103 protein-coding genes, 1 tRNA gene and 2 pseudogenes (1 of these 106 cut by a window edge) are annotated in these 113,095 nt (G+C 63.3%); 51 read left to right on the top strand and 55 right to left on the bottom strand.

Annotated elements, in window-relative coordinates; genetic code table 11:
• Positions 1-242 carry the beginning of a hypothetical protein gene (locus G7020_RS12230; protein WP_069552305.1) on the bottom strand. Its footprint begins 817 nt before the window's first position, so only the first 242 of its 1,059 coding nucleotides appear in the window; the start codon lies at positions 240-242; its stop codon lies beyond the left edge, outside the window.
• Positions 243-549: 307 nt separating this feature from the next.
• Between G7020_RS12230 and thyA the strand changes: the two are divergent.
• Positions 550-828, top strand: a pseudogene (thyA, locus tag G7020_RS12225) (thymidylate synthase); the annotation flags it as partial.
• A gap of 93 nt (positions 829-921) precedes the next feature.
• Entirely contained in the window at positions 922-1,701 is a 780-nt protein-coding gene (locus G7020_RS12220; RefSeq protein ID WP_181084759.1) for a ParA family protein, read from the top strand.
• Positions 1,702-1,707: 6 nt separating this feature from the next.
• On the opposite strand, the gene G7020_RS12215 is transcribed toward G7020_RS12220, so the two are convergent.
• The gene (locus tag G7020_RS12215) at positions 1,708-2,493 is read right to left on the bottom strand and encodes a universal stress protein (RefSeq protein WP_181084757.1); all 786 of its coding nucleotides are present in this window, start codon (positions 2,491-2,493) and stop codon (positions 1,708-1,710) included.
• A gap of 175 nt (positions 2,494-2,668) precedes the next feature.
• Between G7020_RS12215 and G7020_RS12210 the strand changes: the two genes are divergently transcribed.
• Both G7020_RS12210 and G7020_RS12205 read left to right on the top strand, forming a co-directional pair.
• Positions 2,669-3,589 carry a response regulator gene (locus G7020_RS12210; RefSeq protein WP_181084755.1) on the top strand — a complete coding sequence of 307 codons (921 nt, stop codon included), beginning with the start codon at positions 2,669-2,671 and terminating at the stop codon, positions 3,587-3,589.
• A gap of 182 nt (positions 3,590-3,771) precedes the next feature.
• On the top strand, positions 3,772-4,668 hold the full coding sequence (locus tag G7020_RS12205) for a peptidoglycan DD-metalloendopeptidase family protein (protein WP_181084753.1): 897 nt from the start codon (positions 3,772-3,774) through the stop codon (positions 4,666-4,668).
• Positions 4,669-4,893: 225 nt separating this feature from the next.
• On the opposite strand, the gene G7020_RS12200 is transcribed toward G7020_RS12205, so the two are convergent.
• From G7020_RS12200 to phoB, 3 genes are all read right to left on the bottom strand, one after another.
• A complete protein-coding gene (locus G7020_RS12200; RefSeq protein ID WP_181084751.1) occupies positions 4,894-6,234 on the bottom strand; it encodes a hemolysin family protein in 1,341 nt (446 codons plus the stop codon).
• Between the two features lie 93 nt (positions 6,235-6,327).
• Positions 6,328-7,623 carry a phosphate regulon sensor histidine kinase PhoR gene (gene phoR / locus G7020_RS12195; RefSeq protein WP_181084749.1) on the bottom strand — a complete coding sequence of 432 codons (1,296 nt, stop codon included), beginning with the start codon at positions 7,621-7,623 and terminating at the stop codon, positions 6,328-6,330.
• Positions 7,624-7,738: 115 nt separating this feature from the next.
• The gene (gene phoB / locus G7020_RS12190) at positions 7,739-8,428 is read right to left on the bottom strand and encodes a phosphate regulon transcriptional regulator PhoB (protein ID WP_181084747.1); all 690 of its coding nucleotides are present in this window, start codon (positions 8,426-8,428) and stop codon (positions 7,739-7,741) included.
• A 218-nt stretch (positions 8,429-8,646) separates the two neighbouring features.
• Here phoB and G7020_RS12185 point away from each other — a divergent pair, with 218 nt between their 5' ends.
• Positions 8,647-9,354, top strand: coding sequence for a sulfite exporter TauE/SafE family protein (locus tag G7020_RS12185; protein WP_181084745.1), 708 nt, complete (start codon positions 8,647-8,649; stop codon positions 9,352-9,354).
• Between the two features lie 18 nt (positions 9,355-9,372).
• Here G7020_RS12185 and ubiA read toward each other — a convergent pair whose 3' ends face one another.
• From ubiA to glcC, 3 genes are all read right to left on the bottom strand, one after another.
• Positions 9,373-10,269, bottom strand: coding sequence for a 4-hydroxybenzoate octaprenyltransferase (ubiA, locus tag G7020_RS12180; protein ID WP_181084743.1), 897 nt, complete (start codon positions 10,267-10,269; stop codon positions 9,373-9,375).
• Between the two features lie 228 nt (positions 10,270-10,497).
• The gene (locus G7020_RS12175; RefSeq protein ID WP_336509718.1) at positions 10,498-11,037 is read right to left on the bottom strand and encodes a chorismate--pyruvate lyase family protein; all 540 of its coding nucleotides are present in this window, start codon (positions 11,035-11,037) and stop codon (positions 10,498-10,500) included.
• A gap of 168 nt (positions 11,038-11,205) precedes the next feature.
• On the bottom strand, positions 11,206-11,976 hold the full coding sequence (gene glcC, locus G7020_RS12170) for a transcriptional regulator GlcC (RefSeq protein ID WP_181084739.1): 771 nt from the start codon (positions 11,974-11,976) through the stop codon (positions 11,206-11,208).
• 231 nt (positions 11,977-12,207) lie between these two features.
• On the opposite strand from glcC, the gene glcD reads away from it, so the two are divergent.
• From glcD to G7020_RS12150, 4 genes are read left to right on the top strand one after another with little or no spacing between them, the layout of a single operon-like run.
• Complete coding sequence (gene glcD / locus G7020_RS12165; RefSeq protein WP_181084737.1) at positions 12,208-13,707, top strand: glycolate oxidase subunit GlcD; 1,500 nt, start codon at positions 12,208-12,210, stop codon at positions 13,705-13,707.
• Positions 13,707-14,765 carry a glycolate oxidase subunit GlcE gene (gene glcE / locus G7020_RS12160; protein ID WP_423835657.1) on the top strand — a complete coding sequence of 353 codons (1,059 nt, stop codon included), beginning with the start codon at positions 13,707-13,709 and terminating at the stop codon, positions 14,763-14,765. The genes glcD and glcE overlap by 1 nt, the downstream gene beginning before the upstream one ends.
• Before the next feature lie 6 nt (positions 14,766-14,771).
• A complete protein-coding gene (gene glcF, locus G7020_RS12155) occupies positions 14,772-15,989 on the top strand; it encodes a glycolate oxidase subunit GlcF (protein WP_181084735.1) in 1,218 nt (405 codons plus the stop codon).
• A 34-nt stretch (positions 15,990-16,023) separates the two neighbouring features.
• Positions 16,024-16,623 carry a cysteine dioxygenase gene (locus G7020_RS12150; protein ID WP_181084733.1) on the top strand — a complete coding sequence of 200 codons (600 nt, stop codon included), beginning with the start codon at positions 16,024-16,026 and terminating at the stop codon, positions 16,621-16,623.
• 31 nt (positions 16,624-16,654) lie between these two features.
• Here the strand turns inward: G7020_RS12150 and G7020_RS12145 are convergent, their stop codons facing one another.
• Entirely contained in the window at positions 16,655-19,000 is a 2,346-nt protein-coding gene (locus G7020_RS12145) for an FdhF/YdeP family oxidoreductase (RefSeq protein ID WP_181084731.1), read from the bottom strand.
• Positions 19,001-19,238: 238 nt separating this feature from the next.
• On the opposite strand from G7020_RS12145, the gene G7020_RS12140 reads away from it, so the two are divergent.
• The 11 genes from G7020_RS12140 (at position 19,239) to G7020_RS12090 (ending at position 29,774) form a co-directional block, all read left to right on the top strand.
• Positions 19,239-19,586 carry a metalloregulator ArsR/SmtB family transcription factor gene (locus tag G7020_RS12140; protein WP_181084729.1) on the top strand — a complete coding sequence of 116 codons (348 nt, stop codon included), beginning with the start codon at positions 19,239-19,241 and terminating at the stop codon, positions 19,584-19,586.
• A 21-nt stretch (positions 19,587-19,607) separates the two neighbouring features.
• Positions 19,608-20,891, top strand: a complete 1,284-nt coding sequence (locus G7020_RS12135) for an arsenic transporter (protein ID WP_181084727.1) — start codon at positions 19,608-19,610, stop codon at positions 20,889-20,891.
• Between the two features lie 27 nt (positions 20,892-20,918).
• Positions 20,919-21,389, top strand: a complete 471-nt coding sequence (locus G7020_RS12130) for an arsenate reductase ArsC (RefSeq protein WP_181084725.1) — start codon at positions 20,919-20,921, stop codon at positions 21,387-21,389.
• Between the two features lie 12 nt (positions 21,390-21,401).
• Complete coding sequence (gene arsH, locus G7020_RS12125; RefSeq protein ID WP_181084723.1) at positions 21,402-22,103, top strand: arsenical resistance protein ArsH; 702 nt, start codon at positions 21,402-21,404, stop codon at positions 22,101-22,103.
• Between the two features lie 709 nt (positions 22,104-22,812).
• Positions 22,813-23,217 (top strand): heme-binding protein, encoded by a 405-nt coding sequence (locus G7020_RS12120; RefSeq protein ID WP_181084721.1) that lies wholly within the window; start codon positions 22,813-22,815, stop codon positions 23,215-23,217.
• Positions 23,218-23,244: 27 nt separating this feature from the next.
• Positions 23,245-25,428: a malate synthase G gene (locus G7020_RS12115; RefSeq protein ID WP_181084719.1), complete on the top strand. Its 2,184-nt coding sequence runs from the start codon at positions 23,245-23,247 to the stop codon at positions 25,426-25,428.
• A 196-nt stretch (positions 25,429-25,624) separates the two neighbouring features.
• Positions 25,625-27,328, top strand: coding sequence for an L-lactate permease (locus tag G7020_RS12110; protein WP_181084717.1), 1,704 nt, complete (start codon positions 25,625-25,627; stop codon positions 27,326-27,328).
• A 112-nt stretch (positions 27,329-27,440) separates the two neighbouring features.
• Positions 27,441-27,608, top strand: coding sequence for a rubredoxin (locus tag G7020_RS12105; protein ID WP_181084715.1), 168 nt, complete (start codon positions 27,441-27,443; stop codon positions 27,606-27,608).
• Positions 27,609-27,641: 33 nt separating this feature from the next.
• Positions 27,642-28,826: an NAD(P)/FAD-dependent oxidoreductase gene (locus G7020_RS12100; protein WP_181084713.1), complete on the top strand. Its 1,185-nt coding sequence runs from the start codon at positions 27,642-27,644 to the stop codon at positions 28,824-28,826.
• Positions 28,827-28,973: 147 nt separating this feature from the next.
• Positions 28,974-29,246 (top strand): HU family DNA-binding protein, encoded by a 273-nt coding sequence (locus G7020_RS12095; RefSeq protein ID WP_158187095.1) that lies wholly within the window; start codon positions 28,974-28,976, stop codon positions 29,244-29,246.
• Positions 29,247-29,393: 147 nt separating this feature from the next.
• Complete coding sequence (locus G7020_RS12090) at positions 29,394-29,774, top strand: helicase (RefSeq protein ID WP_181084711.1); 381 nt, start codon at positions 29,394-29,396, stop codon at positions 29,772-29,774.
• A 228-nt stretch (positions 29,775-30,002) separates the two neighbouring features.
• On the opposite strand, the gene G7020_RS12085 is transcribed toward G7020_RS12090, so the two are convergent.
• Positions 30,003-30,959 (bottom strand): LysR family transcriptional regulator, encoded by a 957-nt coding sequence (locus tag G7020_RS12085; RefSeq protein WP_181084708.1) that lies wholly within the window; start codon positions 30,957-30,959, stop codon positions 30,003-30,005.
• A gap of 157 nt (positions 30,960-31,116) precedes the next feature.
• Between G7020_RS12085 and G7020_RS12080 the strand changes: the two genes are divergently transcribed.
• From G7020_RS12080 to G7020_RS12060, 5 genes are all read left to right on the top strand, one after another.
• Positions 31,117-32,298, top strand: a complete 1,182-nt coding sequence (locus G7020_RS12080; RefSeq protein WP_181084706.1) for an acyl-CoA dehydrogenase — start codon at positions 31,117-31,119, stop codon at positions 32,296-32,298.
• A gap of 110 nt (positions 32,299-32,408) precedes the next feature.
• Positions 32,409-33,632: a CaiB/BaiF CoA transferase family protein gene (locus G7020_RS12075; protein ID WP_181084704.1), complete on the top strand. Its 1,224-nt coding sequence runs from the start codon at positions 32,409-32,411 to the stop codon at positions 33,630-33,632.
• 84 nt (positions 33,633-33,716) lie between these two features.
• A complete protein-coding gene (locus G7020_RS12070; protein WP_181084702.1) occupies positions 33,717-34,325 on the top strand; it encodes a LemA family protein in 609 nt (202 codons plus the stop codon).
• Positions 34,322-35,077 (top strand): TPM domain-containing protein, encoded by a 756-nt coding sequence (locus G7020_RS12065; protein ID WP_181084700.1) that lies wholly within the window; start codon positions 34,322-34,324, stop codon positions 35,075-35,077. Before G7020_RS12070 ends, G7020_RS12065 begins: the two co-directional genes overlap by 4 nt.
• A gap of 18 nt (positions 35,078-35,095) precedes the next feature.
• Positions 35,096-35,713 (top strand): TPM domain-containing protein, encoded by a 618-nt coding sequence (locus G7020_RS12060; RefSeq protein ID WP_181084698.1) that lies wholly within the window; start codon positions 35,096-35,098, stop codon positions 35,711-35,713.
• A 125-nt stretch (positions 35,714-35,838) separates the two neighbouring features.
• On the opposite strand, the gene G7020_RS12055 is transcribed toward G7020_RS12060, so the two are convergent.
• Positions 35,839-37,806, bottom strand: a complete 1,968-nt coding sequence (locus tag G7020_RS12055) for an AAA family ATPase (protein ID WP_181084696.1) — start codon at positions 37,804-37,806, stop codon at positions 35,839-35,841.
• 347 nt (positions 37,807-38,153) lie between these two features.
• Between G7020_RS12055 and G7020_RS12050 the strand changes: the two genes are divergently transcribed.
• Together G7020_RS12050 and G7020_RS12045 are read left to right on the top strand one after the other, a co-directional pair.
• A complete protein-coding gene (locus G7020_RS12050; RefSeq protein ID WP_258189326.1) occupies positions 38,154-38,600 on the top strand; it encodes a FecR family protein in 447 nt (148 codons plus the stop codon).
• Positions 38,601-38,604: 4 nt separating this feature from the next.
• Positions 38,605-39,174, top strand: a complete 570-nt coding sequence (locus G7020_RS12045) for an OmpA family protein (protein WP_181084692.1) — start codon at positions 38,605-38,607, stop codon at positions 39,172-39,174.
• Between the two features lie 22 nt (positions 39,175-39,196).
• On the opposite strand, the gene G7020_RS12040 is transcribed toward G7020_RS12045, so the two are convergent.
• The 5 genes from G7020_RS12040 to G7020_RS12020 form a co-directional block, all read right to left on the bottom strand.
• Positions 39,197-39,577 (bottom strand): RidA family protein, encoded by a 381-nt coding sequence (locus G7020_RS12040; RefSeq protein ID WP_181084690.1) that lies wholly within the window; start codon positions 39,575-39,577, stop codon positions 39,197-39,199.
• Between the two features lie 150 nt (positions 39,578-39,727).
• A complete protein-coding gene (spoT, locus tag G7020_RS12035) occupies positions 39,728-41,836 on the bottom strand; it encodes a bifunctional GTP diphosphokinase/guanosine-3',5'-bis pyrophosphate 3'-pyrophosphohydrolase (RefSeq protein ID WP_181084688.1) in 2,109 nt (702 codons plus the stop codon).
• Between the two features lie 59 nt (positions 41,837-41,895).
• On the bottom strand, positions 41,896-42,159 hold the full coding sequence (gene rpoZ, locus G7020_RS12030; protein ID WP_181084686.1) for a DNA-directed RNA polymerase subunit omega: 264 nt from the start codon (positions 42,157-42,159) through the stop codon (positions 41,896-41,898).
• A gap of 99 nt (positions 42,160-42,258) precedes the next feature.
• Complete coding sequence (gmk, locus tag G7020_RS12025; protein WP_181084684.1) at positions 42,259-42,879, bottom strand: guanylate kinase; 621 nt, start codon at positions 42,877-42,879, stop codon at positions 42,259-42,261.
• 69 nt (positions 42,880-42,948) lie between these two features.
• The gene (locus G7020_RS12020) at positions 42,949-43,812 is read right to left on the bottom strand and encodes a YicC/YloC family endoribonuclease (RefSeq protein ID WP_181084682.1); all 864 of its coding nucleotides are present in this window, start codon (positions 43,810-43,812) and stop codon (positions 42,949-42,951) included.
• Positions 43,813-44,008: 196 nt separating this feature from the next.
• Here G7020_RS12020 and rph point away from each other — a divergent pair, with 196 nt between their 5' ends.
• Complete coding sequence (gene rph, locus G7020_RS12015) at positions 44,009-44,731, top strand: ribonuclease PH (protein WP_181084680.1); 723 nt, start codon at positions 44,009-44,011, stop codon at positions 44,729-44,731.
• A gap of 13 nt (positions 44,732-44,744) precedes the next feature.
• On the top strand, positions 44,745-45,113 hold the full coding sequence (locus G7020_RS12010; RefSeq protein ID WP_181084678.1) for a DUF4870 domain-containing protein: 369 nt from the start codon (positions 44,745-44,747) through the stop codon (positions 45,111-45,113).
• Between the two features lie 132 nt (positions 45,114-45,245).
• Here G7020_RS12010 and G7020_RS12005 read toward each other — a convergent pair whose 3' ends face one another.
• Positions 45,246-46,025 (bottom strand): exodeoxyribonuclease III, encoded by a 780-nt coding sequence (locus G7020_RS12005; RefSeq protein WP_181084676.1) that lies wholly within the window; start codon positions 46,023-46,025, stop codon positions 45,246-45,248.
• Between the two features lie 83 nt (positions 46,026-46,108).
• On the opposite strand from G7020_RS12005, the gene pyrE reads away from it, so the two are divergent.
• The 3 genes from pyrE to G7020_RS11990 all read left to right on the top strand — a co-directional run bounded on the left by pyrE (position 46,109) and on the right by G7020_RS11990 (position 49,047).
• Complete coding sequence (pyrE, locus tag G7020_RS12000; protein ID WP_181084674.1) at positions 46,109-46,750, top strand: orotate phosphoribosyltransferase; 642 nt, start codon at positions 46,109-46,111, stop codon at positions 46,748-46,750.
• 43 nt (positions 46,751-46,793) lie between these two features.
• Positions 46,794-47,360 carry a DUF4124 domain-containing protein gene (locus G7020_RS11995; RefSeq protein WP_181084774.1) on the top strand — a complete coding sequence of 189 codons (567 nt, stop codon included), beginning with the start codon at positions 46,794-46,796 and terminating at the stop codon, positions 47,358-47,360.
• A 211-nt stretch (positions 47,361-47,571) separates the two neighbouring features.
• On the top strand, positions 47,572-49,047 hold the full coding sequence (locus G7020_RS11990) for a DUF3360 family protein (RefSeq protein WP_181084672.1): 1,476 nt from the start codon (positions 47,572-47,574) through the stop codon (positions 49,045-49,047).
• Positions 49,048-49,193: 146 nt separating this feature from the next.
• On the opposite strand, the gene G7020_RS11985 is transcribed toward G7020_RS11990, so the two are convergent.
• The 5 genes from G7020_RS11985 to G7020_RS11965 form a co-directional block, all read right to left on the bottom strand.
• The gene (locus G7020_RS11985; protein WP_181084670.1) at positions 49,194-50,822 is read right to left on the bottom strand and encodes a diguanylate cyclase; all 1,629 of its coding nucleotides are present in this window, start codon (positions 50,820-50,822) and stop codon (positions 49,194-49,196) included.
• On the bottom strand, positions 50,815-51,201 hold the full coding sequence (locus tag G7020_RS11980) for a response regulator (RefSeq protein WP_181084668.1): 387 nt from the start codon (positions 51,199-51,201) through the stop codon (positions 50,815-50,817). The genes G7020_RS11985 and G7020_RS11980 overlap by 8 nt, the downstream gene beginning before the upstream one ends.
• A complete protein-coding gene (locus tag G7020_RS11975) occupies positions 51,198-53,594 on the bottom strand; it encodes a PAS domain S-box protein (RefSeq protein WP_181084667.1) in 2,397 nt (798 codons plus the stop codon). The genes G7020_RS11980 and G7020_RS11975 overlap by 4 nt, the downstream gene beginning before the upstream one ends.
• A gap of 34 nt (positions 53,595-53,628) precedes the next feature.
• Positions 53,629-54,015: a response regulator gene (locus G7020_RS11970; RefSeq protein WP_181084665.1), complete on the bottom strand. Its 387-nt coding sequence runs from the start codon at positions 54,013-54,015 to the stop codon at positions 53,629-53,631.
• A 97-nt stretch (positions 54,016-54,112) separates the two neighbouring features.
• Complete coding sequence (locus G7020_RS11965; RefSeq protein ID WP_181084663.1) at positions 54,113-56,656, bottom strand: PAS domain S-box protein; 2,544 nt, start codon at positions 56,654-56,656, stop codon at positions 54,113-54,115.
• Positions 56,657-56,953: 297 nt separating this feature from the next.
• On the opposite strand from G7020_RS11965, the gene G7020_RS11960 reads away from it, so the two are divergent.
• The gene (locus G7020_RS11960; RefSeq protein WP_423835658.1) at positions 56,954-57,943 is read left to right on the top strand and encodes a GGDEF domain-containing protein; all 990 of its coding nucleotides are present in this window, start codon (positions 56,954-56,956) and stop codon (positions 57,941-57,943) included.
• A 244-nt stretch (positions 57,944-58,187) separates the two neighbouring features.
• Here G7020_RS11960 and aguA read toward each other — a convergent pair whose 3' ends face one another.
• From aguA to G7020_RS11945, 3 genes are all read right to left on the bottom strand, one after another.
• Entirely contained in the window at positions 58,188-59,285 is a 1,098-nt protein-coding gene (gene aguA, locus G7020_RS11955) for an agmatine deiminase (RefSeq protein ID WP_181084658.1), read from the bottom strand.
• A 2-nt stretch (positions 59,286-59,287) separates the two neighbouring features.
• Positions 59,288-60,169 carry an N-carbamoylputrescine amidase gene (gene aguB / locus G7020_RS11950; protein WP_181084656.1) on the bottom strand — a complete coding sequence of 294 codons (882 nt, stop codon included), beginning with the start codon at positions 60,167-60,169 and terminating at the stop codon, positions 59,288-59,290.
• Positions 60,170-60,347: 178 nt separating this feature from the next.
• Entirely contained in the window at positions 60,348-61,724 is a 1,377-nt protein-coding gene (locus G7020_RS11945; RefSeq protein WP_181084654.1) for a glutamine synthetase family protein, read from the bottom strand.
• 244 nt (positions 61,725-61,968) lie between these two features.
• Between G7020_RS11945 and G7020_RS11940 the strand changes: the two genes are divergently transcribed.
• The 8 genes from G7020_RS11940 (at position 61,969) to G7020_RS11905 (ending at position 71,238) form a co-directional block, all read left to right on the top strand.
• The gene (locus G7020_RS11940; protein ID WP_181084652.1) at positions 61,969-62,715 is read left to right on the top strand and encodes a gamma-glutamyl-gamma-aminobutyrate hydrolase family protein; all 747 of its coding nucleotides are present in this window, start codon (positions 61,969-61,971) and stop codon (positions 62,713-62,715) included.
• A 37-nt stretch (positions 62,716-62,752) separates the two neighbouring features.
• Positions 62,753-64,111: a glutamine synthetase family protein gene (locus G7020_RS11935; RefSeq protein ID WP_181084650.1), complete on the top strand. Its 1,359-nt coding sequence runs from the start codon at positions 62,753-62,755 to the stop codon at positions 64,109-64,111.
• Positions 64,112-64,182: 71 nt separating this feature from the next.
• On the top strand, positions 64,183-65,541 hold the full coding sequence (locus G7020_RS11930) for an aspartate aminotransferase family protein (protein ID WP_181084646.1): 1,359 nt from the start codon (positions 64,183-64,185) through the stop codon (positions 65,539-65,541).
• Between the two features lie 219 nt (positions 65,542-65,760).
• Entirely contained in the window at positions 65,761-66,858 is a 1,098-nt protein-coding gene (locus G7020_RS11925) for a polyamine ABC transporter substrate-binding protein (protein ID WP_181084644.1), read from the top strand.
• 200 nt (positions 66,859-67,058) lie between these two features.
• Entirely contained in the window at positions 67,059-68,147 is a 1,089-nt protein-coding gene (locus G7020_RS11920) for a polyamine ABC transporter substrate-binding protein (protein ID WP_181084642.1), read from the top strand.
• A gap of 85 nt (positions 68,148-68,232) precedes the next feature.
• A complete protein-coding gene (gene potA, locus G7020_RS11915) occupies positions 68,233-69,384 on the top strand; it encodes a polyamine ABC transporter ATP-binding protein (protein WP_181084640.1) in 1,152 nt (383 codons plus the stop codon).
• A gap of 11 nt (positions 69,385-69,395) precedes the next feature.
• The gene (locus G7020_RS11910) at positions 69,396-70,277 is read left to right on the top strand and encodes an ABC transporter permease subunit (RefSeq protein WP_181084772.1); all 882 of its coding nucleotides are present in this window, start codon (positions 69,396-69,398) and stop codon (positions 70,275-70,277) included.
• Between the two features lie 76 nt (positions 70,278-70,353).
• Positions 70,354-71,238: an ABC transporter permease subunit gene (locus G7020_RS11905; protein WP_181084639.1), complete on the top strand. Its 885-nt coding sequence runs from the start codon at positions 70,354-70,356 to the stop codon at positions 71,236-71,238.
• Between the two features lie 341 nt (positions 71,239-71,579).
• Here G7020_RS11905 and G7020_RS11900 read toward each other — a convergent pair whose 3' ends face one another.
• The 6 genes from G7020_RS11900 to G7020_RS11875 all read right to left on the bottom strand — a co-directional run bounded on the left by G7020_RS11900 (position 71,580) and on the right by G7020_RS11875 (position 78,186).
• A complete protein-coding gene (locus G7020_RS11900) occupies positions 71,580-72,833 on the bottom strand; it encodes an NnrS family protein (RefSeq protein WP_181084637.1) in 1,254 nt (417 codons plus the stop codon).
• Complete coding sequence (locus G7020_RS11895; protein ID WP_181084635.1) at positions 72,827-73,648, bottom strand: ABC transporter ATP-binding protein; 822 nt, start codon at positions 73,646-73,648, stop codon at positions 72,827-72,829. The genes G7020_RS11900 and G7020_RS11895 overlap by 7 nt, the downstream gene beginning before the upstream one ends.
• Positions 73,645-74,436, bottom strand: coding sequence for an ABC transporter permease (locus G7020_RS11890; RefSeq protein WP_181084633.1), 792 nt, complete (start codon positions 74,434-74,436; stop codon positions 73,645-73,647). The genes G7020_RS11895 and G7020_RS11890 overlap by 4 nt, the downstream gene beginning before the upstream one ends.
• The gene (locus tag G7020_RS11885) at positions 74,433-75,428 is read right to left on the bottom strand and encodes an ABC transporter substrate-binding protein (protein ID WP_181084631.1); all 996 of its coding nucleotides are present in this window, start codon (positions 75,426-75,428) and stop codon (positions 74,433-74,435) included. The genes G7020_RS11890 and G7020_RS11885 overlap by 4 nt, the downstream gene beginning before the upstream one ends.
• Positions 75,429-75,431: 3 nt before the next feature.
• The gene (locus G7020_RS11880) at positions 75,432-77,468 is read right to left on the bottom strand and encodes a TonB-dependent receptor plug domain-containing protein (protein ID WP_181084629.1); all 2,037 of its coding nucleotides are present in this window, start codon (positions 77,466-77,468) and stop codon (positions 75,432-75,434) included.
• Positions 77,469-77,622: 154 nt separating this feature from the next.
• Positions 77,623-78,186 carry a DUF6436 domain-containing protein gene (locus G7020_RS11875; protein ID WP_181084627.1) on the bottom strand — a complete coding sequence of 188 codons (564 nt, stop codon included), beginning with the start codon at positions 78,184-78,186 and terminating at the stop codon, positions 77,623-77,625.
• A gap of 88 nt (positions 78,187-78,274) precedes the next feature.
• On the opposite strand from G7020_RS11875, the gene G7020_RS11870 reads away from it, so the two are divergent.
• Positions 78,275-79,213 carry an alpha/beta hydrolase gene (locus G7020_RS11870; protein ID WP_181084625.1) on the top strand — a complete coding sequence of 313 codons (939 nt, stop codon included), beginning with the start codon at positions 78,275-78,277 and terminating at the stop codon, positions 79,211-79,213.
• A gap of 110 nt (positions 79,214-79,323) precedes the next feature.
• Here the strand turns inward: G7020_RS11870 and G7020_RS11865 are convergent, their stop codons facing one another.
• Positions 79,324-80,085, bottom strand: a complete 762-nt coding sequence (locus tag G7020_RS11865; protein WP_181084624.1) for a hypothetical protein — start codon at positions 80,083-80,085, stop codon at positions 79,324-79,326.
• 97 nt (positions 80,086-80,182) lie between these two features.
• Here G7020_RS11865 and G7020_RS11860 point away from each other — a divergent pair, with 97 nt between their 5' ends.
• Positions 80,183-80,791 (top strand): 2OG-Fe(II) oxygenase, encoded by a 609-nt coding sequence (locus G7020_RS11860; protein ID WP_181084622.1) that lies wholly within the window; start codon positions 80,183-80,185, stop codon positions 80,789-80,791.
• Positions 80,792-80,852: 61 nt separating this feature from the next.
• On the opposite strand, the gene dctM is transcribed toward G7020_RS11860, so the two are convergent.
• From dctM to rfbB, 9 genes are all read right to left on the bottom strand, one after another.
• On the bottom strand, positions 80,853-82,133 hold the full coding sequence (dctM, locus tag G7020_RS11855) for a C4-dicarboxylate TRAP transporter large permease protein DctM (protein WP_181084620.1): 1,281 nt from the start codon (positions 82,131-82,133) through the stop codon (positions 80,853-80,855).
• A complete protein-coding gene (locus G7020_RS11850; RefSeq protein WP_181084618.1) occupies positions 82,133-82,762 on the bottom strand; it encodes a TRAP transporter small permease in 630 nt (209 codons plus the stop codon). The genes dctM and G7020_RS11850 overlap by 1 nt, the downstream gene beginning before the upstream one ends.
• A 252-nt stretch (positions 82,763-83,014) precedes the next feature.
• Entirely contained in the window at positions 83,015-84,007 is a 993-nt protein-coding gene (locus G7020_RS11845) for a TRAP transporter substrate-binding protein (protein ID WP_181084616.1), read from the bottom strand.
• Positions 84,008-84,374: 367 nt separating this feature from the next.
• Positions 84,375-85,760, bottom strand: a complete 1,386-nt coding sequence (locus tag G7020_RS11840; RefSeq protein ID WP_181084614.1) for a sigma-54-dependent transcriptional regulator — start codon at positions 85,758-85,760, stop codon at positions 84,375-84,377.
• A gap of 5 nt (positions 85,761-85,765) precedes the next feature.
• Positions 85,766-87,565: a sensor histidine kinase gene (locus G7020_RS11835; protein WP_181084612.1), complete on the bottom strand. Its 1,800-nt coding sequence runs from the start codon at positions 87,563-87,565 to the stop codon at positions 85,766-85,768.
• Between the two features lie 63 nt (positions 87,566-87,628).
• Positions 87,629-88,543 carry a dTDP-4-dehydrorhamnose reductase gene (gene rfbD / locus G7020_RS11830; RefSeq protein ID WP_181084611.1) on the bottom strand — a complete coding sequence of 305 codons (915 nt, stop codon included), beginning with the start codon at positions 88,541-88,543 and terminating at the stop codon, positions 87,629-87,631.
• A complete protein-coding gene (rfbC, locus tag G7020_RS11825; RefSeq protein WP_181084609.1) occupies positions 88,540-89,085 on the bottom strand; it encodes a dTDP-4-dehydrorhamnose 3,5-epimerase in 546 nt (181 codons plus the stop codon). The genes rfbD and rfbC overlap by 4 nt, the downstream gene beginning before the upstream one ends.
• A complete protein-coding gene (gene rfbA, locus G7020_RS11820; protein ID WP_181084607.1) occupies positions 89,082-89,954 on the bottom strand; it encodes a glucose-1-phosphate thymidylyltransferase RfbA in 873 nt (290 codons plus the stop codon). Before rfbA ends, rfbC begins: the two co-directional genes overlap by 4 nt.
• Positions 89,951-91,024: a dTDP-glucose 4,6-dehydratase gene (gene rfbB, locus G7020_RS11815; RefSeq protein ID WP_181084605.1), complete on the bottom strand. Its 1,074-nt coding sequence runs from the start codon at positions 91,022-91,024 to the stop codon at positions 89,951-89,953. Before rfbB ends, rfbA begins: the two co-directional genes overlap by 4 nt.
• 239 nt (positions 91,025-91,263) lie before the next feature.
• Here rfbB and G7020_RS11810 point away from each other — a divergent pair, with 239 nt between their 5' ends.
• Positions 91,264-92,226 carry a diguanylate cyclase gene (locus G7020_RS11810; RefSeq protein WP_219852664.1) on the top strand — a complete coding sequence of 321 codons (963 nt, stop codon included), beginning with the start codon at positions 91,264-91,266 and terminating at the stop codon, positions 92,224-92,226.
• Here the strand turns inward: G7020_RS11810 and G7020_RS11805 are convergent.
• The 8 genes from G7020_RS11805 to rhtA form a co-directional block, all read right to left on the bottom strand.
• On the bottom strand, positions 92,223-93,338 hold the full coding sequence (locus G7020_RS11805) for an ABC transporter permease (protein WP_181084603.1): 1,116 nt from the start codon (positions 93,336-93,338) through the stop codon (positions 92,223-92,225). The genes G7020_RS11810 and G7020_RS11805 overlap by 4 nt on opposite strands.
• A gap of 1 nt (position 93,339) precedes the next feature.
• Entirely contained in the window at positions 93,340-96,081 is a 2,742-nt protein-coding gene (rbbA, locus tag G7020_RS11800; protein WP_181084768.1) for a ribosome-associated ATPase/putative transporter RbbA, read from the bottom strand.
• Positions 96,078-97,145 (bottom strand): HlyD family secretion protein, encoded by a 1,068-nt coding sequence (locus G7020_RS11795; RefSeq protein ID WP_181084601.1) that lies wholly within the window; start codon positions 97,143-97,145, stop codon positions 96,078-96,080. The genes rbbA and G7020_RS11795 overlap by 4 nt, the downstream gene beginning before the upstream one ends.
• 143 nt (positions 97,146-97,288) lie before the next feature.
• Positions 97,289-97,921, bottom strand: a complete 633-nt coding sequence (locus tag G7020_RS11790; protein ID WP_181084599.1) for an ABC-type transport auxiliary lipoprotein family protein — start codon at positions 97,919-97,921, stop codon at positions 97,289-97,291.
• A complete protein-coding gene (locus tag G7020_RS11785) occupies positions 97,918-98,856 on the bottom strand; it encodes an MlaD family protein (protein WP_181084597.1) in 939 nt (312 codons plus the stop codon). The genes G7020_RS11790 and G7020_RS11785 overlap by 4 nt, the downstream gene beginning before the upstream one ends.
• A 1-nt stretch (position 98,857) precedes the next feature.
• Positions 98,858-99,643, bottom strand: coding sequence for an ATP-binding cassette domain-containing protein (locus G7020_RS11780; RefSeq protein ID WP_181084595.1), 786 nt, complete (start codon positions 99,641-99,643; stop codon positions 98,858-98,860).
• On the bottom strand, positions 99,640-100,791 hold the full coding sequence (locus G7020_RS11775) for an ABC transporter permease (RefSeq protein WP_181084593.1): 1,152 nt from the start codon (positions 100,789-100,791) through the stop codon (positions 99,640-99,642). Before G7020_RS11775 ends, G7020_RS11780 begins: the two co-directional genes overlap by 4 nt.
• Positions 100,792-100,916: 125 nt before the next feature.
• Entirely contained in the window at positions 100,917-101,768 is an 852-nt protein-coding gene (rhtA, locus tag G7020_RS11770) for a threonine/homoserine exporter RhtA (RefSeq protein ID WP_181084591.1), read from the bottom strand.
• 465 nt (positions 101,769-102,233) lie between these two features.
• On the opposite strand from rhtA, the gene G7020_RS11765 reads away from it, so the two are divergent.
• Positions 102,234-102,647 carry a VanZ family protein gene (locus G7020_RS11765; RefSeq protein ID WP_181084765.1) on the top strand — a complete coding sequence of 138 codons (414 nt, stop codon included), beginning with the start codon at positions 102,234-102,236 and terminating at the stop codon, positions 102,645-102,647.
• Between the two features lie 98 nt (positions 102,648-102,745).
• On the opposite strand, the gene G7020_RS11760 is transcribed toward G7020_RS11765, so the two are convergent.
• The 4 genes from G7020_RS11760 to G7020_RS11745 all read right to left on the bottom strand — a co-directional run bounded on the left by G7020_RS11760 (position 102,746) and on the right by G7020_RS11745 (position 106,793).
• Positions 102,746-103,936, bottom strand: a complete 1,191-nt coding sequence (locus tag G7020_RS11760) for a polysaccharide pyruvyl transferase family protein (protein ID WP_258189317.1) — start codon at positions 103,934-103,936, stop codon at positions 102,746-102,748.
• 5 nt (positions 103,937-103,941) lie between these two features.
• On the bottom strand, positions 103,942-105,000 hold the full coding sequence (locus tag G7020_RS11755) for a nitroreductase family protein (RefSeq protein ID WP_181084589.1): 1,059 nt from the start codon (positions 104,998-105,000) through the stop codon (positions 103,942-103,944).
• Positions 104,997-106,325 carry a flippase gene (locus G7020_RS11750; RefSeq protein WP_181084587.1) on the bottom strand — a complete coding sequence of 443 codons (1,329 nt, stop codon included), beginning with the start codon at positions 106,323-106,325 and terminating at the stop codon, positions 104,997-104,999. Before G7020_RS11750 ends, G7020_RS11755 begins: the two co-directional genes overlap by 4 nt.
• 391 nt (positions 106,326-106,716) lie before the next feature.
• Positions 106,717-106,793, bottom strand: a tRNA-Ser gene (locus G7020_RS11745).
• Positions 106,794-106,978: 185 nt separating this feature from the next.
• On the opposite strand from G7020_RS11745, the gene G7020_RS11740 reads away from it, so the two are divergent.
• A complete protein-coding gene (locus G7020_RS11740; RefSeq protein WP_003464301.1) occupies positions 106,979-108,355 on the top strand; it encodes a tyrosine-type recombinase/integrase in 1,377 nt (458 codons plus the stop codon).
• Positions 108,356-108,419: 64 nt separating this feature from the next.
• On the opposite strand, the gene G7020_RS11735 is transcribed toward G7020_RS11740, so the two are convergent.
• Complete coding sequence (locus tag G7020_RS11735) at positions 108,420-109,739, bottom strand: HipA domain-containing protein (RefSeq protein WP_003464299.1); 1,320 nt, start codon at positions 109,737-109,739, stop codon at positions 108,420-108,422.
• A complete protein-coding gene (locus G7020_RS11730) occupies positions 109,736-110,056 on the bottom strand; it encodes a helix-turn-helix domain-containing protein (RefSeq protein ID WP_003464297.1) in 321 nt (106 codons plus the stop codon). Before G7020_RS11730 ends, G7020_RS11735 begins: the two co-directional genes overlap by 4 nt.
• Before the next feature lie 350 nt (positions 110,057-110,406).
• Here G7020_RS11730 and G7020_RS11725 point away from each other — a divergent pair, with 350 nt between their 5' ends.
• The 5 genes and pseudogenes from G7020_RS11725 to tnpC all read left to right on the top strand — a co-directional run.
• Positions 110,407-110,580, top strand: a complete 174-nt coding sequence (locus G7020_RS11725) for a helix-turn-helix transcriptional regulator (protein ID WP_082065062.1) — start codon at positions 110,407-110,409, stop codon at positions 110,578-110,580.
• A 167-nt stretch (positions 110,581-110,747) separates the two neighbouring features.
• A complete protein-coding gene (locus G7020_RS11720; protein ID WP_003464286.1) occupies positions 110,748-110,891 on the top strand; it encodes a transposase in 144 nt (47 codons plus the stop codon).
• A gap of 59 nt (positions 110,892-110,950) precedes the next feature.
• The gene (gene tnpA / locus G7020_RS11715; RefSeq protein ID WP_003464284.1) at positions 110,951-111,268 is read left to right on the top strand and encodes an IS66-like element accessory protein TnpA; all 318 of its coding nucleotides are present in this window, start codon (positions 110,951-110,953) and stop codon (positions 111,266-111,268) included.
• Positions 111,265-111,600: an IS66 family insertion sequence element accessory protein TnpB gene (gene tnpB / locus G7020_RS24050; protein ID WP_003464281.1), complete on the top strand. Its 336-nt coding sequence runs from the start codon at positions 111,265-111,267 to the stop codon at positions 111,598-111,600. Before tnpA ends, tnpB begins: the two co-directional genes overlap by 4 nt.
• Before the next feature lie 61 nt (positions 111,601-111,661).
• Positions 111,662-112,968 (top strand): annotated as a pseudogene (gene tnpC, locus G7020_RS11705) (IS66 family transposase); the annotation flags it as partial.
• Positions 112,969-113,095: the final 127 nt, after the last annotated feature.

Genomic DNA, 113,095 nt, shown 5'->3' with positions numbered 1-113,095 from the left:
ACCAGTTCATTGGTGCGGCTGTTGAACTCGTCTGCCGCTTCCATGGCCTCCTCGTAGGAGGCGAAAACAGCCGCCCTCGCATGGCCACTGCCGTTATCGTAGAAGTAACGCTTCCAGGACAGCTGGGACTCGGGGAAGAGCTTTAGTGCTCGCAGCTGCCACGTCCATCCGATGCGGAATTGCCGGAACGGAAGAACTGCCAAGGTGGGCATTGAGTGGTATGGCATCTGATCTAGGCGCATCGATTCTCCCTGCTGTTTGCGTCTTAGCGTCTGCGGAAGCGCTGGAGCTGATCCTAGGGCGATTGATTTCCCCGACACCATGGATAGCACATTGCCAGGATGAGTCAATTTCTTGGCTAGAGGCCCCGTATTTCGGGGGCTTCAGGAGAAGATGAGCTTTGGAAAGGACTTTAGAAAACTGGTGGTTTATCCAGTATTAGGGGTTGCGCAGGTAATGTGCAAAAGCTATAATGCACATATACCAAGTTGCTTGGAAGGCATTACAAGTCAGCGTAATGTGCAGTAAAAGTGGGGGGTGAAGCTATTCGGCGTGCCCTTCAATATCGCCAGCTATGCCTTGTTGACGCTGATGGTGGCGCAGGTCTGCGACCTCGAGCCCGGCGAGTTCATCTGGAGCGGCGGTGACTGCCATCTGTACGCCAACCACCTGGAGCAGGCCGATCTGCAATTGACCCGCGAGCCGCTGCCATTGCCGACGATGAAGCTCAATCCGCAGGTGAAGGATCTGTTCGCCTTCCGCTTCGAGGATTTCGGGCTGGTCGATTATCAGGCGCATCCGCACATCAAGGCGCCAGTAGCGGTGTAGCTCCTGAACTTTGGTCGCAAAAGCTCGCTGGTTTAATCACGTTGTCATATTTGCCCTATAGACTCGACCGAATCGTTTTCAGGGAGCTATGGCATGCGCAGGGTCGTGTTCAATCAGAAGGGGGGTGTCGGCAAGTCCAGCATTGCCTGCAATCTGGCTGCTGTCAGCGCCTCACAGGGTTATCGCACGCTGCTGATCGATCTCGATGCCCAGGCCAACTCCAGCCATTACCTCACCGGGATGACCGGGGTTGATATCCCTACCGGCATCGCGGATTTCTTCAAGCAGGTGCTGGCAGGTGGCGCGGCGGGCAAGAAGGCGCGTCCGCCGATCATCGAAACGCGCTTCGACAACCTGCACCTGATTACCGCCACCGCCGAACTGGCGGATCTTCAGCCCAAGCTCGAAGCCAAGCACAAGATCAACAAGCTGCGAAAGTTCCTGGACGGCCTTGATGAGGACTATGAGCGCATCTATATCGATACGCCGCCAGTGCTCAACTTTTATACGGTTTCTGCGCTTATCGCGGCTGATCGGTGCCTGATTCCTTTTGATTGCGACAGCTTCTCCCGGCAGGCCCTGTACGGCCTGCTCGAGGAGATCGAGGAGCTGCAGGAAGACCACAACGAGGCTTTGCAAGTCGAAGGCATCGTGGTCAACCAGTTGCAACCACGGGCAGCGCTGCCGCAGCAGATGATCGACGAAATGCTGGCCGAGGGGCTTCCGGTCCTGCCTGTGCATCTGATGAGTTCGGTGCGGATGCGCGAATCGCACCAGGCCTGCATGCCGTTGATCCATTTCGACCCACGCCACAAGCTGACCCGGCAGTTCGTCGAGCTGCATGAATACCTTGAGGGCGCGCCTGATTCGTAGCGCGCTTCAGCGTGCGATCAGTATGTCGCAGGGCGGCTGGTCGAGGTATTGCCGGGTCAGGCTGCCGAGCAGTGCGCTGCTCATCTCGCCGCGGCTATGGCCGCCGAGGGCGAGCAGTTGCGGTTGCAGTTCGGCAATGGCCGAGTCCAGGCAGTTGCTGCGCTCACCCTGACGCAGGGTCGATTTGAGCAATGCGCCATTGTCGTCCAGCTCGTCACGCAGGTCCCCGATCAGTTGCTCGAACAGCTCCTGCTGCAGCGCCAGCTCGTCTGCGTCCGGGCTGTGCACTTCAGCCACTTCGTGGATATTCAGCGCGGTCAGCTCGGCGGCGACCGGCAATAACTGCCAGGCCGTCTGCAGGGCGCGGCTGGCGCAACGCGAGTAGTCCAGTGCGGCCAAGGCGCGGGAGTAGGGCTGTGCCGGCGCGACGGCCAGCAGCAGGGGAATCGGGCAGGCCAGCAGGATGCGCTCCAGGGTGGTGCCGGCGAAACCCTGGGGTGACTGACGATGGTGCTGGCCGAGCACCAGCAGGTCCGCTTCCAGCCCGGTCGCCTGGGTGAGGACTTCCTCCACGGGGCGTCCGCGGCGGATCCAGGGTTGCAGCTCGCCGAACCCCGTCTCCTCCAGCCTTGCATGCAGATAGCTGCGGGCCTGTCGCTCATCGCCGTGCTCATCCAGCACGTGCAGCAGGCTCAGGCGTGCATTGCCTTGGCGTGCCAGTTGTGCTGCGCGGCGCAGCGCCAGGTCGGCTTCCGGACTGAGGTCGTGGGCGACGAGTATGTGCTGAACCATGCTGGCCTCGCGGGCTGAACGAAGGTGAGCAGTATGCCGCGCAGTCCTGTAGTTGTCCTGTGTGGCGGCGTCGCAGCGCCGTTGCCAGAGGCGCAAATGCACGGCGGCGGGCCGCCGAGCTTTTTTCGACCGGCGGCTGCCGCTATGCTGGCGTTCATTCAAGCAGGAGCGAGTGATGAGCAAGGTCAGTGTGCTGGTGGTGGATGACGCGCCTTTCATCCGTGATCTGGTCAAGAAAGGGCTGCGCGGTCATTTTCCGGGTATCCGCATCGAGGAAGCGGTGAACGGGCGCAAGGCCCAGCAGATGCTCGATCGTGAGCGTTTCGACCTGATTCTTTGCGATTGGGAAATGCCCGAGATGTCCGGACTGGAGTTGCTGGACTGGTGCCGCGGACAGGAACGGCTGAAGAGTGTGCCATTCATCATGGTCACCAGCCGTGGTGACAAGGAAAACGTGGTGCAGGCGATCCAGTCCGGGGTGTCCGATTTCATCGGCAAGCCCTTCACCAACGAGCAACTGACCGGCAAGGTGCGCAAGGCGCTGGGGCGGGCCGGCAAGCTCGATGCGCTGGCTGCCAGTGCGCCCGTACGCACTCTCTCCACGGGCCTTGCCAACGATTCGCTGGCTGCGCTGACCGGAGGCAAGGCCGAGGTGCTCAGGCCGGCGGCGCCCAGCATTCCAGACGCGCTGGAAAACCCGACGCCGACTGCTGCCGCGCCGCTCATCGCGCCACGCATGGAAAAGCCCGCCGCCGCCAGCGGGCGCGGGCAAGGACAGTTGCGCCTGGCTTCAGGCACGCTCACCTGTGTGATCAAGGCACTGAGCCTCAAGGAAGGATTGCTGGTGATCCGGCGTGGGGAAAAGCTGCCGCAGGTGCTGGAGGGCGCCGTGCTCGATCTGGAACAGGGCGAAGCCGGTGAAGTGGCTAGGCTCAACGGCTATCTGCATGCGGTGGCCGCGTTCGAGCCGAAACCCGATAGCGAATGGCTGCAGCTGACCTTCCGTTTCGTCGATCGCGACCCGCAGAAACTTGACTATCTGTCACGCCTGATCGCCCGTGGCACGGCGCAGCGGCATTTCATACCCGGCGCCTGAGGCGGGGAAGGCTCCACAAGACGTGCCGTGTATTGCGCTCCGGGTCGCGACCTTCCGTCGGATCCTGTTGATTGCCGCGCATCCCGGTGATGATCCGCTTCACACCCCGGCGGTTGGCAGCTCGCGCGAAGGCAGTTGCGCTGCTAGTCTGCGGCTTCTGCACACACCATGAAGTTGCCGTTATGTCGGGACGCATTTTTGCGCTGCTCGGATTGTCCTTGCTGGCCCTGCCGGTCTCGGCGTTGACGATCTACAAATACACCGATGCCAATGGCGTGGTCACCTACAGCGACCAGGCCGTACCGGGCGCAGCCGTGTTCACCTTCAATGACCGTATGGTCGAAAAGCTCGACAACCAGGTGAAACTGGAAACGCGCAAGCATGCCGCCGGCGAAACCCTGCTGGTGCGCAACGACCTCTATGCGCCGGTGGACATCGAGCTGAAGTTCGATGGCGTGCAGAATGCACTCGGAGTGCCGGACAAACCGATTCGCTGGGTACTGCCGCCACGCAGCCAGATTCGTCTGGCGACGCTCGCGCCGCGTGATCCGTCCCGCCCGCTGAAATACACGCCCAGGCTGCGGCACGCGCTGGGTGATCCGCGTCTGCTGCCCAAACCCTACAAGTATCCGCTTCCCTGGCGCGGCGGACCCTTCCGTCTGACCCAGGGCGCCAACGGCCAGTACAGCCATTTCACGCCCAAGGGCCGCTATGCGGTGGATATCGCCATGCCCGAGGGCACGCCCATCGTGGTGGCGCGTGGCGGCATGGTGGTACGGGTGGAGAACGAGCAGAGCGGGCGCGGCAACAATCCCGCAGGCAACTTCGTGCGCATCCTGCATGACGACGGCACCATGGGCGTCTATCTGCACCTGATGAAGGGCTCGGTGGCGGTGCGCGAAGGCCAGCGCGTCAGCGCCGGCAGCAGCCTCGCCCGCTCGGGCAACACCGGCAACAGCACCGGCCCGCATCTGCACTTCGTGGTTCAGCGCAACGTCGGCCTGACGGTCGAGTCGATTCCCTTCGAGTTCTCCCGACCGGTGGGCAGCCTGCCGAATTTCGCCGTGGGTGGGGAATAAAGGCCGAGAAAAGCCGATAAAAGCGCTTGAGGCTGGAAGGCTGGACGAAAAAGCGGAGCGATTCTGTTCAGCCGTAGGTCGGGTCACGCTTCACCGACCCGACGAGCGGAGGTGAAACCAGAGGACAAGCTTGACGGGAATCCGGCACACCCCCGTAGCCTGTCCAGCCTCCAGCCTCCAGCCTCCAGCCTCCAGCCTCCAGCCTCCAGCCTCCAGCCTCCAGCCTTAAGCCTGCCTGAGCACCTTGGCCAGAATGATCTTCGGGCCGCGCATTTTCTTGATGACGATCCGCAGCCCTTCGACCTGCAGCTCTTCGTTTTCATCGGGCACACGCTTGAGGGTTTCGTAGATCAGGCCGGCCAGGGTATCGGCTTCGATATGATCGAGATCGACGTGGAGCAGGCGCTCGACCTTGAACAGCGGGGTGTCGCCGCGTACCAGCAGCTTGCCCGGCTGGTAGGTGAGGATGCCGCGTTCGGTCTTGCGGTGTTCGTCCTGAATGTCGCCGACCAGCACCTCCAGCACGTCTTCCATGGTGAGGAAGCCCACTACCTTGTGATCGCCTTCCTCGACCAGCACGAAATGCGCGCCGCCCTGGCGGAACTGCTCCAGCAGGTCGCTCAGGGGCAGGTGGCGGGAAACGCGCTCCAGCGGACGCAGCAACTCGTCGAGCTGGAAGTTTTCGGCCAGCTTGTCGTCGCTGGCCAGCGCCAGCAGCAGGTCCTTGATGTGCAGCAGGCCGGTGTATTCGCCCTGCTCGCGGTCGTAGACCGGATAGCGGCTGTACTTGTGAAAGCGGATCACGTCGAGGATATGAGCCAGCGGCGCGTCATGCTCCAGCTGCAGCAGGTCTTCGCGCGAGTTGGCCCAGTCGGCCACTTCCAGTTCGCTCATCTCGACCGCCGAAGCGAGTACCTGGATATGCGCGTTGGTCGGGTCCAGGGCGCGGTTGGAGTGCAGGATCAGCTTCAGCTCTTCGCGGCTGTAGTGGTGCTCGTAATTGCCGCCGGGCTCGCCCTGGCCGGCGATGCGCAGGATGGCATTGGCGCTGGCGTTGAGCAGGTAGATCGCCGGGTACATCAGCCAGTAGAACAGGTACAGCGGCACCGCCGTCCAGAGCGACAGCAGCTCGGGTTTGCGGATCGCCCACGACTTGGGCGCCAGCTCGCCGACCACGATATGCAGGTAGGAAATGATGAAGAAGGCGGTGAAGAAGGCGATGCCGTGGAGCAGGACCGGGGAGTCGATGCCGAGCATCGCCAGCAGCGGCTCCAGCAGGTGGGCGAAGGCCGGCTCGCCAACCCAGCCCAGACCCAGCGAAGCCAGGGTGATGCCCAGCTGGCAGGCGGACAGATAGGCGTCCAGCTGGTTGTGCACCTTGCGCAGGATATGCCCGCGCCAGCCGTGCTGGCTGGCAATGGCCTCGACCTTGGTCGCGCGCAGCTTGACCATGGCGAACTCTGCGGCAACGAAGAATCCGTTGAGCAGGACCAGGAACAGGGCAAAGAGAATCAGGCCGAAATCGGCGAAATAAGAGGGGTCGTTATACGCGGGGGAGGGGTCCATGAAGGTTTCGGGTAGCTGATGATCGCAGCACAATGGGGCTCGCAGGCCAACTTTTCAAGAGGCAGGTCGCACGAGGCGCCGGTGCTCTGCGGCTCACACCGTCCGCGCGCGTGGGAAGCTGCAGGTAAAGGTGCTGCCCTTGCCGGGCGTGCTGTCGATATCCAGGCGGCCCTGATGACGCAGCAGCACGTGCTTGACGATGGCCAGGCCGAGACCGGTGCCGCCGGTGCTGCTGGCGCGGCTGGAGTCGACCCGGTAGAAACGTTCGGTCAGGCGCGGCAGATGCTTGGGTTCGATGCCGATGCCCGAGTCCTCCACGGCCAGGTGCGCGCCGTATTCGTCCTGCCACCAGCGCAGGTGAATCCGCCCGCCCGGGGGACTGTATTTCACCGCATTGAACAGCAGGTTGGAGAAGGCGCTGCGTAATTCCGAATCGCTGCCGCGCAGTGCCAGCGTGGCGTCCGCGTCGAGGCTGATGGTGTGCTGCTGCTCGGCTGACAGGGCCAGGGCATCGTTGCGGATCGACTCCAGCAGAGCCGCCACATTGACGGGCCTGGCGCTTGCGGGAGGGTCGGTGGCTTCCAGTTTGGCCAGCAGCAGCAGGTCGTTGAGCAGGTGCTGCATGCGATCGGCCTGCTGATTCATCTGCCGCAGCGCACGTGTCCAGCGCGGGCTGTTTTCTTCGCTGTGCTCGAGCATGGTTTCCAGATAGCCGGCGATCACCGTCAGCGGGGTGCGCAGTTCGTGGGACACATTGGCGACGAAATCCTTGCGCATCTGTTCCAGCTGGTGCAAGCGGGTGATATCACGTCCTACCATCAGGTATTCGCTGTTGCCATAGCGGGTAATGGTGATCTGCAGCCAGAGGCGGTCATTGACCGGCGAGGAAAGCTCCAGTGGTTCCTCATGGCGACCGCTGTCGAAATATTCCTTGAAGCTGGGGTGGCGAACCAGGTTGGTCACCGGATGGCCGCTATCCTGCGGTTTTTTCAGGCCCAGCAGGCGCTCGGCGGCCGGATTCCACCACTCCAGATTGGCGTCGCTGTCGAGCATGATCACCGCGTCTTTCAGGGCGGTGGTAGAGCCTTGCACGCGGTCGATCACCGACTGCAGCTGTCCGCGCAGCTGCAGGTCGCGGCGTTGCAACTTGTACAGGTTGTCGAAGATATCGCCCCAGATTCCGTGGCTGTCCGGTGGCGGTTTGTCCGGCTGCTCGCGCTTGAGCCACTGTTGCAGGCGGCGCATCTGCTGCAACGTCCAGGCGAGGTAGCCACCCAGGCCCAGCACCAGCGCCCAGGCGTACTCGCCCGTGATCAGCCCGATCAGCAGGCAGCCGGCCAACAGCAGAAGCAGGCGGCGCACCAGGGCGCCTTGCCAGTCTTGGTTCACTGCTCACACTCCTTGGCCGCCCGGATATCGGACTGTTGAATGCTGTCTGCGTATTGTGGCCGCCTGATCGGGATCATCTTCAATGCTCTTGAAAACCCAGGCGGTTGCGGTGTCTTCAGCTCTTGGTCGAAAAACGATAGCCGGTGCCGCGTACGGTCTGCACCAGATTCTCGTAGGTTTCGCCCAGAGCCTTGCGTAGCCGGCGAATATGCACGTCCACGGTGCGCTCCTCGACGTACACATTGCCGCCCCAGACCTGGTCGAGCAACTGGCCGCGCGTATAGGCGCGCTCCTGATGCGTCATGAAGAACTGCAGCAGTCGGTACTCGGTCGGCCCCATTTCCGCCGGAATGCCGTCGATGGTGACGCGATGGCTGACGGGGTCGAGCAGCAGGCCACCGATCTCGATGGGTGTCTCGTTGTCGTTGGGCGCGGCACGGCGCAGCACCGCTTTCAGGCGTGCCACCAGTTCGCGTGGGGAGAAGGGCTTGGTGATGTAATCGTCGGCACCGACTTCCAGGCCCTGGATCTTGTTGTCTTCGGCGTCTTTGGCGGTGAGCATGATGATCGGTGTGTTGGCCGTCAGGTCCTCGCGCTTGAGGCGGCGCGCCAGCTCGATACCCGAAGTGCCGGGCAGCATCCAGTCGAGCAGAATCAGATCCGGCTGGCGATCAACGACCAGCGCGTGGGCATGCTGCGCATTGTCTGCCTCGAGGCATTCGTAGCCGGCCATTTCCAGGGCCACCATGATCATCTCGCGAATCGGTGCTTCGTCATCGACGATCAGTATGCATTTGCCATTCATGTCCGCTCTCGGTCCGCTTTTGTCGTTCGGCATTAGATAACGGAAATATTGCAGGGATGTTACAGGGATGGAGGCAGGGATAGTCGACAAGCGCCATGGCGAGCGAATGAACGAGAACACAGGGCGAAATGAACTTGATCTCTGCCAGGAGCGCCCTCGGGCTCATGAGCCAAATGGATTCGCTGACGCCTTATACTTCTAAAAAATACCGGAATGCCATGCCCATCGAGTCTTTCTACATCATTGCCCTCGCTGTCGCCGCAGGCGCCCTCATCCAGGGGGCAACGGGCATGGGCTTCGCCCTCATCGTGGCACCCGTAATGGGATTGCTGGAGCCGAAGCTGCTGCCCATCTGCCTGCTGGTACTGATGCTGCCGCTGAATACCGTTATCGCCTGGCGAGAGCGTGAGGCGATCGATCTTCGGGGCACCTCCTGGATCACGCTGGGGCGGATCTTCGGCACTTTCGGCGGGGTCTGGGTGTTGTTCTGGCTGCCTCTGTCCCAGCTCAACCTGCTCATCGGGGTGTCCACTATCGCCGCCTGCCTGGCCACCTGGTTGGCGCCGAGCTTCGTGCCGGGGCGCAGGGCGTTCGTCTCCACGGGCATCATCACCGGCATCACCGAAACCGCTACCGGTATCGGCGGTCCGCCTCTGGCTCTGGTCTACCAGCACTCGCCCGTGGCTACTCTGCGTGGCTCGGTAGCGCTGTGCTTTCTCATCGGCGAGGTCATTTCCCTGGTCGTGCTCGCTGCCGGAGGTCACCTGCAAGCGGAACAGCTATCGCCTCTGTTGGGGCTGTGTGTACCGCTGGCCGTGGGTCTGCTGGCCAGCCATTGGGCTCGAAGCGTTCTTGATGAGCACCGCTTGCGCCGCTTCGTCCTGCTGTTCGCCTTCGTTTCGGGAGCATTGCTGCTGGTGCAATAACCCGACTCACCGTCTCCTTCAGCCCGCCGTTACGGCGTAATCCAGCATGATCCCCAGCAAGATCGCCAATCCGGCCCAGTGATTGTGCAGAAAGGCCTTGAAGCAGATCAGCGGATCGCGTGAGCGGGTCGTCCAGAATTCCCAGGCGAAGCAGGCAGCGGCGATGAACAGGCCGAGGTGGAACCACTGGCCCAGCCCGAAGCGCACGCCGGCCAGGATCAGGCAGAACAGCGCCAGCCCCTGCAAGGTGAGGATGATGATACGGTCGGCCTCGCCGAACAGGACGGCGGTGGACTTGATGCCGATCTTCAGGTCGTCCTCACGGTCGGCCATGGCGTAATAGGTGTCGTAGCCGACGGTCCAGACCATGTTGGCGATGAACAGCAGCCAGGCTTCCGCCGGCAGGCTGCCGGTCTCGGCGGTGAAGGCCATCGGGATGCCCCAGGAAAAGGCCGCACCCAGCACCACCTGCGGGTAATAGGTGTAGCGCTTCATGAAGGGGTAGAGCGCCGCGACGCCCAGTGCGCCGAAGGATAGCCAGAGGGTCGCCGCGTTGGTCAGCAGCACCAGGCCGAAGCTCAGCGCCACCAGCACCGCGAAGAGAATCCAGGCTTCCTTGGTGGTGACCTTGCCGGTGGCCAGCGGGCGGTTCCTGGTGCGGCTGACGTGGCCGTCGAAGTTGCGGTCGGCGAAATCGTTGATCACGCAGCCGGCGGCGCGCATCAGGATCACACCGAGGGTGAAGATGACCAGGTTCTTGATGCTGGGTGAGCCTGCGCCGGCGATCCACAGGGCGCCGAGCGTCGGCCACAGCAGCAGGTAGGTGCCGATGGGGCGGTCCAGACGCATCAGCTGGATGAAGTCGAAGGCGCGCGGATGCAGGCGATTGCTGGATTGCAGAAGCTTCAGATACATCGATGGGCCTCCTGGTGAAATGGACTGCTCAGAACCTATTCAAAGTCTCGCGAGCTAGAGCAATGCAAGGCAAAAACAGGCGAGAAACGTAGCGTAGCGAAGTAACAGCCGCAGGCTGGCCCGCAGGGTGAGCGCAGCGAATCACGCGGAGTTTACAGCTGTAAATGAGTAGTCCGAGCCTGTTTTTAACGCAGCAGTGCCGACGCGCAGCAGGCTTTGAGCAGGTTCTCAGCGGTCGCGTTGCGCCGCGTGCCATAGGGCGGGCAGAAATACCTCGGCGACCAGCACGCCCAGTGTGCCCCGGCTGAAGCAGGAGCGCCTGGCCCAGAGCTGCGTCTGGCGCATGTCCTCGGGCAGCCAGGCGTCGGGATAGCGCATGGCTTCGAGCGGGCCGCGGGCAAAGGCCTGGTCGCTGAACAGCAGCTCGCCCAGCGAGCGGCTGCCCAGGCGTTGCAGGTCGAAGCCTGAATCTTCCAGTGCGCTGCGCGCCGCCACACTGCGGGCGAACACCCAGGGTTCGCCATGTCCGCGCAGATACACTTCACGCACCCAGCCCTGGCTGCCCTGCGCCACGCCAAGCGCTGCGCATTCGTCGTCACGCAGTCGCTGCCAGCCTTCGCGCAGCGGCGTCACGCTGAACGCTCCGTCGGCGAGGCGGGTGAGGCGACGGGTCAGCGAGCCCTTGTCGACATAGAGCCAGTCATACTGCAGCGGATCGAGCGGCGCGGGCAGTTGGTCGGCGCTCAGCCAATGGTGAAATTCGGACACAGGCGATAGAGGGTGTGGTTCAGGAAAGGCGGGGAGTCTAGCAAGAAAGCCGATAAGAGCGCTTGAAGCGGGAGACCGGACGAACAAGCAGCGGTCCTCGTAGGGTGGATCACGCTTCATCGATCCACCGTGAGGGCGTTACGGTGGATGTAAAAAGCGACATCCACCCTACGTCCACCCCTCCAGTCGCATCGTTGCACGCACCAACCGTTGTTCTTCCTGCTCGATTTCCCTGAGGTTGTCGCGGATGCCGTGGATATGGTCGCGGGCGGCGCGCTGGGCCTGGTCGGGCAGGCGCTCGGTGACCGCATGGAACAGCCGCGAGTGCTGGCGGTCGATCTGACGCTTCTGCACCGGGCGGTGATAGAGGTTGTTCACCGAGGCGAACACCGTGGAGAGCATCAGGTCGGTCAGCGATTGCAGCGTGTGCACCAGCACCGGGTTGTGCGAGGCTTCGCACACGGCAAGATGGAACGCATGGTCGAGGCGTGCATGTTCGCGCGGGTCGGCGCCCTCGTCGCTGTGTGCGGCGAGCATTTCCTCGTAGCGTCGACGCAGCAGGATGAAGTCCGCTTCGGTGCCGCGCAGCGCCGCCAGGCGTGCCGACTCGCCTTCCAGCAGGGCGCGGACTTCGAGCAGATCATAGAGGGTGCGTGGCTGCGAACTGAACAGGTGCATCAGCGGCGAGGCATCATGCCTGCCGGACAGCTGGGCGACGAAGGAGCCACGACCCTGCGACGTTTCGATGATGCCGCGTCCACGCAGCACGCGCAGGCCTTCACGCATGGCCGAACGGGAAATGCCGAGCTTTTCGCACAGGCGGCGCTCCGACGGCAGGGCCTGGCCGACCTTGAGCACGCCATCGATGATTAGGCGCTCGATACGTTCGGCTACCACATCCGCTACCTGGCGTTTTTCGGGAACAATATGGTTGAACATGAGCTTTCCATGGTGGTAGGACCAGTTTCGGCTCAGTGTATCCTTTCCCAGGAAAAAATACTCAAAGGCCCGGAAAGCTGATGCTGCAGAGGACAGCAGTAAGTTTATATTCTTCCAAACTGGTACGACCAGCTGTGGCAAGAGTGGACTGGGCAAGTCGTTCGGGCTAATGATGCGGCACTCCGCCGCAGCTGGCGTGCTGAGGGTGAACAACGAGAGCAACCGACTGCCATGAATATTCTCTACGACGAACGCATCGACGGCGAGCTGCCCAAGGTGGACAAGGCCGCGCTGCTGGCCGAGCTGCAGGCGCAGCTGCCCGATCTGGAGATTCTCCACCGCCTCGAGGATCTCAAGCCCTACGAGTGCGATGGCCTCTCCGCCTACCGCACCACGCCGATGCTGGTGGTGCTGCCCGAGCGTATCGAACAGGTCGAAACGCTTCTCAAGCTGTGCCACCAGCGGCGCGTTCCGGTGGTCGCTCGTGGTGCCGGCACCGGCCTGTCCGGTGGGGCGCTGCCGCTGGAGCAGGGCATCCTGCTGGTGATGGCGCGCTTCAACAGGATTCTCGAAGTCGACCCCGCCGGGCGCTTCGCCCGCGTCCAGCCCGGCGTGCGCAACCTGGCGATCTCTCAGGCTGCCGCGCCTTACGAGCTGTACTACGCGCCGGACCCGTCCTCGCAGATCGCCTGTTCCATCGGCGGCAACGTCGCCGAGAACGCCGGTGGCGTGCACTGCCTGAAGTACGGTCTGACCGTACACAACCTGCTCAAGGTGGACATCCTCACCGTCGAGGGTGAGCGCATGACGCTGGGCTCCGACGCGCTGGATTCCCCAGGCTTCGACCTGCTGGCGCTGTTCACCGGTTCCGAGGGCATGCTTGGCATCGTCACCGAGGTGACGGTCAAGCTGCTGCCCAAGCCGCAAGTGGCCAAGGTGCTGCTGGCCGCATTCGATTCGGTGGAGAAGGCCGGGCGCGCGGTGGGCGATATCATCGCCGCCGGTATCATCCCCGGCGGCCTGGAGATGATGGACAACCTGTCGATCCGCGCCGCCGAAGACTTCATCCATGCCGGTTATCCGGTGGATGCCGAGGCTATCCTGCTCTGCGAGCTGGACGGTGTCGAGGCCGACGTGCATGACGACTGTGCGCGGGTCAGTGATGTGTTGAAGCTGGCCGGCGCCACCGAAGTGCGCCTGGCCAGGGACGAAGCCGAGCGCGTGCGCTTCTGGGCCGGACGCAAGAACGCTTTCCCGGCGGTCGGGCGGATTTCGCCGGACTACTACTGCATGGACGGCACCATTCCACGGCGCGAATTGCCGGGCGTGCTCAGGGGTATTGCCGAGCTGTCCGAGCACTATGGCCTGCGCGTGGCCAACGTGTTCCATGCCGGCGACGGCAACATGCACCCGCTGATCCTCTTCGATGCCAACCAGCCGGGCGAGCTGGAGCGCGCCGAGGACCTGGGCGGCAAGATTCTCGAACTCTGCGTGAAGGTCGGCGGCAGCATCACTGGCGAGCACGGTGTGGGCCGCGAGAAGATCAACCAGATGTGCGCTCAGTTCAACGCCGACGAGCTGACCCTGTTCCACTCGGTGAAAGCAGCCTTCGACCCGACCGGCCTGCTCAACCCCGGCAAAAACATCCCGACCCTGCATCGCTGCGCCGAATTCGGCCGCATGCATATCCACAACGGCGAGCTGCCCTTCCCCGAACTGGAGCGCTTCTGATGACGGTTTCATTCGACGCCAGCGAGCAGTTGCTGGACCAGGTCAACCAGGCGCTGGCGAGCAAGTCGCCGATGTGCATCCAGGGCGGCGGCACCAAGAAATTTCTCGGTCGCGCGGTCGAGGGACAGCTGCTGGACGTGCGCGCCCATCGCGGCATCGTCAGCTACGACCCCACCGAACTGGTGATCACTGCCCGAGCCGGCACCCCGCTGGCCGAGCTGGAAGCCGCGCTCGACGCCGCCGGGCAGATGTTGCCCTGCGAGCCGCCGCATTTCGCCGAAGGCGCCACGGTCGGCGGCATGGTCGCGGCCGGGTTGTCCGGGCCACGGCGCCCGTGGAGCGGTTCGGTGCGTGATTTCGTCCTCGGCACGCGGGTCATCACCGGCCAGGGCAAGCACCTGCGCTTCGGTGGCGAGGTGATGAAGAACGTCGCCGGCTACGACCTGTCGCGCCTGATGGCCGGCAGCTTCGGTTGCCTTGGTGTGCTTACCGAGGTGTCGCTCAAAGTGCTGCCCAAGCCGCGCCTGAGCACCGGCCTGCGGCTGGAAATCGATCTGGAGCGTGCCCTGCTCAAGCTCGCCGAATGGGGCCAGCAGCCGGTGCCGATCAGCGCCGCCAGCCATGACGGACAGGCGCTGTACCTGCGTCTGGAAGGCGGCGAAGGCTCGGTCAACGCCGCGCGCGAGCGCATAGGTGGCGAGGATCTTGGCGCCATTTACTGGAGTGATCTGCGCGAGCAGCGTCTGGCCTTCTTCGCCGATGCCAGGCCGCTGTGGCGCCTGTCGCTGCCCAATAACACGCCGGCAGTCGTGCTGCCCGGCGAGCAGCTGGTGGACTGGGCCGGCGCCCAGCGCTGGCTGAAGAGTGACGCCAGCGCCGAGACGGTGCGCGCCATCGCCAGCGAAGTCGGCGGTCACGCCACCTGCTTCACTGCCGGTGCCGTGGCACAGCCGTTCCAGCCGCTGGCCGAGCCGCTGTTGCGCTACCACCGCCAACTCAAGGCGCAGCTCGATCCGCAGGGGATTTTCAACCCTGGCCGCATGTATTCCGAGGTCTGACGACGTATGCAAACCAATCTCAGCGAAGCCGCGAAGAAGCTGCCGCGTGCCGAGGAAGCCGAGAGCATCCTGCGCTCCTGCGTGCATTGCGGTTTCTGCAATGCCACCTGCCCGACTTATCAATTGATCGGCGACGAGCTGGACGGCCCGCGCGGACGCATCTATCTGATGAAGCAGATGTTCGAAGGTGGCGAAGTCACCGAGAGCACCCAGCTGCACCTGGATCGCTGCCTGACCTGCCGCAACTGCGAAACCACCTGCCCCTCGGGGGTGCAGTACCACAACCTGCTGGATATCGGTCGCGACTTCATCGAGCAGCAGGTACCACGCACCCTGGGCGAGCGCCTGGTACGTGGTGGCCTGCGCACCGTGGTGCCACGTCCGACGCTGTTCAAGGCACTGCTGACTACCGGCAATGCCCTGCGTCCGCTGATGCCCGCCAGCCTCAAGGCGCACCTGCCGCGCCAGGTGCAGCCCCCCGTCGAACGACCACAGGCCATCCATGCGCGCACCGTGCTGATACTCGAAGGCTGCGTGCAGCCGAGCCTGTCGCCCAATACCAATGCGGCCACCGCGCGGGTACTGGATCGGCTCGGGATCAGCATCACGCACATTCGTGAAGCCGGCTGTTGCGGCGCCGTGGACTATCATCTCAACGCCCAGGAAGCCGGACTGGACCGCGCACGGCGCAATATCGACGCCTGGTGGCCGAGCATCGAGGCGGGTGCTGAAGCTATCGTGCAGACCGCCAGTGGTTGCGGCGCCTTCGTCAAGGATTACGGCCACCTGCTGCGTGACGACCCGGCCTATGCCGTCAAGGCCGCGCGGGTCAGTGCCCTGGCCAGGGATCTGGTCGAAGTGCTGCGTGATGCGGAACTGGAAAAGCTCGACGTCAAGGCGGACAAGCGCATGGCCTTCCATTGCCCTTGCACGCTGCAACACGCACAAAAGCTGAGCGGCGCGGTGGAAGACGTGCTCACCCGTTTGGGCTTCCAGCTCACCGCCGTACCGGACGCGCACCTGTGCTGTGGTTCGGCGGGCAGCTATTCGATCACCCAGCCGGAGCTGTCCAAGCAGTTGCGCGACAACAAGCTGACTGCGCTGGAAAGCGGCAAGCCGGAAGTCATCGTCACCGCCAACATCGGTTGTCAGACCCATCTCGACGGTGCCGGTCGCACGCCGGTGCGGCACTGGATCGAGATCGTCGAGGAATCGATGACCTGAAACTGCCTGCAAGCAATCGACCGGAGTACCCGCTATGAGCAAAGCCTTGCGCCTGGACCGGCTGCGCCGGTTCGTCACCGAGTTTGCCGCCCTGCTGGAGGGGCGGCCTGCTGAGGCGGTACTTCTCGATCAGGGGCAGACATTGTTGCGGCAACTGGTCGAGCACGACGACTGGTTGCCCGAACAATACGCGCAACCGCACCCCGAGCATTACCTGCAGTACCTGTTGCATGCCGATTCGCTGCAACGCTTCTCGGTGGTCAGTTTCGTCTGGGGGCCCGGTCAGCGCACGCCGGTACACGACCACCGGGTCTGGGGCATGATCGGCATGCTGCGCGGCGCCGAGCTTGGCCAGCGCTTCGAGCGCCAGGCCGACGGTTCGCTGCTGCCCTGCGGCGAGCCGCTGCGGCTCGAACGCGGCGAGGTCGAATGCGTGTCGCCGACCCTCGGTGATATCCATCAGGTCAGCAATGCCTTCGATGACCGTGTCTCGGTCAGCATTCATGTCTACGGCGGCAATATCGGCGCGGTGAAGCGTGCGGTCTATCAGGCGGATGGCAGCGAGAAGCCGTTCATTTCCGGCTATAGCAATGAGCATCTGCCCAATATCTGGGATTTGAGCAAGGAAGCCTGAGCGAGCGGGCGTTAACCCGCCCGCTCGTTATTCAGTGGGTCAGACGAGACGTCAGCAGACTGGCTTCGATGCTCTTCTCCAGGCGAATGGCGATGAACTTCGAGGTGGGCGTATGGCTCCCCTCGCCATGGCTTTCCAGCGGGACCAGAGGATTGGTCTCCGGGTAATAGGCTGCCGCCTGACCGGGTGGTGTGTCGTAGGGCAGTAGGGTCATGTCGGTGATGCGGCGCTCGATGCCGTCATTCCAAAGCGAAATCACATCGACTTTCTGTCCGGGCTCGTAACCCAGTCGCTGGATGTCCTGCGGATTGACGAAGATCACCTCGCGCATGCCCTTCACGCCCCGGTAACGATCCTCCAGGCCATAGATGGTGGTGTTGTACTGATCATGTGAGCGCAGGCTCTGCAGGATCAGGTCCGGGGTGACGCCCAGGCTGCGAATCTGCTGCGGCAGCAGTTCATCGAGCAAGGCGTGGGCGCTGAAGGCCGCCTTGCCTTCAGGCGTATTCCACTGGCGGCGGGAGGCGGCGTTGCCCAGGTAGAAGCCTCCAGGTTGATGCAGTTTTTGCTCGAAGTCAGCGAAGCCGGGGATGGTTGCGGCGATCAGCTGGCGAATGCGTGGGTAATCCTCGACCAGCCAGGCCCAGTCGACCGGCTGAGGGCCGAGCGTCGCCGCGGCGATACCGGCGATGATCGCCGGTTCCGAACGCATCAGGGGCGACAGTGGTTCCAGCTGGCCATGGGAGGCATGGACCATGCTGAACGAGTCCTCGACCGTCACCGCCTGCGGCCCGCATGCTTGCCGGTCGATGTCGGTGCGGCCCAGGCAGGGCAGGATCAGCGCCTCGTGCCCGCAGGTCAGGTGGCTGCGGTTGAGCTTGGTGCTGATCTGTACGGTGAGTTCGCAGTTCTGCAGCGCCTGGTGGGTACGGACGGTATCGGGCGTGGCCTGGGCGAAATTGCCGCCCAGCGCGATGAAGACCCGGGCCTGGCCGGTGAGCATGGCGTTGATCGCGGCGACCGCGTTGTGCCCAGGCTGGCGTGGCACGACGAAGTCGAAGTGCTTTTCCAGCGCATCGAGAAACGCCTGCGTCGGCTGTTCGTTGATGCCCATGGTGCGGTCGCCCTGCACGTTGCTGTGACCGCGCACGGGGCACAGGCCGGCGCCGGGCTTGCCGAGGTTGCCGCGCAGCAGCGCGAGGTTGGTGATTTCCTGGATGGTCGCTACCGAATGCTGATGCTGGGTGATGCCCATCGCCCAGCAGATGATCACCCGTTCGGCATCGGCATACAGGCGCGCGGCCTGTTCGATCTCGCTGCGGGCAAGCCCGGACTGGGTTTCGATCTGCTCCCAGGACGTTGCCTCGACGAGGGCCAGGTAGGCGTCGAGTCCCTGCGTATGTTGGGCAATGAAGGCATGGTCGAACAGCCCCGGCTGCTGTCTGGCCTGCGCCTCGCGTTCCCATTGCCAGAGGTATTTGACCATGCCGCGCACCAGCGCCATGTCGCCACCGAGATTGGGCCGGAAGTAGGCGGTGCTGGTCGCGCGGTCCCGGTTGGAGAGCATCTCCAGCGTCCTCTGCGGATGCTGGAAACGCTCCAGGCCGCGCTCTTTCAGCGGATTGAACGCCACCACGCGGGCGCCGCGCTGGACGGCCTCGCGCAGCGGTTCGAGCATCCGTGGGTGGTTGGTACCAGGGTTCTGGCCGAGCACGAAGATCGCGTCGGCATGCTCGAAATCCTCGAAGCTGACGGTGCCTTTGCCCACGCCGATGCTCTGCCCCAGCGCCACGCCACTGGCTTCGTGACACAGGTTCGAACAATCGGGGAAGTTGTTGCTGCCAAACGCCCGGACGAACAGTTGATAGAGGTAGGCCGCCTCGTTGCTGGCGCGCCCGGAGGTGTAGAATTCGGCCTGGTTCGGGTCGTCCAGGCGCTTGAGGTGACCGGCGATCAGGGCGAAGGCTTCGTCCCAGCCGATGGGGTGGTAGCGGTCGCTGGCGCGGTCGTAACGCATTGGCTCGGTCAGGCGCCCCTGATATTCGAGCCAGTAATCACTCTGCTCGCGCAGTTGGCTGACGCTGTGACGGGCGAAAAAGGAGGCGTCGACGCGGCGCTTGGTGGCTTCCCAGTTCACCGCCTTGGCGCCGTTCTCGCAGAATTGGATCGGCCCGGTCTCGGCGGATTCGCCCCAGGCGCAGCCGGGACAATCGAAACCGCCATGTTGATTGGTCTTGAGCAGGGCGCGGATGTTCTTCAGCGCGTTATCGCTATCGAGCCAGTGTCCGGTCACGCTTCGCAGCGCACCCCAGCCGCCGGCTGCGCCGGCATAGGGTCGATAGCGGGCGGCAGGCTTGAAACGATCGTGACGGGACATGCGGTGCCTCGCGAACTGAAGGGGATTGCTCATAAGGCTGGAGCGTTATACCTCCAGTCGATGACAATAACCGATTCCTGACCGCGTAGGATGAGCGCGGTGCCTGGCCATCCTGCGTTGCATCCGAACTGTCAACGCGCCAGGTCCGTGACACCATGCGAGAGTCGGAGCAAACTCGTCTTGCTCTTCACATATGGAAATCCGTATATTCGCATTTCCGTATATCCAAGCCCTAACCATGATCACGCCTCCCGATGTCTTCAAGAGCCTGGCCGACGAGACTCGCGCTCGCGCCACCCTCCTGATCGCCAACCTGGGCGAACTCTGCGTCTGCGAGCTGATGTGCGCGCTCGGTGACAGCCAACCGAAGATCAGCCGCCACCTCGCCCAACTGCGCAACAGCGGCCTGCTGCTGGATCGCAGGCAAGGCCAATGGGTGTACTACCGCCTCAATCCGGAGCTGCCCGCTTGGGTACAGGAGCTGCTGCACGTGACACTTCAGGCCAACGTCGACTGGCTGCAGCACAACCTTTCCCGCCTGCAGAACATGGACGGCCGTCCCGTCCGCGATGCCGCCTGCTGCTGACCCCACCTGAACGAGTCATCCATGCTGATTGCCGTTGCCGTATTCGTCTTCACTCTCGTGCTGGTCATCTGGCAACCCAAGGGCCTCGGTGTGGGCTGGAGCGCCGCCATCGGCGCAGCCATCGCCCTGAGCGTCGGTGCGGTGTCGTTGCAGGACATCCCCGTGGTGTGGGCCATCGTCTGGAATGCCACCGCCACCTTCATTGCCATCATCATCATCAGCCTGCTGCTCGATGAAGCCGGCTTCTTCGAGTGGGCAGCCTTGCATGTGGCACGCTGGGCCGGGGGCAGCGGCCATCGCCTGTTCTGCTTCTGCGTGCTGCTGGGAGCGGCTGTTTCGGCGTTGTTCGCCAACGACGGCGCGGCGCTGATCCTCACTCCCATCGTCATGTCCATGCTCATCGCCCTGCGCTTCTCGCCCGCCGCGACCCTGGCGTTCGTCATGGCCGCCGGGTTCATCGCCGACACCGCCAGCCTGCCGCTGGTGGTGTCCAACCTGGTGAACATCGTTTCCGCCGACTACTTCGGGCTGGGCTTTTCCGAGTACGCCTCGGTGATGGTACCGGTGAGCCTGGCCAGCGTTGCGGCTACCTTGCTCGTGCTGTTCCTGTTCTTCCGGCGAGACCTGCCGCAACGCTATGCGCTCGATGCGCTGCAGGAGCCGAAGATGGCCATTCGCGATCGCGCCACCTTCGTCGTGGGTTGGTGGACGCTGCTGGTGTTGCTGGTCGGCCTCTTCGCTCTGGAGCCCCTGGGCATTCCGATCAGCGTGGTGGCCGCTGCCTGTGCGGCGATGCTCTTCGCCGTCGCGGCCCGTGGCCATCGGATTTCCACCCGACGCGTACTACGCGAAGCACCCTGGCAGGTGGTGGTGTTCTCCCTCGGCATGTATCTGGTGGTGTACGGCCTGAAGAATGCGGGTCTGACGGACTTTCTCACCGTGCTGCTCGACGGCCTGGCCGAGCAGGGCCTGTGGAGCGCGGCCATCGGCACGGGTGTGCTGTCGGCGCTGCTGTCCTCGGTGATGAACAACATGCCCAGCGTGCTGATCGGTGCGCTGTCGATCCAGGCCAGCGGCGCCGAGGGCATCGTCCGCGAGGCGATGATCTACGCCAACGTCATCGGCTGCGACCTCGGCCCGAAGATCACCCCCATCGGCAGCCTGGCCACGCTGCTCTGGTTGCACGTACTGGAGCGCAAGGGCATGCGCATCACCTGGGGTTACTATTTCAGGGTCGGCATCCTGCTGACCTTTCCGGTGCTGTTGATCACCCTTTCGGCCCTGGCGCTGCGCCTGAGCCTTTGACCGCCGCCCCGGCGGCAGGAGCCCACCATGCGAGTCCTGTTCATGTGCACGGCCAACAGCTGCCGCAGCATCCTTTCCGAAGCCCTGTTCAACCACCTGGCGCCAGAGGGCTTCGAAGCGATGAGTGCCGGGAGTTTTCCCAAGGGGCAGGTACTGCCACGCAGCCTCGCCACATTGCAGCAGGCCGGTATTGCCATCGCCGGTCTGAGCAGCAAGGGCAACGACGCCTTTGCGAACAACCCGCCGGATATCGTCATTACCGTCTGCGACAAGGCTGCGGGCGAAGCCTGTCCGCTGTACTTCGGCCCGGCGCTGAAGACTCACTGGGGACTGGAGGATCCATCCGAAGTAGTCGGTGACGAGGCCGCGATGGATGCTGCCTTCCGCGCCACGCTGGCCCGTATCGAGCAACGCTGCAGAGCCTTTCTCGCCCTGCCCTTCGACACCCTCGGCCGCGACGAGCTCAAGCACGAGCTGGATCGCATCGGCACTCTCTGAACCGGAGGACAAATGACAGAACAACTGCCCAACCTCGACCTTTCGCTGTTCGACGACACGCCGGCCGTGGCCGGTTCGAGTAGCCACAAGCCACGCATCCTACTGCTGTACGGATCGACCCGCGAGCGCTCCTTCAGCCGCCTGCTGGTGGAGGAAGCCGCGCGCCTGCTGGAACACTTCGGTGCCGAAACCCGGATCTTCGATCCATCCGGCTTACCGCTGCCCGACGACGCTCCCGTGGAACACCCCAAGGTGCAGGAGTTGCGCGACCTGATGCAGTGGTCGGAAGGCCAGGTGTGGTGCTCCCCCGAGCGGCACGGCGCGCTGTCGGCAGTGTTCAAGGCGCAGATCGACTGGATTCCCCTGGCCCTCGGCGCCGTCCGCCCCACCCAGGGCAAGACGCTGGCGGTGATGCAGGTCTGCGGCGGCTCGCAGTCGTTCAACGTGGTCAACCAGCTGCGCGTGCTCGGCCGCTGGATGCGCATGTTCACCATCCCCAACCAGTCTTCGGTACCCAAGGCCTACATGGAATTCGACGACGCCGGTCGAATGAAGTCCTCGGCGTACTACGATCGGGTCGTCGACGTGATGGAGGAGCTGGTGAAATTCACCATGCTGCTGCGCGACCGCCAGGCGTTTCTGGTGGATCGTTATTCCGAGCGCAAGGAGACTGCCGAGCAGTTGTCGGCTCGGGTGAATCAGCGGTCTATCTGAAGCCGGCCTGCCATCGAGCTTTTCTGGCGAGCGATACCAAAGATCTGGTGGCTCCGACTGGCTGCGAAGTTATTGCTCAGATCTGGTAGGACCAGTTTTTCGAGGCAGCGAAGAGGCGGCTCAGCAGGAGGTCGTCCGGCACTGGCGGAGCACGACTACTTCGACAGTTGCTCCGCAGAAGATTCTGCGCATGACCCGTTAGCCTGCGACAGCGTGGGGTTTCTTCTGGTGTGTGGCCTGTTTATTCCTCCGTCCTTCCCTGCAAAATGCCAAGAACGCAAAAACCAGGTCGAACTCACCGATAGCCTAAACTGGTAGGACCAGTGGCTTGGTCCATGGACTGTAGCGTTGTTTGAAACAGATAATGAATCTTATGTTCAGGCGCGGCGCGCGTCTGCGCTCCGATGGCACGTGTCCGGAAGGCTCACGTCGCAACGGATTTCGCACCGAAGACATGATTGCGCGGTCTAGTTAGGGTTCTCGCCTGGATGGAAGCGCTGCCCGTTTGCTTGTGCAAGTGGCGGGCTCGTATCCGCTCGAGGACGGAATCGGAGTGAACCGCGCAACGCCTGTCCACAGAGAGCCGTCGATGCTGTGCCAGTCATTCCACGACGGTCATATTCGAGCCCTATAACGGGCGGCATGTGCTGCGTTCACGTGTTCGCCCGAACGTTTCAAATCTCTCCATAACACTTCGAAGGAAGAGCATATGAAAACCAAAGCCGTACTGAGCCAGACCGAAGTCGCCAGCATTCTCGCCGCAGCACGTAGCGAAGCGCAGAACAACGGCTGGGCCGTGACCATCGTCGTCGCGGATGACGGCGGTCATCCGCTGGCGCTGGAGCGCCTCGATGGCTGTGCGCCCATCGCGTCTTACATCGCCACCGAGAAGGCCCGCAGCGCCGCCGTTGGCCGCCGCGAAACCAAGGGTTACGAGGACATGGTCAACGGCGGTCGCAACGCCTTCCTGTCCGCGCCGGTGGTCTGCTCGCTGGAAGGCGGCGTGCCGGTGATCGTCGATGGCAACGTGATCGGCTCGGTAGGCGTCTCCGGCGTGACTGCCGCCCAGGATGCACAGGTTGCCAAGGCCGGCGTCGCCGCCCTCGCCAACTGACCCGGATAATAAAAAGGAGAACGACTGATGACCGAGCGTGTAACCCTGGGCCGCCTGCAAGTTGCGGCCAACCTGCAGCGCTTCATCGAAGACGAAGTGCTGCCCGGCACTGCTGTTGAAGCTGCAGCCTTCTGGAGCGGCTTCGATCGGCTGGTCCACGACCTGGCGCCGAAGAATCGCGCGCTGCTCGCCGAGCGCGACCGCCTGCAGGCCGAGCTGGACACTTGGCACAAGGCCAATCCGGGCCCGATCACCGACATGCCGGCCTACCGCGCTTTCCTCGAATCCATCGGCTACCTGCTGCCGGAGCCGGGCGAAGTGAAGGTCAGCACCCGCAACGTCGACAGCGAAATCGCCAGCCAGGCCGGCCCGCAGCTGGTGGTGCCGATCGGCAACGCCCGCTACGCGCTGAACGCCGCCAACGCCCGCTGGGGTTCGCTGTATGACGCGCTCTATGGCACCGACGCCATCTCCGAAGAGGGTGGCGCGCAGAAAGGCCCGGGCTACAACGAAGTGCGCGGCGCCAGGGTCATCGCCTTCGCCCGCAACGTCCTCGACCAGGCTGCGCCGCTGGCCGAAGGCAGCCATGCCGACGCGACCCACTACCGCGTGCAGGACGGACAGCTCAAGGTCACCCTGGAGAGCGGCAGCGTCACCGGCCTCGAGCAGCCGGAAAAATTCGTCGGCTATCAGGGCGAGGCCGTCGAGCCCACCGCCGTGCTGTTGAAGAACAACGGCCTGCACATCGAGATCCAGATCGACCCGAACAGCCCCATCGGCCAGACCGATGCCGCCGGCGTCAAGGACCTGCTGATCGAAGCCGCCGTGACCACCATCATGGACTGCGAAGATTCCACCGCTGCCGTCGACGCCGACGACAAGGTGCTGGTCTACCGCAACTGGCTGGGCCTGATGAAGGGCGATCTGACCGATACCTTCCAGAAGGGCGGCCGGGCGATGACCCGCCAGCTGAATCCCGACCGTCAGTACACCGCCGTCGATGGTTCCAGCCTGACCCTGCACGGGCGCTCGCTGCTGTTCATCCGCAACGTCGGCCACCTGATGACCAACCCGGCGATCATCGATGGTGAGGGCCACGAGATTCCCGAGGGCATCCTCGATGGCGTGGTCACCAGCCTGATCGCCAGGCATGACCTCGAGCGCCGCGGCAACTCGCGCACCGGCAGCGTCTACATCGTCAAGCCGAAGATGCACGGTCCGGCCGAAGTCGCCTTCACCGATGAGCTGTTCGGTCGCGTCGAAGACCTCATCGGTCTGCCGCGCCACACCCTCAAGGTCGGCATCATGGACGAGGAGCGCCGCACCAGCGTCAACCTCAAGGCCTGCATCGGTGCCGCGCAGAACCGCGTGGCCTTCATCAACACCGGTTTCCTCGACCGCACCGGCGACGAGATGCACAGCATCATGGAAGCCGGCGCCGTGCTGCGCAAAGGCGACATGAAGGGCACTGCCTGGATCCAGGCCTACGAGCGCAACAACGTGCTGGTCGGTCTGAACTGCGGCCTGCGCGGCAAGGCGCAGATCGGCAAGGGCATGTGGGCCATGCCGGACCTGATGGCCGCCATGCTGGAGCAGAAGATCGCCCATCCCAAGGCCGGCGCCAACACCGCCTGGGTCCCGTCGCCCACCGGCGCCACCCTGCATGCGCTGCACTACCATCAGGTGGACGTGCAGGCGGTCCAGGCCGAGCTGGAGAAGATCGATCTGGCCAGCGAACGCGAGCAGCTGACCAACGACCTGCTGACCATTCCGGTGGCGCCGCAGCGCAACTGGAGCGCCGAGGACATCCAGCAGGAACTGGACAACAACTGCCAGGGCATCCTCGGCTACGTGGTGCGCTGGGTCGAGCAGGGGGTTGGTTGCTCCAAGGTGCCGGACATCCACGATGTCGGCCTGATGGAAGACCGCGCTACGCTGCGGATCTCCAGTCAGCACCTGGCAAACTGGCTTTACCACGGTGTTGTCGGCGAAGCACAGGTTCGCGAAACTCTGGAGCGCATGGCCAAGGTGGTCGATCAGCAGAACGCTGGCGATCCAATCTACCGGCCAATGGCGGCAGACTACGCGCAATCTATTGCTTTTCAGGCGGCTTGTGATCTGGTATTCAAGGGGCGTGAACAACCGAGCGGCTACACCGAACCCCTGTTGCATGCCTGGCGCCAGCGCTTCAAGCAGCAGAATGGCGGTTGAAATAGCTCAATGACTGGCTTGTCTGGTTATTGGTAAGACCAAGCCCCGAACGCCTGTAAGCCTTCGGGGCTTTTTGAGCATGGGGGGCCGGTCGGCCTACGTCGATCGGTGCCTTTGGATGACCTGCGTCATCCATGCGTGGCACCGGGTAACCGGGAATAAAAGCGGTTCAATACAAAAAACAAGGAACCCAACAATGAGTCAGACACTGCTATCCATCCTGGCCTTCGTGCCACTGGTGCTGGCGGGCGTATTGCTGATTGGCTTTCGCTGGCCAGCCAAATACGCAATGCCGCTGGTATTCGTCCTCACTGCATTGATCGGCCTGCTGGCCTGGGACATGACGCTCAATCGCGTCATTGCCTCGACCCTGCAAGGCCTGATTCTCACCGCCGCGATCCTCTGGATCATCTTCGGCGCGATCCTGTTGCTCAACACCCTCAAGCATTCCGGTGGTATCGCCGCGATTCGCCGAGGATTCTCCAATATCAGCCCGGATCGTCGCGTCCAGGCGCTGATCGTGGCCTGGCTGTTCGGCTGCTTCATCGAGGGCGCCTCGGGCTTCGGTACGCCGGCCGCAGTGGCCGCGCCACTGATGGTTGCACTGGGCTTCCCGGCGCTGGCCGCGGTCGTGATGGGCATGATGGTGCAGTCCACGCCGGTTTCCTTCGGCGCGGTGGGTACACCGATCCTGGTAGGCGTAGGCGCAGGTCTGGACAAGACCGGCATCAGCGAGCAACTGGCGGTCGTCGGTAGCAACTGGGAGGTGTTCTTCCACCTGATCTTCTCGCGCGTCGCGATCATCCATGCGATCTGCGGGATTCTGATGCCGCTGATCATGCTGTGCATCCTGACCCGCTACTTCGGGCGCAACAAGTCCTGGTCCGAAGGCCTGGCGATGGCGCCGTTCGCGGTCTTCACCGGCCTGGCGTTCGTCATCCCCTACGCTGCCGCCGGTGTCTTCCTCGGCCCTGAATTCCCCTCGATGATCGGCGCCCTGGTAGGCCTGGCCATCGTGGTGCCTGCAGCCAAGGCGGGCTTCCTGCTGCCCAAGGACACTTGGGATTTCGCGCCGGCCAGCGAATGGCCTGCCGACTGGATGGGCAAGATCGAGATGAAGATCGAGGACGTGGCCGGCAAGACGCCGATCTCCGTTCCGATGGCCTGGGCGCCTTACCTGCTGTTGGCTGCGTTCCTGGTGATCTCGCGCGTCTTCCCTGATGTCAAGGGTGCCCTGATGGCCGTCAGCTTCGGCTGGAAGGACATCCTCGGCGAGACCGGCGTGTCCGGCACCCTGGAACCGCTGTTCCTGCCGGGCGGCATTCTCTGCATGGTGGTGCTGGTCACCTTCTTCCTGCACCGGATGAAGGCCAGCGAGCTGGGCGCGGCCCTCTCCGAGTCGAGCAAGACCCTGCTCGGTGCCGGCTTCGTGCTGATCTTCACCATTCCGATGGTGCGTATCCTGATCAACTCCGGCGTCAATGGCTCGGATCTGGTCTCGATGCCGGTGGCCATGGCACAGCTGGTGGCCAACAGCGTGGGCGACATCTATCCGTTCTTCGCTCCGGCCGTCGGTGCGCTGGGTGCCTTCATCGCCGGTTCCAACACCGTTTCCAACCTGATGCTCTCGCAGTTCCAGTTCAACACCGCGGGCCTGCTGGGCCTGTCCGGCGCGTTGATGGTGGCGCTGCAGTCGGTGGGCGCGGCGGCGGGCAACATGATCGCCATCCATAACGTGGTTGCGGCGTCGGCGACTGTGGGCCTGCTGGGACGCGAAGGGATCACCCTGCGCAAGACCATGCTGCCGACCCTGTACTACCTCATCCTGGCTGGCAGCATCGGCCTGATCGGGTTCTACGTGATGGGTATCAGCGATCCGCTGGCAGGCATCGCCGGCTAAGCGACAGTGCTGACTGCAACGGGCGGCCTAGGCCGCCCGTTGTGTTTGCGTTTGGCGCAACGCCGCGTTCTGGTATAGCGTTCAGGGCAATCGGCAATGATCAGGGAAACCCATGAAGAAATGGCAATGCGTGGTGTGTGGCTTCATCTATGACGAAGCCTTGGGGCTGCCGCAGGAGGGCCTTGCGCCCGGCACCACCTGGGAAGACGTCCCCGAAGACTGGCTGTGCCCCGATTGCGGCGTGGGCAAGGTGGATTTCGAAATGATCGCGATCGACTGATCCCGCTCACTGGCAACGACAGAGGTAAGCGGCATGACAGCACCCCTGGTAATCATCGGCACTGGTCTGGCGGGCTACAATCTGGCGCGGGAATTTCGCAAGCACGACAGCGAAACACCGCTGCTGCTGATCACCGCCGACGACGGTCGCTCCTATTCCAAGCCGATGCTTTCCACCGGCTTTGCCATGAACAAGGATGCCGACTCGCTCGGCATGCTGGATGCCGGGCAGATGGCCATCCAGCTCAACGCCGAGATCCGCACCCATACCCGAATCACCCGGCTCGATCCCGCCAATCGCCGTGTATGGGTCGGTAACGAGTCGGTGTCCTATCGGGATCTGGTGCTTGCCTGGGGCGCACAGCCCATTCATGTGCCGCTGGCGGGGGATGCGGCGGACAGGGTCTTTGCAATCAACGATCTGCTCGATTATGGCCGTTTCCGCGAGGCGGCGAAGGGCAGGCGCCGCGTACTGATCCTGGGCGCCGGGCTGATCGGCTGCGAACTGGCCAATGATCTGCTGCAGGGGAGCTACGAAGTCGATCTGGTGGCGCCGGGCGAGCAGGTCATGCCCGCGCTGTTGCCAGCGAAGGTGGCGGCTGCCGTGCAGGGCGGCCTGGAGTCGCTGGGTGCGCGCTTTCATTTCGGCGCGGTGGTCGAGGGGCTCGAACACAAGGCTGATGGCCTGCAGGCGCAATTGTCCGATGGGCAGCCTCTGCCATGCGATCTGCTGATCAGCGCTGTCGGCCTGCGACCGCGCACCGAGCTGGCCGCCGCCGCCGGCCTTGAAACCGGGCGTGGCATCGTGGTGGATCGTTTTCTGCAAACCTCCGCCAGACATGTTTATGCGCTGGGTGACTGTGCCGAAGTCGGCGGACTCAACCTGCTCTATGTCATGCCGCTGATGAGCGGCGTGCGGGCGCTGGCACGGACCCTTGCCGGAACCGCCACGTCTGTCAGTTACGGGCCGATGCCGATTACCGTGAAGACGCCGGTGTGCCCGCTGGTGGTGTCGCCGCCAGCGCCGGGCAGTGAGGGGGGCTGGACCATCGAGGGCGAAGGTAGCGATATCACGGCGCTATTCAAGACGCCCGATGGACGCCTGCTGGGCTATGCGCTGACCGGCGCCGCCGTGCAGCAGCGCCTGGCCTTGAACAGGCAATTGCCTCCTGTGCTGGCGGAGCTGCCCCAGGTTCTGTCCTTAACGCCTTCCGATTGAGGCCGGCATAGCACTTAAGGGTACTGGCGCCTCTGCTAGCAGCGTGCCATTCTCCCTGGGCGTGCGGCGCTCTAGAGCTGTCGCGGCGCCTTGAACGCTGTTCACAGAACGGCACACACAACAACAAGAAAGCATCAGAGGCTACTCATGCGCAAACCGGAACTCGCGGCGGCCATCGCCGACAAGGCCGATCTCACCAAGGATCAGGCCAATCGTGTACTCAATGCCGTTCTGGATGAAATCACCAACGCGCTGAACCGCAAGGACAGCGTCACCCTGGTCGGTTTCGGAACATTCCTGCAACGCCACCGTGGCGCACGTACCGGCAAGAACCCCCAGACGGGAGAGCCGGTGACCATCAAGGCCAGCAATACCGTGGCATTCAAACCCGGAAAAATGCTGAAGGACGCGATCAACTGATCAGCGCTACCCGGAGCCGCCCGGCTCCGGGTCAATCCGACCTGCCAGTCGGGCACAGACCGCTCCGTTTCCGCCGCGCAAAGCCCTTTTCCCGTTTCGGCAAGCCGCTACAATGCGGAAATTTTTGAATAGCTGTCGGGAAATATCATGAAATTCCGCTTTCTTCTGTGGATGCTGGGCCGCCTGATGGGCAAGGCCAGCCGCACTAACCCCGAGTTCCAGCAGCAACTGGGCGACAAGGACCTGACCTTCCAGCTGCACACCCTGGATGGCAAGGTGGCGCGGCACTTCATCGTCAAGGACCAGCGCATCACCAGCAAAAGCGGACCGGCGAGCGAACCCGCATTTGCGTTGGGTTTCCGGGATGCCGCTTACGGCTTCGAGACCATGACGGCGAAGAACAAGCAGCTGGCCTTTATGCAGGGCATTCAGGACAAGAATATCCAGATCCAGGGCAATCCGGCGCTGGTGATGTGGTTCCAAGGGCTGACCAGGTATCTGAAGCCGAAGAAGGCAAAGAAGGCCTGAGCGGCTCAAATTCCCGTAGGTCGGGTCACGCTTCACCGACCCGACGAGCGAGCGTTCAGGCACGAAGAAGACCGACGCCTCGCTCGTCGGGTTACGCCTTCGGAAACCCGGATTACGCCTTCGGCTATCCAGGCTACGGTCTATGTCCCCGTGATGCATTGCGAGTGTCCTGGCGGGCCTAATGGCTGGTCGCGGATGCGTAGGATGGAATCGCCGCAGGCGCTTCCGTCATGGGTTTTGCACGATAATTTGGCGGTGTGACGACGGATTATGCAGGCCCGTACGTTGCCCTTCCCGCCATACCTGCGCTTCTTCCTTCAACCAATCCCGAAACACCACCAATCCCGCCGCTTCCACCTTGCGCTCGGGAATCATCAGGTAATACCCGCGCGTCTCGCTGCGATAGGCCTGCGGATGCGCCAGCACCAACCGCCCTTCAACCAGTTCCCTCTGGATCAGGAACGGCGGAATCAACGCCACGCCCATACCATGCTCCGCCGCCTGCGCCAGCATGGAAAACAGCTCCAGGCGCGGCCCGGTCATGTCGCGCGCGACCTTCATCCCCAGCGCATCGAACCACTGCCGCCAGGCGTAGGGGCGGGTACTCTGCTGCAACAGCGGCATCCCCGCCAGGCGCTCGGCAGCCAGCGGCTCGCCATTGGGCAGCAATGCGGGGCTGCAGACCGGCTGCAGATCTTCGGGCATCAGAAAGTGCGCCTCGGTGCCCGACCATTCCCCATCGCCGAAATAAATGGCGGCATCGAAATCGGTATCGGCGAACAGGAATGGCCGCGTGCGGTTGGTCAGGTTGAGGCTGATCTGCGGATGCAGCGCCTGGAAATGCTTCAGCCGAGGAACCAGCCACTGTGTGCCGAACGTGGGTACCACCGCCAGTTCCAGGCTCATCGCGCCCTGCTGGCCCATCACCGAGAGGGTGTCGCGCTCCACCGCATCCAGTTGCGCGGCGATGCGCCGGGCGTAGGACTGGCCGGCTTCGGTCAGTTGCACGCCACGCCGCGAGCGGCGAAACAGCGCCAGACCGAGAAACTCCTCCAGCCCGCCGATCTGCCGGCAAACGGCGCTCTGGGTCAGGGCCAGCTCCTCGGCGGCGCGGGTGAAGCTCTGGTGCCGTGCCGCCGCCTCGAAGGCGATCAGGGCCGCAGTGCTGGGAATCTTGCGGCGCATGCGAAAACCTCATGATTAAGGGCTGTTTTATGGCCTCAAGCTTAATGGGTAGTGCGTAATGCGCATAGATGAATGCGAAATCATCGTTTGTCGAGTGGGACTGTCGGGCCTAGCATCACTGCATTCATTCTGCATCGCACATTCAGAGGATTCGCCCATGGCTGGCAAGGCAAGCTTCAACTGGATCGACCCGCTGCTGCTCGACCAGCAACTGACCGAGGAAGAGCGCATGGTGCGTGACAGCGCTGCGCAGTTCGCCGCCGACAAGCTGGCGCCGCGGGTGCTGGAGGCCTTCCGCCACGAGCGCACCGATCCGGCGATCTTCCGCGAGATGGGCGAGACCGGCCTGCTCGGCGCGACCATTCCCGAAACCTATGGCGGCAGCGGTCTGAACTACGTGTGCTACGGACTGATCGCCCGCGAAGTGGAGCGCATCGATTCGGGTTATCGCTCGATGATGAGCGTGCAGTCCTCGCTGGTGATGGTGCCGATCAACGAGTTCGGCAACGAGGCGACCAAGCAGAAGTACCTGCCCGGACTGGCCAGCGGCGAGTTCATCGGCTGCTTCGGCCTGACCGAGCCCAATCATGGCTCCGACCCGGGCTCGATTGTCACCCGTGCGAAGAAGGTAGACGGTGGCTATCGGCTTTCCGGCAGCAAGATGTGGATCACCAACAGCCCCATCGCCGACGTCTTCGTGGTCTGGGCCAAGGATGACGAGGGCGCCATTCGTGGCTTCGTACTGGAGAAGGGCTGGGAAGGCCTGAGTGCACCGGCGATACACGGCAAGGTCGGCCTGCGTGCTTCCATCACCGGTGAGATCGTGATGGACAACGTGTTCTGTCCCGAGGAAAACGCCTTCCCGGATGTGCGCGGTCTGAAAGGGCCCTTCACCTGCCTGAACAGTGCCCGTTACGGCATCAGCTGGGGCGCGCTGGGCGCCGCCGAATTCTGCTGGCACACCGCCCGCCAGTACGTGCTGGACCGTCAGCAATTCGGGCGCCCGCTGGCCGCCAACCAGCTGATCCAGAAGAAGCTGGCCGACATGCAGACCGAAATCACCCTGGCCCTGCAGGGCTGCCTGCGCTTGGGCAGGATGAAGGACGAGGGCACGGCGGCGGTGGAGATCACCTCGATCATGAAGCGCAACAGCTGCGGCAAGGCGCTGGACGTGGCGCGCATGGCCCGCGACATGCTCGGCGGCAATGGCATCAGCGACGAGTTCGGCATCGCGCGGCACCTGGTCAACCTGGAAGTGGTGAATACCTATGAAGGCACCCACGATGTTCACGCGTTGATTCTCGGACGGGCGCAGACGGGGATTCAGGCGTTCTTCTAAGGGCAGCGGCAAGCCGCAAGCTACAAGCGGCAAGACAAAGCATGCCCACCCGTACACTGCTTCAGGCTGTATTTCTTGCGGCTTGAAGCTTGCAGCTTGAGGCTTCTTCCATGTCCGGTGCCCTTTCCCATCTGCGCGTCCTCGACCTGTCCCGCGTGCTCGCCGGCCCTTGGTGCGGGCAGATTCTTGGCGACTTGGGCGCCGAGGTGTTCAAGGTCGAGCGCCCCGGTAGCGGCGACGATACCCGCCACTGGGGCCCGCCGTTCCTCAAGGACGCGCAGGGCGAAAACACCGCCGAGGCGGCCTACTACCTCAGCGCCAACCGCAACAAGCAATCGCTGACCCTGGATTTCACCCGCCCCGAAGGCCAGCGCATCGTTCGCGAGCTGGTGGCGCAGAGCGACGTGCTGCTGGAGAACTTCAAGGTCGGCGGGCTGGCGGCCCATGGGCTGGATTACGCAAGCCTGAAGGCGATCAACCCGCGGCTGATCTACTGCTCCATCACCGGCTTCGGCCAGGACGGACCCTATGCCTCACGCGCCGGCTACGATTTCATGATCCAGGGCCTGGGCGGGTTGATGAGCCTGACCGGGCGCGCCGAAGGTGAAGCAGGCGCAGGGCCGCTGAAGGTCGGCGTGGCGCTCACCGACATCCTCACCGGGCTCTACGCCACGGTCGGCGTGCTGGCGGCACTGGCCCACCGCGAGCGCACGGGGGAGGGCCAGCATATCGATACGGCGCTGCTGGACGTGCAGGTCGCCTGTCTCGGCAACCAGGCGTTGAACTACCTCACCACCGGCGTCGCGCCGCGGCGTATGGGCAATGCCCATCCGAACATCGTGCCCTACCAGGACTTCCCCACTGCCGATGGCGACATCATTCTCACGGTCGGCAACGACGGGCAGTTCCGCAAGTTCTGCGAAGTCGCCGGTCATCCCGAATGGGCCGCCGACCCGCGTTTCGCCAGCAACAAGGCGCGTGTCGCTCATCGTGCCGAGCTGATTCCGCTGATTCGCCAGGCCACGGTGTTTCGCACCACCGCCGAATGGGTGTCCGCGCTGGAGCGCGCCGGCGTGCCCTGCGGGCCGATCAACGATGTGGCGCAGGTGTTCGACGACCCGCAGGTCCGTCATCGTGGCCTGAAGGTCGAGATGCCGCATCCTCAGGCTGGCAGCGTGCCCCAGGTGGCCAGCCCGCTGCGCCTGTCGGCCTCGCCGGTCAGCTACCGCAATGCGCCGCCGCTGCTGGGTGAGCACAGCGAGGCGCTGTTGCAGCGGTTGCTGGGGTTGAGTGCGCAGCGGATAGCCGCCCTGCGGCAGGCCGGGGTGATCTGAGCGGAGGCTTCCCGGCAAGCGCGCTGAACTCTCGGGCCGCCCCGGGATTCTTATGGAGGTAATTCTTTAGCGGACGAACGCATCATGCAAAGGCAGCATTCCCGATTCACCTGGCAGCTGGCGATTGTCATTCTCATGTCCTGGCTGCTGGCCGGTTGCGGCATCAACAACATTCCGCAGTACGACGAACAGGTCAAATCCGCCTGGTCCCAGGTGGAAAACCAGTACCAGCGCCGCGCCGATCTGATCCCCAACCTGGTCGAGACGGTCAAGGGCTTCGCCCGCCAGGAGCAGGAAACACTCACTGCCGTGATCGAGGCGCGGTCCAGGGCGACCTCCATCCAGGTCGATGCCAATACGCTGGACAATCCCGAACAGCTGCAGCAGTTCCAGCAGGCGCAGAACCAGCTGACCGGTGCCCTGAGCCGACTGATGATGGTCTCCGAGCGCTATCCCGAGCTGAAATCCAACCAGAACTTCCTTGCCCTGCAATCGCAACTCGAAGGCACGGAAAACCGCATCGCCGTGGCGCGACGCGACTTCATCGCGGCGGTAGAGCGCTACAACACCGAGATCCGCACCTTCCCCGGGCGCATCTGGCACACCCTGATGTACAGCGACATGCCGCTTCGCGAGAACTTCGAGGCCACCGCCGAGAACGCCGAACAGGCGCCACAAGTGCAGTTTCAATGATCGTCAGGCTGCTGCTGTTTCCGCTGTTGCTGGCCTGCGCCAGCGCTGCCTTCGCCCAGGAGGCGGAGCTGCCGGCGCTGACCGGTCGGGTGGTGGATCAGGCCGAGCTGCTGGATACCCAGACCGAAGCACGGCTGAGCAGCATGCTTGCTGCTCACGAGCAGGCCACTAACGAGCAAGTGGTGGTGGTCACGGTACCTGACCTGCAAGGCCACAGTATCGAGGAATTCGGCGTGCAGCTTGGTCGCGAATGGGGTATCGGCCAGCGCGGCGAGGACAACGGTGCGCTGCTGATCGTCGCCCGTGACGAGCGCAGGATTCGCATCGAAGTCGGCTATGGCCTGGAAGGTCGCCTGACCGATGCGCAGTCTTCGATGATCATCAACGGCATCATTGCCCCGGCCTTCCAGCAGGGCGATTTCGCCCGGGGCATCAGCGAAGGCGCGGCGGCCATGGTGCAGGTGCTCGGCGGTGATCCGCTGCAGAGCGCGGCGATGCGTCCGGCGATGCCGCTGGGCGCCGAGCAGCCGGGTGGGCTGGGCATTCTGGGTTTCTTCCTGATGCTGGTGGCCATTTTCCTGATCGGCGGCGGTCGTGGTGGCCGTGGCGGTGGTCGTCGGACATTGCTGCTCGGCGCCCTGCTGGGCGGCATGGGCCGCGGCGGCGGTTTTGGCGGAGGTGGCTTCGGCGGTGGCGGTTTCGGTGGCGGAGGCGGCGGCTTCGGCGGCGGCGGCGCCTCGGGTGGCTGGTGAATTATCCATGGATTTTCAATGACTCTACTTACCCTAAGCGAGCAGCAGCAGGTGGCCGAGGCCATCGAACGGATCGAACGCGACACCGATGCCGAACTGGTGACGGTGCTGGCCGAACAGGCTGACGACTATCACTACATTCCGCTGCTATGGGCCGGGCTGATCGCGCTGGTGGTGCCGGGCGGTCTGCTGTTCTTCACGGCTGCGATGAGCGCCTGGCAGCTGCTGCTGGTGCAGTGGGCGACCTTTATCGTGCTGGCGCTGGTGTTTCGCCTTCCCGGCCTGACCACGCGCCTGATCCCGCGTCAGGTCCGCCACTGGCGCGCGTGCAATCTTGCCCGGCGGCAGTTCGTCGAGTGCAACCTGCACCACACCGAGGGCGACACCGGCATCCTGATCTTCGTCTCGGTCGCCGAGCGCTATGTCGAGATTCTGGTGGATCGCGGCATCGCCAGCCGCATCGACAACAGCGCCTGGGAATCCATCATCGAAACCTTTACCGGGCAGGTGCGCCAGGGCCAGGTGCTGGAAGGCTTCCTGATCTGCATCGAGGCCTGTGGTGCGCTGCTCAAGGAGCATGTGCCGTCGACCCATGAGCGCAACGAGTTGCCGAACCGCTTGGTGGTGATTGACTAGAAGAAGCCAGCTGCCCGGGATGTAGGGCCGAACTCATTCGGCCATTGGTCAGGATCGAGGCCGAACAGGTTCGGCCCTGCGCACGGTGCGGCAAAGCCAGCGCGAGGACGCTGGCCTTGGCCCCGTCAAACCATCCCCGGACCGTCGTCCCCGGGTTGTTCCACGGGTGCCAGTTCAAGGTACTGGGTGTCTCCCAGGGCGCTGGCGGCGACACGGTCGATGCTGCTCATGGCGTGGCCGATGATGGAACTGACGCTGGCCTCGTGATGATGCTCGGGCAGGCGCTCGATGGCGGCCAGCACCTCTTCGCCGGGCACGGTTTCCTCGGCCAGCAGGCGTTCGGTGATCGCGTCCAGTGCCGGTTTCATGCGCTGCAGCAGCGCCTGGCATTCGCGGTCCAGCTGTTTCAACAGCTCGTCGGCGGCACGAATGGACTCGCCCGAGTCGAACTCGATGTGGGCGTCGCGCACCGCCTGCAGGCTCAGCAGCGAGCCGTTCGGCCCCATGCCCAGCGCACCGACCATCGACAGCGCGATCTTCGAGGCTTCCTGCAGGTCCTGCCCGGCGCCGGACGAGGCTTCGCGGAAATACAGCAGCTCGGCGCCGCGCCCGGCCAGCAGCATCTGGATCCGGTTGCGCAGTTCGGAGGTCATGTGCAGGCGCTTGTCCTCCACCGGCGTGACCAGGGTGACGCCCAGCGCCTGGCCGCGCGGCAGGATGGTGACCTTCTCCACCCGGCCCACCTTGAGCGCGGCGGCGACCAGCGCGTGGCCGGCCTCGTGCACGGCGATGCGCTTGCGGTCAGTGGGCGACAGCGGGGTGACACCGCTAGGCTGCTCGCCGATGCGGCAGGTTTCGATGGCCTCGACGAAGCGGAGCATGTCGACCTGGCTGTCGCCGGCGCGTGCCGCCAGCAACGCGGCGTGATTGACGATATGGGCGATAGCGGCGGGCGTCAGCCCCACGGTATTGCGCGCCAGCTGCGCATAATCCAGTTCGTCGCCAGTGCGAACCTTGCCGGCATAGAGGCGGAACAGCGCCTCGCGGTCGTCCAGGCCCGGCAGGCCGACGGCGATGGAGCGGTCGAAGCGGCCTTCGCGCACCAGTGCCGGGTCGAGGGAATTGGGAAAGTTGGTCGCGCCCAGCACCAGCACGCCGGCGGCGGCGTCGAAGCCGTCCATTTCAGCGAGAAACTGGTTGATGATCCGGTTGCTTTCGGCGTCGCTGGAGCGCTGCTGCTCGGCGCGCTTGCCGATGCCGTCGATCTCGTCGATGAAAATGATGCACGGCGCCTGCTTGCGCGCGGTGCGGAACAGCGCCTTGACCTTCTGGATGCCGACGCCGAAGTACATCGAGGAAAAATCGCTGCCGGTGACCTGAATGAAGCTGGCGTTGGATTCGCTGGCCAGCGCTTTGGCCAGCTGGGTCTTGCCGGTGCCGGGCTCGCCGGTCAGCAGCACGCCCTTGGGTGGTCGCGCACCCAGCGCGGCATAGGCGGCGGGATCGCGCAGATAGGCAGTGACGTCACTGAGCGCCTGCTTGGCCTCGCGCGCGCCGATGACGTCGGCAAAGCCGATGCCGCTGCCCTTGCGCTGTACAGTGAACGACTGACTTTTCATGACCAGATACAGCAGTACCCCGATCAGGGCCAGGATAAAGGGTGTGTAGGGCAACACCGCCTTGTACCAGGGTGCTTCGCCGTCGGTCTCGAACAGCATCAGCGGGAAGGGCTCGGCAGCCGCTGCGTACTGCTCCAGCAGCAGCCGCGCCACATGGCCGGACTGGTCGGGCACCCAGTAGCGCAGACCATCCTGGCGGTTGATGTAGACGGCATCCTTGCTCAGCGCGGCGCTGGCGATGGCCTGGCCGCGCAGGTCGCCCAGCAGGGTCGAGAGATCGCGACGGTTGTCCAGCCAGGGCTCCTTGGAGGCGTCCAGCTCCTGCAGCATGCTGGCGCTGGCATCGGCAGGCGTGGAAGCGGCAGGCCCCTCGGCTTTGAATTGCCAGTAGCCCAGCGTGGCGGCGAGCAGAAGCGCCAACGCGATGGAGAGCAACAGGCTGCGGCGGCCTTGCAACAAGCGGGGTTTCTTCATTTCAGATCCAGGCGGGGCGAGCCCGAGGCGTCATAAAACAACCGCCCTTGCGGACGGACCACAGTTTTCGGGCGAGTAGCCCGCAAGGCACCAAGGCAGGCGCTACGGCGCGGCTTATGCAATGTGAATTCTGATGCCGACCGCTGGTCGGATAGGAGGAACCGACCGCGAACGAGGATACGGCAAGCGACTGCGAGTGAGTCGGCAAGCGACGAATGGCGAGTCTTTTTAGACGAACGTCACCTCCGCGAAGCGAACTTGTCATGATTCTGGTCCTTTAGCGGAACCCAGTGAAGCGGGATGCAGGTTCCCACTGTTTTCTATGTCGGAGTTAATGGATGTTCCGTATGCGTTTCCCGCTTCATCTGGTGGCAGGGATCTGCCTGTGGGCGAGCGCCACTGTGGCACAGGCGCTACCTGCTTCGGCTGGATACGTTGCCAGCGTTGCCGGTGAGGCCTTCCTCTCCCACCGGGGCAAGTTCATCGAGGTGGTTCTCGGACAGGCAATCATCGAGGGTATGACGCTGCATACCGGCGAAAAGGGCGGCCTGGCGGTGATTCTCGATGACGGAACGGTCATGTCGTTCGGGCCGAACAGCGAACTTGAGCTTGAACGCTACCGCTTCGTGCCGGCCAGTGAAGCCTTTCGCCTGGCGGTACGCTTCAAGCGGGGCACGCTGAGCCTGGTGACCGGCGCGATTTCCCGGCTCGACCCCGAGGCGCTCAGCCTGGAAACTCCGCAGGGGCGTGTGCGGGTGCATGCAGGGCATGTGCTGGTGAAAGTGGTGGAGTGAGCATATGACAAGGACCGTCGCGCTGTTGCTGCTGGCTGTGCTGTTGTCGGGCTGTGCCGCACAATCGTATGTGGCGTTACAGGAGCATCCCGCCGGGAGCGCCGTGACCGTGGTCAAGGGAACCCAGAGCCTAACGCTGGAGCAGGCCCGGCTGGGAGTGCCTCTTGCCGCTGGCGCGCGGCCCTTCGCGCTCGGTGCTTTACGACTGCAGCGGGACTTCGCTGGCGCGCTGGCTGTGCAGCCGGCGCCGCCTGAGCGGTTTGTAGTCTACCTGCAAGCCGATGGCCTGCCGGGCATGCTGTCCGAGCAGGTGCTGGACCATGTGCTGCATGCGGCGCGCCAGCGCGAGCATCCGTTGGTGGTCGTGACCGGTCATACCGACAGCCTGGGCCGCAAGGACGTCAATCTGCAGCTTGGCCTGCAGCGCGCGCAAGCCCTGGCCGAACGGCTCAGGGCGCGAGGGTTGCAGGCGAGAATGCAGATCGAATCCCTGGGCGAGCTCGATCTGCTGGTCAGGACGGCGGACGCCACGCCCGAGGAGCGTAATCGCCGGGTGGTGATAGAGGTTCGCTGATGGCGGCGGGGCCAACTGGCGGTCAGTCGAGCACCATGATCGCGTCCATTTCCACCTGCGCGCCCTTGGGCAATGCGCTGATGCCGATAGCGGCACGGGCCGGGTAGGGCTGCTGGAAGTAGCGGCTCATCACTTCGTTGACGGTGGCGAAGTTGGCCAGATCGGTAAGGAAGATGTTCAGCTTGACGATGTCCTTGAACGAGCCGCCAGCCGCTTCGGCCACCGCCTTGAGGTTCTCGAAGACCTGCACGGTCTGCGCCTCGAAGCCCTCGACCAGCTCCATGCTCCTGGGGTCCAGCGGAATCTGCCCGGACATGTAGACGGTGTTGCCGGCCTTGATGGCCTGGGAGTAGGTACCGATGGCGGCGGGGGCGTTGTCGGTGGAAATGACGGTCTTGCTCATTCTGCATTCCTCGGGATTGACTGGGGGCACGAAGGATAAAACAGCCCGTGGGGGAAAAGACGATAAAAGCGCTGGAGGCTGAACGAAAGAGTGCTCAGCAGCCGCATGCCCGTCCAGCGTTCAGCCTCCAGCGCTCTTCTCGGTTGTCAGTCAGGCCTTGACCCGGGTAATCCGTATCACACCCTGGATGGTACGCAGTTTCTTGATGACGCGGGCCAGGTGCACGCGGTCATGCACACTGACCACCAGTTGGACCACACTGATGCGACCGTCGCGCTCGTCCATGCCGATCTTCTCGATATTGCCGTCAGCGGCATTGACGCTGCCGGCCAGCAGAGCGATCAGGCCGCGCTGGTGTTCCAGTTCGACGCGCAACTCGACGTTGAATTCGCCCGTGACATCCTTTGACCAGGACAGCTGGATGCACTTGTCCGGGTTGTGTCGCACTTCGCTGATATTGCGGCAGGTATCCATGTGCACGACCATGCCCTTGCCGGCGGACAGATGACCGACGATGGGATCGCCCGGTATCGGCGTGCAGCACTTGGCGTAGTTGAGCACCAGGCCCTCGGTGCCACGGATCGCCAGCGGCCCTTCGTCGCTCGGCAGCTCTTCGTTGTCGCTGGCCAGCAGGCGGCGGGCGATGACATAGGCCATGCGGTTGCCCAGGCCGATGTCTTCGAGCAGGTCCTCGATGACTTCCATCTGGTATTCGCCCAGCACCACCCTGATGCGCTCGGGCGAGATCGCCTCCAGGCTGGATTCGAAGCCGGTGAGCGCCTTGTTCAGCAGGCGCTCGCCCAGATTGATCGACTCCGAGCGGCGCTGCAGCTTGAGCGCATGGCGGATATGCGTGCGCGCCTTGCCGGTGACGACGAAGTTCAGCCAGGCAGGATTGGGACGCGCGCCGGGGGCGGTGACGATTTCCACCGTCGAGCCGCTTTCCAGCGCCTGCGACAGCGGCGCCAGGCGCCGGTTGACCCGGCAGGCGATGCAGGTATTGCCGACGTCGGTATGCACCGCGTAGGCGAAGTCCACCGCCGTGGAACCCTTGGGCAGCTCCATGATGCGGCCCTTGGGCGTGAAGACGTAGACCTCGTCGGGGAACAGGTCGATCTTGACGCTTTCGATGAATTCCAGCGAGTTGCCGGCGCGTTGCTGCATTTCCAGCACGCCCTTGACCCACTGCCGGGCGCGGGCGTGGGTGCCCTTGGGCGAGTCGTCGTCACTGGACTTGTACAGCCAGTGGGCGGCGATGCCGTTGTTGGCCATCTCTTCCATCTCGCGGGTGCGGATCTGGATCTCGATGGGCACGCCGTGCATGCCGAACAGCGTGGTGTGCAGCGACTGGTAGCCGTTGGCCTTGGGAATCGCGATGTAGTCCTTGAAGCGACCGGGCAGCGGCTTGTACAGGCTGTGCACGGCGCCCAGCACGCGGTAGCAGGTATCGACCTTGTCCACCACGATGCGGAAGGCATAGACGTCCATGATCTCGTTGAACGCCTTGCGCTTGCCGCGCATCTTCTTGTAGATGCTGAACAGATGCTTCTCGCGGCCCATCACCTCGCCTTCGAGGCCTTCGCGTTCGAGGCAGTGGATCAGCGATTGCTCGATCTTTTCGACGATCTCGTTGCGATTGCCGCGCGCCCGGCGCACGGCGGCGCGGATGCGTTCGGAGCGCATCGGGTGCATGGCCTTGAAACCCAGGTCCTCGAACTCCACGCGCATGGACTGCATGCCCAGGCGATTGGCGATGGGCGCGTAGATTTCCAGGGTTTCCTTGGCGATACGGCGGCGCTTTTCGCCCGCCAGCACTTCCAGGGTACGCATGTTGTGCAGGCGGTCGGCGAGCTTGACCAGGATCACGCGGATATCGCGCGCCATGGCCATGGCCATCTTCTGGAAGTTCTCGGCCTGGGCTTCGGCCTTGGTCTCGAAGTTCATCTGGGTCAGCTTGCTGACCCCATCGACCAGCTCGGCGACGGTTTCGCCGAACTGCGCGATCAGCGCTTCCTTGGGAATGCCGGTGTCCTCGATGACGTCGTGCAGCATGGCGGCCATCAGGCTCTGATGATCCATGTGCATGTCGGCGAGGATGTTGGCTACCGCCAGGGGATGGGTGACGTAGGCTTCACCGCTACGCCGGCGCTGGCCATCGTGGGCCTGCTCGGCATAGAAATAGGCACGGCGGACCAGGTTGACCTGGTCGGGGCCGAGGTAGGACGACAGGCGGTCGGCAAGCGTATCTATGGCTGGCAAGTCTCTGCTCCTTGCCGGCAGGCTGCTGTGTCTGCGGTTCGACTTCGGCCAGGCATCGATCAGATGGCCTCGTTGGGCTCTTCCTCGTACTGGGCGAAGAGCGGCTCGTCGTCGACGATTTCGTCCTGGGCGATGACGTCATAGTCCACCAGGCCGGAGGCGATTTCGCGCAGGGCGACCACGGTGGGCTTGTCGTTTTCCCAGGCTACCTTGGGCTCCTTGCCGCCGGTGGCCAGCTGGCGCGAACGCTTGGTGGCGAGCATGACCAGCTCGAAGCGGTTATCTACGTTGTCCAGGCAGTCTTCAACGGTAACGCGGGCCATGGTGTTCCTCATCAGATTCGGTAAAGCGTGCCCAAATGGGCGAGCGGACGGGATAGTTTAAAAAATCACCAGCGGTTAGGGAAGCTATAAAAGCAGCCTTCAGATCAGCAACTGCTCCAGCAACCCCTCGAAGCGCTGCTGCTGGGTCGGTTGGAGCAGCCGATTGGCGCGGAAGATGGCTTGCAGGTCGCCCAGGGCATGGGTGAAGTCGTCGTTGATCACCAGGTAGTCGTATTCGACGTAATGGGTCATTTCACTGACCGCTTCGCGCATGCGTGTGTCGATCACCTCTTCGCTGTCCTGGCCGCGATGGGTCAGGCGCTGGCGCAGGGCCTGCGCACTTGGCGGCAGGATGAAGATGGACCTGGCCTGGGGCATCAGCCGGCGCACCTGCTGGGCGCCTTGCCAGTCGATTTCGAGGATCAGGTCGTAACCTTCTTCGAGGGTCTGTTCGAGCCAGCGCTGGGAGGTGCCGTAGAGGTTGCCGAAGACTTCGGCGTGCTCCAGGAACTCGTTGTGTTCCAGGCGCTGGAGAAATTCCTCGCGACTGACGAAGTGGTAGTTGACGCCGTCCACCTCGCCGGGGCGGATGCCGCGGGTGGTGTGGGAAACGGAAACCCGAACCTGCGGCTGCGCATCGAGCAGGGCCTTGACCAGGCTGGTCTTGCCGGCCCCGGAAGGCGCGGAAACGATATAGAGCGTACCGGTGGAGGCGGACATGGCGTTCTCTGCAAGCGGTGGCTGATGGGGCGCCTGAGCGAATCAGGCGGTTCAGGGCAAGGCCCGGTGTTATTCGATGTTCTGCACCTGTTCGCGCATCTGTTCGATCAGGACCTTGAGATTGACCGCCGCCTGGGTGCTGCGCGGATCGAAGGCCTTGGAGCCGAGGGTATTGGCTTCGCGATTGAGTTCCTGCATGAGGAAGTCCAGCCGCCGGCCCGCGGCGCCACCGGACTTGAGCACCCGACGCACTTCGCCGACATGGGTGGCCAGCCGGTCGAGTTCCTCGGCGACGTCGCTTTTCTGCGCCAGCAGGACCATTTCCTGTTCGAGGCGTTGCGGGTCCAGTTCGGCGCGCATCTCGGCGCAGCGGTCGAGCAGTTTCTGCCGTTGCAGGGCGAGCATCTGCGGCACCTGCTCGCGCAGCGTGGCGGTCTCCTGGGTGATCGCGTCGAGGCGCTCGTCGATCAGCCGGGCCAGCTCTTCGCCTTCGCGCTGACGGCCTTTCCTGAGCTCGGCAAGGGCTTCGTGGAACAGCGCCAGGGCCGCACTGTTGAGCGCCTGCGGATCGCTGGCATCGCCCACCAGCACACCCGGCCAGCCCAGCACTTCCAGCGGATTGAGCGGGGCGGGCTGCCTGATCAGTGCCGCCACGCTCTCGGCGGCGGCGATCAACTGGCTGGCGCGCTGGCTGTCGACCTGCATCGAGCGACCGCTGCTGTCTTCGCTGAAACGCAGGGTGCATTCGACCTTGCCGCGTGACAGGCCCTTGCGCAGCGCTTCGCGTACCGCACCTTCGAGGTCGCGGAAGGCTTCCGGCAGGCGCAGGTGCGGTTCCAGATAGCGATGGTTGACCGAGCGGATTTCCCAGCTGAGGGTGCCGTGGTCGCCGGCCTGCTCGGCACGGGCAAAGGCCGTCATGCTGTGAACCATGGATACCTCGTGGAAGTCTGCTCGAAGGGTGGGCGATTGTAGCGGAAAAACCGATAACGGCGCTGGAGGCTGAAGGCTGGACGAAAAGCGGCTTGGCTTTGGTCATTTCTCGTCCAGCTTTCCGGCCTTCGGCGCTTTTGATCGAGTCCTGCCTCTATAATGCCGTCACTCGAATCCATAGAAACAGGAAATGTCCATGAAGCGTCCCAGTGGCCGCGCCGCCGACCAGCTGCGTTCGATCCGTATCACCCGCAACTACACCATGCATGCCGAAGGCTCGGTGCTGGTGGAGTTCGGTGAGACCAGGGTGATCTGCACCGCCAGTATCGAAACCGGTGTACCGCGCTTCCTCAAGGGCCAGGGCCAGGGTTGGCTGACCGCCGAATACGGCATGCTGCCGCGCGCCACCGGTTCGCGGAACCAGCGTGAGGCCAGTCGGGGCAAGCAGGGGGGGCGGACCCTGGAGATCCAGCGTCTGATCGGTCGTTCGCTGCGCGCCGCGCTGGACATGAGCAAGCTGGGCGAGAACACCATCTACATCGACTGCGACGTGATCCAGGCCGATGGCGGCACCCGTACCGCCTCCATCACTGGCGCCATGGTGGCGCTGGTGGACGCGCTGGCTGCATTGAAGAAGCGTGGCGCACTGAAGGGCGGCAATCCGCTCAAGCAGATGGTCGCAGCCGTTTCCGTGGGCATGTATCAGGGCGAAGCCGTGCTGGATCTGGACTATCTGGAAGATTCCGCCGCCGAAACCGACCTGAACGTGGTGATGACCGACGCCGGCGGCTTCATCGAAGTGCAGGGCACCGCCGAAGGCGCGCCGTTCCAACCTGAAGAGCTAAATGCCATGCTGGCGCTGGCGCAAGCCGGTATGCAGGAGCTGTTCGCCCTGCAGCAGGCCGCGCTGGCCGACTGAAACGGAGACGACCATGACTGATCAGCTGCCGATTCCACAGCCTTCGCCGCAGGCTCGACGCTGGGCGATGCTTTGCCATTACTCGGCGTTCTGCTGGTTCCTGGTGCCGATGATCGGCAACGTGCTGGGGCCGCTGATTATCTGGCAGTTGAAGAAGGACATGGACCCCTTCGTCGATGCGCAGGGCAAGGAGGCGCTCAACTTCCAGCTCACCTTCAGCATCCTGCTGATGATCTGTGGCGTACTCGCCTGGATTCTCATCGGCTTTCCGCTGATGGTGCTGATAAGCGTGGTGGCGCTGGTGCTGGTGGTAATCGCCGGCATCCGCGCCAACGAGGGCAAGCCCTACCGTTATCCGTTCTGCTGGCGGATCGTCAAATAGCGGTGTGTCTTGGCCGGGGTCTGTTGGCGCCTTTCGCGTGTCCGGCTGAATGGCGAAGGTCGAGGGACGTAGGGTCGAACTCGTTCGACCTTGCACACCTGCAGCCGAATGAATTCGGCCCTGCGGAACAGGCTAGAGGCTCAGCGTCCAGTCGTAATCGACGATCAGCGAGGCGTGCTGGGAGAAGCGTGGCTGGCGCGGCAGACGGGCGTTGCGCACGAAGCGACGCAGGCCCGAGGTGAGGATCTGGTAGTCGAAGCGCCAGCCGAGGTTGAGCATCTGCGCCTGTTCGGTGTCGGGCCACCAGCTGTACAGGTCGCCTTCGCGACTGACTTCCCGCAGGGCATCGATATAGCCCATGTTGCCGAAAATCTCGTCGAGCCAGGCACGCTCCGGCGCCAGAAAGCCTACGTCCTGCTGGCAGTCGCGCCAGTTCTTCACGTCCAGCTTCTGGTGCGCCACATGCAGGGAGCCGCAATACAGGTATTCGCGGCGCTTGCGGCGCTGCTTGTCGAGGTAGTGGGCGAAGTCGTCCATGAACTTGAATTTCTGGTTCAGGTCCTCGTCGCCGCCACGGCCTGTGGGCAGCAGCAGGCTGGCGATGCTGACCTTGTCGAAATCGGCTTGCAGATAACGGCCATAGCGGTCAGCCGTTTCGAAGCCCAGGCCCATGATGATGGCCTTGGGCTGCAGTCGGGAATACAGCGCGACACCACCCTGCTCGGGGATTTCGGCATCGCAGGCATAGAGAAAGTAGCCGTCGAGCTGATAGGCCGGATCGTCAAGTTCTACTACGGAGGCGCGGGTATCCTGCAGGCAGATGACATCGGCATTCTGTGCTTGCAGCCAGCTGAGCAGACCCCGCTGTGCCGCCGCCTGAATGCCATTCACGTTGACGCTGATAATCCGCATAAATGGCCCCTGAAAACTCGTGTGTGTATGATAACCCAAGCTCTTCGCAATTAGCGAAATCAGTGTCTTCCGGGAATTTCTTCATGCAGGCATATCAGCGCGAGTTCATCCGCTTCGCCATCGAGCGCGGGGTTCTGCGCTTTGGTGAGTTCACTCTGAAGTCCGGGCGTACCAGCCCCTATTTCTTCAATGCCGGTCTGTTCAACAGTGGCTCGGCCCTGGCTCAGCTGGGCCGTTTCTATGCGGCGGCCATCGTCGATAGCGGTATCGATTTCGATGTGGTTTTCGGTCCGGCCTACAAAGGTATTCCGCTGGCAGCGGCCACGGCGATCTCCCTGGCCGAGCATCATCAGCGCGACCTGCCCTGGTGCTTCAACCGCAAGGAGGCCAAGGATCATGGCGAAGGCGGCACCCTGGTGGGCTCGCCACTGACCGGGCGCGTTCTGATCGTCGATGACGTGATCACTGCCGGCACCGCCATTCGCGAAGTGATGCAGATCATCCAGGGCCAGCATGCCCAGGCCGCCGGCGTGCTGATCGCCCTCGACCGACAGGAGCGTGGGCAGGGCGAGCTGTCGGCGATCCAGGAAGTGGAACGTGATTATCGAATGCCGGTGATCAGTATTGTGTCCCTGGCGCAAGTGCTGGAATATCTGTCCGACGACGCTCAACTGAAGCAGCATCTGCCTGCGGTACAGGCCTATCGCGAGCGATACGGGATCTGACCCTGGAGTTTCCGGCATGCGCAAACCGCCAGTCATTCGCTTGATGTTGATGCTGGGCCTGCTGGCCCCGGCACTGGCTGCGTCTGCCGAACTCTATCGCTATGTGGATGATCGCGGTGTGGTGGTGCTCGATCGTCATGGTGTTCCGCCGCAGCATATCGGTCGCGGTTATCAGGTGCTCAACGAGCAGGGGCGCGTCATCCGGGAAATCCCGCCGGCGCCCACTGCTGAAGAGTTCGAGCGGCTGCAGACGGACAAGGCGCGTGCCGCTGCGGATGCGCGATTGCTGCGCCTGTACGCCAGTGTCGAGGATGTGCAGCGGGCCGAGGCGCGACGGCTGGCCGAGCTGGACAGTGTGATCGGCCTGACCCAGGGCAATCTGCAGGCGTTGCGCAACCAGCAGGGCAATCTGCAGCAACAGGCAGCCAATCACGAGCGAGCGGGGCGCGATGTCCCGGAAAACCTGCTGGCGCAGATTGCCAATCTGGTCAAGGAGCAGGCCAGCCTGCAGCGTGACCTGAAGCGATACGAGACGGTGCGGGCCGAGGCGCAGGCCAGTTTCGCCGGTGATCGTCAGCGCATTGCCGAATTGCTCGGCCAAGCGCAGTAAGCGCCCATTTCCTGTTCCTTTCGCGGCGTGATCTGATGCCGCATCTTCCTCGTCACATTCATGCGGCGAGGCTTTCAAAACCATGATCGCTTAAATGCATAGCTTGCTTGCTATCATATCAGCCGCTCTAGCTCAATACTTTCAAGGTCGTGGTGAGTTGCCGCAGGTCTGTCTGTAGTGTTGCGACAATTTTTTGGTAGAGCTGATTGGCATGAATGATAGGGACCTAAGCAGTTACCAGGAGCTCCACAAACCAAAGGAAAATTTCGCCACGCGCTCGGAATATCTCGAGCATGAACTGGAGATCATGGCGCCGAAACGCTGGGGGATTAACCTGCCGTTTCGTGATTACCGTTTCGAATACGAGGATTGGGTCCCGGCGATGGCGGCGACCATCGGCAAGATCGTCATGGTGGCGGCCATCGTCGCAGCCTTTGCCGGGCCGCTGGGACTGTCCAATGATTTCATCATTGAAAATGTCCGCTTCGAGATGCTGATCGCTGCGATTCTGTTCGTGGTGGTGTTCTCCGGCTTCCTCAATCCGACGAGCAATCTGGCTGGTACCCACGGCCCGTTGATTCCGATGATTCCACTGATCGTTGCCTCGGGCGGCCATCCGATGGCGCTGGGGATCATGGTCGGCGTGCTGGGTTTCACGCTTGGCGCCTTCAAGGGCGGCAGCCTGCTGGCGCGCCTGACCAGCGATGGGGTTTGCGGCGGTCTGCTGCTGTATCTGGGCTTTATCGGCATGACGTCGCAGATCAAGGTGCTGTTCAACTGGGCCAATGGCTTCGATATGGGCTACATCGCCTTCGTCGTGGTATTCGCGACCATCGTGATGTATGCCTATCTGGAGCACATTCGTCTGCGCTGGCTGGCGATTCCCCTCGGTTGTGCACTGGCTGCGGTAATTGCTTTGGCGCTGGGCGCGCCTTTCGAGTTCCAGACCGAGCCGGGTATTCCCAATCTCAACCCTGCCTACTGGTGGGGTGAAAACACCGGCTGGCAACTGGGTCTGCCGGAGCTGCATCACTTCGTCGCGGTCTTCCCCTTCGCTGTGCTTGCTGTGGCGATGTGGTCGCCGGACTTCCTCGGTCATCGTATCTTCCAGCAGCTCAACTACCCGCCGAAGGCGCAGAAAGTGCTGATGAACATCGATGACACCATGTGCGTGGCGGCGGCGCGGCAGGTGGTCGGCACTGCGTTGGGCGGCGGTAACCTGGCATCTTCCTGGGGCACCTTCCTGGTGCCGGCAGCCATCGCCAAACGACCCATTCCGGCGGGTGCGCTGCTGACCGGCCTGCTCTGCGTGATCGCCGCGCTCTGGGGTTATCCGATGGACCTGGCGATCTGGCCACCGGTGCTCAGTGTGGCGTTGCTGGTAGGGGTGTTTCTGCCGCTGCTGGAGGCGGGCATGCAGATGACCCGCGAGGGCAAGACGTCGCAGTCGGCCGCCATCGTGGTGTTCTCCTCGGCGCTGGTGAACCCGGTGTTCGGCTGGTCACTGACCGTGCTGCTGGACAACATGGGGCTGATCGGTGACAAGGAGCACAGCCAGTCGCTGAGCCGCCTGCACCGCTGGATCATTCCGCTGGTGGTGTTCATCGTACTCTGCGGCGTGATGCTGGGTATCGGTATGTTTCCGGGTATTCCGGCACTGTTCGAGTCGTTCCGCCACGATCTGTGACGGCTGATTCGGCAATAACGCTGCGCTGATCCTGGGACAGGTGTGAAATTTCAGGATCAGCAGGGGTGCCTCAACCCTGTGAAGCAAAGCGACTTCAACAAGACCTTGCAGGCTCGCCAACCCGCAAGGTTTCAGCCTTCAGCTGCTTACTGCGCTATCTGAACCTGATTACGACCATTGTGCTTGGCGGTATAGAGTGCCTGATCAGCGCGTTCGAGCAGGGTTCCGGATTGGGACTCGTCGCTGGTTTCGCTGATGCCGGCGCTGAGCGAGACATTGAAGGTGCGTGGGCCGGCATGAAAAGTCAGCGCCGCAAAGCGCTGGCGAATTTCGTCGAAAACGACCTTGGCCTGCTCGGCGCTGCATTCGGGCAGCACGGCAACGAACTCTTCCCCACCGTAGCGGCCCAGGCTGTCGATACGCCGCAGACGCTGGCGCAACAAGTTGGCCAGAGAACGGATGACGTTGTCGCCCGCCGCGTGGCCGTATCGGTCATTGACCTGCTTGAAGTGGTCGAGGTCGAGCATGACCACGCTGGTCGGTTTGCCGCTGCGTTGCGCTCGCTGCGCTTCGAGTGTCACCTGTTCCTTGATGTCGGCATGTTTGAGCAGACCGGTGAGGCTATCGCGCGCGAGTGCGGTGCTCAGCGAGCGGGCGCGCTGGGCGTGGGAGAACACTGCGGCGATCAGGGCGTTGTCGCTGATGGGCTTGGTGATGAAGTCGTCGCCAGCCTTGAGCAGCGCGGCCATCTGCCGGTTGATGTCGGTTTCGGCGGACAGGTAGATGATGGTCAGGCGCAGCCATTCGTCGTTGAGGCGAATCATCTGCGCCAGCTCGGGGCCGGAACACAGCGGCATGTTGACATCCAGCAGCAGTACTTCCGGGTTGAATGCATACAGGGTGTCGAACAGCTGGCTGGGATCGCTCAGGGTCTGTACCAGCATCTGCGAATTGCGCAGCACCAGGCTGTAGCGCGCGGCAAGGTCGGCATCGTCATCGACGATGAGGATGCGATAGGGCTCGCTCTGCTGCAGGTTGAGGCACTGTTCAAGACTGTTTTCCAGCTGGGTGGTGTCCACGGGCCGGGTGAAATAGCCCTGCGCCCCGGCTCGCACGGCGGCCAGCTGGCTGTCGAAGTCGCTGCGCTGGCTGATCACCAGCAGCGGCAGCGGGGTGTCGAGGCGCTGTTGCAGGGCGCTGACCGCGGCCAGCTCGCCATCGTGCTGGCTGACGATCAGGGCATCGGGTAATTGTCCTTCGATGGCGGCCTGCAATTGTTCCGGCTGGGTAAAGCGCAACACGTCGTAGCCGAAGTTGCCCAGCGTCTGGCACATTTCATGGCCGGCATCGGGATCGCTTTCGAGCAGGAAGATGCGACAGCCGGCCTGCAGCTGTTCGTGGCTTTCCAGGGGGGCATCGGGCAGGTTTTCGGGTGCGCGGGTCTGGGTCTCGGCGGTCCACAGGCGGACTGCGCGGACGAAGGCGGTGAGGGCCTGGCCGCTGGGCTTGGTGGCTTCCAGCCAGCGGTCGGCGCGCTGTTCCAGCAGGCGTGCCTGCTGACCGAGGGTGGTAAAGCCGAAAGTGCCGGCCGTGCCCGCGAGGCGGTGCAGGCGCTCGTGGATGACGAGCATCAGCTGTCGACGCTGCTCGCCCTCGCGGGCCTGTTGCAGGGCTTCGGCGAGCTGATCGAGCTCCGGCAGTTCCTGCTGCAGGCGTTCGGCGAACCTGTCGGTCAAGGCCTGCAGCTGGCTGTGCAGCGCTTCGGCGTTACTCATGTTCGGCTTCCCATATTGCGTTGAGCTGTGTCGCCAGTTGCAGTGGATCGAAGGGTTTGAGCAACAGCTGGCGGACCCCCAGGTGGCGCAGTTCGGCCAGGTCGCCTGGTTCATTGTGGCCGGTCAGGAGCACCACCGGCGTGCGTTGCAGGTCGACCAGCCGCGAGAGCTGATGCAACAGTGCGATGCCGTCCATCTGTGGCAGTTCGAGGTCCAGCAGAATCATGTCCGGAGCGAATTGGCGGACCTGCGCCAGCGCTTCGGCGCCACTGGCACAGCTGAGGATCTGGAAGCCGCCGAGTTTCTCCAGGGCGATACGTGTCACCACCTGGATCGAAGGCACGTCATCGACATGCAGGATACGTTGCAGCGGCCTCATGAGGGCTGGTCATCGGTGGGATAGCAGGGCAGTTCGAGCCAGAAACAGGCGCCCGCGCCAGGAGATGAGTCGAAACCTATCTGGCCGTCCATGTGTTCTATAAGCTCCTTGCTGATGGCCAGGCCAAGGCCGGTTCCACCCTGCTGGCGCGTATCGGATGAGTCCGCCTGGGCGAACTTGCTGAAGATCCGTTCGCGAAAACTGTCGGCGATTCCCGGCCCTCGGTCACGGACGCTGATGCGCACACGGTCCTCGGCAACGCTTTCGGCGAACAGGTCGATGCTTTCCCCCGCCGGGGAAAATTTGGCCGCGTTGGACAGCAGATTACTCAATACCTGTACCAGCCGCATCGTATCGACCCTGACCTGTGCCGGCGGGCATTCGCCAAGCCTGATGGTCACAGTGTAGCTACTGGCGTAGCCCTGGTTGTTGCGCATGGCCTGCTCAAGCAGGGGCTGCAGCGGCTGCAGTTCGAGCCTGAAGCGCATCTTGCCGGCGTACAGCTTGTCGATATCCAGCAGGTCGTCGATCAGGGCGCTCAGGTGCTTGCTGTTCTGGTTGGCGATGTCCAGCAGTTCCTGCAGATGCTCGGGCACCTCGCCCATCACCTGGCCGCAGATCAGCCCCAGCGAAGCAGTGATGGAGGTCAGCGGGGTACGCAGTTCGTGACTGACCGTAGAGACGAATTCGCGCTGCAGTTTCTCGACGTGCTTGCGTTCGGTGATGTCGTGCAGGACCACCACCGCACCGTTCTGCTGGCCATCGGAGGCGAACATCGGGTCGGCATTGGCCAGCACGTGGCGGACGTTGCCGTGCAGGACGATGGTCATCTCGACGTTGCGGATATGCTCGCCACGCAGGGCGCGCATGAGGGGAACTTCGTCCAGAGGCAGCGGCGTCACGCCATCGGCCCGATAGAGGTGGTAGTACTCGGGCCATTTATGCGGCGGCAGTTGCTGCGCATCGAGGCCGTGCCAGAGACGGGCGGTGTTGTTGAACAGGGTCAGATTGGCCTCGGCATCGCAGGCGACCACGGCTTCGGACAGCGCTTCGAGCAGGCGCCGGTTCATTTCCTGCTGCTTGTCCAGTTCCAGCTGTTCGGCCTTGCGCTCGGTGATGTCGGTCACCAGGCCGTGCCAGAGCACCGAGCCGTCGGCCTGGCGCATCGGCGTGGCGCGCGCCTCGACCCAGATCAGGCCCTTGCGCGGATGCTCGATGCGGTGCTCGAAATGCCAGCGTGTGAGGGTGCTGGCGGCATGGCGGATACTCGTCAGCACCCGTGTGCGGTCATCGGGATGGATTCTGCTGTAGATCGGGCTGATGCTCGACTCCATCTCGGCAGCGCTCAGCCCATAGATGGCCTCGATGCCTTGGCTGACGTAGGGAAACGAACTCCTGCCATCGGGATGCCAGCAGAACTGGAACAGCAAGCCCGGCACCTGCGCCGCAATCTGTTGCAGGCGCAACTGCAGATGTTCCTGATGGGCCAGGTCGTAGGCGCTGACGATATAGCCGCGCAGCAGTTCGTGCTCGTCATGGATCGCCGAGACGCTCACCTGCACCGGTACCTCCGTGCCGTTGCGGTGGCGCAGACGCCATTCGCGCATTTCACGCCGGCCTTCGAACAGCGGCGCGGTGAGGACGGCGAAATCCGCCGTGATGGTTTCGCCCAGGGCGTCGCTGAGAATGGCGGCGCGGCGTTCCAGGGCTTCCTTGGGGAACAGCGCGGAAGTCAGTGGATGATCGATCAGCATCGCTTCGCTGTAGCCGAACAGGCGCTCGGCAGTGGGGTTGACGGCTGAAATATGGCCATCGGCGGTGGTCACCAGCATGGCGCTTGCGGCGCTATTGAGCAGTGCCTGCTGCATGGCCGCCTGCTCGGCGTAGCGCTGGGCCTGCAGGCGCTCCTCGAACAGCCGCATGACCTGCCGAGCGAGGCGGATCAGTGCTTCGCGCTGGGCGGCATCGAGTTGTCGTGGCTGGCGATCGATCACGCACAGGGTGCCGAGGTTGTAGCCGTCCGGGGAGGTCAGTGGGGTGCCGGCGTAGAAGCGTATGTGTGGGCTATCGGTCACCAGCGGATTCTGCTGAAAACGCGGGTCCTGCAGAGCGTCGCTGATCTCGAATATGCCCTGGCCTTCGATGGTATGGGTGCAGAAGGAAATCTCGCGCGGGGTCTGGCTGACATCCAGGCCGAGACGGCTCTTGAACCACTGGCGATGATCATCGACCAGTGAAATCAATGCGATGGGAGCATCGCAGATCTGCGCCGCCAGATAGGTGAAATCGTCGAAAGCGTCTTCGTTCGGGGTGTCGAGGATTTCATAGCGCAGCAGCGCGGCGAGACGGGACAGTTCGCGCGAAGGGGTCGGATTGGCTTTCGGTGACTCCATGTGCTGTTCCGTCTTGCTGGGCTGAAAGGTGGGCTTATGGATGGCGGGCTTCCCAGATGGCCTGGATCTGGCTGGCCAGTCGCATCGGATCGAACGGCTTGATGATTACCTCCTGCGCACCCAGTTTGCGTAGATGCTCGATCTCCCCCGGCTGAACCTTGGCGGTCATGAACGCGACCGCAATCGTGCTCAGGTCCACACGCTGGCCCAGTCTGGCGAGCGTCTCCGGACCACCCATGCCGGGCATCATCACATCGAGCAGGATGAACTGCGGCGCGAATTGCTCGACGGCTTCCACCGCCTGCTGCCCGGACGCGCAGCTGAGCACCTCGAAGCCGCCGATCACTTCCAGCGCCACCTTGGCCACGGCCTGGATGGACGGGTCATCCTCGACGTGCAAAATCCGTTTCAGCTCGGTCATGCGGTTACCTCCATAGGGCCTGGCACCTTGTGTAAGCGAACAGTGCGCAATTTGCCAGTAGCAGTCTGTTGAAAAACGACCTGGTAGAAAATATCCATCATGAAGCGTCGTGAACGGGCAGTTCGAACCAGAAACAGGCGCCCTGGCTGCGTTCGGCGTCGAAACCGATGCGTCCGTGCATATGCTCGATCAGCTCCTTGCTGATCGCCAGGCCCAGGCCTGTGCCGCCTTTCTGGCGTGTGTCGGAGGAGTCGGCCTGGGAAAACTTCTGGAAGATGCGCTCCCTGAACATCTGCGGAATCCCCGGCCCCCGGTCCGTGACACTGACACGAATGTGATCACCCAGGCGCTTGCTGCTCAAGGTTACGACTTCACCTGTCGGCGAGAATTTCGCGGCATTGGAGAGGAAGTTCGCCAGTACCTGCTGCAGGCGGTGTTCGTCTACCGATACCTGCGCCGTTTCCAGCTCGCCCAGTTCGCAACGCACACTGTACTGCTCGAAATAGCCCTGATTGGTGCACAGCGCCTCTTGCAGCAGGGGCGTCAACGGCTGGATGCGCAGCCGCAGCTGCATTTTTCCGGCGATCAGCTTGTCCATGTCCAGCAAGTCGTCGATCAGCATTCCGAGCCTGAAACTGTTCTGTTGCGCGATGTCGAGCATCTGCCGGATGGGCACCGGCACTTCGCCCAGGGCGCCGCTGGTTATCAGCCCCAGAGCGCCGGAAATCGAGGTCAACGGTGTGCGCAACTCGTGACTGACGATAGAGACGAAGTCGCTTTTCATGCGTTCGATGCGCTTGCGCTCGGTGATGTCGCGTACCAGGCCGATGAACTTGCGTTCGCCGCGATGGCTGATTTCCGAGACGCGCAGTTCGATGGTGAAGGTTTCGCCATTGCGCCGCACCGCCACCAGTTCGCGATTCTGCTCGAGGACGCGGCCCTCGCCGCGTTTTTCGTAGTCGCGCAGATAGCCGTCATGGGCGGCGCGGTGCGGCTCGGGCATCAGCATCGACAGGTTGTGGCCCAGCACTTCCTGTTCGCCGTAGCCGAAGATGTCTTCGGCGGCGTGGTTGAACGTCTCGATGATGCCGCGTGCGTCGATGATGATGATGGCATCGACCACATTGGCGATCAGCAGGCGCAAATAGCGTTCGCGCTCGTTGGTTTCTTGCTCGGCTGTGACCCGTGCGGTGATGTCCTGAACGATGGACCAGACCAGCAGACGACCATCGGCTCCGCTGATCAGCGTGCCGTTGAGCAGTACCGGCACCCGTTTTCCGTCCTGTCTGCGCAGCTCTGTCTCGTGCGGGCCGTAGCAGCCCTTTTGCAGCAACTGTTTGACAGCGGTCACGCCGTTGCGTGGGCCAGGCAGCAGGCTGCGCACGTTGCACCCTGTCAATTGCGTGTCGGAGTAGCCGCTGACGCGCTGCAGTTCGGGATTCCACTCCAGCAGCGCACCATCCTCCAGGCGGCTGAGCATGATGCCCACCGGCGCCAGGCGGTACAGCGAGGCCAGGTGCTCCTGGCTGGCGCGCAAGGCGCTGTCGTGCTGGCGCTGGACGATGGCGCGTCGATGCAGCAGCCAGCCGAGAACCAACAGCAGCGCTTCGGTGATCAGCCAGGCCAGCCCCCATTTCACCAGCAGTCGCCGCTCGGTTTGCTGATGCTCTTCAAGCGTCATGGTGATGTCCCGCCAGACCAGCGCCACGGCCATCGCCGGGCGTGACGGATCACCCTGCGCTCGGGCGTCGTGCAGTGGAATCTGGTTGAGCAGAAAACGCCGGCCTTCGGATTCCAGCAGTTGCAGCGTGTGGCTCGACTCTGGCGCGAGCAGAGCGCGCTGGGCTGCCCAGTGAAGAATCTGCGGCGTCGAGTGGGCCTGCAGCAGCCAGCCATTCAGGCCGTCGAGGTGCACGCCCACGGGGCGTGTCCAGAATACTTCTTCCAGTTCGGCCTGATTGACCAGAATGCCCAGTCCCGCATCGAGCTGGTCGCCCAGCACGGAAAGCTCCGGAAGGATGCCGAAGCCGACTTCCAGTGCACCGATGACCGGGCTCTCCGGACTGTCGTCGGCGCGCAGCGGAGCGATGGCACGATTGCCGATGCTGTGCCGGCCAATATCCAGGCCGAATGTCATCTGCCCCTTGTGCAGGGCGGCATAGAGCAATTGCCGGTGATCGGCGACTGCATCGCCGAAGGTCTCGGGCTCCTGCATGCGTAGCAGTGCTACGCCGGCCTCGCTCCAGTATATCTGCAGCTGCAGCGCTTGATGGCTTTGCAGCGCCTGCCAGGCTGGAGCCAGCTCCTGGGCCAGACGCTCGCGGATAAGCTGCAGCTCCGTCCCGTCAATCGAAGCTCCCTGGCGCAGCTTCTGGTCGGCCTGACGTACCAGGCGCAGCACTTGAGGGGCTGTCGCGAGCGTTGTGGCAAAGAGTTTGCCTTGCTGCAGCAGGTGTTGTTGCGCACTCTGTACAGCCAGCGCCTGCAGCTTGCCCTGATTCTCGTTTTGCAGTTTCAGGACCGCGTCACGGGCGCGATAGTCGTTCAGCGCGAGGCCGCCGAACAGCAAGGCCAGCAGCAGGCTGCCAACGCCAAGCAGCCAGCGTGGATCGGCGGAACGGGAAGTACGGGTGATGGGCATGGCATCGGCGGTCGGGGTATTAAGAAGATAAACACTTGCGCGCTAATGGCTAAATGCTATCTGAGTGGATTCTCGCATGCCGTGCGCTGGCGCGTCAGCTTTGCGGCCTGGTAGCGTCAAGCGTGACAGAATTGTAGCGCTCCAGGCACGCGATAGAAGTCCTGCGCAAGGCTCCTGTCGGGAAGCTGGCGGCCACCGGAACTTTGAATCTTCGACACTCTCTGAACTGCATTGCGTGACAGCCCGATGAATGTTCATCGGTGCCTGGCGCCTGTTTGGATGGCAGGTATGAGCCCGTTGAAGCAGCAAAGCGAGATGGCGACCGAAGCCGAACCGGCGACCGAGACGCAGACCCTTCTGGGCCTGATGCATGCCCGTGCCGAGGTCGCGCGGCTGAGCGAGCGTGAGCAGCTGTTCAGTACGCTGGTGGGTGCCGTCAATGCGGTGCTCTGGGCCTTCGACTGGCAATCCCGACAGATGGTATATGTCAGTCCGGCTTACGAACGGATATTCGGTCGTTCGGCTGCCTTGCTGCTGGCGGATTTCGATGAGTGGCGCAACAGCGTCTATCCCGATGACTTGGAGTACGCGCAGAAAACCCTGAACGATGTGCTCGGCAAGGGGGCTATCGAAGAACGCGAGTATCGCATCATTCGTGGTGATGGTCAGTTGCGCTGGATCAGCGACAAATGCTTTGTCGCACGCGGCGCCGACAGCGCTCATGGGCCGATCATCGTGGGTATCGCCGAAGACATTACGGATAAAAAGCAGCTCGAAGGTGAGTTGCAGCGCCTGGCAACCACTGACGTGCTGACCCAGAGCAGCAACCGCCGGCATTTCTTCGAGTGCGCCCAGCGCGAATTCGAGCTGGCCAGGCAATACGCTACGCCGCTGGCGTTCCAGCTGCTGGATATCGATGACTTCAAGCGGATCAACGATACCTACGGCCATCAGATGGGCGATCAGGTGCTGCAGCGCGTTGCCCAGTGCGGTGCGTCGGTGTTGCGTCGTGGCGATCTGTTCGGGCGTATCGGCGGTGAAGAATTCGCGCTGCTGTTGCCGGGTTGCCAGCCTGGCCTCGCCGAACAGATTGCCGCGCGTCTGCAGCGGGAAATCCAGCGTCTGCTGTTCTCCGCTCGCGGCGGCAAGCGTTTCGGCGTGACCATCAGCCTTGGCGTGACCTACCTCAAGGCTGACGACCCGGACCTCAGCGCGCTGTTCGCCCGCGCCGATGCGGCGATGTATACCGCCAAGCGGCTGGGCAAGAATCAGGTGATCGTCGGCTAGCGACGCAACGGCGAACGAGGGGGGCTTTTGATAGGGCTATGCCCCGGTTGGCTGTTGCGAGTGCCTGAGGTGGCTGAATCCTTCCGTAGGAGCGGGCCATGCCCGCGAATCAATACCCGAACCATCGGCGCGGCTCCGTTCGCGGCCAAGGCCCCTCCTACAAAAGCCATGTGCAGACCGTAGCCTGGATTAGCCGAAGGCGTAATCCGGGTTTGAAGGCACAATCCCTCGCTATCGCCAGGCCCTACGGCAGCGGCTGCTGCTGGGTGATGCAATGAATATTACCGCCGCCCAGCAGGATTTCCCGGCCCGGCACCATCACCACCTCATGCTTGGGAAACAGCCGGCGCAGGATGGCTTCGGCTTCGGCATCGAATGGATCGTCGAAGCTTGGTGCGATGATGCCGCCGTTGACGATGAGGAAGTTCACATAGCTGCCGGCCAGGCGGATCGACGGATCGCGCGGCTGGCTGCCTTCCAGCATGAGCACGCCGGCGCACTCTTCATCGCTCGCATGCAGCGGTCCGGGAATCGGTATGCGGTGTACGGTGAGCGCTCGCCCACGCGCGTCGCGCGCCTGCTCCAGCGCGCGCAGTGCCGCCTGGCAGCGCCCGAAGTTGGGATCGGTCGGGTCGTCGGTCCAGGCCAGCAGCACCTCGCCGGGGCGCACGAAGCAGCAGAAGTTGTCGACGTGGCCGTCGGTCTCGTCGTTGTACAGGCCGTGGGGCAGCCAGATCACCTTGTCGATGGCCAGATGCTCAGCGAGCACGTTCTCGATCTGCTCGCGGGACAACTGCGGGTTGCGGTTGCGATTGAGCAGGCATTCCTCGGTGGTGATCAGGGTGCCTTCGCCATCGACGTGGATCGCGCCGCCTTCGAGCACGAAGCCTTCGGTGCGGTAGCGCGCGCAGCGCTCGATCTGCAGGATTTTCTGCGCCACCTCGTCGTCGCATTGCCAGTCGGCGTAAAGCCCGCCATCCAGGCCGCCCCAGGCATTGAAGGTCCAGTCGACGCCGCGCAGACCGCCCCGGCCATCGATGACGAAGGTCGGCCCGGTGTCGCGGACCCAGGCGTCGTCAGTGCTCATTTCCACCACCCGGATACGCGGGTCGTCGAGTTGCTGACAGGCGTTGAGGTACTGCCCGGCGCTGGCGCAGACCGTGACCGGCTCGAAGCGGGCGATGGCCCTGGCTACCGCGGCAAACGCCGCTTGTGCCGGGGCGCCCTGTTCGCGCCAGTTGTCGGGGCGCTGCGGCCAGACCATCCAGGTCTGGCTGTGCGGCGCCCATTCGGCGGGCATGAAGTAACCGTCGGTGCGCGGGGTGCGGCTCAAGGTAGTCATGGCTATTCCGAAGGCTGCGAGCCGTCCAGGGTCCTGATCGGGCCGTAGAGATTGGGGCGGCGATCACGGAACACGCCCCAGGCGCTGCGGATGTGTTCCAGCTGATCGAGATCGAACTCATGCACCAGCACGCCTTCGCTGGTCCGGTCCATTTCCTCGACCTTCTCGCCGAACTGGTCGGCGATGAACGAGGAGCCGTAGAAGGTGATGTCGTAGCCGTCCTGCTCCTCGGTGCCTACGCGGTTGCTGGCGATCAGCGGCATCAGGTTGGCGCCGGCGTGGCCCTGCTGGACGCGCTGCCAATGGTCGCGCGAGGTGATGTTGGGGTCATGCGGCTCGCTGCCGATGGCGGTCGGGTAGAACAGCAGTTCGGCGCCCATCAGCGCCATGCTGCGCGCGGTCTCGGGGAACCACTGGTCCCAGCAGATGGCCACGCCGATCCTGGCGTAGCGGGTGTTCCAGACCTTGAAGCCGGTGTCGCCGGGATTGAAGTAGTACTTCTCGTGGTAGCCCGGGCCGTCCGGAATATGGCTCTTGCGGTAGACGCCCAGCAGCGTGCCGTCGGCATCGATGATGGCGATGGAGTTGAAGCGCGCGCGCCCGGCCAGTTCGAAGAAGCTGATCGGCAGCACCACCGCCAGCTCCTTGGCGATCTTCTGGAAATGCTGGATCGCGGGGTTGTCCTCCACGCCGGTGGCCAGCTGCAGATACTCGGGGTTGGGCTTCTGGCAGAAGTAAGGGGTTTCGAACAGCTCCTGGATCAGGATCACCTGGGCGCCCTTGGCGGCCGCTTCGCGAACCAGCTTCTCGGCCTTGGCGATGTTCGCTTGGCGGTCCCAGGAGCACGCCATCTGGGTGGCGGCGACAGTAACGGTACGGGTCATGACGGCCTCGTTGAATTGGGGCGTTTGGAAATGGAGTGGATTTTAGGCGGGAAGTTTGGAAAAGACGATAAAGGCGATTGAAGCCGATAAAAGCGCTGGAGGCTGGAGGGCTGGACGAAAAGCAGAGCCGTTGCGTGCCTTTCGTTCAGCCTTCAGCGTTGTTTGTCGGCTTTCGGCTTTAAACCGTATGCAGATACCAGTTGTATTCGAGATCGGAGATCGAGTGCTCGAACTCGGCCAGTTCGCTTTCCTTGCAGGCAACGAAGATGTCGATGTAATCCGGGCTGATGTAGCGCGCCATGATCTCGTTGTCGTCCAGCTCGCGCAGGGCATCGCGCAGGTTGGACGGCAGGCTCGGTTCGACCTGCTCGTAGGAGTTGCCCTCGATGGGTGCGTCCGGATCGATTCTATTCGTCAGACCGTGGTGAATTCCGGCGAGGACACTGGCCAGCAGCAGATAGGGGTTGGCGTCGGCGCCGGCGACACGGTGCTCGATGCGCACCCCGTCCGGACTGTCGGTCGGCACGCGCAGCGCCACGGTGCGGTTGTCCAGCCCCCAGCACGGCGCATTGGGTACGTAGAACTGGGCACCGAAGCGGCGATAGGAGTTGACGTTGGGGCAGAGGAAGGCCATCGATGCGGCCATGGTCTGCTGGATACCGCCGATAGCGTGACGCAAGGTTTCACTTTCCAGCGGGTTGTCAGTGGCGAAGATATTGTTGCCCTGCTTGTCGAGCAGCGAGATGTGCACGTGCAGCCCGTTGCCGGCCTGGCCCGGATAGGGCTTGGCCATGAAGGTGGTGTCCATCTCATGGTCGTAGGCGATGTTCTTGATCAGCCGCTTGAGCAGTACGGCATAGTCGCAGGCCTTGATCGGGTCGGCGACGTGGTGAAGGTTGACCTCGAACTGCGCTGGCGCACTTTCCTTGACGATGGCATCGGCGGGTATGCCCTGCTCCTTGGCACCTTCGAGGATGTCCTGGAGGCAGTCGACATACTCGTCGAGGTCATCGATCAGGTAGACCTGGGTCGAGTGCGGTCGCTTGCCTGAAATCGGCGAGCGCGGCGGCTGTGGGCGGCCATTGATGTTCTCCTGGTCGATCAGATAGAACTCCAGCTCGAAGGCCGCGCAGATGGTCAGACCCAGCTCGTCGAAGCGGCTCACCACCTGGCGCAGCACTTCGCGCGGATCGGCGAAGAAAGGCACGCCGTCGCGTTCGTGCATGGTCATCAGCAACTGCGCGGTGGGGCGTTTCTGCCAGGGTTCGTTGCTCAGGGTGTTGGGGATGGGGAAGCAGATGCGGTCCGAATCACCGATATCCATGCCCAGCCCGCTGCTTTCCACAGTGATGCCATTGATGTCGAGGGCGAACAGCGAGGCCGGCAGGTTGATGCCTTTCTCGTATACCTTGTGCAGGCTGGCGCGTTCGATGCGCTTGCCGCGCACCACACCATTCATGTCTGCGATCAGCAGGTCGACGTACTGGACCTCCGGGTGTTCCTTGAGAAATGCGTTAGCTTCATTGAGCTGAACGGCACGCGGCGGCGGTTGCATGATGAGATACCTTAAATATTGTTAAAAATTTCAATCATCAAATCGGCTTGATTGGAGTCAATCGAAAAGCCTTGCGGCTGTCAATAGCAGCGCGAGAGTGCCTCATTCTGGGCTGCAGCGGGCATTTATGGGGCGCGGGAATCTTCGCTTGCAGACCCTGACGAAGGTCGTCTTGCAATCTATTGTCTATAAAAATGAACAAGACTACTCTTCGATGGGCCCCAACTGACAAGACGAGTATTCCATGTCTCGCATGCCACTGATCGGCGTTTGCGCCTGTACCCGGCAGATCGGCCACCACGGATTTCATATCGCCGGCGACAAATACCTGCGTGCTGCGGCGATTGCCGGCATGCCGCTGGTGATACCGGCGCTGGGCGACTTGATCGACCGGCAGACCCTGCTGAAAAGTCTCGACGGCCTGCTGTTCACCGGCTCGCCGTCCAACGTCGAGCCCCATCATTATCAGGGGCCGGCCAGCGAGCCGGATACGCCGCACGACCCTTCGCGTGATCAGCTGACGCTGCCGTTGATTCGCGAGGCGGTGGATGCCGGCATTCCGGTGTTCGGCATCTGTCGCGGATTCCAGGAGATGAACGTGGCCTTTGGCGGCAGCCTGCACCAGAAAGTGCATGAAGCGGGGCCTTATCAGGATCACCGCGAGCGTCCCGAGGACCCCGTCGAGGTGCAATATGGCCTGAGTCACACACTGCATGTGCAGCCGGATGGCATGTTGGCGCGCCTTGGCCTGCCCGCCGAGATCCGGGTCAATTCGGTGCACGGGCAGGGTGTCGAACGGCTGGGCGAAGGGCTGCGTATCGAGGCGCTGGCGCCTGACGGGCTGATCGAGGCCTTCTCCGTCGAGGCGGCGCCGAGCTTCGCCCTCGGTGTGCAATGGCACCCGGAATGGAAAGTACATGAACACCCGGCTTACCTGGCGCTGTTCCAGGGCTTCGCCGAAGCCTGCCGGGCGCATGCTGCACAGCGTTGAACGGACCCACCGCGCATAATCGCAATCAGAGGTCATCATGACTAGCAAGCTCGACCAGCTCACCGGCTGGCTGAAAGAACACAAGATCACCGAAGTGGAGTGCCTGATCAGCGACCTGACCGGTATTGCCAGGGGCAAGATCTCGCCGACCAGCAAATTTCTCGGCGAAAAGGGCATGCGCCTGCCCGAAAGTGTGCTGTTGCAGACGGTCACCGGCGACTATGTCGAGGACGACATCTACTACGAGCTGCTCGACCCGGCGGACATCGACATGTTCTGCCGGCCCGACCCCGATGCGATGTTCCTCGTGCCCTGGGCCATCGAGCCGACCGCGCAGGTGATTCACGACACCTACGACAAGATGGGCAACCCCATCGAGATATCGCCGCGCAATATCTTGAAGCGCGTACTGAAGATGTATGCCGACCGTGGCTGGCAGCCCATCGTCGCGCCGGAAATGGAGTTCTACCTGACCCAGCGCTGCGAGGACCCGGACCTGCCGTTCCAGCCGCCGATCGGGCGTTCGGGCCGGCAGGAGACGGGCCGGCAGTCGTTCTCGATCGATGCCGCGAACGAGTTCGATCCGCTGTTCGAGGACATGTACGACTGGTGCGAGGCCCAGGGCCTGGATCTGGATACGCTGATCCACGAGGAGGGCACCGCACAGATGGAAATCAACTTCCGTCACGGCGAAGCGCTGCACCTGGCCGACCAGATCCTGGTGTTCAAGCGCACCATGCGCGAGGCCGCGCTCAAGCACAACGTCGCCGCCACCTTCATGGCCAAGCCGATGACCGGCGAGCCGGGCAGCGCCATGCACCTGCACCAGAGCGTGGTGGATATCGAGACCGGGCGGAATATCTTCTCCAACCCCGATGGTTCCATGAGCCAGCTGTTCCTGCACCACGTCGGCGGCCTGCAGAAGTACATTCCCGAGCTGCTGCCGATGTTCGCCCCCAACGTCAATTCGTTCCGCCGTTTCCTGCCCGATACCTCGGCGCCGGTGAATGTCGAGTGGGGCGAGGAAAACCGCACCGTGGGGCTGCGCGTGCCGGATTCCGACCCGCAGAACCGCCGACTGGAGAACCGCCTGCCGGGCGCCGACGCCAACCCGTATCTGGCCATCGCCGCGAGCCTGCTGTGCGGCTACATCGGCATGATCGAGGAGCTGAACCCCAGCCCGCCGGTCAAGGGCCGTGGCTACGAACGGCGCAACCTGCGCCTGCCGCTGACCCTGGAGGCCGCGCTGGAGCGCATGGAAAGCTGCCGCGAGCTGCGCAAGTACCTGAGCCCGAAATTCATCACCGGCTACGTCGCGGTCAAACGCACCGAACAGGAGAATTACCATCGGGTGATCAGCTCCTGGGAGCGGGAATTCCTGATGCTCTCGGTGTAAAGCAGTCGTAGGGTGGATGACGCTTTTTTCATCCACCGATAACACACGCAAATCCAACCAAGAGGTGACTGATGAGCGATTCGCAAACCCTGCACTGGCAAGCCTTGAGCCGCGACCATCATCTGCCGCCGTTCACCGATTTCAAGGCGCTCAATGCCAAGGGTACGCGGGTGATCACGCGCGCCGAGGGCGTCTATCTGCAGGACAGCGAGGGCCACAGGATTCTCGATGCCATGGCCGGGCTCTGGTGCGTCAACCTCGGTTACGGGCGCGAGGAGCTGGTCGAGGCCGCGACCCGGCAGATGCGTGAACTGCCCTACTACAACCTGTTCTTCCAGACCGCCCACCCGCCGGCCATCGCCCTGGCCAAGGCGATTGCCGATATCGCCCCCGAGGGGATGAACCATGTGTTCTTCACCGGCTCGGGGTCGGAGGCCAACGACACCGTGTTGCGCATGGTGCGCCATTATTGGGCGATCAAGGGCAAACCCGGGAAGAAGGTGGTCATCGGTCGCTGGAACGGCTATCACGGGTCGACCATCGCTGGCGCCAGCCTCGGCGGCATGAAGGCCATGCACGATCAGAGCGACGGGCCGATTCCCGGTATCGAGCATATCGACCAGCCCTACTGGTACGGCGAGGGCGGCGAGCTGGAGCCGGAGGAATTCGGCGTGCGCGTCGCCGAACAGCTGGAACGCAAGATTCTCGAGGTGGGCGAGGACAGGATTGCCGCTTTTATCGCCGAGCCGATCCAGGGCGCCGGTGGCGTGATCATCCCGCCGGACAGTTACTGGCCGAAGCTCAAGGAAATCCTCGCACGCTACGAGATTCTGCTGGTTGCCGACGAGGTCATCTGCGGCTTCGGCCGTACCGGCGAATGGTTCGGCAGCGATTACTACGGCCTCGCACCGGATCTGATGCCCATCGCCAAGGGTCTGACCTCGGGCTACATCCCCATGGGCGGCGTGGTGGTGCGCGACGAAGTGGTGCAGACCCTCAACGACGGCGGCGAGTTCTACCACGGCTTCACCTACTCGGGGCATCCGGTGGCTGCCGCGGTGGCGCTGGAGAACATCCGTATTCTGCGCGAAGAGAAGATCGTCGAGCAGGTCAAGGCGAAAACGGCACCCTACTTGCAGTCCCGCTGGCGGGAGCTGGCCGAGCATCCGCTGGTGGGCGAGGCGCGGGGCGTCGGCATGCTCGGCGCGCTGGAGCTGGTGAAGAACAAGAAAACCCGCGAGCGTTTCGCTGCGCCGGGCGTGGGCATGCTCTGTCGCGAGCACTGTTTCAGCAATGGCCTGGTAATGCGTGCGGTAGGCGACACCATGATCATTTCGCCGCCGCTGGTGATAAACGAGGCGCAGATCGACGAGCTGATCGACAAGGCCCGGCTGTGTCTGGATGCAACCGCCAGGGAAGCGCTTGGCTGAGGAGCTACTATCGTTACGAATGCATGAGAACTGCGCTCGGGTTATTGAAAAACCGTCATCGACCTTGCCAGACTGCGCGCGTGCTTTTGCCAGGCTTCCCGAGGCTGTGTCGAATCGGCACAGCCTGTTCGCTGCTCGGTTAAGCCGAGGGAAGCGATGCGATTCGCCTTCTGCTGACTTGTAAGCCAAAAACAAACGATTACAACAGGAGCCACACGGATGAAACCCTTTGCCAAGACCCTCTTAGCGATGACGCTGGCCGGCGCGGTAGCCGGTGCTGCCCAGGCCCAGGAGAAGGTGCTGCACGTATTCAACTGGTCTGATTACATTGCCGAAGACACCCTGAGCAACTTCACCCAGGAAACCGGCATCAAGGTGGTCTACGACGTTTTCGACAGCAACGAAGTGCTGGAAGCCAAGCTGCTGGCCGGCAGCTCCGGCTATGACGTGGTGGTGCCGTCCAACCCCTTCCTGGCCAAGCAGATCAAGGCTGGCGTGTTCCAGAAACTGGACCGCAGCAAACTGTCGAACTGGGACAACCTCGACAAGGATCTGCTCAAGGCGCTGCAGACCAGCGATCCGGACAACCAGTATTCGGTTCCCTACATGTGGGGCACCATCGGTATCGGCTACAACGCCGAGAAGGTCAAGGCCGCTCTGGGCGAAGACGCGCCGGTGGATTCCTGGGATCTGGTGTTCAAGCCGGAAAATATCGAGAAACTGAAATCCTGCGGCGTCGCCTTTCTCGACTCGCCCACCGAAATGCTGCCGGCGGCCCTGCATTACCTGGGGCTCGCACCGGACAGCAGCAAGGCCGACGAGCTGAAGAAGGCCGAGGAACTGTTCCTGCAGATCCGTCCGCATGTGGCCTACTTCCATTCTTCGAAATACATTTCCGACCTGGCCAACGGCAACATCTGCGTGGCCATCGGCTATTCGGGTGACATCTACCAGGCCAAGTCGCGTGCCGAGGACGCCCAGAACGGCGTCAACGTCAGTTACAACATTCCCAAGGAAGGCGCGGGCAGCTTCTTCGACATGCTGGCGATTCCGACCGATGCCAGGAACGTCGAGAACGCCCATGTGTTTCTCGACTACCTGATGAAGCCGGAAGTCATGGCGCCCATCGTCGACTACGTGCAGTTCCCCAGCGCCAATGCGGCCTCTACCCCGTTGGTGGCCGAGGCGATCCGTACCGATCCGGGTATCTATCCGAGTCAGGACGTACTGCAGAAGCTCTATACCTTCACTGACCTCGACGCCAAGACCCAGCGCACCATGACCCGCAGCTGGACGCGAATCAAATCCGGTCGTTGATACCCGACCAGGCTCGCCGGGTCTGCGACCTGTGCGAGCCGGCAGGCTGCTTCCTCACCGCTGGCAAAGGGGGCGGCAGCCTGTACGGGCACGAAGTATGGCTTTTTGTATCAGACCAGTTGATTTCCCGAGGTTTTTCCAATAAATAGCCCGCCTTTCGTCCGCTGTGCACGCGCGGCCTGTAACAAGAGGACAATTCCATGCGTTTCACGCTGAAGTCGCTTCTTATCGCCGTTGCCGCCATCAGCGGCACCGTTTCTGCCCAGGCCGCTAGTGTGCATATCTACAACTGGTCGGATTACATTGGCGAAACAACGCTTGAGGTGTTCGAAAAAGAGACCGGTATCAAGCCCGTCTACGATGTCTTCGATGCCAACGAAACCCTTGAGGCCAAGCTGCTCGCCGGTCGCAGCGGCTATGACGTGGTGGTGCCTTCCAATCACTTCCTCGGCAAGCAGATCCGCGCCGGCGCCTTCCAGAAGCTGGACCGCAGCAAGCTGTCGAACTGGGACAATCTAGATCCGGCGCTGCTCAAGCAACTGCAGAAAAACGATCCCGGCAACGCCTATGCGGTGCCTTACCTGTGGGGCACAAACGGCATTGGCTACAACGTCGAGATGGTGTCTACCGCGCTGGGTATCGAGAAGGTCGATTCCTGGGCTGTGATCTTCGAGCCGGAGAATGCCAAGAAGCTTGCCGGTTGTGGCATCGCCTTTCTCGATTCGGCCGATGAAATGATCCCGGCAGTGCTCAACTACCTGGGGCTGGACCCCAACAGCGAAGATCCGGACGACTACGCCAAGGCTGCAGCCAAATTGCAGGAAGTTCGGCCATACGTGCGTTATTTCCATTCGTCCAAATATGTTTCCGACCTGGCCAACGGCAATATCTGCATTGCCGCCGGGTTCTCCGGGGACGCCTTCCAGGCTGCGGCTCGCGCCGATGAAGCCGGCAAGGGCATCGATATTGCCTATGCCATTCCCAAGGAAGGCGGCAACCTCTGGTTCGACATGCTGGCCATCCCTGCCGATGCGCGGAATGCCGAGCAGGCTCATGCCTTTATCGATTTCCTGCTCAGGCCCGAGGTGATCGCCTCGGTCAGTGACTACGTCGGTTATGCCAATCCCAACTCGAAGGCCGGCGAGCTGATGGACCCCGAGGTTCGCCAGGACCAGTCCATCTATCCGCCGCAGAACGTGCTGGATCGCCTGTTCGTCAACAACGAGCTGCCGCCGAAAATCCAGCGGCTGATGACACGTACCTGGACCAAGCTCAAGTCTGGCCAGTGACGACGTGGCCGGGCGCTGCCCGGCCTTTTCAAGACGATAGATCCGGCGGCGTCCGGGCTCATTTCTTTCAATCGGGAGTTCGCGCATGGCCGTTGCCTCCAGCGCCTACAAAAAGGCCCTCACCGGTGAGAGCCAGAACAAGCAGGTGCTGCTGAAGATCGACCGCGTCACGAAGAAATTCGACGAAACGGTAGCGGTCGATGATGTCTCACTGAACATCCATCAGGGTGAGATCTTCGCCTTGCTCGGTGGCTCCGGTTCGGGCAAGTCGACACTTTTGCGCATGTTGGCCGGTTTCGAGCGACCGACCGAAGGCCGCATTTTCCTCGATGGCCAGGACATCACCGACATGCCGCCCTACGAGCGGCCCATCAACATGATGTTCCAGTCCTATGCGCTGTTCCCGCACATGAGCGTGGAGCAGAACATCGCCTTCGGTCTCAAGCAGGATCGTCTGTCGAAGGCGGAGATCGACGAACGCGTCAAAGAGATGCTGGGTCTGGTACAGATGACCCAGTACGCCAAGCGCAAACCGCACCAGCTGTCCGGCGGCCAGCGTCAGCGCGTGGCCCTGGCTCGCTCGCTGGCGAAAAGGCCCAAGCTGTTGCTGCTCGATGAGCCCATGGGCGCGCTGGACAAGAAGCTGCGCTCGCGAATGCAACTGGAGCTGGTGCAGATCATCGAGCGCGTCGGCGTGACCTGCGTGATGGTCACCCATGACCAGGAAGAGGCCATGACCATGGCCGAACGCATCGCCATCATGCATATCGGCTGGATCGCCCAGGTCGGCAGCCCGATGGATATCTACGAAACCCCCGCCAGCCGGCTGGTCTGCGAGTTCATCGGCAACGTCAACCTGTTCGACGGTGAGCTGATCGAGGATGCCGAAGACCACGCGGTGATCGCCTGTCCGCAGCTGGAACGACCGATCTATGTCGGCCATGGCATCAGCACCCGCGCCCAGGACAAGCGCGTGACCTTCGCCCTGCGTCCCGAGAAACTGCTGATGAGCATCGAGAAGCCGGAGCTGGAGCTGCCCGACTACAACTGGGTGCAGGGTATCGTGCATGACATCGCCTATCTGGGCGGGCATTCGGTGTACTACATCAAGCTGGAATCCGGGCTGCTGCTGCAGGCCTTCGTTGCCAACGCCGAGCGCCACGTAAAATGGCCGACCTGGGATGAGCAGGTGTATCTGCACTGGCTCAGCGACAGCGGCGTGGTGCTGCAGGCATGAGTCGGGTGCGGCTGAACACCGGGCGCCGACTGGTCATCGGCGTCCCCTTCCTGTGGCTGATGCTGTTCTTCCTGCTGCCGTTCGCCATCGTGCTGAAGATCAGCTTCGCCGAAGCGGACGTGGCGATCCCGCCGTACACGGATATCTTCGCCTACGCCGATCAACAGCTGCAGATGCTGATCAACCTCGGCAATTACATCTTCCTCAGCGAGGATGATCTCTATCTGGCCGCCTATGCCGGCTCGCTGAAAATCGCCTTCTTCAGCACCCTGCTGTGCCTGCTGGTCGGCTATCCCATGGCCTATGCCATCGCCCGCGCCCGCAAGGACCTGCAGACGGTGCTGCTGCTGCTGATCATGATGCCAACCTGGACCGCGATCCTGATCCGCGTCTACGCCTGGATGGGCATCCTCAGCAGCAACGGCCTGCTCAACAGCCTGCTGCTGGGCATGGGCCTGATCGATATGCCGTTGCAGATCCTCAACACCGATCTTGCGGTGTATATCGGCGTGGTCTACTCCTACCTGCCGTTCATGATCCTGCCGCTCTACGCCAATCTGGTGAAGCACGATCTGAGCCTGCTGGAAGCCGCGTCCGATCTGGGCGCCCGGCGGCTGACCAGCTTCTGGAAAATCACCGTGCCGCTGTCGAAGAACGGCATCGTCGCCGGCTGCATGCTGGTGTTCATTCCCGTGGTGGGCGAGTTCGTCATCCCCGAACTGCTCGGTGGCCCCGAGACGCTGATGATCGGCAAGGTGCTCTGGCAGGAGTTCTTCAACAACCGCGACTGGCCGGTGGCTTCGGCACTGGCGGTGGTGATGCTGGCGATCCTGATCGTGCCGATCATTCTGTTCAACAGGAACCAGGCGAAGGAACTGGAGGGCAAGCTATGACCTACCCGAGCGGTGGCCCGTCCTGTTCAACAGTCTTTTCATCCAGAAGCATGGCCAAACAGCTGGAGGGCACGCTATGAAGCGCTGGAGCTTCTCCAATCTGATCCTGGTGCTGGGGCTGCTGTTCATCTACCTGCCGATGGTGATTCTGGTCATCTACTCGTTCAACGCTTCGCGGCTGGTGACGGTGTGGGGCGGCTGGTCGCTGAAGTGGTATATCGGCCTGCTGGACAACACGCAGCTGATGGGCGCGGTGATGCGCTCGCTGGAAGTGGCCTTCTACACCGCCATCGCCGCGGTGGCGCTGGGCACCATGGCTGCCTTCGTGCTGACGCGCATCCCGGTATTCCGTGGCCGCACCCTGTTCGGCGGGCTGGTCACGGCGCCGCTGGTGATGCCCGAGGTAATTACCGGCCTGTCTCTGCTGCTGCTCTTCGTGGCCATGGCGCAGCTGGTGGGCTGGCCGGCGCAGCGCGGGCTGGTGACCATCTGGATCGCCCACACCACCTTTTGCTCGGCCTACGTGGCGGTGGTGGTGATGGCGCGCCTGCGCGAGCTGGACCTGTCCATCGAGGAAGCCGCGATGGATCTCGGTGCGCGCCCGTGGAAGGTGTTCTTCCTGATCACCATGCCGATGATCGCGCCCTCGCTGGCCGCTGGTGGCATGCTGTCCTTCGCCCTGTCGCTGGACGACCTGGTGCTGGCCAGCTTCGTCTCCGGACCGGGCTCGACCACGTTGCCGATGGAAATCTTCTCCGCCGTGCGCCTGGGCGTGAAGCCGGAGATCAACGCCGTCGCCAGCCTGATCCTGCTCACCGTGTCGCTGTTCACCTTTATCGCCTGGTATCTCACCCGGCGCGCGGAGAAGCGCCGCGTGCGAGCGATGCAGCAGGCGCTGGAGCTGGATGTCGACCAGGGTGCCGAACGCAAAGTGATGATGCCACCACCGGCGCATAGCTGAGCGGAAAGCATCTGAGGTGAAGGCTGTTGTAGGTCGGATTAGCCGAAGGGGTAATCCGATGATCCGACGGTGTGATGCGATCCTCCATGCCTGACCGCTCAGCCTTCAACGCGCCTGGCCGCTCGCCTGTCGGGTCGGTGAAGCGTGACCCGACCTACACCAGCGCAGAGCCGGCCTTTGTAGGTCGGATTAGCCGAAGGCGTAATCCGACGATGTGATGCGGCCATCCATGCCTGACCGCTCAGCCTTCAACGCGCCTGGCCGCTCGCCCGTCGGGTCGGTGAAGCGTGATCCGACCTACAACAGCCCTTCGCGGGCATGGACTCGGCGTCCCGCCCTTCCTACACCCTGCAGCCGCCTGTGCCTTCGCTTTCCAGCGGTTCCTCGCACCCTTGCCCGCCATCCGGGCGTGGGCTTAGCCAGATCGGCCCGAGATAGCGGCAGGCGAGGGCGAAGGCGATCAGCCAGCCGAGGCCGGCCAGCAGGTTCAGCGCCGTGCTTGGCATGCCGGGCATACCGGCAGCGGCACGCAGCAATGCCGCCAGCACCAGCACCAGGGTCGCCAACGGCACCCAGCGCCGCTGATCCAGCGCATAGCCGCTGTGGGTACGACCGGCGATGCACAGCACCGCGAGAATCGAGATGCCCATCGCGCCCAGCGTCAGCAGGTGGCGCCCGGCGCTGGCGCCGAAATCCCCGGACAGCTGCGCGATGCCGAGCAGCGCATAACCCAGCGCCATCAGCCCGTAGACGCTGTAGAGCATCAGCGACCAGCGCTCCAGCAGGGCGCGCCCGACATGCCAGTCATTGAGCAGGTTGAACACCGCTGCCGCGGCGGCCAAGGCCAGCCAGCCATTGAGCGCACCGGGCAGGGCCAGCCATTCGCCGAGGCTGAACAGGGTGATGCAGAAGATCGCCAGGTTGCGCCGGGGCGGGCGGGCACGATAATCCTCATCCACTTCGTGGCCGGCATCGCGGCGGGCCTGGATGGCATCGTTGACGATGCGCATGGAGATACGGCTCATGGCCACCACGATCAGCACCATCATCACGCCGACCGCCGCATGCAGCCAGCGCATCGGGTAGAGGCCGCGCAGCACGTCGAGCTGGAAGCCGATCACCACCAGCGCCAGCGCGCTCAGGCCGCCGAAAAAGCCCCACTGGCGTCGCAGCGGATCGCCCAGCAGGCGTGGCGTCAGCAATACCGGCAGGGCCAGGGCGAAGGCGACGTTGCACAGCGCCGCTGGCCAGGGGCCGAGCAGGCCGGACAGCCAGAAGCTCAGGCGCGCCAATAGCCACAGCAGCACGAAGGCCAGCCCGACGCGCCGGCCAAAGGCGGCGGTGGCGGTGAATTCCGGGACGGCGGTCAGTACGAAACCGGCCACCGCCGCCAGACCGAAGCCGAACAGCAGTTCGTGGGCGTGCCACACCAGCGGCCCACCCGGCACCGCCGGCAGCGCCAGGCCGAAACCGAGAAAACCCAGCCACAAGGCGATGCTCAGCACCGCCAGCAGCGCGGTCACCAGAAACAGCGGGCGGAAGCTGCACAGCAGCAGCGGCCAGGCCGCGAGGCGATTGGCGGAAGGAGTCAGCATCGTGAGCGCACTCTGGCGGAGGTGGAGGCGGGGGCCATTTCGTGAATGGTCGCTGTTGCCGGCGCCTCCGGCGCTTGCGCTCGCGTGATCAGGCCGAAGCTCTGGCGCACGGCGGGCAGCTGCAGCAGCTCGGCGGTGTGCTGGTAGATCCAGGCATCGCTGCGCTGCAACGCGGGCAGTTGCAGCGCCAGATGACTGACGATGCGCCCCGGTTCGGCGGCCATGACCAGAATGCGGTCGGCCAGGCGCACGGCTTCCATCAGATCGTGGGTGATCATCAGCACACCCATGCCTCTGGCGGCCTGCTCGGCCAGCAGCAGCGCGTAGAGTTCTTCCTTCAAGCCGATATCCAGCGCGGCGAAGGGCTCGTCGAGCAGCAGCAGGTCCGGTTGCAGCACCAGCGCGCGGGCCAGCGACACCCGGCTCTGCATGCCGCCGGACAACTGGTGCGGAAACTTGCCCAGATCGCCACGGGCCAGGCCCAGGCGCAAGGCCAGCGCTTCGGCCTGGCGCAGGCGTTCGCCACCCGGCATGCCATGAGCCTTGAGGCCCAGGGCGATATTGTCGATGGTGGTTTTCCACGGCAGCAGGCGCGGTTGCTGGAACATGCAGGCGGGGTTCTGGAAGCTGTTGTCGATGCGACCTTCCTGCACATCGAGCAGGCCGGCGCACAGGTGCAGCAGCGTGGTCTTGCCGCAGCCGGAAGGGCCGACCAGGGCGACGACTTCGCCCGCCGCCAGGTCGAGACCGATGCCCTGCAGAATTTCGTCGCGGCCAAATGCATGGGCCAGACCGCTGATGGTCAGTTGCGTCATACCGACACCTCGCGCCAGCGTTCCACTTCACGCTTGATCGGCTCCAGCAGCAGGTATTCCACCGCCAGCAGCAGGCCCACCACGGCGATGATCCAGGCCATGGTGGCGCTGGTGTCCAGGTGAGAACGGGATACCGCCAGGGCGGCGCCGACGCCGTCCTGGGTGGCCAGCAGCTCGGCCATCACCACCACCTTCCAGGACATGCCCAGCGCGGTGATCCACGCCGGGAACAGGTAGGACACCACATGCGGCAGGTAGACATCGAAGAACAGCATGCGCCGTGGCAGGCGAAAGGCGCGGGCCATGTCCTTGAGCTGGTTGTCCAGGGTGCGGGTGCCCTGCAGCGCGCCGACGAAGATCAGCGGAAAGCTGGCGATGAACACGGTGAACACCGGCGTGCCGTCGCTGGCGCCGAACCAGAGCATCGCCAGCACCAGCCAGGCGATCGGCGGCATGCCCATCAGCACCGTGACCAGGGGGCGCGACATCATCGAGGCGGTCATCGACACGCCGGCAGCCAGGCCCAGCGCGCTGCCGACGATCACCGACAGCACGAAGCCGAGCAGGGCGCGGCGTCCGGTGGCCAGCAGTTCCGGCCAGGCACTGCCTTCGGCGATCAGCTGTTGCAGACGGGCGAAGGTTTCCAGCGGCGAGGGCAGCACCAGTGATCCGTAGTAGAGCGCCCCGGCGTCCCACAGGGCGAGCAGCAGGAACAGGCTGGACAGTGCGCCCCAGCCGCTCCAGAGATAGCCCGGCAGCCCTCGCAGCCAGCTGCGCAGCAGGTTCATGGCGTCGCCGCGGGGGTATAGAAGTCCTCTGGCGGCAGCTTGCCGCCGATCAGGGCCGGGTTCTTCTGCAGCAACTGCTCGAAGAAGAACTCGACCTCTGCCTGCGCCTGCACGGCAGGTACGGCCTGCATCTGCGCCACGCCCAGCGAGTCGGTGATGGCTTCGGCGCTGAGCATGGTCAGGTGTCTGGCCACCATTTCTCCGCAGGCCTGGGCCTGTTCGCCGCACCATTGCAGGGATTCGGCATAGGCGCTGGCGATGCGGGTGGCGATGGCCGGGTTGTCCTTGACGCTGGCCATCAGGGCGATGCCGGCCTGGGGAATGCGCGCCTCGCGTTGCAGCAGCCGGCCCCATTCCTGTTGCAGGTCGATGCTGCGGTGCAGCTGTGGCGCGACCAGGCTCAGCGGTCCCGAATCGGCCTTGCGCAGCGCCATGGAGATGGCCGGCTCGGCCAGCAGCGCATGGTCGGTGCGGCGCATCAGCAAGAGCTGCATGGCGTCGATGGGGGTGGCGACGTAGCGCAGGCGCAGGTCCTTGCGCACGTCCAGGCCTTCACGCTCGGCCAGCAGGCCGAAGAGGATGTCCGGCATGTCGCCGCGAAACGGCATGGTGATTTCCTTGCCGCGCAGATCGGCCATGCGCGTCAGGCCGAGATCGCGGGACACCAGCCAGAGCAGGCCCCAGGTCGAGACGTTGAGCAGGCGCAGTTTGGCGCCGCGGTTGTAGAGGTTGGCGGCGACGTTGACCGGCATGGCCAGCACGTCGGCCTGGCCATTGAGCGCCATCAGCCGCAACTGGTCCGGGTCGCGCCAGCTGACGAATTCGACCTTGTCGGCGAGATCGTCCAGCGCGCCGGATTCGACCATGTGGATCAGCGGGTTGGACACCGAGGACGAGGGGCCGGCCAGCACCAGGCGCGGCAGTTTCTCCGCCATGACCGGCCCGCTGACGAGCAGCAGGAAGGTCAGCAACAGGCGGATGGCGATATGCATGATTTAGAAACTCCCACTCAATGCCAGGGTGATGCCACGGCCCGGCGCTTCCAGTTCGTTGCCGCTGACGCCGTCGGCGAGGTGCTCATGGTACGCCTTGTCGAAGAGGTTGCTCAGCCTGGCGTCAAGATTGACCGTCTGCAATACGCCGACCTTGCCAAAACCCCAGCCGAGGCTGGCATCGGCGGTGACGAAGCCGGAGGTTTCATCCTCGGTGCCGTTGGAGAAGCGCGTGGCGACACGGTCCTGCTCGGCCACGGCGCGCAACTGGGCATGCCAGTAGAAACCACGCTCGGCGGGCTGGCCGATGCCCAGCGTCAGCTCGTGGGCGGGCATCTGGTACAGCGGTTCGTTGTCCTGCTTGTTCTTGCCGCGCAGCCAGGTGAAGCTGCCGTCCACCACGAAGGCGCCGACGGCCTTGCTGGCGCCGCCTTCGAGGCCGTAGATCACCACTTCGTCGAGGTTGCCGGTGCGCTTGACCGGCAGGCCGCTTTGCGGAGGCTCGTTGGTCACCCGACCCGCGATGTAGTCATCGATGCGGGTATGGAAGGCCGCCAGGCGATAGTCGAAGTCGCTGCCGTGGCCCTTGAGGCCGATCTCGAAACTGGTGGAGCGTTCGGGATCCAGCTTGGGATTGCCGATGTGGTAGTAGCCATCGCCGCGCGCGGCATCCTCGAAGCGTTCGCGCAGGTCGGGCGCGCGGTAGGCCTGGCCGACGTTGGCGTAGAGGTTGAGGGCATCGGACAGCGGATGGGTGGCGCCCAGCGACCAGGACAGGTTGTTGTCGCTGCTGCTGAGGCCACTGGTCTGTGTGGCGCCCTTCTGCTTGGCGTCGCCACTGACGCGATCAAGGCGGGCGCCGGCGACGATGGCAGTGCGGCCCAGCTCGAACTCGTCCTGCACGAACAGACCGTAGGAGCTGACTTCGCCATCCTTGAAGGGGTCGTTGCGCAGGTCGTTGTTGAACAGCGGCGGGTTGTTGTGCATGTGCCGCTCCGGATCGCCGGTCATCTTCCAGCCTTCGCCGCCGACGGTGAGCAGATGCGAACCGACCGGCACCAGATAGGAGGTGCGCAGCCCGTGGGTGATGAAGCTGACGTCGTTGCGCACCTGGTTGCGGTCGAGGTTCGACGAGTAGGCGCGGATTTCCCGGTAGACCTCCTGGCGGTAGACCTCGGTGTTCAGCGTGCCTTCGCCGAGGCGGTTCTCCAGCCCCAGCTGATACAGCTCGCGGCGCTGCTCCGGCGAGTGGATGGTGGTCTGGCCGATCAGCGCCGAGGGGGCGGGGCGCGTCGATCCGGGATACCAGACGTCGCGGTCGGTATGGCGCTGCACGTTGAGGCTGACATTGACGTCGTCGCTCAGGCGTTGCTTGTATTTGAGCAGCAGGCTGTCGGAGCTGTAGCCGGTGCGCTGCTCGGTGCCGCTGGGGCTGTCGTAATCGTTGGCCTTGCGTCCGGCGGCGCCCAGCACCAGTGCGTGATCGCTGCTGGAATCGCGCAGCAGCACGGCGCCGTTGAAGCCTTCATCGACACTGCTGGCGGACAGGCCGAAGCGCCCGCCCTGTTGCGCCTGCTCGGTAAAGCGCGCCTCGGGCGTGATCAGGTTGACCACGCCGCCCATGGCGCCGCTGCCGTAGAGCACCGAGCTTGGTCCCTTGACCACCTCGGCGCGCTCCAGCAGGCCGAGGTCGAGGAAGGAGGCCAGCGAACCCTGTGGCTGCGCCGAGTTGACGCGCACGCCATCGACCATCAGCACGGTGCTTTCCTTCTTCATGCCGCGCAGCACCGGATTCTGGCCCCAGGCGCCATCGCTGTGCACGGCCAGGCCCGGCTTGCCACGGAACAGGCTGCCCAGGGGCTCGGTGCCGTGGGTCGCGCTCGGTTCCAGCACTTCGATGGCTTGTGGGATGTCCTGGGTCGCGGCCTGGTAACCCTTGGCCGTGATCACAGTTTCCTGCAGCTCCAGCGGGGCGGCGAGGGCGGAGGTGGTGCCGAGGGCGAGACAGGCCAGGGCCAGAGGGTGAAGACGGAAAATCATTGAGCGACTCCCTGAATGGATGCCGGCGATGAGGTGCCGGTGGATGGGGTCGATTTTCCTTTAGATGAAAATAGTTATCATTTGATTGCGATCAAGTTTGATCGATGTCATGCTCCGTCGCGGTTATCAGGTCGTTTTCAACGGCCTGTTATCGCTACCAGTCGCAGAAACAGGCCACCGCCAGCGAATGGGTGGCGCGGACCTTGCGCCCGGCCAGCAGGGCTTCGAGAATGGGCTCGACGAAACTATTGTCCGAGCTGCATACCGCGCCTTCGCTGTAAGGGCCGATATAGGCCAGTTCGCCATTGCGATCCCAGATGCCGACCGCCGGGCTGGCCGGCAGGTGCTCGGAGCCTGTCAGCCCGGAGAGGGGTTGCAGCGCTGCCAGTTGCTGGGGCAGACGGCCCTTGCTGCCGGGTTTGCGGACCTCGAAGAATGCCACCGGCTGGCCGGCGAAGTGCTGCAGCAACTCCTGCAGATGCTGCTGGTTGCCGACGTTGCACGGGCAGCCGGGGTCCCAGAAATGCACGAAGCGCACCGGCCCCGGCTCTTGCAGCTCGGCGGGAAGCTGCAGCGCATCGCCATTGAAGAGTTCACTGCGCTCACCGTCGAAGGTACGCAGGTAGCGCGCCTCGAACCACAGGTAGGCGGACAGCATGGCGCCGGTTCCCAGCAACAGGGCCAGGCTGACGATAAGGTATTTGCTGCGTATGGGCATGTTGGCGCTCGGCGGGAAAAGCCCGCCTAGCTTGCCATGTTGCACCGCAGAGCTGAATATTCCATGCAATCCGAGCCAGAACCCCGCTATGCCTTCGCGAATCGATCCCGACTCACTGCGCGCCCAACTGAGCCCCCTTGGTGATGGCTCCTTCCTCACCGCGGACGCGCTGTTCTACCAGTCCTACTACGGCCTGGACATGCCCGGCCTGGGTGATGTGCAGCGCCGGCTGGGACGTTTTCGCGTGCATGACTACGAGGTGGTGGCCCAGCTCTGGCGCCCCGCGCAGCCGGTGGCGAGCCTGCTGATCCTGCATGGCTATTACGATCACATGGGCCTGTACCGGCATGTGGTGGAGTGGGGGTTGCAGATGGGTTTTGCCGTGCTGGCCTGCGATCTGCCGGGGCATGGATTGTCCAGCGGGCCGCGCGCCAGCATCAACGAATTCGATGAATACCAGGCGGTGCTGCAGGGCTTGCTGCGCGAGGCGGCGAAACTGGAGTTGCCGCGACCCTGGCACCTGCTGGGGCAGAGTACCGGGGCGGCGATTGTTCTCGAACATCTGCTGAGCCAGCCGCAGGAGCCTAACCTGGGCCGCAGCATCCTGCTTGCGCCACTGGTGCGACCGCGTGCCTGGGGCTGGTCGCGGCTGAGTTACGAAGTGATGCGGCGGTTCGTCAAACAGATTCCCCGGACGTTTTCCGACAATTCCGGCGATCCGGCCTTTCTCGATTTCGTCCAGCGCAGCGACCCGTTGCAACCGGATATCCTGCCCACGGCCTGGGTCGGTGCGCTGTCGCGCTGGATACCGCGTATCGAAGGCGCCACGCCGAGCAGCCACAGCCCGATCATCGTTCAGGGCGAAGCCGATATGACCGTCGATTGGCAGCACAACCTGCCGGTGCTGGAAAACAAGTTCGCCGCCCCGGAAATCCTGCGCCTGCCCGAAGCGCGGCATCACCTGGTCAACGAAAGCGAAGCGCTGCGCCGACAGTATTTCGAGTTTCTCAGCGAACGGCTGAAATGAGCGTCTCGTAGGGCCGAACTCGTTCGGCCTTGTGGTGTGGCCGAATGAATTCGGCCCTACAGGTTCGGCTGCCCGGCTGCGCCTGGATATAACTCGTTCGGCCCTACGGGCTACCGGGCTTGCGCCTGGATATCCGTGCCGCTGAGGCCAACGGCCAGTCCGGCGCGCAGGGTTTCCAGCGCCGCCTGGTAATAATCCCTGCCGGCGGATGACTGGGTGAAGGTGACGAATTCGTCCAGTTCCACATCCGACAGGCCGCGATAGACATACAGCAGGGTGTTGTCCAGGTCGGCCTCGATCTGCTGCTGCAGGCGCGCGCGCTGGCTGTCCAGCAACCCCTGGGCCTGATTGCCGCCGAGCAGGCCGGGAATCATCTGGCTGAGGCTGTCCGCGGCGACACCGGCCAGTGCCAGGCTGACCTCCGCGCCGGCCTGTGCGGCGGGCAGCGCCTGGGCCAGATGGCGAATCAGCAGTTGCCGATTGCTGCCGGCTTCCATGCGTGGCAGGCCGTTTTCATAGCGGGCCAGCTGTTCCTTGCGGGCGGCCAGGGTTTCGGCAGCGACGATCTTGTGGCCCAGCGGCGACTGGAAGAACTCCAGGGCGGGTTGCGGGTCCTGTAGAGAATGGCGCAGCGCCTGCTTGGCGCGTCGGTCGATGGCATCGGCGGCGAAGCGTTTATTGCTGTTGGTTACCAGCGCCTGGTAGACCGCCGGTGGCAGGCTGTTCTTGTAGCGCTGCTGGGCGGCGATCAGGGCATCGCTGAAGTTGCCCCGCTGCTCGGTCCAGCCGGCAGTTTCGTAGAGCTCGTCATAGTTGTCGGCCAGGCTGTTCAGGCTGAAGGCGAGTAATACACAGGCAATAAGGGCGCGCATGGAAGCTCCTGTCTGGCGGGCGGTTTATTTTCGGCGCCTGAAGCATGCTTGTCGAGGCGCTGCTAGACTCTTTCAGTATCCCTTCGGAGTCACTTTCTTGCAGTTCTCAACCATCATCGATGACCTGGCTGAACGCGGCTGGTCGCTGCAGAGTTCCTTTCTTTCCAGTGCTGTGACCCACAAGCTGGCCGACGAGTGCCGCAGACGCGAGGCCGAAGGTGCGCTGGCACCGGCCGGGGTCGGGCGTGGTGAGGCGCAGGCGGTGCGCGAAGGCATCCGGGGCGACCAGATCCAGTGGCTGGAGCCGGGGCAGTCCGAAGTCTGCGATGCCTACCTCGAATTGATGGACGAGTTGCGCCAGACGCTCAACCGCGAACTCTTCCTTGGGCTGGAGGAGTTCGAATGCCATTTCGCCTTCTATCCGCCCGGCGCCTTTTACCAGACCCATCTGGACCGCTTCCGCGATGACGACAGTCGCTGCGTCACCGCCGTGCTCTATCTCAATCCTGACTGGCAGCCTGCCCATGCCGGTGAGCTGCGCATGCATTTCGCCGATGGCTCGCAGCGGGATATCGCGCCGTTGGCCGGCAACCTGGTGGTGTTCATGTCGGGTGATTTCCCCCATGAAGTACTGGTCACCGAAGCTGAGCGTCTGTCCCTTACCGGCTGGTTCCGTCGTCGCCCGGAGGATGTCCTGGGGCTTTGAAACGGGCGAAAAAAAGCCCGGCGCAAGGCCGGGCAAAAGGGAAGCGGGCAGGTGGATGTCGCTACATGCCCAACCAGTTCGGCAGTGCCAGGGAAATCCACGGCACGTAGGTGATGACCACCAGAAAGCTCAACATCAAGGCCAGCCACGGCAGGACTGCACGAACTACCGAGGTGACCGGCATGCCCGTTACCGCCGAGGCCACGAACAGGTTCAGCCCCACCGGCGGCGTGATCAGGCCGATCTCCATGTTCACCACCATGATGATGCCCAGATGGATGGGGTCGATGCCCAGCTGTACGGCGATGGGGAAGAGAATCGGCGCCAGGATCAGGATGATCGCCGAAGGCTCCATGAAGGCCCCGGCCACCAGCAGCACGATGTTCACCACCAGCAGGAACATCCAGGGTTGCAGGCCAGCCTCGATCACCCAGGCGGTGATCGCCTGCGGGATCTGCTCGGTGGTCAGCACGTGGGCGAAGAGCATGGCGTTGGCGATGATGAACATCAGCATGATGCTCAGCTTGCCCGACTCCAGGATCACCTTCGGGCACTCGCGGATGGACATGTCCTTGTACACGAACAGCGCGATAAAGGCCGAATACACGGCAGCTACGGCGGCGGCTTCGGTGGGCGTGAACATGCCCGAATAGATGCCGCCGAGGATGATCACCATCAGCAGCAGGCCCCAGAGTGCCTTGCGCGCGGCGGAGAACCACTCGCGGACGGTGGCGCGCGGCAGCGCCGGCAGGTTCTTCTTCACCGCGATGATGTAGATGGCCACCATCAGTGCGCAGCCGAGCATCAGGCCCGGAATCACCCCGGCCATGAACAGCTTGCCCACCGATTGCTCGGTAGCGGCGGCATAGACCACCATCACCACCGACGGCGGAATCAGGATGCCCAGGGTACCGGCGTTACACACGATGCCGGCACCGAACGCCTGCGGGTAACCGGAACGCACCATGCCGGCGATGGCGATGGAGCCGACCGCAGCCACGGTAGCCGGTGAGGAGCCGGACAGTGCGGCAAACAGCATACACGCCAGTACCGCGCCGATGGCCAGGCCGCCACGGATATGGCCGACGCAGGCGTTGGCGAAGTCGATCAGGCGACGGGCCACGCCGCCAGTGGTCATGAAGGCGCCCGCCAGCAGGAAGAACGGAATCGCCAATAGCGTGTAGTGCTCGGAAGTTTCGAACAGCTTGATCGCCAGCGAGCGCACCGAGTCTTCACTGAAGATCATGATGGTCAGCGAGCCGGCGAGACCCAGGGAGACGGCAATCGGTACGCCGATGAACATCAGCAGGAAAAGAACGACGAACAGGAACAGGATGGTCATTACTTGTGCTCCTCGTGCTCGGTCAGCTTGACCGCTTCTGCGGCTTCGTCAGCCAGCCCCAGGCCGGTCTGCTGGCCACGCAGGATGCGCACGAATATTTCAACGAAACGGATGAACATCATGGCGAACCCGATGGGCACGATCATGCCGACATGCCACTGCTTGACGCCGATATGGCCCAGATCCTCGGCGCCGATATTGGCGACGAACAGGGCCTGGATCCATTCGAAGCTGGCTACGCTCAGCAGCCCGGAATAACCCAGGCACACCAGGCAGGCGATGATGCCGATGAGCCGCTGGATATGCCGCGGAGCAAGCTTGACCAGCGCGTCGACGCCGATATGGCCGGCGGTGCGCACGCCATAGGACAGGCCGGTGAAAATCAGCCAGGCGAACAGGGCCTTGGTCAGCGCGGTGCTCCAGGTCATGGACTGGGCCAGACCGATGATGAAGTCACCGATAGCGAACCAGAAGTCGGCGCTGCCCTCGAACCGGTCGCCCAGGTTGTAGAACAGTGTGTAGAGGTTGTTGAGGATGACGTAGATGAAGGTCACCAGGGTCATGGCGGCCAGCAAGAAGGCGATAAAACCTTCCTCGAAGTGGTCCCAGACGCGCCGCAGGGCGTTCATGGATGACATCTCCCGTATGGATTGACAGTATGTACCGATGTGAGCGGACTTGAGTGTTCGCCGTAAACCGGTCGTGGCGACCGGTATGACAGAGCAATAAAAAGCGCCAGCCATTACTTGCGAAGTCCGACACGGGGCGCCGCATCAGGCGCTACCTGGGTCGGGCCTGGCCTTCGTGAATGTTCCGCTTTTTACTGATCTGTCGATGCCAGGGGCAGGGAAGGCAGGTTCTGTCTGCCTTCCCTGTAAGGCTTACTCGGCCTTGTTGGCAGCTTCGGCAGCCTGGATCAGGTCGGCACCGATTTCGCCTTCGAACTTCTTCCAGACAGGCTTCATGGCATCGCGCCACATTTCACGCTGCTCCGGAGTCAGGTTGACGATTTCGGTGGTACCGGCATCGAGGATGCGCTGCTTGTCAGCCTTGTTCAGCTCGTCGGCCAGCTTGTTCACCTCGGCGGTGACCTCGACCACGATGTTTTCCAGTTCGCTGCGGACATCAGCCGGCAGGCCGTCCCAGAACTTGGTGTTGGTGATCAGCATGTAGTCCAGCAGGCCGTGGTTGGACTCGGTGATGTACTTCTGCACTTCGTGCATTTTCTGCGAGTAGATGTTCGAGTAGGGGTTCTCGGCACCGTTGACCACGCCGGTCTGCAGGCCCTGGTAAACCTCGGCGAAGCTCATCTTGCGCGGGTTGGCGCGTACGGCCTTGAACTGCTCGTCGAGTACGGCGGAAGCCTGTACGCGGAACTTCAGGCCGCGTGCGTCCTTGGGTTCGACCAGCTTCTTGTTGGCCGACAGCTGCTTCATGCCGTTGTGCCAGTAGCCCAGGCCGGTAATGTTCTTGTCTTCCATGGAGCGCAGCAGGCTCTGGCCGGCTTCGCCTTTCTGGAAGCGGTCTACCGCCTCGATGTCATTGAACAGGAAGGGCAGGTCGAACACCTGAACTCCCTTGGAGTAGTGCTCGAACTTGGCCAGCGAGGGGGCGATCAGCTGAACGTCGCCCAGCAGCAGTGCTTCCATTTCCTTGCCGTCACCGAACAGCGAGGAGTTCGGGTAGACCTGAACCTCGACCTTGCCCGGCAGGCGCTCTTCGGCCAGCTTCTTGAACAGCAGTGCGCCCTGGCCTTTCGGCGTGTTCTCGGCAACGACGTGGGAGAACTTGATGGAGATCGGGTTGGCGTTCGCCAGACCGGCAATACCCAGGGACAGAGCGCAGGCGAGCGCCGTGGCAGTCAACTTGAACATTGTTGTTTTCCTCTTGTTGTGAAAGTGAGCCGCCCCATGGAAGGAGACGGCTCGGCTGTAGTCGACAAGGCAGGTTCAGGCGCTTGGAAGAAGCCGTTGCGTCAACGACGACCGTGCCTTGCGACTCATGGGGTTGATAAGAGCAAGCACTGTGCCAGATATGAGCGATACGTGCAGGTAGTCTGTGCTGTGATAGCGAAATGCCGATAAATGCCTCGTGCAGGATTTTTCAGCTTACAGGCTCTAAAACTTTAGTCGAATGCCTGGGTGGCTGTCGTCGCCTGTTCCGAGGCGTTGTTTACCGTGAAGCCGGCACTCCTACAGAAGAAAGATATCTGCGAGGAGCGTCGTGGCGGAAAACCGCCAGCTATTCGCCATCATCCGGCGAGCTTCCGCCAGCATCGGCGAAGCTTAGACCGTGTTTGCGCAACTTGTCGTGCAGGGTCTTGCGTGGCAGCCCCAGTGCTTCGGCGACACTGCGTAGCGAGCTATGCGGGCGCGCCAGTTCCGCCGCGATCAGGGCGCGCTCGAAGGCATCGACCTGCTCGCCGAGAGCAAGGCCGATAGGCGGCACGGCTTCGGCGAATTGGCCAGACTCATCCAGTCCCAGATCAAGCCCCAGCGCGAAACGTTCGGCGGTGTTCTGCAGCTCACGCACGTTGCCCGGCCAGGCATGACGCAGCAATTGCGCACGCTGCTGCGGGCGCAGCTCGCGAACCGGCAACCCGTGGCGCTCGGCGGCGGTTTCGCCGAAGTGCCGGAACAGCAGCAGCAGGTCCTCGCTGCGCTCGCGCAGGGGCGGAATACGCAGCGGTGCGACGTTCAGCCGGTAATAGAGGTCGGCGCGGAAGCGGCCCTGATCGGCAGCCAGGCGCAGATCCTCCTTGGTGGCGGCGATCACGCGGATATCCAGGCTGATGGTCTGGTTGCCGCCCAGCCGCTCGACCACACGTTCCTGCAACATGCGCAGCAGCTTGACCTGCACGTCGAGGCTCATGCTCTCGATCTCGTCGAGGAACAGGGTGCCGCCGTTGGCGAATTCGAACTTGCCGATGCGGCGTTTCTGCGCGCCGGTGAAGGCGCCGGCCTCGTGGCCGAACAGCTCGCTTTCCACCACCGACTCGGCCAGCGCACCGGCGTTGATGGCGACGAAGGGGCCGTTGCGCCGGCTCGACAGGTCATGCAGCGCGCGGGCGACGACCTCTTTGCCTGCGCCCGTTTCACCAAGGATCAGCACGTCGGCCTGAGTGCCGGCCAGCGCGCCGATCTGTTCACGCAGTCGCTGCATCGCCGCTGACTGACCGAGCAGGCGCGCCGACAATTGCTGGCGGTCGGCCAGGGCCAGACGCAGGCTGCGGTTGTCCAGCACCAGCTGGCGCAGGGCCAGGGCGCGGCGCACGCTGTCGAGCAGGGCTTCGCTGGGGAAGGGTTTTTCCAGAAAGTCATAGGCGCCGGCACGCATGGCCTGCACCGCCAGCTGGATATCGCCGTGGCCGGTGATCAGCAGCACCGGCAGCTCGGCGTCGTGGCTTTGCAGTTGTTGCAGCAGTTGCAGGCCATCGATGCCCGGCATGCGGATATCGCTGACCACCACGCCCGGCCAGTCCGCCGGCAGTCGCGCCGTCAGGTTGCGTGCGTCGTCCAGATCGAGCACGCGCAGGCCGGCCAGATCGAGGGTCTGGCTGAGTGCCTTGCGCAGATAGGGGTCGTCGTCGATCAGCAGCACCTGGGTCCGGGAATCGATCTGGCTCATGCGGTTCAGTCCTCGCTCGGAAAGGTCACGCCCGGATCGGCGCTGCGCAGGTAAAGACATAACTGGGCGCCGCCTTCGGGATGGTTGGCCAGGGTCAGCTCGCCATCCAGGGCGCGGGCAAGGGTATCGCAGATGGCCAGACCCAGGCCCAGGCCCTGGGTGCTGGTCTTGGTGGTGAAGAAGGGCTCGCGGGCGCGTTGCAGGGCCTCGGCGCTGAAGCCGGGACCGTTGTCGCGCAGGGTCAGCAGGATGCCTTCTTCGTGTCGCTCGGCACGCAGCCAGATACGTCGCCCCGGTGGTCGCTCGTTCAGTGCATCGAGGGCATTGGCCAGCAGATTGGACAGAATCTGCCGCAGCCGTGTCTCGCCGGCCTGGACCCAGAGGGTCGCCTCCGGCAGATCGCGGATCAGCTCGACCCCCATGCCTTGGCGGCGCTTGGCCAGCAGCGCCAGGGCATCGTCCAGCGCCGGCTGCAGCGCTACCCGCTCGGGCGCATGGCGGTCGCGGCGGGCGAAGGCGCGCAGGTGGGCAATGATCGAGGCCATGCGCGCGGTGAGTTCGCTGATCAGCCGGAGGTTGTCACGCGCCTCGTCGTTGCGCTGCTGGTCGAGCAGTACCCCGGCATTGTCGGCATAGCTGCGGATGGCGCCCAGCGGCTGGTTGAGCTCGTGGCTGATGCTGGCGCTCATGGTACCCAGCGCCGACAGCTTGCCGGCCTGCAGCAGTTCGTCCTGGGCGCGGACCAGTTCCTGCTGGGCCTGCTCACGTTCCAGGACTTCCTGCTTGAGACGGCTGTTGAGTGCCTCCAGGTCCTGGGTGCGCTCCTGCACGCGGCGTTCCAGCTGCTGTCGTGCTCTGGCATCCAGGGCGATGCGTTCAAGGTAATGTCGCCGCCGCTGCATCCACAGGCCGACCAGCAGCAACAGTGCGGCGAGGGTGGCGCCGCCGATGGCCACCACGGTGCGTACCGGGCGTTCGAGCAGGGTGATGGGGGCGAGGATGCGTACCGTCCAGCCGGTTTCCTTCAGTTCGCGGCTCTGGATCAGCCAACGTTCGATATCCAGCGTCAGGGGCTGTGGCGTGATTGTCGGGTAGGGCTGGTCGAAGGCGATCTGCTCGCGTTCTTCGGCATCCAGGGCGCGGCTGGCACGGAAGCGCCAGTCGGGGCGGGAGGTGAGAATCACCACGCCGAAACTGTCGGTAACCAGCAGTTGCTCGGGGGCATTGCCCCAGAGCGTTTCGGTGTGGTCCAGATCGACCTTGACCACCAGTACGCCGAGAGTGCCCTCATCGTCGCGTACCGCCGCACCGAAATAGTAGCCGCGCTTGCCGGAAGTGTTGCCCAGACCGTAGAAGCGCCCGAGCTGGCCCTCCATCGCCTGGCGGAAATAGGGGCGGAAGGCGAAGTTGCGGCCAATGAAGCTGTCTTCGGCATCCCAGTTGGAGGTGGCCAGGGTCAGCCCGTTGGTATCCATCAGATAGATGACGTCGGCACCCGTCTGCTGGCGCAGCCGGTTCAGCAGGCGATTGGCCTGATCGGTCAGGGCGGGGCTTTGGCTGTCACGCAACAGGCTGCGCAGGTCCGGCAGGTCGCCGAGAATGCGCGGCAGCACCTCGTATTGGCGCAGGGTGCCGAGCAGGTTGGCGACGTAGAGGTCCAGGGTCTGGCGGTTCTGTTCGATCCGTTCGTTGCGGTAATAGCGCTCGGCCAGCTGTTGCAACGGCCACAGCAGCGGCGCGAGCAGCAGCGTCAGCAACGCCAGGTTGCGCCAGCGTGGGCGACGGAGGGATTCGGGTGGAGTCATGCGGATGCGCCTGGGATTCGCGCACATTATGCACACTCAGGGCTGCATGGGAGCCACGACTTGTCAGGCGTTCTGGATAGCCTGCATGCCGTGTGCGGCGGCCTGGGGGCTGCGTGGGCTGGACAGGCAGTCCTGTAGCGCCGCTTCCCAGTCGGGGAGCTGGAGGTTCCAGTCGTGTTGCAGCTGAGCGCAGTCCAGGCGTGAATTGAGTGGGCGCTGGGCGGCGGTCGGGTAGTCCTTGGAGGCAATCGGTTCGAGCCTGGCGCGTAACCGGTCCTGTTGCTTGAGGTGTTCGGCAATGCTGCAGGCGAAGCCGTACCAGGAGGTTTCGCCGGTGGCGGACAGGTGATACAGGCCGCTGAGACTGCCCTTGCCGGTGCGCCACTGCTGCACGATCCCGGCAGTGGCCGTGGCGATGCTGCCGGCCCAGGTCGGCGCGCCGATCTCGTCGTCGACGATCGACAGCGCGTCACGCTCCTGCATCAAGCGTTGCATGGTCAGCAGGAAGTTGCGCCCGTACAGCGAATAGACCCAGCTGGTGCGCAGGATCAGATGCTCGCCAGCGACAGCCTGGATGGCCTGTTCGCCGGCCAGCTTGCTCTCGCCATAGACGCTCAGCGGCGCAGTCTGATCATGTTCCTGATAAGGCGCGGGCTTGCGCCCATCGAATACGTAGTCGGTGGAATAGTGAATCAGCGGGACATCGAGGCGTGCTGCTTCTTCCGCCAGCACGCCGGGTCCTGTGGCGTTGACCGCGAAAGCCTGTTGGCGGTCGCTCTGCGCGGAATCGACGGCGGTATAGGCCGCCGCGTTGATGATCAGGTCGGGACGCAGCAGGCGCACCTGCTGGCGAATCTGCTCCGGTTCGGCCAGGTTCAGGGCCTGATGACCGAGTGCAAGCACCTTTCCTTCACCGGCGAGTGCCAGCTGCAGCTCTTGCGACAGTTGCCCCTTGCTGCCGGTGACCAGGATCTTCATGGAAAAAGTTCAACCTCACTCAGGCGTTTGCCTGCGATGTCCTTGGCGGACAACTGCGGCGATTCGTCGATGGGCCATTCGATACCCAGTTCGGGGTCGTTCCACAGCAGGCTGCGCTCATGCTCCGGCGCATAGTAGTCGGTGGTCTTGTAGAGAAACTCGGCACTCTCGCTGAGGACCACGAAGCCATGCGCGAAGCCTTCGGGAATCCACAGCTGGCGCTGGTTCTCGGCGCTCAGGCGGGTGCCGGTCCAGCGCCCGAAGCTCGGCGAGCTGCGGCGCAGGTCCACGGCCACGTCGAACACCTCGCCGGCCACCACCCGCACCAGTTTCCCCTGGGGTTGCTGGATCTGGTAATGCAGGCCGCGCAGCACGCCGCGCTGGGACTTGGAATGGTTGTCCTGGACGAAACTGCGCGTGAGCCCGGTCGCCGCCTCGAAGGCTGCGGCGTTGAAGCTCTCGTAGAAGAATCCGCGCTCGTCGCCGAAGACCTTCGGCTCGATGATCAGCACATCGGGAATGCTGGTTTCGATGACCTTCATGGGTGTTCCCCGGCGATCTTGAACAGGTACTGGCCATAGCCGGTCTTGCCCAGCGCATCGGCGCGGCGCAGCAGCTGCTCGCGGTCGATCCACTTGTGCTGGTAGGCGATTTCCTCCAGGCAGGCGACCTTCAGGCCCTGGCGATGCTCGATGGTCTGCACATACTGCGAGGCTTCCAGCAGGCTGTCGTGGGTGCCGGTGTCGAGCCAGGCGAAGCCGCGACCGAAACGCTCGACGTTGAGGTCGCCACGCCTGAGGTAGGCATTGTTGACGTCGGTAATCTCCAGCTCGCCGCGCGGCGAGGGCTTGATCGACTTGGCGATCTCGATCACGTCGTTGTCGTAGAAGTACAGACCGGTGACCGCATAGCTGGACTTGGGCTGCTGCGGCTTTTCCTCGATGGACAGCGCCTTGCCGTTCTCGTCGAAGTCGATCACGCCGAAGCGCTCGGGGTCCTTGACCCAGTAGCCGAACACCGTGGCGCCGCTTTTCTGCGCCGAGGCGCGCTGCAGCTTCTCGGTGAAATGCTGGCCGTGGAAGATGTTGTCGCCGAGGATCAGGCACACCGAATCGTCGCCGATGAATTGCTCGCCGATCAGGAAGGCCTGGGCCAGGCCGTCCGGCGAGGGCTGCTCGGCATAGCTGAAGCTGACCCCGAACTGGCTGCCGTCGCCCAGCAGGTTGCGGTACTGCGGCAGGTCCTGTGGTGTGGAGATGACCAGGATCTCGCGGATGCCGGCGAGCATCAGCACCGAGATCGGATAGTAGGCCATGGGTTTGTCGTAGATCGGCAGCAGCTGCTTGGATACCCCGAGGGTGATCGGGTGCAGCCGGGTGCCGGAGCCGCCGGCGAGGATGATTCCCTTCATGCGATGTTCTCCAGGGCGCCGAGGCGCTCACGTTGATAGCTGCCATCCTGTACGCGACGGCACCATTCGAGGTTGTCCAGATACCACTGCACGGTCTTGCGCAGGCCGGTCTGGAAGGTTTCCTGCGGGACCCAGCCCAGCTCGCGCTCGATCTTGCCGGCATCGATGGCGTAGCGCAGGTCGTGGCCGGGGCGATCCTTGACGAAGGTGATCAGGTCTTCATAGCGCGCCACGCCTTCGGGCTTGCTCGGCGCCAGCTCTTCCAGCAGCGCGCAGATGCCGCGCACCACGTCGATGTTCTTCTGCTCGTTGTGGCCGCCGATGTTGTAGGTCTCGCCGACCTTCCCTTCACTGACCACCTTGAACAGCGCACGGGCGTGATCCTCGACGTAGAGCCAGTCACGCACCTGGGCGCCGTCGCCGTAGACCGGCAGCGGCTTGCCATCCAGCGCGTTGAGGATCACCAGCGGGATCAGCTTCTCGGGGAAGTGATAGGGGCCGTAGTTGTTCGAGCAGTTGGTGATCAGCACCGGCAGGCCGTAGGTGCGCTGCCAGGCACGGACCAGATGGTCGGACGAAGCCTTGCTCGCAGAATAGGGCGAGCTGGGCGCGTAGGGCGTGGTCTCGGTGAACAGGTCGTCGACGCCGTGCAGGTCGCCGTACACCTCGTCGGTGGAAATGTGATGGAAGCGGAAGGCTTCACGACGGCCTTCCGGCAGGCTCTGCCAGTAGGCGCGGGCAGCTTCCAGCAACTGGTAGGTGCCGACGATGTTGGTCTGGATGAACTCGGCCGGACCGTCGATGGAGCGATCGACATGGGATTCGGCGGCCAGGTGCATGATGGCGTCCGGCTGGAACTCCAGCAGCGCTTCGCTGACCCGCTCGCGGTCGGCGATGTCGGCCTGCAGGAACTGATAGCGCGTATCGCCATCCACGTGCGCCAGGGATTCGAGATTGCCGGCGTAGGTGAGTTTGTCCAGGTTGAGCACGCTGTGCCCGGTGTCGCGAATGAGATGACGGATCAGGGCCGAACCGATGAAACCGGCTCCGCCGGTGACGAGAATACGCATGATGGGTGGACTTCCTTGGCGTGTTGCAGGGCGGCAGGTTCTAGCATGTCGGCTGATAGACCGGTTGAGCAGGCAAAAATTCCGAAACTGCAGATGGCGGCGCTCTGCGCGCGACGTATTTAGCATAACAGGCGCCAATCCTCCGCAATGATGGCGAACTTGCATCGGTGTGTCGGCGACGGCAAGCTGTCTGGTATTTGAGCGAAGCGGCTTTGATTGTCGGCAAGAAAAACAAAGGAGTGCATACCCTGCCACTCGATTCGGATTTTCAGGGCGTTGCGCCCCCGCCCGGCCTCGGGGTGGCCGAGGCCAGCCTGGCGACCATCCTCGACCGCCTCGATGCGTTGGTGTACGTGGCGGACATGGACAGCCACGAGCTGCTGTACGTCAACGCTTACGGTCGCCAGAAATGGGGTGATTTCCATGGGCGCAGGTGCTGGCAGGTGCTGCAGGACAACCAGGATGGCCCCTGCGGCTTCTGCAGCAATTCCCGGCTGCTGGATGTCGATGGCAAGCCTTCCGGCGTGCATGTCTGGGAATTTCAGAACACCCGCAATGGCCACTGGTATCAATGTCGTGACCAGGCCATCGAATGGACTGACGGGCGCATCGTGCGGCTGGAGATCGCCGCCGACATCACTGATCGCAAGCGCATGGAGCAGGCGCTGGAAAAGGCGGTTGCTCGTGCCGAGGCGCTGGCACGAACCGACGAGCTGACCGGGCTGAACAACCGTCGAGCCTTCTTCGACCTGGGCGAGCGCTTCTGCCGGCGTGCGCGTGCCGGTTATCCGGTCGCTGTGCTGATGTTCGATGTCGATCATTTCAAACATATCAATGACACCCACGGCCATGCTGCCGGCGATGCCTTGCTGCGCGCCATTGGTCAGCGGTTGCCGCCCCTGCTGCGCCCGGGGGATGTCTTGGGTCGCATGGGTGGCGAGGAGTTCGCGGTGCTGCTGCCGGATACGCGCATGCAGCAGGCCTGGGCGATTGCCGAGCGCCTGCGCGCCGATATCGAATCGCTGGTGGTCGAGTGCGAGGGGCGCTCGCTTGGCTGCACCGCAAGCTTTGGCGTGGCGGTGCACGAGCATGAGGCGGTCTGCCTCGATACGTTGCTGGGCGAGGCCGACCAGGCGCTGTTGCAGGCCAAGCGCTCCGGGCGCAATCGTATCCAGACGGCGGCTTGTGCGGAGCCTTCTTAGCGCAGCGACTTGCGCAGCCGCGACAGGGCGCCGACGAAGAAGGCGCTGCCAATCACTGCCAGCGCCAGCAGCTGCGGCCAGACGATGTTGATCCCGGCGCCGCGAAACAGGATCGCCTGGGCCAGTTCGACGAAGTGTGTGGTCGGTGCCGCCAGCATGATGTGCTGCACTGCCTCCGGCATGCTTTCGCGCGGGGTCATGCCGCCGGAAAGGATCTGCAGCGGAATCAGCACCAGGATGATCAGCAGGCCCAGCTGCGGCATCGAGCGCGCCAGGGTGCCGAAGAAGATGCCGATGGAGGTGGTGGCGAACAGGTGCAAAGCGGCGCCGCCCATGAACAGCAGGATCGAACCCTGGATCGGCACCTGCAGCCAGCCTTCGACGACGAGGCGCAGGGCGAAGGCTGAGGCCAGCAGCACCACCAGCCCCATCGACCAGACCTTGGCCGACATGATCTCGAAGGGCGTCACCGGCATCACCAGCAGGTGTTCGATGGTGCCGTGCTCGCGCTCGCGGATCAGCGCGGCGCCGGTGAGGATGATCGAGAGCATGGTGATCTGGTTGATCACTTCGTTCACCGCGCCGAACCAGGCGCGCAGCAGGTTCGGGTTGAAGGCCGTGTGCACCACCGCCCGCACGGGATAGGCATCGACCTGGCGGTAGCGGCTGAGAAATTCCGCGACTTCGGCCGTGATGATCTGCTGGATGTGCCCGGCGCCGGTGAAGGCCTGGCTGATCTGGGTGGCGTCGACATTGAGCTGGATACTCGGCTGGCGCCCGGCGAGCAGGTCCTGCTGGAAGTTCGGCGGGATATTCAGCGTGAAGGTGTAGCGCGCGGCGTCCATGCCGCTGTCCATCGCGGCCAGGTCAATGGCTTTGGGTGGCAGGAAATAGGGCAGCTGGAAGGCGTTGACGATACGCGTCGAAGCCTGCGACTGGTCTTCGTCGATGATGCCGATGGTGGCGCGGTGCGGTGCCTCGGGCACGCCGGTGGCGCTGGAGTAGATACCCAGCGTGAAGGCGTAGACGATCAGCAACAGCAGCGCCGGGTCGCGGTACAGGCTGCGCAGCTCCTTGATGCCCAGTTGCAGGATGTTGGAAAGCTTCCTCATTTCACTTCTCCTGCTTTTTCAGGCCGGCGACGCTGAACAGGGTCAGCAGCGGAATCGCCAGCAGCAGGGGAATGAAATAGGGATACAGCTCCGCCAGCCCAAGGGATTTGGAGAACACGCCGCGGCTGATGATCAGGAAGTGACTGGTGGGGTAGATATTGCCGATGAAGGCGCTAGCGCCCTCCATGGCAGAGATCGGATGCATCAGGCCGGAAAACTGTACCGCCGGCACCAGGGTGGCGATGGCGGTGCCGAAGATGGCTGCGATCTGGCTGTTGAGGATTGACGACATCAGCAGGCCCAGCGCAGTGGCGCAGATGACATAGAGCAGCGCACCGAGCGTCAGCGTCAGCAGGCTGCCCTTGACCGGCACGCCGAAGACCAGCACCGCCAGCGCCACCAGCATGAAGAAATTGATCATGCCCAGGGCGATATAGGGCAGTTGCTTGCCGAGCAGGAATTCCAGGCGCGTCACCGGTGTGACGTAGAGGTTGGTGATCGACCCCAGCTCCTTCTCACGCACCACGCCGAGGGCGGTGAGCATCGCCGGGATCAGCATCAGCAGCAGCGGAATCACCGCCGGCACCATCGCTGGCAGGCTCTGTACGTCCGGGTTGTAGCGGTAGCGCAGGGCGATATCCACCGGGCTGCCAGCCTCGTGGCCGGCCTCGCGCGCCAGTTGCTGCAGGTAGCTCAGGTGGATGCCCTGTACGTAGCCCTTGATGGTGTCGGCGCGCATGGGCATTGCGCCGTCGATCCAGAAGCCCACTTCAGGCGGGTTGCCGCGTTTCAGGTCGCGTCCGAAATTCGGTGGGATTTCCACCGCCAGGCTGATCTGGCCGCTACGCATGCGCTGCTCCAGTTCGCCATAGTCGTGCAGCGGCGCGCGTTCGCTGAAGTAACGTGAGCCGGCGATGTTCTGCACATAGGCCTGGCTGGTGGTGGTCTGGTCGCGGTCGAGCACCGCGAAGCTGAGGTTTTCCACGTCCATGTTGATGCCGTAGCCCATGATGAACATCAGCATCAGGGTGCCCAGCATGGCCAGGGTGGCGCGAATCGGGTCGCGGCGCAGCTCCATCGCTTCGCGTCCGCTGTAGCTGAGCAGGCGTTGCAGGCTGAAGCGTGATTGCCGTGCGGCGGCATCGCTGGCGATCGGTTCGGCCTGGAGCGTCTGCGGCGTGGCATTGGTGGCTGGCCCTTCGCCGGTGGCGTCTTCCAGATAGGCGATAAAGGTCTGTTCCAGCGTCGGCAGGCCGCGCTTGGCCATCAGCGCGCGGGGCGAGTCGCTGTCGAGTACGCGCCCGGCATGCATCATCGACATGCGGTCGCAGCGCAGCGCCTCGTTCATGAAGTGGGTGGAGATGAAGATGGTCACGCCATCATCGCGTGACAGCCGGATCAGCAGCGCCCAGAAACCGTCGCGTGCCACCGGATCGACGCCGGAAGTAGGCTCGTCGAGGATCAGGATTTCCGGTTTGTGGATCACCGCCACCGCCAATGACAGACGCTGACGGACACCCAGCGGCAGATCGTTGGGCAGGCTGTCGGCGACCGACTCCAGGCCGAAACGCGTCAGCATCTCGCGTATCCGCTCGGCATGCTGGTTTCTGGGGATGTGGAACAGCCGTGCGTGCAGTTCAAGGTTCTGCACGACGCTCAACTCGCCATACAGCGAGAAGGCCTGCGACATGTAGCCGACCCGGCGGCGGGTGTCGATATCGCGCGGGTCCACCGGCTGGCCGAACAGGAAGGCCTCGCCCTCGCTGGCGGGCAACAGACCGGTGAGCATCTTCATGGTGGTGGTCTTGCCGCAGCCGTTGGAGCCGAGAAAGCCGAAGATTTCCCCGCGCTCGATGCGAAAGCTCACCTTGTCCACCGCGACGAAATCGCCGAAACGCAGGGTCAGGTCGTGGGCCTCGATGGCGCTTTCCGGCTCGCCGCCGGCCTGCTGGCGCGGCGGAATCACCAGCGCGCGGTGGTCGCGGCGCTTTTCTTCCGGCAGCAGGGCGATGAAGGCGGCTTCCAGATCATCGCTGCCGGTACGGTTCAGCAGTTCGGCGGGAGTGCCGGTGGCCAGCATGCGACCTTCGTCCATGGCCACCAGCCAGTCGAAGCGTTGCGCCTCGTCCATGTAGGCGGTGGCTACCAGCACGCTCATCTGTGGGCGATTCTGGCGAATGCGGGCGATCAGTTCCCAGAACTGGTTGCGCGCCAGCGGGTCGACGCCAGTGGTGGGCTCATCGAGGATCAGCAGGTCGGGGTCGTGGATCAGCGCGCAGCACAGGCCGAGCTTCTGTTTCATGCCGCCGGAGAGCTTGCCCGCCGGGCGTTCGGTGAAGGCGGCCAGGCCGGTACTGTGGGTGAGGTCGGCGATGCGCCGCTGGCGCTCCTCGGCATCCTGGCCGAACAGCCGGCCGAAGAAGTCCAGGTTCTCGAATACGGTGAGGGTCGGGTAGAGATTCTTGCCCAGGCCCTGCGGCATGTAGGCGATGCGCGGACAGACCCGGCGGCGATGCGCGGCATCGGCCATGTCGCCGTCCAGCACCTGCACCCGGCCCTGCTGCAGCCGTCGCGCACCGGCGATCAGCGCCAGCAGGCTGGACTTGCCGACGCCATCCGGGCCGATCAGGCCGACCATGCAGCCTGCCGGCAACGCCAGGCTCAGGTCGTCGAGAGCAAGGGTTCTGCCGTAGCGCAGGGTCAGGTTTGCGACCTGCGCCACTGGCGTTGCGTCCGGCGTCATGGCGCTACGTTGACGCGCAGGTGTTCGGGCCATTCGGCATCGGCGTCGAGCTTGAGGTAGGCCATGCCGGGCAGGCCGGTCTTGACCTGGTCCATGTGCTTGCTCAGCAGTTCGGGATCGAGCCGTGCCTTGACCCGGAACATCAGCTTCTCGCGCTCGCTCTCGGTCTCGACGGTCTTGGGCGTGAACTGCGCGACGCTGGCCACGTAGCTGACCTTGGCCGGGATTACGTATTGCGGCGCCGCATCGATCACCAGATGCACGTCGGCGCCGATGGCGACGCGGCCCGCTTGTCGCTCTGGCAGAAAGAAGGTCATGTAGACATCGGCCAGATCGACCAGGTTGAGCAACTTGCCGCCGGCACCCAGCACCTCGCCGGGCTGGGTCACACGGTACTGCACGCGGGCGACGCGATCGCTCTTCAGCTCGCTGTCACGGATATCCGCCTGCAGCCGGGCGACGCTGGCCTGGGCCGCTTCGACCGCCGATTGCGCCTCGATCACCTGAGATTTCGCCGCGGCAATCCCTGCCTCTGCCGACAGCACCTGCGAGCGTGCCGCCGCCAGGGCGGCCTGGGCGCTCTGCATCGCCGCCAGATCATCATCGAGCTGCTGGCGTGCCATGGCGTTGCGCGCCACCAGGGTTTCGGTGCGCTGGTGGCGCTTCTGCGCGGCGGTCAGTTCGGCGCGGCGCTGATGCACCACAGCCTCGGCGGTGGCCTTCTCGCTTTCGCGCATGGCGACCATGGACTGCGCAGTGAGGATGGCATTCTCGGCCTGGCGCACCTGGGCGCGGGCCTGGTTGAGTTGCGCCAGCAGCACCTCGGTATCCATGCGTGCGAGCACCTGGCCCGGCTGGACGAAGTCGCCCTCATCGACATTGATTTCCAGCACGCGCCCGGCCAGCTTGGTCGCCACGTCGATCTCGGTGGCCTCGATGCGTCCGTTGCCGCTGGCGAAGCTATCGCCCAGGCCGCTGGGGCGCAGTTCGTTCCAGATCAGCACGGCGATGACGGCGATAACGCCGCCGATGGCCAGAAACCTGAGGATTCGTGCCTGGTTCATGATCACTCCGCTTGGCCTGATGGTCGGACCCATTGTGCAGCAGGGCCGACAGCGGCATGTTCATCTGGATCAATTTCGGTGCACTCCATGAACATTCTGCGAGCCCTGGTTGCGAGCCGGCTCGGTCCGGGGTGCGCCGGTCGTTATCGGGTCAGCTTGCGTGCCTGCTCGAAGGTCCAGTCGAGCAGTTCGCGGCTCAGGTCGTCACTGGCCCGGCCAAAGGCCTCGACCACGCTTTCGACGCTGGGATCGGCGCTGGGCTGGCGAATCTCGAAGCGACGGTTGCCCAGGGTCTGGTGGTTGTGCTGGCTGACAAGGCGCACATCGAGGCGGATCACCACCTGCGGCGCGCCATCGACGTAGACGCTCTGGAAGGCGCGCAGGTCGCTGTGCAGGGCCAGATCGGCGGGCAGGTTGTCGTCCTCGTTGCTCACCGAAGGCATGCGACCGTCATGCTGGAAGGCTTCGATCAGGCGGTCGCGCAGCAGCGCGGGCGCGGCATCGCTCCAACGCGCGCCCTGGTAGGCGCTGATCTCGTTGCCTTGTGGGACCACGGCAATGCGTGGGCTGGACAGAATGCGGCTGGCTTGCGGCGTATTGATGCGCAGTGCGTATGGCTGCGCCTGTTGCTCGACCGGCGTCGGTGCCAGGTCGCTGGTCGGCAGCAGGAAGATCCGCAGCGGTTCGGGCGAAGGCAGTATCGAGCAGGCCGAAAGCAACGCCAGGAATCCGCCCAGCAGGACGAGGCGAGAAGGTGAGTGAAGTCGAATGCTCATGGGGTGAACTCCTGCAGTCTTTCACGTCCGAGCAGGAAGCCGCTCGGGTTGTCTTCCAGGCGCTGGGTGACGCGGCGCAGGGCGCCGAGGGTGCTGCGCAGCTCGTTGATCGCCGGCCCCAGTTCGTTGAAACCCTGCAGGCCGTTGTTCAGCGCGCCCTCGTTCTCGGTCAGGAGCTGGTCGAGGCGGGCGGTGCTGCGATTCAGGGCATTCATCGATTGCGCGGCGCTGTCGAGGACGCTGCGGCCCTGGTCGTCGAGCAGGCCGTTGGCGTTGTGCGCCAGGCTGGAAAGCTCGCTCATCAGGCCATTGGCCTGCTGGCTGAGCTGGCCGAACTGCTCCAGTGCGCGGCCAATGTCGCCGCGCTGCTCGGACAGCACGCTGGTGGCCTGTTCCAGGTGTTCCAGGGTACGCGACAGGCGCGTGGTGTTTTCCTCGGAGAAGATCTGGTTGGCGCTGAGCAGCAGGTTGTTGATGTTGCTCATCAGGTCTTCACCGTTTTCCAGCAGTGCGCTGAGCGAGGAGGGGTCGGCGATGATCAGCGGCGGATCGTCACGCGAGCCTTCCAGGCGCGGGCTTTCCGGCGTACCGCCGTGCAGCTGGATGACCATGCTGCCGGTGATGTTGGCCAGCGCCAGACGCGCCTGGGTGTCGGTCTTGATCGGTGTGCCGCCATATACGCGAATACGGGCGCGGACCTTGCGCGGGTCCTCGGGGTCGAGCCACAGCTCGGTGACGTCACCGACCTTGATGCCGCTGTATTCAACCGAGTTGCCTGTGGACAGGCCGCTGACCGCCTGCCTGAAGCCGACGTCGTAATAGCTGTATTCGCGGTCCATGCTCGACTTGCCCAGCCAGAGGGCGAAGAGCAGCGCGCAACCGACCGCGATCACGGTGAAGAGTCCGATCAGGACATGATGGGCACGGGTTTCCATTTCAACTCTCCAACTTTTGCGCGGCATCCTGCGCGGCGCGGCCACGTGGGCCGTGAAAATATTCGCGAATCCAGGCGTCGTCGGTGGCGGCGACGGCGGACAATGTATCGACCACCAGCACACGTTTCTGCGACAGCACCGCGACGCGGTCGCAGATGGTGTAGAGCGTATCCAGATCGTGGGTCACGAGGAACACGCTCAGGCCCAGGGCGTCGCGCAGGGTCAGGATCAGCTGGTCGAAGGCCGCCGCGCCGATGGGGTCGAGGCCGGCGGTGGGCTCGTCGAGAAACAGCACCTCCGGGTCCAGCGCCAGCGCACGGGCCAGGGCGGCGCGCTTGACCATGCCGCCGGACAGCTCGTCGGGGTATTTGCAGGCGGCGTCGGGCGGCAGACCGGCCAGGGCCAGTTTCTGCCGGGCCAGGTGTTCGGCATCGGCGCGCTTGAGCCCGGCGTGCTCGATCAGCGGCAGAGCGACGTTTTCCTGCAGGTTCAGCGAGGTGAACAGGGCGCCGCGCTGGAACAGCACGCCGAAGCGCCGCTCGATCTGCGAACGGCGCCGGGTAGGCAGTTTCAGCAGGTTTTCACCGAAAACCGTGACGCTGCCGGCGTTGGGCTGGCGCAGGCCGACGATGCTGCGCAGCAACACCGACTTGCCGGTGCCGGAGCCGCCGACCACACCGAGGATTTCTCCGCGGCGGATGTCCAGGTCGAGGTTGACGTGCACCGCCTGACTGCCGAAACGGTTGACCAGGCCTCTGACCTGAATGACGGGTTCGTCCGCTTTCACCAGCCCATCTCCATGAAGAACAGTGCGGCGACGGCATCGATCAGGATCACCATGAAGATCGACTGCACCACGCTGGAGGTGGTGTGCTCGCCCACCGACTGTGCGCTGCCGCTGGCCTTGAAGCCTTCCAGGCAGCCGATCACGGCGATCAGGAAGGCGAATACCGGCGCCTTGCCCAGGCCGACCAGGAAATGGCTGATGGAAATGTCGCGCTGCAGGATGTTGAAGAACATCGCCGGCGAGATATCCAGCGCCAGCGAGCACACCACCAGCCCGCCGATGATGCCGCTGAGCATGCCGATGAAGGTCAGGATCGGCAGGGTGATCAGCATCGCCAGCACCCTGGGCAGCACCAGCAGCTCGATGGGGCTCAGGCCGATGGCGCGGATAGCGTCGATTTCCTCGTTGGCCTTCATCGCGCCGATCTGCGCGGCGAAGGCGCTGGCGGTGCGCCCGGCGAGCAGGATCGCCGCGAGCAGCACGCCGAACTCGCGCAGGAAGGAAAAGGCTACCAGGTTGACCGTGTAGATGGTCGCGCCGAAATCGGCCAGCACCGTGGCGCCGAGAAAGGCCACCACCGCGCCGACCAGGAAGGTCAGCAGCGCGACGATGGGGATAGCGTCCAGGCCGGTCTGCTCGATATGCGCGACCAGCGCCGTGATACGCCAGCGCCGGGGATTCCAGAAACTGCTGAAGAGGGTCTGCAGGGTCAGGCCGATAAAGCCGAGCAGGGCGCGTTGCTGGTTCCAGAGCCCGGCCAGGGTGCCGCCGATATGCGCCAGAACATCGGCCAGGCCGTTGGTTTTAGGCGCCAGGCTGGCCGGCGGCTGGTCCATGGCGCTGGCCAGGGTGCGCAGCAGCGCCTGGCGCTCGAGGGGCAACTGTGGCGCCCATTCATCCAGCTGTGCGATGCGCGCCGGGCCGAGCAGCTCCACCAGCAGCCCGGCGCCGGCGGTATCCAGCTCGCCCAGCCCGTCGAGATCGACTGCTTGTGCGTCATCGAGCGGCGGCGCGGCTCGCTCGATCTCGCGCTTGAGCGCGGCGTAGTGGGCGAGTGTCCAGTCGCCGAGAATCGACAGTCGCGTCGGTTGCCCTGGGTCTGCAGGTTGGCGCTGAAGCTGGCCAGGTAGCGAAGGCGGTTGCGGCATCGAAAAGGCGGTCTCTGAAGGCGTCGAGCTGATCCTAGCAGCTTGGCACACCGGGAGTCTTTGCGCTTTGTAGCCTGCCGGTGTCTGCGGTTTGCGTAGGGTGTCGTGAGCCGACAGGGTAGCGATCAGCGTTTGGGCCTGATGGTGGCGGCGGCACCGGCGGAGGCAACGATGATGGCGGCCACTGCCAGCCATTGCCCCCAGAGCAGCCGCTCGCCGAGAAACGCCAGACCGCATAGCGCGGCGACGGCGGGCTCCAGGCTCATCAGGATGCTGAAGGTGCGTGCCGGCAGGCGGGTCAGGGCGATCATTTCCAGGCTATAGGGCAGTGCCGAAGAGAGCACCGCGACGCCCAGTGCGATGGGCAGCAGATCCACCGACAGCAGATCGCCACCGGCATGCCAGACGCCTATGGGCAGCACCAGCAGGGCGGCGATCCAGGTGCCGAGGGCGACGGTGTGGCGACCATGTTCGGTGCCTGCCTTCTGCCCGAAGATGATGTACAGCGCCCAGCACACGCCAGCGCCGAGTGCCAGGGCCGCGCCGCCGGGGTCGATGGCATGCTGCGTGGCGCCGGTTGGCAGCAACATCCACAAGCCGCTGATGGCCAGAATGACCCAAATGAAATCCAGCAGGCGGCGCGACGAAAACAGCGCCAGGGCCAGCGGGCCGGTGAACTCCAGGGCGACCGCGATGCCGAGGGGAATGCTCTGCAGCGACATGTAGAACATCAGGTTCATGCCGCCCAGCGCCAGGCCATAGGCCAGCAGGGGCCGGCATTTGCGCAGGTCCAGCCGTGCTCGCCAGGGTTGCATCACCAGCGACAGAATGATTGCCCCGAGTACCAGGCGCAGGGCCGTGGCCCCTTCGGCGCCAACCAGCGCGAACAGGTTCTTGGCCAGGGATGCGCCGCTCTGGATCGAAACCATGGCCACCACCAGCAGAGCGATGGGGGCGAGAAGGGCGCTGAGTGGCATGAGGCTGTCCTGATCGGTTTAAAAAAGGGACGGGTTTACCATGACCATGTCCCTGTTGGCTGTTACGGATGGACGTCCCCCTGTAAGAACGGGCCATGCCCGCGAACAAAGCTCACGCTTCGGTGCGGAATCACTGCGCGGGCATGGATTCCCCCTCCTGAGGACTTGCAGAACGCAGCTGCACTTCGGGCAATACTATTGGGACATGGCCTTTCCTGTTGACCAAGCCCTTTTCCCTTCTGTTCTCGGCATTATCGCCCGAGCCTTGGGGGCAGGGCGCGCCGGGATGTTGCCGGCACGTCGAGTGCATGTCGCGGGATGAAACTATCGCGGGCATTCGACCTCAATAGCGGGCAGCATCGACATGCAGACGGGCGAGGGGCTGATCGCCGGCGGCCTCGTCAGTATCCTTGTCCTGTTTTCCGGACTTTTAGCCATCAACCATAGCGAGCCTCCGCTTTGCCCCTGTATTTCTTCCGTATAGTGCCCTTCCTCGTCGTACTGGCGGTCATTCTGTTCAGCGGGCTGAAGCCCGAGCCGGTGCCGCAGGTATTCGAGCAGCAGGACAAGCTGCATCACCTGCTCGGCTTCGCCGCGCTGATGTTTACCCTGCGCCTAGCGTTCCCGCAATGGCGGGTGCTCTGGGCAATAACGGCGAGCCTCTCCGCCGCCGTACTGATCGAGCTGGCGCAGAGCCTGTTGCCCAATCGCTGGGCTTCGTTGGGCGATATGCTGGCCAATACGCTTGGCGTGCTGTTGGGCTGGGGCTGTTCGCACCTGGCGTACCAGTGGTATCTGCAGCGTATCGGTGTCGTGACCGATGCGGATGCGGATGCGCAGGAACGGGCAGAGCCTTTGCAAGGCGCGAGCCGGCACTGAAAAGTGAGCCCTCATACCTCGTAGGGCCGAACTCGTTCGGCCTTTGCCGATCCGTGGCTGAATGCATTCGACCCTACGAGTAGCCCGCGAACGGCTCATCAGGCCGCGCCGGCCCTCCGCTGTGTCTGCTGGCCTCGGCTGTGGGCGATGGGGTCGATCACCTCGAAGACGTCTTGCCACATCTGCCGCGACTGCTGCTTGAGCTGGCCGGCGCGGGACTGGATCAGCGTTCTGACCTGCTCATGCTGGTCCGTCACCAGATCGAGCTTGCGTCTGATCTGCGTGCTATCACTGGTGACCTCGATCAGCCCGTCCGGGAAACCGTAGTCCTCGAACAGCATCTGGTACTTGTGGCTCCAGCCGGTGGCCAGCGCCGGGACGCCCTGAGACAGTGCGCTGACCAGGCCGTGGAAGCGGCTGCCGAGGGTGCCGCTGCAGGCGCCGAGGATGCCCTTGATCTCCAGTGCGCCGCTTTCACGAATGATGTTGATGCCACCCACCGCCGCCGACAGTTGTTCCGCCAGGCGCAGGTCGTTCTGGCCTTCGTGAACCAGCACGAAAGGCCGGGCACCCTTTTCCTGCAGATAGCGGGTGCATTCGATCAGGAACGGCAGGTAGGCATCGCGTGTGGCCTGATCGGTCTTGTCCAGCATGCGGCAGTTGGGAACGATGCAGAAGCGGTTCTGCTCGGCATCGAAGTTTGCTGGCAATACGCCGCTGATCAGGTTGGTGAAGTCGGGGTACAGGCGGATGTTGTCCCGCTCGCCCACCAGTTGGGTCAGGTGTTCGTAGGAAATGCGTTCGCGCGGGAAGAGCAGGTCGACATGTTCGACCACGTTCTGCATCGCCGTGCGGATCTTCTCCGTACTGAATGGCCCCAGCGCCTGCGGCAGCAGGATCACGCGGGTGCCGTGCTTCGCCCAGCGCCTGGCCGACTGCGCCAGCTCGATGCTCGGCTCGTCGCCCCACTGGTCGCTGTAGGCGAAGCCGGCAGCGTCGATCACCACGTCGACTTCCTTGTCCAGTACCACGCCGTACATCTCGCGCAACGGGCGTGGCGCAAGCGTTGCCAGGCTGCCCCACTGGATGCCGTAGCGCCACAGCGAGGCCTTGGGATAGAAACCTAGCTGCACCAGCTTGCGGAACGGGTGGTCGGATTTCTCGGTGGTCGGGGCCATGACGAAAGTGGCGTCGGGGTAACGGGCCTTGAGTTGCTGCTGAGCGGCATGCAGCATCAGCTCGGCGCCTTTATTGACGAAGCCTGCCTTTCTGATCTCGATAATCATCATTTACCTCAGTTGAAAACAATCAGGTCTTGCTCGGTCTTCTTGTCCGAATAGGGGATCCCTCCAGTGGGGTCGGCGTAGCCCACCGCCAGCAGCATCACGGTGCGCTCGTGGTAGGCCAGGCCGAGTTTGTCTGCCAGCAGTCGTTCCTTTTCCTCGATGTCCGGCCAGTTGATCGGGCAGGTGGACAGGCCGATGGTCTCGAACGCCAGCATCAGTTGCATTGCCGCCAGCGAGCCGTCGATATAGATGACATGGCGGTCGCGTGCTTCGGGATAGGCGCCCAGGTCACCCACCACGGCGATCACGCAGGGCAGATTGTGGTGAAAGCCGCCGGTGCCGCTGGCGCAGTGGGCGACTTCGGCGGCCTTGTGCGGATCGTTGCTGACATGGAAGCGAAACGGCTGGCGGTTGCAGGCCGAGGGCGCCAGGCTGGCGGCCCGTACCGCCTGCTCGATCAGTTCCTGGGGGACCAACCGGTCCTGATACCAGCGCACCGAGCGCCGCCGCTGGAACAGCACCAGCAACTGTTCGTAGCTGATCGGGCAGGGCGGCAGCTGGTTGTGCGGATAGGGCACGCACTGGCCGGGTTCGTCCGGGCTTGGGGCGCGGGCGAAGATACCCTTTGCCGTATCGATGCGCGGCGTGCTTTCGACTGCGGCGAAGTAGGCGCCGAGCACGTCCCCGGCCCAGCGGCGCTGGCCATCGAAGGTTCCGCTCCGGGTGGCCCCGGCGTAGCAGTGAACCGTTTCGCCGATGTAATCCTCGGCGAACGTGCCGCGTCGTGGACGCATGATCAGGCCTTTCTCCAGGCGATGCACATTGCGCCGAAGCAAGGCGTCGTTCTCACCCTGACGGCGCAGCAGCCGGGCGTACTGCAGGCGTCCGAGCAGCACCGCACGGTGCTCGCGATCGAACTCGCGGCTGAGAAAGCAGTAGTACAGCGAAGCCAGAAAGCCATTTCCCGAACACAGCCGGACCAGCCCCAGGCGGACATTGTCGCGGGTGGCTTTGAGTGCTGATTTGATCGGCTCGGGCAGGATTCGGGCGAGGGACTTGAGGCTCATCGGATGGCTCCTGCGGTACTGAATGCATAGCGCAAAGGGCTGAAGAATGATTTGGTCATCATGTAGAACACAGGGCGGGTCTTCGGATGCGCCAGCAGGGCGATCCAGGACGCGATGGCGTAAGACATGACGGTCGCCAGTGCCGCACCTTCGCCGCCGTAGCGTGGAATCAGCAGCAGGTTGAGGCCGATATTGGCCAGCGCGCCCAGCCCCTGGGTGATCAGAGAAAACATCAGTGCGCCCTCGATCAGAATCCAGCGACTGAACAGCGCGCGCATGAAGATGAACACGCCGCCCCAGACATGAATGACCAGTATCGAGGCCGATTGTTGGTATTCGGCGCCGAACAGCAGCGAAATCAGCGGCTCGGCCACCAGCGTGACCAGGATGGCGACCGCCATGGCGAGGATGAACAGCATGTCGAACAGCTGCTGGAAACGCAGGTTGAAGCGCTTGGCATCGCTTGCGTGCAGCTTGATCAGCCGGGGAAAGAAGGATGCGACGATGGCCGTGGGCAGGAAATACCAGGCCTCCGACAGCTGTGTGGCGACGGCGTAAACCCCTACCGCCTCGGCTCCGGTCATCCACTTGAGCATGACCTGGTCGATCTTCATGTAGATCACCGCGAAGATCGAACCGAGATAAATGATCCAGCCCTGGCTGAGCAGCTCCTTGGCCTTGGCGAAGCTGGCCGTCCAGCTCGTCAGCGAGAGCCGCGTGGTGCCCTTGTAGAGCAGCGCCAGCAGCAGCGCGGCGAACAGGAACTGCGCGGCATGGGCGAAGGCGAAGGCCATGACACCGGCACCGGAGAGGATCAGCAGCAGCTTGATACCGGCGGCCAGCAGCATCGCGCCGGACTTGGCGATGGCCGGATACTTGGCCTGCACCTGCGACTGGAACCAGTACTCCACCACGTCGAAGGTCTGGAAGAAGATCGCCGAGGCGACGATCAAGAGCATCCAGAACGCGGTCCCGCCGATATCCTCGAACAGCAGCGCATAGAGCAGAACCAGGCCGAAGCCGAGGGTCATGCCGGATAGTTTCAGGACAAAGGTAGTACCCAGGGTTTCCGGGATAATGTCCGGCTTGCGCACTACCTCGCGCACCACCAGCCCGGCCAGTCCCATGTGCCCGGCGGAGGCGAAGATGGCCGTCATGGCAATCGCGTAGGAAAGCATGCCGAACTGCTCCGGCCCCAGATAGCGCGCCAGCAATACGGCCATGACAAAACCCACGCCGATGTGCAGCAGCCGCTCCGCCATCATCCACGAAGCGTTGAACAGGTAGAGCCTGACCTTGTTGAAAAGGGTTCGTACTACAGACATCCGGTTGCCCGGCTCCTTACGGCTGGCTCCGCGCTGAAAGGCGGCGACGCACAGCTGACCCCCTTTAGCACGGCATGTTCCGGCGTGCATTCGAACCGGATGTGTCTCCGCCGTCCGCCTGAAACTAAGCTGTCCAACGGCCATCAGCGCCCGGGCCGCGCACGCAAAGGGCTGCCGCAATGGGCGTGTCTGGCCAAGCACGAGGAAAGTGTGATCTCAGGGTTCGACAGGCGGTGAGGTGCCAGCCCTGTAAGTGCGCTGGTATGGGTCAATATCTGTTGGTGTTTCACTGCAATTCGCATCGAAACCTCAACCGGGCCAGAGTTGCTGCTGGCCCACCCCATAAACGAAAAAGGCCCACCTTGCGGTGAGCCTTTTTCGTTGTTTTGTATGGTGCCGGCACCAAGAGTCGAACTCGGGACCTACTGATTACAAGTCAGTATTACACACCTTTTATCAACAGCCTGCGTGGAAAATATTTCCATGCAAGAGTTCTTTTAAATGCCTGAATTAGCTAGGGATTAGCGTAATTACTGGCTTTCGTGGGTGAATATACGCGCTGTTCAATAAGTAGTCAAATCCCTACCCCAACCCTACCCCAAGGACTATAATCCCTACCCCAACCCTACCCCAAAAACGGTCAGGATTTCGGTATGAACACGCGCGTCGCCATGAATGAGCACACCCTCAAACGGCTTAAATTTGACCCGCAAAAAGGCCGTGTAGAATACCTCGATCCCCCCATGCCAGGGCACGGTACTTTTGGTGTGCGGGTCAACAAGACATGCAAAAGTTTCATCTTCCTGTACAGCTTTCATAACCATCCGCGGCGCCTGACGCTGGGCAATTACCCCGATTTGTCACTCGCCGAGGCCCGCGCCAAGGCGGCGCAGGCCGCTGAACTGCTCAAGCAGGGGATCGATCCCGGGCAGAAGAAGATTGTCGAGTTGGTCGAGTACCGTACGAGCCCGACTTTTGAGGAGGCCGTTGAAAGCTATCTGGACTGGGCCCGGGCCAACAAGAAGTCGTGGCGTGAGGATGAGCGCATGCTGCGCACTGAGTTTGTACCCCACCTGGGCAGGGCCAAAATCGGTGATGTCAGGCGCAAACAGGTGGTGGCGTTGCTCGATGACAAGGCCAAGACCGCCCCGGTGCAGGCCAACCGTCTGCTGGCCGTGATCCGCAAAATGTTCAACTTCTGCGTCGAACGCGAGATTCTCGATGCCACACCTCTGGTGCAGATCAAGAAGGTGGCCAAGGAAACGCCGCGCGAACGCAGTCTCAATCGGCACGAACTGGTGTGGTTTCTGCACCAGTTGGCCGGAGCCTCGCTGACTCAAAACACGCGCTTTGCTCTGTTGCTGAGTCTGATGCTGGCGCAGCGCTCGGGGCGCATCGTGGCCATGCGCTGGGTCGACTTTGACCTCGATGACCGGATCTGGGATCGCAGTGGCAAGTTCGAGAAGAACAACAACCCCATTGCCATTCCGCTCTCGGACGATGTGTTGAACATTCTGAATTACCTGCGTGAGCGGCAGATTCAGAAAGTGATGGCGGCAGACCCTGCGCGTTGGGCTGACAGCAAAACGTTGCCCAGTCCTGGGCAGTATGTGTTTCCTGGACGGTGGCCTGCTAAGCCGCAGACGCAGCCTTCGCTCAATCGCGCGATGCGCCGTTTCTACGATGACTATGTGAAGGATTCAGATCGCGTCGAAGAAGAGGGTCTGCTGCGAGTTGCCGATGGCTATCCGCGTCCAACCGTGCATGACTTGCGTCGCACGGCGACCACGCACATGTCCAAGCATGGCTTGGGTAAGGAGGTGCGCAGTCGCATCCTCAACCACACAGATTTGTCGGTGGATGCGATCTATGACCGCTATGCCTACTTTGAAGAAAAGGCAGTGGCTCTCCAAGGGTGGCATACCTATCTGAAGGGGTTGCTGCAGAAGGAGTTTGGTGACGTGGATTGGGTTGAGTTCTACGGGCGGCGTATGGAGGCCCAGGTGCCAGACGAGGAGGGCGATGCGTGAGATTGGCCTCTGGGCCCGGGCGTGCTGATCCCGGGCCCAGACGGCGATGGCGCTGAGGAGGGGGCTAGCGCGCGTCAATCGGTCCGAGCTGGCGGGTCATCTCCGCGATCACAATGCTGACGATGGCGCGCAGCAAGCGCATCTCTCCGGCCAGTGTCGCTTTCAGTGTCGGGCGCTGTGCGGTCAGTACGCTGTTTTCCTGCGCCACTTCTGCCAACAACTGCTTTGCCTGTGTCGAAACTTTACTCACCAAGCGAGTGATCGCTGTGCGGGCTGTTCCGGGTTTGATGCCCATCACCTCGGCAGCGGCCAGCAGCAAGGCCGGGGTCACCTGGTTCAGATGCGCTTCGCCCTCGATGGGCCAGGCCAGGGTGACGGCCTGTGGCCAGGTGTCTTTGTCGAACGCGCGGGTGCCGTAGACCGACATGCACAGCAGGTCGTAGAACGGTGCCAGGCGGACTTTGGCACCGTAGGTCAGGAAACTGAGGTTTTTCAGGTGCGCGTCTTCGTTGCCGACCAGTACGTTGAACACCAGCCACTCGAACAGGGCCAAGCGGGCTACCGCCGCCGGGGCGCAGAGTGCGGCCACCTCGGCCAGTCGGGTGACACTGCCGGCGCTGTACTTGAACTCCCGTGACAGCCCCAGCAACTGGCAGGTATCCAGGCAGTGCTGGCGTTGCCAGTGCCCGGCATCGTGGGTGCGGTCAAAGCGCGCCACCAGATAGACCGGTTCCGGGACATACAGGCGCGTCACTTCGGGCACAGCCAGACCGACACGTTTGGCTAGGGTCATCACGAACCATTCGTTGATGACGGAGTGGGCCCAGGCCCGGTCCGGGTGATCGGGTTTCAGAATGTGCGTCGAGGGACTGGAGCCCTCCGGGTCGAACAAGGTGCCGTTCCGGTAGATGACCGCCATCTTGTGCTGCGCTCCGGCCAGCGACATCTTTTTTGCCGAGCGATAGGCCAGCGGTACCTGCGGCATCTGCTGGATACGCTGGGACAGCTCCTCGTAGGGCAGAGGTTTTTCGCTGCCGTTGGCGGGGCGGGTATCGGGCGGTAGCAAGGTGAGTGAACCGGCGGACTCGGCCCCGTATACCTGCAGCAAGGCAAAGGCATCTTCTACGTTGGCAGCCGAGGCTTTGGCGAGGAGGGCGCGTTGCCCCTCTTCCGGTAGGAGGTTGTCGAAATACCACTGTACCGGACGGTGGGAGGCGCCGTCGAGGTGTTCCTCGGGTTGCAGGGGCAAGCCCGGGCACACCGCGAAGGCACTGTTACTGGCCAGCCACGCAGGAGCATAACCGAACGCCCACAGCCCATTCTGCTCGCGGATGTAGCCCACAAGTGCGTCGTTGATCCAGACGTTCAGGGTGCGCGGGGTCATGTGCGTTCACCTTGGGGCGACTTCACTTGCGCCGTAGCGGACGGTGCCGCCTGCTGCTCGCGGCGTTTGGCGAGGGTGGCTTGGGTGTCCTGGGCATACGGTTCCGGCACCTCTACCGAGACGGTCAGGCCCAGCTCCTGAATCACCTGGAAGAGTTTTCCCCATTGCACGGTCTCGCCGCCGCGCTCGACCTTGCCGAGAAAGTTTTCGCTTACGCCGATGCTGCCCGCCGCATCGTCCTGGCGCATGCGCATGGCCTTTCGGCTGGCGCGGATGATTTCGCCGAGGTCGGCAGGGGACTCAATGTCGAATTTCATAAATCCTCACAAGTGAGCGGTTTTATGGCTGGTGTAAGGCCATAGGATAAAATTCCGCATGTTCGTAAGGATTTTATATGCTTCGTGCTGATCTGCAACATAATCCTCGCATTCATGAGGATTTATACGAGATGTGGGCAGAGCGGTTCGCGGTAGAGAAGAAGGCTGTAAATGCTATTGGGCCGGAAGGGGTGACGGCTTGTAGGCGCTGGTGCCGAATAGATCCACGTGCCGACGCAAGACTGACCTACCTTTGAGTGGCAAGAATCAAGCACAGACAATGGGTCGCAAGAAATCGGACGGGGCAGTGCCATCTCGGTAACTGGGTCAATTCGGCATCAGCGCCAACAATGATCCTTCTGGACTTCAATGCGGTTAGCCGCAAAGTCGGATTGAGTCGTAAAACTATCTACTGCCGTATCCGAGAGGGTGACTTCCCGAGGCAGGTGAAGATAGGCCGAGCAAGCCGCTGGCTTCAGCATGAGGTTGACGACTGGATAACCAGCGCCGCTGCAGCGAGATAGAAAGAGGCCGGTCAAATGACCGGCATTTTTATGCCTGCGTGGAGCTTAGGATTTTCAGTTCTAGTGTATCCGTCCGGCCAACACACCTTCCTGGTCCCGACGCCAAAGGCGATGGTGTCCACCTGATTTAAGTAGACACCATTTCTAGCCTTTTAAGCGGGTCTTTCATGCAGCCACAACGCCGTTCCTACTCCAAATCCTTCAAGGCCCAGATCATTCAAGAGTGCGCCCAGCCCGGGGCCTCGATTGCCAGCGTTGCGCTGAGCCACAGTAAGCGTCCGGCCAAGTCACCTTCCGAACTCCAGCATTAAGGACGATGGTGTCCGCGTATTTTTAAGCGGACGCGATAGCCCTTATCGCCGGGATTTCCATGCGCCAACGAAGCTCTTACCCCAAACCGTTCAAGGCCCAGGTTGTTCAGGAGTGCCTGCAACCCGGTGCGACCGTTTCCAGCGTTGCCATCCGCCACGGCATCAATGCCAACGTCATTCGCAAGTGGCTACCGCTTTATCGAGATCAACTGCCAGCGGCGTTGCCGGCGTTCGTTCCTGCGAGAGTTACGCCAAAACGACCAGTTGAACCAGCTGTGATTATCGAGCTACCGCTGGGCGAGCAATCGATCACAGTGAAATGGCCAGCCTCCGATCCTGAAGGATGCGTCCGCTTTGTCCGGGGGCTCGCCCAGTGATCCGTATCGATAGTATCTGGCTCGCCACCGAACCGATGGACATGCGCGCCGGCACCGAGACCGCGTTGGCCCGTGTGATTGCGGTGTTCGGTGCGGCGAAGCCGCACTGTGCCTATCTCTTCGCAAATCGCCGCGCCAACCGCATGAAAGTCCTGGTGCATGACGGCGTGGGTATCTGGCTGGCCGCGCGGCGATTGAACCAAGGCAAGTTTCACTGGCCAGGCATCCGCCACGGCTCGGAAGTTGAACTCGACGCAGAGCAACTTCAGGCGTTGGTACTGGGGGTGCCCTGGCAGCGGGTCGGTGCGGGCGGCGCGATCACAGTGCTGTAGCACCGGCCATTAGCCCAACGGTGTATCTGCGCAGAGCGTCTGCTCTGGCACAATCAGCAGCATGAACTCCTCGCCCAATCTCGACCAACTGACAGCTGAGCAACTGCGCACACTGGCCGCGCAGTTGCTGACGCAGGTCGACGTGATGGGCAAGAAAATCCACCGTGATCAAACCATCATTGAGCAGCTCACACACGAAATCGCTTGGTACAAACGGCACAAGTTTGCTAAGCGTAGCGAGCAACTGAGCCCTGACCAGGGCAGCTTGCTGGACGACCTGCTCGACACTGACATCGCCGCCATCGAGGCGGAGCTGAAAGCCGTCAATCCCCCGGTTGCTCCAGCCGAACCCCGCCAACAGCCCAAGCGCACACCGCTGCCGGCACAATTTCCGCGCACCGTGATCCGCCACGAACCGGAGAACACCCAATGCGCCTGCGGCTGCCAGCTGCAACGCATCGGTGAAGACATCAGCGAAAAGCTGGATTACACGCCGGGCGTGTTCACCGTCGAACAGCATGTGCGTGGGAAATGGGCCTGTCGCCAGTGCGAAACACTGATCCAGGCCCCCGTGCCGGCCCAGGTGATCGACAAGGGCATCCCCACCGCCGGCCTTCTGGCTCACGTGATGGTGGCCAAATTCGCCGACCACTTGCCGCTATATCGGCAAGAGAAAATCTTTGGCCGTGCCGGCCTGGCCATCGCTCGCTCGACACTGGCGCAGTGGGTCGGACAAACCGGCGTGCAGCTCCAGCCGCTAGTCGATGCCCTGCGTGAAGCCGTGCTGGCCCAACGCGTGATCCACGCTGACGAAAACCCGGTGCAAATGCTCACCCCAGGCGAGAAGAAAACCCATCGGGCTTACGTCTGGGCCTACAGCACCACCCCCTTCGCCGATCTGAAGGCCGTGGTGTACGACTTCAATCCCAGCCGTGCCGGCGAGCATGCGCGCAATTTTCTTGGCCAGTGGAATGGCAAGCTGGTCTGCGACGACTTCGCTGGCTACAAGGCCAGCTTCGAGCAAGGCATTACCGAAATTGGCTGCATGGCCCACGCCCGCCGCAAGTTCTTCGATCTGCACGCTGCAAACAAAAGCCAGTTGGCCGAACAAGCACTGCACGCGATGGGCAGCTTGTACGAAATCGAACGGCAAGCACGGGACATGAGCGATGAAGAACGCTGGCGAATACGACAGGAAAAGGCTTCACCGATCCTCGATACACGGCTGACTGGATGCTGGCCCAGCGTGATCTTGTGCCCAACGGATCGGCCACGGCGAAAGCCTTGGATTACAGCCTTAAACGCTGGCAGGCACTGACTCGCTATGTCGAGGATGGTGCTGTGCCCATTGACAATAACCAGGTCGAGGTGCGACACGAAGTCGCTTAATGAAGTTGTTCCCCTTGGTGGGAACCACCCGTGTCACCGGGTGAATCTAGAAGGCTGAATCAAGAGCGCCTTCGACAATGGAACGAGGCATCGCAAGGTGCGGGGT

The organism is Stutzerimonas stutzeri (assembly GCF_013522825.1).
Taxonomy (GTDB): Bacteria; Pseudomonadota; Gammaproteobacteria; order Pseudomonadales; family Pseudomonadaceae; genus Stutzerimonas; species Stutzerimonas stutzeri_AK.
The sequence above is the reverse complement of the archived record's forward strand: the minus strand, read 5'-3'. Positions and strand labels throughout refer to the sequence as shown.

What these genes read in the sequence shown, in the direction of transcription:
- G7020_RS12220 (WP_181084759.1), top strand. Translation starts at nt 922, where the DNA reads ATGCGCAGGGTCGTGTTCAATCAGAAGGGGGGTGTCGGCAAGTCCAGC.
- G7020_RS12215 (WP_181084757.1), bottom strand. Translation starts at nt 2,493, where the DNA reads ATGGTTCAGCACATACTCGTCGCCCACGACCTCAGTCCGGAAGCCGAC.
- G7020_RS12210 (WP_181084755.1), top strand. Translation starts at nt 2,669, where the DNA reads ATGAGCAAGGTCAGTGTGCTGGTGGTGGATGACGCGCCTTTCATCCGT.
- G7020_RS12205 (WP_181084753.1), top strand. Translation starts at nt 3,772, where the DNA reads ATGTCGGGACGCATTTTTGCGCTGCTCGGATTGTCCTTGCTGGCCCTG.
- G7020_RS12200 (WP_181084751.1), bottom strand. Translation starts at nt 6,234, where the DNA reads ATGGACCCCTCCCCCGCGTATAACGACCCCTCTTATTTCGCCGATTTC.
- phoB (WP_181084747.1), bottom strand. Translation starts at nt 8,428, where the DNA reads ATGAATGGCAAATGCATACTGATCGTCGATGACGAAGCACCGATTCGC.
- G7020_RS12185 (WP_181084745.1), top strand. Translation starts at nt 8,647, where the DNA reads ATGCCCATCGAGTCTTTCTACATCATTGCCCTCGCTGTCGCCGCAGGC.
- ubiA (WP_181084743.1), bottom strand. Translation starts at nt 10,269, where the DNA reads ATGTATCTGAAGCTTCTGCAATCCAGCAATCGCCTGCATCCGCGCGCC.
- glcC (WP_181084739.1), bottom strand. Translation starts at nt 11,976, where the DNA reads ATGTTCAACCATATTGTTCCCGAAAAACGCCAGGTAGCGGATGTGGTA.
- glcD (WP_181084737.1), top strand. Translation starts at nt 12,208, where the DNA reads ATGAATATTCTCTACGACGAACGCATCGACGGCGAGCTGCCCAAGGTG.
- glcE (WP_423835657.1), top strand. Translation starts at nt 13,707, where the DNA reads ATGACGGTTTCATTCGACGCCAGCGAGCAGTTGCTGGACCAGGTCAAC.
- glcF (WP_181084735.1), top strand. Translation starts at nt 14,772, where the DNA reads ATGCAAACCAATCTCAGCGAAGCCGCGAAGAAGCTGCCGCGTGCCGAG.
- G7020_RS12150 (WP_181084733.1), top strand. Translation starts at nt 16,024, where the DNA reads ATGAGCAAAGCCTTGCGCCTGGACCGGCTGCGCCGGTTCGTCACCGAG.
- G7020_RS12145 (WP_181084731.1), bottom strand. Translation starts at nt 19,000, where the DNA reads ATGTCCCGTCACGATCGTTTCAAGCCTGCCGCCCGCTATCGACCCTAT.
- G7020_RS12140 (WP_181084729.1), top strand. Translation starts at nt 19,239, where the DNA reads ATGATCACGCCTCCCGATGTCTTCAAGAGCCTGGCCGACGAGACTCGC.
- G7020_RS12135 (WP_181084727.1), top strand. Translation starts at nt 19,608, where the DNA reads ATGCTGATTGCCGTTGCCGTATTCGTCTTCACTCTCGTGCTGGTCATC.
- G7020_RS12130 (WP_181084725.1), top strand. Translation starts at nt 20,919, where the DNA reads ATGCGAGTCCTGTTCATGTGCACGGCCAACAGCTGCCGCAGCATCCTT.
- arsH (WP_181084723.1), top strand. Translation starts at nt 21,402, where the DNA reads ATGACAGAACAACTGCCCAACCTCGACCTTTCGCTGTTCGACGACACG.
- G7020_RS12120 (WP_181084721.1), top strand. Translation starts at nt 22,813, where the DNA reads ATGAAAACCAAAGCCGTACTGAGCCAGACCGAAGTCGCCAGCATTCTC.
- G7020_RS12115 (WP_181084719.1), top strand. Translation starts at nt 23,245, where the DNA reads ATGACCGAGCGTGTAACCCTGGGCCGCCTGCAAGTTGCGGCCAACCTG.
- G7020_RS12110 (WP_181084717.1), top strand. Translation starts at nt 25,625, where the DNA reads ATGAGTCAGACACTGCTATCCATCCTGGCCTTCGTGCCACTGGTGCTG.
- G7020_RS12105 (WP_181084715.1), top strand. Translation starts at nt 27,441, where the DNA reads ATGAAGAAATGGCAATGCGTGGTGTGTGGCTTCATCTATGACGAAGCC.
- G7020_RS12100 (WP_181084713.1), top strand. Translation starts at nt 27,642, where the DNA reads ATGACAGCACCCCTGGTAATCATCGGCACTGGTCTGGCGGGCTACAAT.
- G7020_RS12095 (WP_158187095.1), top strand. Translation starts at nt 28,974, where the DNA reads ATGCGCAAACCGGAACTCGCGGCGGCCATCGCCGACAAGGCCGATCTC.
- G7020_RS12090 (WP_181084711.1), top strand. Translation starts at nt 29,394, where the DNA reads ATGAAATTCCGCTTTCTTCTGTGGATGCTGGGCCGCCTGATGGGCAAG.
- G7020_RS12085 (WP_181084708.1), bottom strand. Translation starts at nt 30,959, where the DNA reads ATGCGCCGCAAGATTCCCAGCACTGCGGCCCTGATCGCCTTCGAGGCG.
- G7020_RS12080 (WP_181084706.1), top strand. Translation starts at nt 31,117, where the DNA reads ATGGCTGGCAAGGCAAGCTTCAACTGGATCGACCCGCTGCTGCTCGAC.
- G7020_RS12075 (WP_181084704.1), top strand. Translation starts at nt 32,409, where the DNA reads ATGTCCGGTGCCCTTTCCCATCTGCGCGTCCTCGACCTGTCCCGCGTG.
- G7020_RS12070 (WP_181084702.1), top strand. Translation starts at nt 33,717, where the DNA reads ATGCAAAGGCAGCATTCCCGATTCACCTGGCAGCTGGCGATTGTCATT.
- G7020_RS12065 (WP_181084700.1), top strand. Translation starts at nt 34,322, where the DNA reads ATGATCGTCAGGCTGCTGCTGTTTCCGCTGTTGCTGGCCTGCGCCAGC.
- G7020_RS12060 (WP_181084698.1), top strand. Translation starts at nt 35,096, where the DNA reads ATGACTCTACTTACCCTAAGCGAGCAGCAGCAGGTGGCCGAGGCCATC.
- G7020_RS12055 (WP_181084696.1), bottom strand. Translation starts at nt 37,806, where the DNA reads ATGAAGAAACCCCGCTTGTTGCAAGGCCGCCGCAGCCTGTTGCTCTCC.
- G7020_RS12050 (WP_258189326.1), top strand. Translation starts at nt 38,154, where the DNA reads ATGCGTTTCCCGCTTCATCTGGTGGCAGGGATCTGCCTGTGGGCGAGC.
- G7020_RS12045 (WP_181084692.1), top strand. Translation starts at nt 38,605, where the DNA reads ATGACAAGGACCGTCGCGCTGTTGCTGCTGGCTGTGCTGTTGTCGGGC.
- G7020_RS12040 (WP_181084690.1), bottom strand. Translation starts at nt 39,577, where the DNA reads ATGAGCAAGACCGTCATTTCCACCGACAACGCCCCCGCCGCCATCGGT.
- rpoZ (WP_181084686.1), bottom strand. Translation starts at nt 42,159, where the DNA reads ATGGCCCGCGTTACCGTTGAAGACTGCCTGGACAACGTAGATAACCGC.
- gmk (WP_181084684.1), bottom strand. Translation starts at nt 42,879, where the DNA reads ATGTCCGCCTCCACCGGTACGCTCTATATCGTTTCCGCGCCTTCCGGG.
- G7020_RS12020 (WP_181084682.1), bottom strand. Translation starts at nt 43,812, where the DNA reads ATGGTTCACAGCATGACGGCCTTTGCCCGTGCCGAGCAGGCCGGCGAC.
- rph (WP_181084680.1), top strand. Translation starts at nt 44,009, where the DNA reads ATGAAGCGTCCCAGTGGCCGCGCCGCCGACCAGCTGCGTTCGATCCGT.
- G7020_RS12010 (WP_181084678.1), top strand. Translation starts at nt 44,745, where the DNA reads ATGACTGATCAGCTGCCGATTCCACAGCCTTCGCCGCAGGCTCGACGC.
- G7020_RS12005 (WP_181084676.1), bottom strand. Translation starts at nt 46,025, where the DNA reads ATGCGGATTATCAGCGTCAACGTGAATGGCATTCAGGCGGCGGCACAG.
- pyrE (WP_181084674.1), top strand. Translation starts at nt 46,109, where the DNA reads ATGCAGGCATATCAGCGCGAGTTCATCCGCTTCGCCATCGAGCGCGGG.
- G7020_RS11995 (WP_181084774.1), top strand. Translation starts at nt 46,794, where the DNA reads ATGTTGATGCTGGGCCTGCTGGCCCCGGCACTGGCTGCGTCTGCCGAA.
- G7020_RS11990 (WP_181084672.1), top strand. Translation starts at nt 47,572, where the DNA reads ATGAATGATAGGGACCTAAGCAGTTACCAGGAGCTCCACAAACCAAAG.
- G7020_RS11985 (WP_181084670.1), bottom strand. Translation starts at nt 50,822, where the DNA reads ATGAGTAACGCCGAAGCGCTGCACAGCCAGCTGCAGGCCTTGACCGAC.
- G7020_RS11980 (WP_181084668.1), bottom strand. Translation starts at nt 51,201, where the DNA reads ATGAGGCCGCTGCAACGTATCCTGCATGTCGATGACGTGCCTTCGATC.
- G7020_RS11975 (WP_181084667.1), bottom strand. Translation starts at nt 53,594, where the DNA reads ATGGAGTCACCGAAAGCCAATCCGACCCCTTCGCGCGAACTGTCCCGT.
- G7020_RS11970 (WP_181084665.1), bottom strand. Translation starts at nt 54,015, where the DNA reads ATGACCGAGCTGAAACGGATTTTGCACGTCGAGGATGACCCGTCCATC.
- G7020_RS11965 (WP_181084663.1), bottom strand. Translation starts at nt 56,656, where the DNA reads ATGCCCATCACCCGTACTTCCCGTTCCGCCGATCCACGCTGGCTGCTT.
- aguA (WP_181084658.1), bottom strand. Translation starts at nt 59,285, where the DNA reads ATGACTACCTTGAGCCGCACCCCGCGCACCGACGGTTACTTCATGCCC.
- aguB (WP_181084656.1), bottom strand. Translation starts at nt 60,169, where the DNA reads ATGACCCGTACCGTTACTGTCGCCGCCACCCAGATGGCGTGCTCCTGG.
- G7020_RS11945 (WP_181084654.1), bottom strand. Translation starts at nt 61,724, where the DNA reads ATGCAACCGCCGCCGCGTGCCGTTCAGCTCAATGAAGCTAACGCATTT.
- G7020_RS11940 (WP_181084652.1), top strand. Translation starts at nt 61,969, where the DNA reads ATGTCTCGCATGCCACTGATCGGCGTTTGCGCCTGTACCCGGCAGATC.
- G7020_RS11935 (WP_181084650.1), top strand. Translation starts at nt 62,753, where the DNA reads ATGACTAGCAAGCTCGACCAGCTCACCGGCTGGCTGAAAGAACACAAG.
- G7020_RS11930 (WP_181084646.1), top strand. Translation starts at nt 64,183, where the DNA reads ATGAGCGATTCGCAAACCCTGCACTGGCAAGCCTTGAGCCGCGACCAT.
- G7020_RS11925 (WP_181084644.1), top strand. Translation starts at nt 65,761, where the DNA reads ATGAAACCCTTTGCCAAGACCCTCTTAGCGATGACGCTGGCCGGCGCG.
- G7020_RS11920 (WP_181084642.1), top strand. Translation starts at nt 67,059, where the DNA reads ATGCGTTTCACGCTGAAGTCGCTTCTTATCGCCGTTGCCGCCATCAGC.
- potA (WP_181084640.1), top strand. Translation starts at nt 68,233, where the DNA reads ATGGCCGTTGCCTCCAGCGCCTACAAAAAGGCCCTCACCGGTGAGAGC.
- G7020_RS11905 (WP_181084639.1), top strand. Translation starts at nt 70,354, where the DNA reads ATGAAGCGCTGGAGCTTCTCCAATCTGATCCTGGTGCTGGGGCTGCTG.
- G7020_RS11900 (WP_181084637.1), bottom strand. Translation starts at nt 72,833, where the DNA reads ATGCTGACTCCTTCCGCCAATCGCCTCGCGGCCTGGCCGCTGCTGCTG.
- G7020_RS11895 (WP_181084635.1), bottom strand. Translation starts at nt 73,648, where the DNA reads ATGACGCAACTGACCATCAGCGGTCTGGCCCATGCATTTGGCCGCGAC.
- G7020_RS11890 (WP_181084633.1), bottom strand. Translation starts at nt 74,436, where the DNA reads ATGAACCTGCTGCGCAGCTGGCTGCGAGGGCTGCCGGGCTATCTCTGG.
- G7020_RS11885 (WP_181084631.1), bottom strand. Translation starts at nt 75,428, where the DNA reads ATGCATATCGCCATCCGCCTGTTGCTGACCTTCCTGCTGCTCGTCAGC.
- G7020_RS11880 (WP_181084629.1), bottom strand. Translation starts at nt 77,468, where the DNA reads ATGATTTTCCGTCTTCACCCTCTGGCCCTGGCCTGTCTCGCCCTCGGC.
- G7020_RS11875 (WP_181084627.1), bottom strand. Translation starts at nt 78,186, where the DNA reads ATGCCCATACGCAGCAAATACCTTATCGTCAGCCTGGCCCTGTTGCTG.
- G7020_RS11870 (WP_181084625.1), top strand. Translation starts at nt 78,275, where the DNA reads ATGCCTTCGCGAATCGATCCCGACTCACTGCGCGCCCAACTGAGCCCC.
- G7020_RS11865 (WP_181084624.1), bottom strand. Translation starts at nt 80,085, where the DNA reads ATGCGCGCCCTTATTGCCTGTGTATTACTCGCCTTCAGCCTGAACAGC.
- dctM (WP_181084620.1), bottom strand. Translation starts at nt 82,133, where the DNA reads ATGACCATCCTGTTCCTGTTCGTCGTTCTTTTCCTGCTGATGTTCATC.
- G7020_RS11850 (WP_181084618.1), bottom strand. Translation starts at nt 82,762, where the DNA reads ATGAACGCCCTGCGGCGCGTCTGGGACCACTTCGAGGAAGGTTTTATC.
- G7020_RS11845 (WP_181084616.1), bottom strand. Translation starts at nt 84,007, where the DNA reads ATGTTCAAGTTGACTGCCACGGCGCTCGCCTGCGCTCTGTCCCTGGGT.
- G7020_RS11840 (WP_181084614.1), bottom strand. Translation starts at nt 85,760, where the DNA reads ATGAGCCAGATCGATTCCCGGACCCAGGTGCTGCTGATCGACGACGAC.
- G7020_RS11835 (WP_181084612.1), bottom strand. Translation starts at nt 87,565, where the DNA reads ATGACTCCACCCGAATCCCTCCGTCGCCCACGCTGGCGCAACCTGGCG.
- rfbD (WP_181084611.1), bottom strand. Translation starts at nt 88,543, where the DNA reads ATGAAGATCCTGGTCACCGGCAGCAAGGGGCAACTGTCGCAAGAGCTG.
- rfbC (WP_181084609.1), bottom strand. Translation starts at nt 89,085, where the DNA reads ATGAAGGTCATCGAAACCAGCATTCCCGATGTGCTGATCATCGAGCCG.
- rfbA (WP_181084607.1), bottom strand. Translation starts at nt 89,954, where the DNA reads ATGAAGGGAATCATCCTCGCCGGCGGCTCCGGCACCCGGCTGCACCCG.
- rfbB (WP_181084605.1), bottom strand. Translation starts at nt 91,024, where the DNA reads ATGCGTATTCTCGTCACCGGCGGAGCCGGTTTCATCGGTTCGGCCCTG.
- G7020_RS11805 (WP_181084603.1), bottom strand. Translation starts at nt 93,338, where the DNA reads ATGAGGAAGCTTTCCAACATCCTGCAACTGGGCATCAAGGAGCTGCGC.
- rbbA (WP_181084768.1), bottom strand. Translation starts at nt 96,081, where the DNA reads ATGACGCCGGACGCAACGCCAGTGGCGCAGGTCGCAAACCTGACCCTG.
- G7020_RS11795 (WP_181084601.1), bottom strand. Translation starts at nt 97,145, where the DNA reads ATGAACCAGGCACGAATCCTCAGGTTTCTGGCCATCGGCGGCGTTATC.
- G7020_RS11790 (WP_181084599.1), bottom strand. Translation starts at nt 97,921, where the DNA reads ATGAGCATTCGACTTCACTCACCTTCTCGCCTCGTCCTGCTGGGCGGA.
- G7020_RS11785 (WP_181084597.1), bottom strand. Translation starts at nt 98,856, where the DNA reads ATGGAAACCCGTGCCCATCATGTCCTGATCGGACTCTTCACCGTGATC.
- G7020_RS11775 (WP_181084593.1), bottom strand. Translation starts at nt 100,791, where the DNA reads ATGCCGCAACCGCCTTCGCTACCTGGCCAGCTTCAGCGCCAACCTGCA.
- rhtA (WP_181084591.1), bottom strand. Translation starts at nt 101,768, where the DNA reads ATGCCACTCAGCGCCCTTCTCGCCCCCATCGCTCTGCTGGTGGTGGCC.
- G7020_RS11760 (WP_258189317.1), bottom strand. Translation starts at nt 103,936, where the DNA reads ATGATGATTATCGAGATCAGAAAGGCAGGCTTCGTCAATAAAGGCGCC.
- G7020_RS11755 (WP_181084589.1), bottom strand. Translation starts at nt 105,000, where the DNA reads ATGAGCCTCAAGTCCCTCGCCCGAATCCTGCCCGAGCCGATCAAATCA.
- G7020_RS11750 (WP_181084587.1), bottom strand. Translation starts at nt 106,325, where the DNA reads ATGTCTGTAGTACGAACCCTTTTCAACAAGGTCAGGCTCTACCTGTTC.
- G7020_RS11740 (WP_003464301.1), top strand. Translation starts at nt 106,979, where the DNA reads ATGAACACGCGCGTCGCCATGAATGAGCACACCCTCAAACGGCTTAAA.
- G7020_RS11735 (WP_003464299.1), bottom strand. Translation starts at nt 109,739, where the DNA reads ATGACCCCGCGCACCCTGAACGTCTGGATCAACGACGCACTTGTGGGC.
- G7020_RS11730 (WP_003464297.1), bottom strand. Translation starts at nt 110,056, where the DNA reads ATGAAATTCGACATTGAGTCCCCTGCCGACCTCGGCGAAATCATCCGC.
- G7020_RS11725 (WP_082065062.1), top strand. Translation starts at nt 110,407, where the DNA reads ATGATCCTTCTGGACTTCAATGCGGTTAGCCGCAAAGTCGGATTGAGT.
- G7020_RS11720 (WP_003464286.1), top strand. Translation starts at nt 110,748, where the DNA reads ATGCAGCCACAACGCCGTTCCTACTCCAAATCCTTCAAGGCCCAGATC.
- tnpA (WP_003464284.1), top strand. Translation starts at nt 110,951, where the DNA reads ATGCGCCAACGAAGCTCTTACCCCAAACCGTTCAAGGCCCAGGTTGTT.